The sequence below is a fragment of the Pseudobutyrivibrio sp. MD2005 genome, assembly GCF_000621865.1.
In the GTDB taxonomy this organism is placed as follows: Bacteria; Bacillota; Clostridia; order Lachnospirales; family Lachnospiraceae; genus Pseudobutyrivibrio.
Map to the genome: position 1 here is coordinate 1 of NZ_JHXE01000009.1, position 115,343 is coordinate 115,343.

Genomic DNA, 115,343 nt, shown 5'->3' on the forward strand with positions numbered 1-115,343 from the left:
CGAAAGGTCTCATGATTGCAACCATACTTTTTCCCTTAGAAACATCGATACCTACTGCGTTCATAAATTTGTCACTCCTTAAGATTATTGCAATGGATAAGTACCAGTTTTACTCATTGCCTATTCTATCTACTGTGGTGTGACACGAACGTACCCAAGGCAGTTCAACCTGCATAAAACGAACGCTGCAAATGAGGAGCTGGTTATCAGTCTATTTAACGGACGCTAAGTCCAAGAAGGAAGGCCGACATACCGATTGCTCCACCATTATACAGCTAAGCAACAAGATGGATAATTCCTTACTGGCTGTAAGGGGTATTAACCATAAATATATTGTAGTAGAAGGTGAGTTATGAACAGAATCAAGGAAGAATTATTAAAAGAACAAGAAAGAATAGCAGCTTTGCTAGCTAAGTCCAATAAAAACATAGTGAAATACAGGAATGTTTCTAATGAACATGTACATTTTTCCTGTAAAAAGAACTATGAGCGATATTACCTTTATAATGAGGAAACGGGCAAAAGAACATATATTAAGCATAACCAATTAGCTTCATATTCCAAGAATATCCAAAGAGATTATGAGCTTGCTGTGAATCGAAGGCTAGCCAAAAAGAGTAAGGCCATTGAAAAAGCTATAAAGTGTCTTGAGGGAATAGAGCTTGCAGATGTCCATAAACTCTATAATGATATGCCAAAAATGAAAAAGGATATAGTTATGCCAATAATAGAGGATGACGAGACTTATATTACAAGATGGAGAATGGAGCATCCGGGAAATCAAAATCCTTACCCGGAAAAAGGGCGTTATCAAACTAATCGTGGAGAATATGTGAGGTCTAAATCAGAAAAGATAATTGCAGATATTCTAGATAAATATGAAGTTCCATATGAGTATGAACCATTACTAACACTAAAAGGAAATCATGATATATACCCAGATTTCGTAGTTCTAAATAAGAGAAATAGAAAGACATATTATTGGGAACATCTTGGCATTGTCTCGGATTTAGATTATGCAACAAACAATTTTAAAAAGTTGCAAGATTATGAGGCGAGTGGGTATCAGATAGCAAGAGATTTAATTATAACAATGGAATCAACAAAAATGCCTTTAAAGGTAGAACATATAGAAGATAAGATAAAGACTATGTTGTTATAGCAGTCAATAATACAAAATGCTATATTAAAGAGAAAGAATACAGATAGGGAGGGGTAATAATGCGTCGACGTGACAGAGAAATAACAGATATAAACCACATTGAAGATATACTTCATAGCTGCAAATACTTGCACTTAGGCATGGCAGATGAGGGGATGCCTTATGTAGTGCCAATGAATTATGGCGTTATTAAAGATGAGAATGATGGTCACTACATAATTTATTTACATGGGGCACATGAAGGAAAGAAGCTTGATATACTAAAGAAGAATCCTAATTGCTGCTTTACATTAGAAAGAAATGTAGAACCGTTTGAAGGAAGATTGGCGTGCCAGTATGGCATGGTATATGAATCTATCATTGGTTATGGACAGGTTTCTATAGTAGATAATTCTGAAGAAAAGATGAAAGCGTTAACAGCGCTGATGCATACTCAGACAGGCAAAGACCATTTTGAGTTTGATGAGAGGATGGTTTCTATCGTAACTGTAATGAGAATAGATGTATCAGAATTAACTGCAAAACAAAGACCACTTCCAGGAAGTGCAGGATAAATAATAGGCGGCGGGGATATCACAAATCCTAGCCGCCTATTTCATCAAGGAAAACTAATTCAGTAATGCTACTATTAAATTAAGATAGGCTGCAAAAGTACACCAAAGCAGATATGGTATGAACATCACAGCGGCTACAATACTTACATGCGTAGATTTGACTATCAAAAGAATAATCATTGCCCATAGCACCAGCAGCCATGCGAATGCAAAATAGTACATTTGTCCATTAAAGAAGAATAATGACCAGGCGAAGTTAAAAGCCAGCTGTACAAAGTAGATAATTAACGCTAGCATACGGCTCTTGCTATCCTCTGCATCAGCTGGCTTTGCCATCATAAGAAAGTAACTGCCAACGCCCATCAGTATATACAGTATTGTCCAAGCGATTGGAAATACTATTGCAGGTGGAGCCAATGCAGGCTGGTTCATTTGCCCGTATTTTAGCATTGAATCGCCTGACAGAGCGGCAGATACAATGCCTACAGCAAGAGGCAAAATGATGAGTGGGATAAGCCTGCTGATTATTTTGTGGCGGATTAGAGCTTGTTCCATAAAAACACCTCCTCAATTAAGGTAAATTGTTGTTATTATCATTAGAACATAGCTATGTAAAAAATAAATAAAAGGCTTGGAAATAATGGAAAATAACCTCGAATTTAAAATTACTTCGATTTACTGATTAAATATGATATAATGTATCCCAAATGCAAACTATAAAGAATGAGGACGAGAATATGAATAATAATTACACAAGAGAAATTGATTTAATTGATTTATTTATTGATTGGTTGGCTCATTGGAAGTCACTTCTAGTATGCGTACTTATTGGAGTTGTACTCGCAGGCGGATATATGTATATGGGCCGCGGTACTACAACAGTAGAGGTTACAGACAAGGATGTTATGGCTACTATTAGCGATGGTGCTACACTAAGCACTCTTACTCCAGAGCAGCTTGCTACACTCACAGTTAAGGATATGGAAAAGAAGTTCCTTTCTGAGAAGGATATCAATGCTGTAGAGGAAGTAATCGCTTTATATGACGAGTATGTAGAAAACATTGAAGTGTATGATGCTCAGAAAGATGAGTTAGAAGTTAAGGATAGAGCAGAAGCATTCAATTACATTGCAAACTCTAAAAATATCGTTGAGGCTAGAAGAGCTTCTCTTACTGCTGATCAGCAGGTTTATTATGATGCAAAGATGGGATTAGACAGAACTGTTGGAGATGCAATAGCAACTAAGAACGATGAATCTAAGACAACAGTTACAACTACAACAGAAGGTGCTTCAAAGAAGAAAGCTGCACTTATTGTAATCCTTGCATTCATCCTTCATTTTATGATTGTTGCTTGTCGTTATATCTTCAATAATAAGATTAAGCACACAGATAATCTTTCAGCTATGGTTAATGTTCCAGAGTACACTCGTATGATTGACTGGAATAAGGTTGATTCAAAGAAGGGCTTAGACAAGCTTGTTAACAGCATTAGATTTGCTAGTACTAGAAAGACTCCACTTTCAGAAGTAGTAGAGATTAATGCATCAGCTACAATCGAAAAGCTTAAGAATAAGAATTACTCTTCGGTAGCACTTGTTGGTACAAATCTTGCAGATGAAAGAGATATGCTTGCTGCACAGATTTCAAAAGCAAATGCTAATGCTACAGTTAAATCTATCGATAGCATTACTCACAGTGTAAATGGTGCAGATGATATTGCAGGTGTTGATGCAGCTATTCTCGCAGTTAAGGTTGCAAGCACTAGATATAATGATTTCTTAGAAGAACTTCAGTCTCTTCGCGATAGAGATGTGGATGTTATCGGAATCGCTATCTTTGAATAAAAAATTGAGGTCATGTTAAATGTTCAAGATTTTAGATAGAATTAAACACTGGCACAAGGTTGCATATTTACTTGTAGTATATGATTTTCTTTCAGTTATTTTTTCGTATTTCCTGGCTCTTTGGCTTAGGTTTGACTGTAGGTTCACACATATCGAGTGGCCTTATTTGGAAAAATACTACGAGATAATTATTCCTTACGCCGTATTTACAGTTTTCATATATTGGTTATTAGGACTATACAGAAGTATTTGGCGTTTTGCCAGCTTTTACGAGCTTAAAAAGATGGTGTATGCTTCAGCTATCACTATTTTTTGTAAGGCAGTCTTCGTTACTTCATTTGTCCATAGAATGCCAATCTCATATTTCGTCTTTGGTATAGGCTTTCAGTTTTTCTTTGGAGTGCTGATTCGTTTCTCTTACAGATTCGTTCTTTTGCTCAGAGAATCAAAGTCTGAAGGCACTACAACTAGCAATGTACTTCTTATTGGCGCTGGCTCAGCAGGAAGAATGATTCTACGTGATGTTAATTTTGTCAATGGTGCTCATGATGCCAAAGTTGTTGCCATTATTGATGATAATGAAAATAAGTGGGGCAGATACATTGACGGCGTAGAGGTCATCGGTGGCCGCGATAAGATATTATTCGCTGTTAAGCAGTATGATATAAAGGAAATATATATTGCTATCGCAAGCCTTACACCTAGTGAAAAGCGTAATATCATCAATATATGTAAGGAAACAGATTGTAAGATAAAGCAGCTTCCAAATATGTATGCTGAAAAGGCTGGTATTATTAGTGCTGGAAATCTTCAGAATATCACTATCGAAGATGTTCTTGGCCGTGATCCAATCAGCCTTCATCAGGAAGATGTTGCTGCGCAGATTAATGGTAAAGTTGTACTTGTTACAGGTGGTGGCGGTTCCATTGGTTCCGAGCTTTGCAGACAGATTGCAAAGTACCATCCAAAGCAGCTTATCATTTTTGATGTCTACGAGAACAACGCTTACGATATCCAGCTTGAGCTTAAAAAGAAGTATCCAGATTTAAATCTTGTTACACTTATCGGTTCAGTTCGTGATGCTCGCAGAATTAATTCAGTTTTTGAAACATATAAGCCAAACATCTGCTATCATGCAGCTGCTCACAAGCATGTGCCTCTAATGGAGGATAGTCCATGTGAAGCAATTAAGAATAATGCTGTGGGTACTTACAAGACAGCTTATGCTGCTATGAAATATGGCTGCGATCGTTTCGTACTTATCAGTACAGATAAGGCTGTTAATCCAACAAATGTTATGGGTGCTACAAAACGTATATGCGAAATGATTATCCAGACATTCGATCATATGGTACGTGCTAATCAGGAGGATAAGCTTCCTGTACTTATCACACATCAGCTTGATTGTGATTATGAAGAGGCTGATAGAGTGCCTGCAGGAAGTGGCCATACAGAATATGTTGCCGTTCGATTTGGTAATGTATTAGGTTCAAACGGTTCTGTTGTTCCACTATTTAAGAAGCAGATTGCGGAAGGGGGCCCAGTCACTCTTACACACAAGGATATCATTAGATATTTCATGACAATCCCAGAGGCAGTAAGCCTTGTGCTTAAAGCTGGTGCTAATGCATCTGGTGGAGAGATTTTTGTACTTGATATGGGTGAGCCAGTAAAAATCCTTGATTTGGCTCGCAATATGATTGAGCTTGCAGGTCTTCGTCCTGATGTTGATATCGAGATTGAATATATTGGCCTTCGCCCAGGCGAGAAGCTTTACGAAGAAAAGCTTATGAGCGAAGAAGGTCTTAAGGAAACAGAGAATCATTTGATTCATGTTGCAGAGCCAATCAAGTTTGACTCAAATGAATTTATTAATAATCTTAGCAATTTGATGAACCTTGCGTACAGCAACATGGCTCCAGAAACAGTGCAAAAGATTAGAGAGACAGTTCCTACATTTAAAGGATAAATTGAAAGGTTATAGAAGGAGTTTATTTAATAATGAACTGCGAATTATTTAAAGATAAAACACTTATGATTACAGGTGGTACAGGTTCTTTTGGGAGCACTGTGCTAAAGCATTTTTTAGATTCTGATTTGAAAGAAATCAGAATCTTCTCACGTGATGAGAAAAAGCAGGATGACATGAGACATCAGCTTCAGGCTGAGCATCCTGATCTTGCTGGAAAGGTAAAGTTTTACATTGGCGATGTTAGAAATATGCGTTCTGTTCAGGATGCTATGCCAGGTGTAGATTTCATCTTCCACGCAGCTGCTTTAAAGCAGGTGCCATCATGCGAATTCTTCCCAATGGAGGCAGTTCGCACAAATGTAGAAGGTACAGACAATGTACTTCATGCTGCTGTTGATGCAGGGGTTCAGCGTGTAGTTTGCCTTTCTACTGACAAGGCTGCTTACCCAATCAACGCAATGGGAATCAGCAAGGCTATGATGGAAAAGGTCATCGGTGCTAATGCTCGTGTGGCAGCAGGCAAGACTACTATCTGCTGTACACGTTATGGTAATGTTATGTGTTCTCGTGGTTCAGTTATTCCACTTTTTATCGACCAGATTAAAGCAGGCAACCCAATCACAATAACAGATCCAAACATGACTCGTTTCCTTATGAATCTTGATGAGGCAGTTGCCCTTGTTATGTTTGCATTCGAGCACGGCGAGCCAGGTGATTTGTTCGTTCAGAAGTCTGATGCTTCTACAATCGGAGATTTGGCAAAGGCTGTTCAGCAGCTCTTTGGTGACACAGGCACAAAGATCATCGGTACTCGCCACGGCGAGAAGCTTTACGAAACACTTATGACAAACGAAGAGTGCGTTCGTTCTATAGATATGGGCGATTACTATCGCGTACTTCCCGATGGACGTGACCTTAACTATGATAAGTTCTTTGTAGATGGTCAGGTTCACACAATGGCTTCTGATGCTTACACATCACACAACACAAAGCGTCTTGATGTACAGGGCACAGTTGATAAGATTATGACTACTGATTATGTTAGAGAAATGCTTGCTAATTGGGACATGACCCAAAAGGCATAATTGCGGCAGCAATTAACTTTTGTGGTCTAGTAAGCGAAGCTTACATTAATGAGTGGAATAGGAGATTGATTTGAAAGTACTAATTACAGGCGCAGCCGGATTTGTTGGAAAGAATCTGGTAGAGACTCTTAAATGTGCTGCAGATGGCAGAGATAAATTTCACGGCATAGATGATGAGATAATTATCTATGAGTATGACAAGGATTCTACTTTAGAGGAGCTTGATAAATATTGTAGTGATTGCGATTTTGTTTTCAATCTTGCAGGTGTTAATCGTCCAAAGGATACTTCTGAATTTATGGAAGGCAATTTTGGATTTGCTAGCACACTTCTTGACACACTCAAGAAGCATGGCAACACTTGCCCTGTTATGCTTTCATCATCAATCCAGGCCACACTTTTAGGCAGATATGCAGGCAGTGATTACGGTAAAAGCAAGCTTGCTGGCGAGGAGCTTTTCTTTAAGTATAGCGAGGAGACAGGTGCAAAGGTGCTTGTTTATCGATTCCCTAATCTTTTTGGAAAATGGTGCAGACCAAACTACAATTCTGCAGTGGCTACATTCTGTAATAATAAAGCCAATGGCTTAGACATCACAGTCAACGACCCTAGCACAGAGCTAGAGCTTGTTTACATAGATGATTTAGTTAACGAAATGGTAGATGCTCTTCGTGGAGACGAGCATCACTGTGATTTTGATGAGGAGGGTCAGGCAGTGCCGGATACTACCGGTAAGTACTGTTATGTTCCAGTATCTCATCACGTCACGTTAGGTGAGATAGTAGAGCTACTTGATAGCTTTGTGGCTCAGCCAGACACACTTATGATGCCAGCCATTCCAAATGGCAGCTTTGAGAAAAAGCTTTACAGCACATATCTTAGCTACCTTCCAAAGGAAAAGGCAGTATTTGATTTAAAGATGAATGTTGATAACAGAGGCTCATTTACAGAGCTTCTTAAGACCGCTGACCACGGTCAGTTTTCAGTAAATATCAGTAAGCCTGGTATCACAAAGGGACAGCATTGGCACCACACTAAGTGGGAGTTTTTTATTGTTGTCTCAGGCCACGGCCTTATTCAGCAGCGTCGCGTTGGCTTAGATGAAAATGGTCAGCCTTATCCAGTTATCGAATTCGAAGTTACTGGAGAAAAGATTCAGGCTATCCACATGTTGCCAGGCTACACTCACAACATTATCAACCTATCTGATTCCGAGAATCTCGTAACCCTTATGTGGGCCAACGAATTGCTCGAGGCCGATAGACCAGATACATATTTTGAAGAAGTTTAAAAGGCGTCTCCCTATGGGAGAAGCTGTCACCGAAGGTGACTGATGAGGGTTAAAAATGTTTAAAAATAACGGAAAACTAAAACTTTTAATTATAGTCGGCACACGCCCAGAGATTATCCGTCTTGCAGCGGTAATTAAGAAGTGCCGCAAGTACTTCGACTGTGTACTTGCCCACACAGGCCAGAACTATGATTACAATCTTAACGGCGTGTTTTTCAAGGATCTCAAGCTTGATGATCCTGACGTATATATGGAAGCTGTAGGTGACAATCTAGGTCAGACAGTAGGAAACATCATTGCAAGAAGCTACGAGCTTATGGTGGAGATTCAGCCAGATGCTCTTTTGATTCTTGGGGATACAAACAGCTGTCTTTCAGCTATTGCGGCTAAGCGTCTTCATATTCCAATCTTCCACATGGAAGCTGGAAACAGATGTAAGGACGAGTGCCTTCCAGAGGAGACTAATCGCCGTATCGTAGATATCATTTCAGATGTTAACATGGCATACTCTGAGCATGCTCGCAGATACCTTGCAGAGTGCGGTCTTCCAAAGGAGCGTACATATGTGACTGGTTCTCCTATGGCAGAAGTACTTCATGAGAATCTTGAAGCTATCGAGGCTTCAGATGTTCTTGAAAAGCTTGGTCTTGAGCCAAAGAAATACATTCTTCTTTCAGCTCATCGCGAGGAGAACATCGACACAGAAAAGAATTTCACATCTCTTTTCACCGCTATCAACAAGCTTGCAGAAAAGTACGATATGCCAATTCTTTACAGCTGTCATCCACGTTCACGCAAGCGCCTTGAAGCTACAGGCTTTAAGCTTGATCCACGTGTGCGCATGCATGAGCCACTTGGTTTCCACGATTACAATCATTTACAGATGAATGCCTTTGCTGTAGTTTCTGATTCAGGTACACTTCCTGAGGAATCAAGCTTCTTTACAAGCATTGGTCATCCATTCCCTGCAGTGTGCATCCGCACATCTACAGAGCGTCCAGAAGCACTTGATAAAGCTTGCTTTATCCTTGCAGGAATCGATGAGCATTCACTTTTACAGGCAGTTACAACAGCTATCGATATGAACGAAGAGGGAGATTACGGTATCCCTGTTCCAGATTATATAGAGGAAAATGTATCTACAAAGGTAGTAAAGATTATCCAAAGCTATACTGGCGTAGTTGATCGAATGGTATGGCGAAAGTATTAATAAAATTGGAGCTTCTATGAAAATATTACATATTTTAAGTTCACAAATATTTTCCGGCGCTGAAAATGTAGTATGCCAAATCATCGGCATGTTCAAAAATGACGATGATATCGAAATGGCATACTGCAGCCCAGAGGGCGGCATTAGGGTGGCCTTGGAACAGCGAGGCATCAAATACATCCCTATAGAGCAGATGAGTGTCAGTGAATTGGAAAGAGCAATTGAAGTGTACCAGCCAGATATTATCCATGCTCACGATATGCGAGCTGGATTTTTTGCTGCTAGGGCATGTAAAAATATTCCTCTTATTTCCCATATTCATAACAACGCTTTTGATTCAAGAGGGATTTCCCTCAAATCAATTGCTTACCTTTATGCGGCAAAAAAAGCAAAGAATATAATATGGGTTTCTGACAGTGCTTATAATGGATATAAATTCCATAGTCATTTTAAAGATAAGAGCGTTGTCCTGTACAACGTGCTTGATTCAGAGGAAATGAGAAAGCGTATGGCTACAGATACTAAAGCCTACGATTTCGACATTATTTTCATTGGTAGAATGACATTCCCTAAGCATATACAAAGGCTTCTTGCTATACTTCGTATAGCCTGTGATAAAAAGCCGGATATCAAAATCGGTATCGTAGGAAATGGAGAGGAGGAGCAGGAGATTAAGGCGTTGTGCACATCTCTTAAGCTAGATGACAATGTCACATTCATGGGCTTCCAATCCAACCCATCCAAGATGCTCCATGACAGCAAAATCATGGTGATGACATCCCGCTGGGAGGGTACACCTATGGTTGCTCTGGAAGCTATTGCACTTGGCGTTCCAATCGTAAGCACACCTACAGACGGCTTGAAATATTTGGTTAAAAATGGAGTGAACGGATTCCTTTCAGACGATGATGAGGAATATGCAGATATATTGATTAAGGTTTTAACAGATGATGAATTGCGTGAAAAACTTCGTCAAGGTCAGCTTGCCCGTTCTGAAGAAGTAAACAATGTTGAAAAGTACAAAGCTACACTTCGTAGTTTGTATACAAAGTAGCAGAGGAGTTATTTATGAAAGACAAAATTAAATGGTTTGTGTTCTTGCATATAATCATTCTTATGATTTCATGCAGTAGTATTTCTTCAAAGATGGCGGCCTTAAACATGCCATCAATAAAAGGATTAATGTTCTACAGCATTACTGTATTTATCCTTGGTGTTTACGCTATTGCATGGCAGCAGGTTATCAAACATCTTCCACTTATCACAGCATATGCTAATAAGGCTGTCACTACTATCTGGGGTCTGATTTGGGGATACTTCTTATTCCATGAGAAGATTACACCTCTTAAATTAATCGGCGCAGCTGTAGTAATCTTTGGTGTTTACTTGGTTGTAAGCGGTGATGAGACTACTGACGAGAATCAGGAATTTTTAGAGAAGGGAGCTGATAACAATGATTAAATTTGCACTTATTATGCTTACTGGTACATTCATTGCATCAGTTTCTCAGATTGTTTTAAAGAAGGCTGCTGAAAAGGAATACCCAAGCAAGATTGCAGAGTATCTTAACCCTATGGTTATGGGAGCTTATGTATTTTTCTTTGGCGCATCGCTTTGTTCAATGCTTGGTTACAGAGCGGTTCCACTTTCTATCGGCCCAATCCTTGAAGCTACAGGCTACATTTGGGTAGCCATCCTTGGAAAGATTTTCCTTGGAGAGAAAATTAGTAAGAAAAAAGGTTTAGGATTGGTTGTAATTATTGCAGGAATTATCATCGCCAGCCTTGGAGCTAGATAAATACCAATTTATGGTTAGATTTCACATTAAAGACTTATATTTGTGATAGGATGACTTTGTTTCATCCACTAAAACAGATTAAGGAGTGTGAGTTATGCAAATTCTAAAGAAAATTGCAAGCGTTTTTGTTGCTCTTATGTTGGTAGCAACTACATTTGTGATGATCCCTACAACCACAGTTGAGGCTGCAAATGGTGTAGCTATCGGAGGAGTTCTGATCGATGGAGGCAATGTTGTAGTTGCCACTTCTGGAGTAGCTTCTTCAGATGATGGTCTTTATCATTTGGTTGCATCAGATGTTTATCAGAATGCACCAGTAGGTGCTGATGTGGCGCAGGTGCCTGCAGCATCCGGCGCATCTTTTTCAGTTCCTCTTGCAAAAGGTACTGAGGCTTCAATGCTTTACAAGAAATTTACTGTTTGCGTAATGAAGTCTGGTTCACTTTCACCAGTTTCAAACAGTATGTTTATCACCAATCCTGAGGCTTGCGCAGGCCGTTCTGCTGCGCGAGTAGAAAACGGCAAGAAGGGCCTTATGGCAGATGCCAGCTCAGCCAACATGGGTATGCGTAGCATGGCTACACTTGGCGCAAAGCAGTCTACTGTTACCTTAGAGCTTTCAAAGATTTCTCATGGTAGTGGCACACCTTACGTATATAATGGCAAGACATACAATTTCAACACAGGATACATTTCAGCATACGATAATTACATCGGCAGATTGAATTCACAGGGAGTGCAGGTTTCAGTCGTACTTGTCTGCGATGCAGCTGCACAGGCTGAATTCATCAATCCACTTGCATACGACGGTCTTGGTGCTCACACATACTACGGCCTCAATGCAACAAATGCTGAAGGTGCAGAAACACTTGCAGCTGTAGGTTCGTTCCTTGCAGCTCGTTGGAGCTATTTCCCATACTTCGGTATGAATGCTCACGTTGATAACTTCATCATCGGTAACGAGGTAAATGCTTGGAGACAGTGGAACTATATGAACGCAGGTAGTGTTGAGTCTTACGCTAATCAGTATGCGGCAGCATTCCGTGTTCTTTACAACGCAATCAAATCTGAAAACGGCAATGCTTTAGTTTACACTTGTACAGATCACCAGTGGGGCTTCAGCCAGGGCGGTGTTTACGGTGCAAGATCATTCCTTACAGCATTTAATAATAAAATCAGAAGCCAGGGTAATATTGATTGGAGACTTGCTTTCCATGCATACAATTATCCACTTACTTCTGCTGTTGCCTGGGCTCCAAATGGCAATGTTCAAAGAAGCCAGGCTACAAAGTTCGTTTCAGTTTACAATATAGATGTGGTTACAGATTTCCTTAGCCAGCCAGATTTCATCTCACCTACAGGTGCAGTTAGAAGTGTGAAGCTTTCAGAGCAAGGTTACACATCAATGTCTGGTGAAGATCAGCAGGCAGCAGCTATCGTATTTGCGATATTGGTTGCAAACAACAATAGCCACATCGATGGAATCATCCTATCCCGTGAAAAGGACGATCCTGTTATCGAAATGCCACAGGGCTTAGCAAACGGGCTGCTTGATACAAGCAACCACAGCAAGATGGCATACTCATTCTATCAGAATGCTGAAAGCCCAGATATCATTGCACAGGCTAGCGCAATCGCTGGAGTTGATTTCAATTCAATTTTGGCACCTAGATAATAGTGTGATATAATAATAAGCGTCAGAGTGAATCTCTGACGCTTATTTAATACACAAAAAAGGACAATTATGGCTAAGAAGATTTCAATAGTAGTATCAGTTTATAACGAGGAAGAAGGATTAAAACAGTTTTATGAACACACACATCCTATCTTACAGCAGGCCACAGCTAAGGCAGGCTGGGATTATGAGCTGATTTTTGTAAACGATGGAAGTTTAGATAACAGTTTAGATTTACTTAGAGGTTTCGCAGCAAAGGACCCTAAGGTGGTAGTTGTTAATTTTGCTGCCAACAGAGGCCACGAGGCTGCTATGATAGCAGGAATCGATGTGGCTACAGGCGATGGCATTGTCTGCATGGATGCAGATTTGCAGCATCCACCAGAAGTTATCCCTGATATTATTGCGAAGTTTGATGAAGGCTATGATGTTGTTTCGATGGTTCGCACCGCTCGCGAGGACGCAGGCTTATTCAAGAAGATTACATCTGCGGCATTTTACAAAGTGATGAATCATATGTCAAAGGCTAATTTTGAGAATAATTCATCGGATTTCTTTGGCCTTTCACGCAGGGTGGCTCTTGTGCTTCGCAAGGATTACAGGGAGCGCGTTCGATTCCTTAGAGGCTATGTTCAAAATGTAGGCTTTAAGAAGACTACCCTTGAGTTCAAGGCCAGCGCCAGAGTAGCAGGTCAGAGCAATTACAACCTTAAAGCTTTAGTTAAGCTTTCGCTTAATGCCATTTGTAATTTTTCAGATGCACCACTTAAGATGGGGATATACGCAGGGCTAATGTCACTGGCCTTCTCATTTATCCTTATCGTATATTCGATAGTTCAGTTCTTCCTTGGCAATGCGCCATCGGGATACTCAACCATCGTAGTTCTTATCAGTTTCATGTTTGGCGTGTTATTTATCATTCTTGGATTTATTTCAGAATATTTGGCAATCATTTTTGCTGAAGTCAAGAATCGACCTATATATATCATCGACAGTATCATCACAAAGGATGGGGAAGAGAGGCAATAACCATGAAAAGCATTGCTATTATGGGGGCCAGCGGCCATTGCAAGGTCGTTGCTGAAATCGCTTTGGAAAACGGATACGACAATATCGTTTTTGTGGATTTGAATCCTACCATTGATATGCTTGGTGAATATCCAGTGGCTGATGAAGACACCGATTTGGAAAACTTCATCAATGAAAAATACGATTTCATCGTAGGCATCGGAGATGCCAAAATCCGCCGCAAGGTTCAGGAAAAGCTCTTATCAAAAGGCGCAAATGTAGTCACACTTATTCATCCTGCAGCCGCCATCGCATATGACGTAAGCATAGGCACTGGCACTGTAATCATGGCTGGGGCTGTAGTAAATCCTGGCACCAAAATTGGAGATGGCTGCATCATCAACACATGCGCATCTGTGGACCACGACAACACCATCGGAGACTATGTCCACATTTCTGTAGGCAGTCACACTGCCGGCACTGTTGCCATGGGAGACAACTGTTGGCTTGGCATCGGCGCTGTTGTCAGCAACAATCTTTCCATCTGCGCAGACTGCACCATCGGAGCCGGCGCCGTAGTCGTAAAAAACATCATAAAGCCTGGTACCTACATCGGAGTGCCAGCTCGTAAGATAGACTAGTTGCCAGGCAACATCTTCTTTCGGGAAATATTGGTCTAAGTACACAACCCACTCACAAAAGAAAGGCAGTAATTCTGGAGATTTCCATATAATTGCTGCCTTTTCATTTATGCATGGGGGGATTCAACAAAGCAACTACTTGTCAAATTTTGTTTTTCTATGATTGGCAAGTAAAATTTTTAAAAATGTAGTCTAGTGTGTATTATCTCGATTTGAATAGTGGACAGATTACTAATCATGAGTAGCATCTAATGGTCATCTGTAAACTGAGGCTTTCAATCGCTATCAAAATCAGTATTTTCTACTTGTGATAATATACTTTCTCCTTAAACGCACGTAGTTTTTGCAATTAGACTCTTGAGTTATGCCACACAGCCTAAGCGTCCTGTCCGTCAAAGCAAACTTCCTAACTTTGTAATTTTTTGTTTTAAATAGCACTTTATTGTGTTAAAGTATAATAAGTTTATTTCAAATAACGATATTTAATATCGTACATTCCGGAATGAATCATATAGAGAATTAGATGCTAAAATGCTCATAGATTTGGACGGCGCGAGTAAGAGGGCCCCATGCAAGCAAGGAGGGACCCATTTGTGGGAGGATACCTTGCGAAGTATGGGAGATGGCTTACGGGAGCTTTGAAAACGTAAAAAGCATTTTAGCTAGTCAAGGAGGTAATTATGAGCAGAGAAGGAATTGGTACTAAGTGTGTGCAGGCAGGTTATACTCCAGGAAATGGCGAGCCACGCCAGATTCCTATAGTTCAGTCCACAACATTTAAGTATGATACTAGCGAGGATATGGGAAAGCTCTTTGATTTGGAAGCATCAGGCTATTTCTATACAAGATTGCAGAACCCAACTAATGATTATGTGGCAGCAAAGATTGCAGCATTAGAGGGAGGTTCAGCTGCTATGCTCACATCTAGTGGACAGGCCGCTAACTTCTTTGCACTATTTAATATATGCGAGTGCGGAAGTCATATCGTAGCATCATCATCTATCTATGGCGGTACTTTCAATCTTATTGAAGTGACAATGAGAAAGATGGGTGTGGACGTGACATTCGTTTCTCCAAATGCTTCAGAGGAAGAGCTTAATGCAGCATTCAAGGAAAACACAAGAGCTGTATTTGGTGAGACAATTGCAAACCCAGCACTCACAGTTTTGGACATCGAAAAGTTTGCAAAGGTTGCTCATGAGCACGGAGTGCCACTTATTGTAGATAACACATTCCCTACACCGGTAAACTGCCGCCCAATCGAGTGGGGAGCAGATATCGTTACACACTCAACTACAAAATACATGGATGGCCACGGCGCAGCAGTAGGTGGATGTATCGTAGATTCTGGTAAGTTTGATTGGATGGCTCATGCAGATAAGTTCCCAGGACTTTGCACTCCAGACGATAGCTACCACGGAATCACATACGCTGAGCGCTTCGGCAAAGAAGGCGCATTCATCACAAAGTGTACAGCACAGCTTATGCGTGACTTTGGATGCATCCAGTCGCCACAGAATGCATTCTTACTCAACCTTGGTCTTGAGTCACTTCATGTACGCATGCCACGTCACGTTGAAAACGGACTTGCAGTAGCTAAATTCTTATCAACACAGCCAGAGGTTAAGAAGGTGACATACCCAGGTCTTGAGGGAGATGAATACTATGAGTTGGCTCAGAAGTATCTTCCAAATGGGGGATGCGGCGTAGTTTCATTTGAGCTTAACGGAGGACGTGCTGCAGCAGAATCCTTCATGAAGAAGCTTAAGCTCATCGCAATCGAAACACACGTAGCAGATGCTAGATCATGCTGCTTAAATCCAGCAACATCTACACATCGCCAGATGACAGATGAGCAACTCGAGGCAGCTGGAATCCCAGCAGGTCTTATCCGCGTATCTTGCGGTCTCGAAGACAGTGCAGACCTCATCGCAGATCTTGAGCAGGCAATGAAATAAATGTTAGAAAGCTTGGCCGCCCTAGTGGGCGGCTTTTTTCGTTTAAATTATTTGGAATAATAGCCTACTTAGTGTAAAATAGATAGGATTATTAAAAAGTTTTAGACGAGGATATTATGCTATTTAATTCGTATATATTCATATTTTTATTTTTACCTATTTGCATAGTGGGATATTTCCTGCTGAATAAGACGAAGAAGTATCACCTGGGGCATGTATTTTTGCTTGGTATGTCCCTGTGGTTTTATGGGTATTTCAATGTTAGCTATCTGCTGATTATCATATCAAGCGTGTTGGCTAATTACCTGTTTTATAAGTGGATGAAAAAGAAACAGGCAGGCATGGGAAAGAGCCTAGCTTGCAAGCCTATAATGATACTTGCGGTTGCGGTAAACCTTGGCATTATTTTCTATTTTAAATATATGGATTTCTTCATAGAAAATGTGAATGCTGTGGCTCGCACTGATTGGCCACTTATGCACATAATGCTGCCACTTGGAATCAGCTTTTTCACATTCCAGCAGATTTCATTTATCGTAGATACGTATCGTGGCGAGGTGCCAGATTATGATTTCCTTACATATGCCTGCTACGTGACATTCTTTCCACAGCTTATTGCAGGCCCAATTGTTACACATGATGAGCTGATTCCACAGCTCCTTGATGAAAAGAAAAAGACTGTGAATTGGGATAACATGGCTCGAGGTTTTTATATGTTTGCCATTGGTCTTGGCAAGAAAGTGCTTTTGGCAGATGTGTTTGGTGTAGCAGTTAATTGGGGATTTGATGATGTTCCATCCTTGAAAGCTACAAATGCAATCTTTGTTTTGATGGCATACTGCTTCCAGCTGTATTTTGATTTCAGCGGTTACTGCGATATGGCCATCGGCCTTGGGCAGATGCTCAACATCGACTTGCCAATAAATTTCGATAGCCCATATAAATCCCTTACCATCACAGAGTTTTGGAATCGCTGGCACATGACATTAAGCCGATTCTTTACAAGATATGTGTACATTCCACTTGGTGGAAATCGCAAGGGTGATGTGAGAACATACATCAATTTGTTCATCGTATTTTTGCTTAGTGGCTTTTGGCACGGGGCAGCCTGGACATTTGTAATCTGGTCTGTGCTAAATGGAATATTTGTAATTATCACCCGCATGTTCAGAAAGACTTTTGAGGACATGCACCCAGCACTAGGCTGGATGATTACCCAGGGCTTTTTCAATCTTACATTGGTATTTTTTAGGGCAGACACTATCAGTGACGCCATGGAGTTTATCAAGCAGATTTTGTATGTGGATTTTACAAACATAGATGTAAACATTTTGTATGCGTTCCAGACACCAGTGCTTAAATTCTTCTTGGATAACACAGCAGTAACAAATTCGCTGCCATTTATCTACGTAGGAATGTATTACTTCCTGGCACTGTTTATTGTGCTTGGCACCCGCAATTCCCACGAGCTTATGGCTTCCTTCAAGCCAACCGTAAAAAATATGCTCTGGACATCCGCACTGCTCGTGGCAAGCATTATGTCTTTCAGCGGAATTAGCACATTTTTATATTTCAACTTTTAAAAATCGTAAAGCGAAAAGCGAATAATTATCAATTATAGATGAGGCTGTAGCTATCAAGCTCTAAGGGTTACTCAAGCGAAGCTTTCTTCAGCTGAGCGGAGTAATTCTTAGGCTTGAGAGCGTAACAGCTGGAGTGAGAAATGAATAGTAAGAAGTGGTTGATAATGATGATTGGGAGCGCAGCTACAGCTATGGTGGCGCTAGCTTCAGTAGTTGTGGTTGTAGATCCATATTTTCATTATCATGGCCCTGTTGAGGGCTTGTATTATGAATTGAATAATGAGCGTAGCCAGAATGATGGTATTATTAAGCATTTTGATTATGATGCCATGATTATCGGTACTTCTATGGCGGAGAATTTCAAGACAAGCGAGCTTGATGAGCTCTTTGGAGTGAATTCTATTAAGGTCACATTTGCTGGCGGCACCTATAAGGAGCAGGATGATAATATCGTAAATGCGATAGCATGTAATCCTGATTTAAAGATGGTGGTTAGGCCCCTTGATTATGCATATCTTTTGGATGATGCAAATAGAGTAAGAGATGACTTGGGAACCTACCCGGCGTATTTGTATGACCAGAATCCTTTCAATGATGTAAATTACATCTTCAATAAAGAGATTTTATTTAGTATCTGTCTTCCAATGATTAGGGATGCCAAAGCGGGTAAAGCTGCAGGCATCACAAGCTTTGATGAATATTCAAACTGGATGGAAGGCACAGAGTTTGGAGCAGATGTGGTGCTAGGTGATAGAACATCCTACGCTGAGCCAGAGCAGATTCAGCCATTTGTAGATGAAGTAAAGCAGATGGTATATGAAAACATTACACAGAATGTGGTGGCTACCGCAAAGGCTAATCCGGATGTTCAGTTCTATTATTATCTCACACCATACTCAGTGGCATGGTGGGGCTCACAAAAAGAGCTTGGAACTGTAGATCGCTTCATATCTGCAGAGGAGTATGCCATCGAACTCATGCTTGAATGCGATAATATTCATCTGTTCTCATTCAACACAGAATTCGATATGACATGCGACCTTAATAACTACAGCGACGAATGTCATCATGGTGACTGGATCAACTCACAAATCTTAGCTTGGCTGTACGCTGGCACCGATGAGCTCACCGAAGCCAACTACAAAGAATACATCGCCTTGGAGCGTAAATTCTATACAACCTACGACTACGACTCACTACTTACGAACACGAATACAAATAGCGTAAGAAAATAATTCAAGATTTATAGATGAGTGCGTATGCTGCATAAGATGGTGTTGGGTTAAATGCGACACATAGTCTAGGCAAGCGCGAGGAGGGAAGTGCCATGCCGAGTCTGGGAGGGGCCCACGCCGGCGGGCGGGTGCCCAGACGAAGGTATGGAGGGTGCCCTCCGGGAGCATGAAAAATTAAATGGAGCATTTTTTAGGGAGCATTATATTATGATAGAAATCAAGAATATTAAGAAGCGCTACGGCAAGCACCAGGTGCTGAAGAGCGTAGATTTTAATGTGGAGCCTGGAGAGATTGTGGGTATCCTGGGAGAAAATGGTAGCGGTAAGTCTACCATGCTTACAATATTGGCGGGATTACAACGGGCAGATTCAGGCTTTTTCAATATTGATGGAAAGGATTTGCTGAAGCACACCAAGCTGAGAAATGATGTGGTGGCCTATGTGCCACAGGAGACTCCGCTTATTCAGGAGCTGACGGCCTGGGACAATCTTAGAATGTGGTATTCCACAGATAGATTGAAGAAGGAACTGAAGGATGGCTTCCTTGCTATGTTGGGCATTGATCAGTTTATTAAGGTGCCTGTGAATCAGATGTCAGGTGGAATGAAAAAGCGTTTGACTATTGGATGTGCAATCAATTCTAATCCGAAGCTGATGCTTTTGGATGAGCCAACAGCTGCGCTGGACTTGGTTTGTAAGGAACGTATCTACACATATTTTGAGCAGTTTAAACGTAGAGGCGGTTCACTTATCATTGCAACACACGAGGTGCAGGAGATTGAGCTGTGCGATAAGTGCTTCATCCTAAAAGAGGGAGTGCTTTCACCGTATAAATATGATGGAGATATTCCACACTTGATAGGAAGATTGTAACAGATGGTTAGGTTTAGAGACTATTTACTAATTCAATATAAAAGAATATTTAAACTGCTCTTTGGAATCGTAGCCATGATTCTCGTGGTGGCGATGCTGCTTTCAGCTGCGGGATTTGCCCTGATGTATAGCGATACCTACGCTTCAGAAAATCAAAAATATAAGCTGGGCGTTGTAGGTGACACTGATGATGAAATGATAAGCCTTGGTGTATACATGATAGGCACTTTGGACGAGAGCCGATACATGATAGAGCTTGTGGAATATGAGGATGAAGAAGCCGCAAGAGCCGCAATGCGAAACGCAGAGATTTCTGCCTATATCGTAATTACGGAGGAGTTTAGTGATGCCCTTAATGCCATGACAAACGATGCGAAGCTTCAGTATTATGCTACATCCGGCCAAAAGGGAATCTCCAATGTCATGATGGACGAAATCGCCCTTATTGCCACACACATCATCATCTATTCAGAGACGGGTATCTGTACCTTGCGCCAGCTGATGAAAGAAGAAGGCTATGATAAAGCATATCGCCATGAAAAGATAAATGATTTGTTTATGGTTTACATCTCTGCACTCATCACACGTACAAGCGTTGCTGAGATAACAGAGCTGGGCCTTTCAGATGGATTGTCCACACCGGCATACTATTTCCTTGGAATACTGCTGTTTTTCATGTTGCTGTTATCCTTCTGTGCGATTTCATATTTTATCGGCACAAAGGATGCACAGTATAAATTTATGAAGTCAAAGGGAATCAACTCAAGAGCTCAGGTTGTTGGCGAGTTCATTCCGTTTTTAACAATCAATATCATTTGCGTGCTCATTATAATGGGACTCATCACAGCGGTTTGCTCAAGTGGAATGATTGATGAGGAAATGCTAGCAAGCGCCGGAATCGATGACTTCGGAATGATCACTCTCAACCTCATTCCAGTGTGCGTAATGTTCTCAGCCTTCGGCTTTATGATTTTCGAATTGCTGATTGGCGTTATAAATAAGATATTGGTGGCCTTCATGCTTTACATCGGCATGGCCTATGTATCTGGATATTTTTATCCAAAGCCATTTTTCCCAGAAATTGTTCAAAGACTTGGCGAGTGGATTCCATCGGGAATCGCATTTTCGTACATGGGAGCGGGCTTGCAGTACGAACCACAGGAAACATACTTATTGATAATGGCTGGCTACGCGGTTGTATTCCTTGGAGTAGCAATATTTGCAAGAAGACAAAAGATTAGGTAGATTATGCGTTACTTATTATTATTAAAACGATTATTAAAAAAGAAAAGCTACATAGCCATGCTTTTGGTGGTTCCGCTTTTGGTAATTCTTTTAAATGCAATGAGCTCTGCTGACTCAGGTCTTATGACAGTGGGCGTTTACATCCCTGGCAATGACGAGAGCAGCCAGTGGCTAAGGGCGAATCTAATAGAAGAGCCAGGAAGCTTACGCTTTATCATGTATGATGATGCAGATTTATTGCGAAAAGACGTGGAACGCCAGCAGCTTACTGAGGCTTGGATTTGTCCAGAAGATTTAGACACCACTGTTAGCCAGATGGCAGAAAAGGGACACACAAAAAATAAAATCGAAATCCTCATCAGAGAAGAGGGGCTTACTCATATGCTTGGCCGAGAGGTTTTAAGCAGTAGAGTGTTCCCAATGGGTGCCCGCCAGATGGCAGTTCAATATATCTCTGAAAATGTGTACGGAGGCAATCCTACAGATGAGGAAATCGCCCATATCCTCGACACTTACGACAATTATGGAATCAACGGCAATCTCTTTGAGATGGGATATATCGATGCCGCTTCAAATCAGAGCGAAGATAACACAAGCTATCTGATGATGCCACTTAGAGGTATCCTTGCATTGTGGCTGTTATTACTTGGCATTGCCGCATCAATGTATTATCTTGAGGATGAGTCCAATGGACTTTTTATCTGGTGGAAAAGCTGGGCAGAAGTAGGAAGAGATTTCCTATATTACGAAGTGATTATGATTGTTCCATCAATCATGGTTTTGATTGGCCTTAAAATAGGCGGCGTTTACACAAGCACATTTCGTGAGGTTATCGCCCTGACGTTATATAATGTAGCTGTGATAGGATTGGCTTCTGTTCTTAGAGAAGTGATTCACAGCATCAAAGGTTTAGGAATAGTTACACCAATACTAATAATGGCATCTGCAATACTTTCACCAGTCTTTATTGACTTCAAAGAAGGAAGGGCATTGCAAAAATTTTGCCCTACTTTTCATTATTTGTATTGCATTCATGATGAATATTATGTAAAATCATTATTGTTATTTGGTGTGGTATTAATATTTATATGGTATTTAATTCATACCTTAAGAAAACATGTTAACTAGGTAACGGCTCAATTGTACGGCAGTTACCATATGATTAAAGGGAGGAAAAACTATGTTTTGTACAAAGTGTGGGAACGAACTTACAGATAATTCTAAGTTCTGTCCTAAGTGCGGTACACCAGTAGGTGCTGCAGAAGACGTTGCAACAAATGTAGAGACACAGACAACAGTTGAGGAGCCAGTTGTTACAGAAGCACCAGCTGAGGAAGCTGCTCCAGTAGTTGAGGAAGCACCAGTATCAGAGGCTGCTCCTACAGCAGAGGCAGCTAGCGAGGAGCCAGTAGCTTCTACAGTTGTAACAGACAATTATTCAGAGGATTACAATTACGGATTCAATCCAGCAGATATCCCTGAGCCTACAAAGAAGTCTGGTTCTAAGAAGGGAATCTTCATCGGTGTTGGTGTTGTTGCAGTAGTTGTTGCAGCAGCTCTTGCAGTTGGATATTTTGTGTTTGGTTTATTTGCTTCACCAGCACAGATTCTTACAAAGACAATCGATAATGGAAAGAACGATATCTTTGATGAATACAAGACAGGTTACAAGTCAATCCAGGATTCTTACAAGGATCTTAACGGTGATATGACACTTTCTGTTGAAGCAGAATTAGGCGATAAGGCTAAGTCACTTCTTGATGAAGCTGGCAGCTCAGTGGGCGCTGATCTTTCATGGATTGAAAGCGGACGCGCTGATGTTGCAGTTGATGTTCAGGAAGAGCAGATTGGTTTTGATATTAAGGGAAGCTTAAATGGACAGGAAATCGGAACAGTTAATGCTATTTTAGATGCTAATTCTGAGAAGGCTTATGTTTCAGTTCCAGAAGTACTTGGAAATACAGCTATTGAAGCTGAAGGCGACTTCGATTCAGAAGAGTTTATGGAGATGCTAGCTTCTTACACAGAAACATTCACAAAGTACGCTGAAATGTATCCAGATCCAGATAAGTTCAACAAGTGCGCTACTAAGTACACAGATATTATTTCTAAGGATTTATCTAAGTGCGAAATCGAAAAGAGCAAGGAAGAAGTCACAGCAGGTGATGTTACTGCTAAGTACACAGCTCTTGAAATCGAGTTAGACAAGAAGACATCTCTTCAGATTGCTGATGATCTTATTAATGAATTAGAAGATGATGAAGAGTTAAAGGAACTTCTTCGTCCACTTTTTGAAGCAGAGTTATCTTCACCTGAATTTGAAGGTTACTTTGATGATTATGATGATTACTGGGATTACATGATTGATGAGCTTTCAAGCGCTAAGGACGATATCGAAGACCAGTTAGATGAAATCGAAGATGATGAAGATCTCAACGAAGATGTTGCTACACTTTATGTATATGTAGATGGATTTGACTTCAAGGGTATCGCTCTTGAGCCAGAAGACGCTGATGGAAGAATTGAATTCTACACAGTAGAAAAGGGTGATAAGAGTGGAGTTCGTTTCTGCTTCGATGATGGAACAGGTACAGAGTACGTATTCGAAGGCCAAGGCGAGACAAAGAAGGGTAAATTAAGCGGTACTTACACATTTGAGCAGGATGATGAAGAGTACTTCACAATCGAAGTAAAGGATTTCGATAAGGATGCTTTTGAAAAGAGCCGTGATTACAACGGACACTTCATTTTCTCATTAGGTGAAGGCCTAACAGGTGACTTCTATGACGAGACATCAGAGATGTTCGGTCTTGCTAAGTACGACCTTTCATTAGAGACAAAGGGTGCTACAGGTACAATGGGATTAGATATCCTTGTAGATGATGAGTCACTCGCAAAGATTACAATGACTTACTCAATGGAAGATGTTAAGGATATGAAGATTCCTAGCGACACAGTTGATGTTGAGAACATGGATGAGGAAGAGTTACTCAACTTTGTCAAGGGAATCAAGTTAGATACGCTTGTAGACAACCTTGAGAAGGCTGGTGTTCCAGAAGAGTACTATCAGACACTTTCAGAAGTTAGTGACGCTCTCGCATCAGGTGATGACTACGAAATCTACAATGCATTGAGCACACTTATGTACGGTACATCATACGATTCATATGGTTACGATGACTATTATGATGATTATGACGATTATGATTATGACTACCCAGATTTCTCATCTATGACATATGATGAGTTCGCTGATTACTATCGTGAGAACTACGATCCAGAGGCATCAGATGAGGATATCGAGTACTACTACGATTTATTCCAGTACTAATTCCTATACTCTCTAGGAGTTTGATGGTATTTTCGTTTGAACTGGCGGTTAAAGTGTGAGAGATTTTCAAAGCCTACCTGCTGAGAAATTGTAAGCACAGATTCTTCCGTTGAAAGAAGAAGTCTTGCCGCCATTGATAACCTATAATCATTAAGATATGTCACAAAGCTTACACCAAAGGCTTCTTTGAAGTACCTCATAAAATGAGACTGAGAAAAGCCTGTAAGCTTTGCCATATCTTCAATAGTGGAGCTTTCACCGTAGTGGAGCTCCACATATTTTATGACAGGCTTTAGCCTGTCTATTTTTTTCTTTGTAGAAGAATCAATCTGATCCTCATATAATGTCACAAGATTAAAAAGCAATAGATACATATTTCCCTTGATGGCAAGCCCCCAGGCTCCCTCTCGATGGGCCGAAATATTATCGTTGCTATCTAAATATTTCTTTATACTTTCATACCCGGTCACGCCATGTCTAAAAATGACAGGAATATCCACTGCACTTTCGAAAAAAGGTAATAGAAAAATATCATAGAAATCATCAAGTGTAGATGCTAGCATCTTGGAATCGAAAATGATGTTTTCGTATTCCATAGTATTGTCATCTAATTGATAAATCCCATGAACCCGACTTGGAAGAATAAATGCGATATCTCCACCCTGAACCTGATATTCAGAACCATCAATTACAATTATCCCCTGTCCCTTTTTTATATAAATGAATTCCGCATCCTCATGCCAATGTAGGGGAACACTTTCAAAATCCAGTGGGATAGTACAAGGATAAGTGTTGTATGGCAAATTAAAATCGAAATGACTTTTGTTTTCATGTATGGCCTGGTAATCGTTAATGTTAATCATAATAATCCTCCGGTGATAGAATAGTATCACTTTTAGATGGAATAAGGCAAGTAAAACGTCTGTCATGAGCATTATAATGCAATTAAAGTTGATTGATACATACCCTCATCCGTCACCTTCGGTGCCACCTTCCCCCTCTAGGGGAAGGCAAAAAGGCTTCGCCCCTTTAGGGGAGAAGCTGTCAGCACAGCTGACTGATGAGGGGCAGATTTAAGGAGGATAATATGACAGCAAACGAATACATCAAGGTGCGCTTCGGCCGCCACATGAACGAGTGTACAAACGAAGAAATCTACATTGGTCTACTAGAATATGTGAAGGACCAGGCTAAGCGCAAAGACATCGCCGGTGGTAAGAAAAAGCTCTATTATATCAGTGCTGAGTTTTTGATTGGAAAGCTATTATCTAATAACTTAATCAACCTTGGTATATACGACGAAGTGAAATCCGAGCTGGAGGCTTGCGGCAAATCACTTGCAGAGATAGAGGAAATTGAGGTAGAGCCATCCCTTGGTAATGGTGGATTAGGTCGTCTTGCTGCATGCTTCCTTGATTCCATTGCAACACTAGGCCTTAATGGTGACGGTGTTGGCCTTGCATATCACATGGGATTGTTTAAGCAGGTGTTCAAGGACAACCTCCAGTGCGAAGAGCCAAATCCATGGATGAGACACCACAGCTGGATGACTTCTACAGACAGAACATACCAGGTAGATTTTGGTGGCTTCAATGTAAAGAGCCGCATGTACGATATCGATGTTACAGGCTACGATTCTGTCACAACAAAGCTTCATCTTTTCGATGTTGAGACAGTAGATGAAAGCATCATCACAGATGGAATTAACTTTGATAAGAGCGAGTTTGCTAAGAATCTTACACTATTCCTTTATCCAGATGACTCTGACGATAACGGAAGACTGCTTCGTGTATATCAGCAGTATTTCATGGTAAGCAATGCAGCTCAGCTCATCCTTGATGAAGCAGTTGAAAAAGGCTCTAATCTAAAGGACCTTCCAGACTATGCTGTAATCCAAATTAACGATACACACCCATCTATGGTAATCCCAGAACTTATCAGACTCCTACAAATCCGTGGACTTACAATGGATGAGGCAATTAACGTAGTATCAAAATGCTGCGCATACACCAACCACACAATCCTCGCTGAAGCTCTTGAAAAATGGCCTATCCACTTTATGATGAAGGCTGTACCTCAGCTTATGCCAATCATCCGCGAGCTTCACAACAGAATCCACATCAAGTACAACAACCCTGAGGTAGATATCATCAAGGATGACCTTGTGCACATGGCTCACATGGATATTCACTACGGTATTTCAATCAATGGTGTTGCTGCCCTTCATACAGAAATCTTGAAGGATACAGAGCTCAATGCATTTTACAAGCTTTATCCAGAAAAATTCAACAACAAGACCAACGGAATCACATTCCGTAGATGGCTTTTATACAGCAACCCAGAGCTTTCAAAGCTTATCGAAGAACTTATCGGCCCTGGCTTCAAAAAGGATGCAACAGAGCTCAAGAAGCTTGAGCAATACATGAACGATGATGCAGTTGTTCAGCGCTTCCTTGACGTAAAGAACACTCGCAAGGCAGTTCTTAAAAACTATCTTGCAAACACACAGGGCATCAACCTTGACCAAAACAGCATCTACGACATTCAGGTAAAGCGACTCCACGAGTACAAGCGCCAGCAGATGAACGCCCTCTACGTAATCAACAAATACTTCGAAATTAAGGAAGGCAAGAAGCCATCACGCCCAATCACAGTTATCTTTGGCGCAAAGGCTGCACCTGCTTACATAATCGCAAAGGACATCATCCATCTTATCCTTTGCTTATCAGAAATAATTGAAAAAGACCCAGAGGTAAGCCCATACCTCAAGGTTGTTATGGTAGAAAACTACAACGTAACACTTGCAGAAAAGCTCATCCCTGCATGCGATATTCACGAGCAAATCTCGCTTGCATCCAAGGAAGCATCAGGCACATCCAACATGAAGTTTATGCTTAACGGAGCCATAGCTATCGGTACAATGGATGGCGCCAACGTAGAGATGCACGACTTCGTCGGAGACGACAACATCTTCATCTTTGGTGAAGACTCAGACACCGTAATCAAGCGCTACGCCGACGCAAGCTACTGCTCACGCGACTACTACGAGAAGGACGCAAACCTCAAAAAATGCGTAGACTTCATCGTATCAGACAAGCTACTGTCCGTAGGCAAGCGCGAAAACCTTGAGCGCCTCTACAACGAACTCCTTAACAAAGACTGGTTCATGACCTTCCCAGACTTCAAGGACTACTGTGCAACCAAGGAAAAGGCATACGCTGCCTACGAAAACCGCACAGAGTGGGGCCGCAAGATGATCAAGAACATCGCCAACGCAGGCTTCTTCTCTAGCGACCGCACCATCGCCCAGTACAACGCCGACATCTGGAAGCTGTAGCCCCATCTCGCCGCCTTTACATGCCTGGCCCGCCCCGCCCTTGCTGGTGTGTGGCTGTGGTGCCCTGGGTGGCAGTTGCATCGCAAGAATATTTTGTTTTTCTAATGCACGACTTTTGGCATCCTTATTTACATGTGTCTTTTGCAGGTCTGTACAGTTTGAAAAAATGTTTTTGGATGGCGGACACACAACACAACGATATATGTACTTCTTAGACTGATAGGAACTTGGTTGATTTTGAAGTGCGCTTAGTAACATAAAAGCAGGTTTTGCAATATATAGGTATGCGCTGCCATGGACGGCAGCGCAAGTGGTCACTTAAAACACGATGTTGAATGTGCCACGGTACCTAGATATGCAAAACCTGCTTTGTTATGTTACTTAGCAAACGTAATATGAAACCAAGTTCCTATTAGTCTGAGAAGTACAGTTAAAACCTCAGTGTCCGCCATACTTAAAAACATTTTTTACAAACGGTTCATCCCGCAACAAGACACATGTGTGATGCCAAAAGTCGCACATTGAAAAACTAAAAATATTCGCGAAATCACAACTGCCACCCAGGGCACCACAGCCGCGCACCAGCAAGGGCGGGGCGGGCCCTAATATATGTGGGCGAGATGGGGCTACAGTATTGATTTTGGGGCGTTGTCATGGTAAAATGGTCACTAGTTGTGGCTCCACGGGGAGCAAAGATATGGAGGAAGTTTTTTATGAGTACGGTAGGAATAGTGCTTTTGGTGATTGCGATAATTCTTGTGGTTGCCATTGTTGTATTATATTTCTTGGGAAAGCGTATGCAGAAGCGCCAGGCAGAGCAGCAGAGCCAGATGGAGGCAGTTGCACAGCAGGTTTCAATGCTTATCATTGATAAGAAGAAGATGCGTCTTAAGGATGCAGGTCTTCCTGAGGCTGTTATGGCTAATACACCATGGTATGCTAAGAATTCTAAGATTCCTGTAGTTAAGGCTAAGGTAGGCCCACAGGTGATGACACTTATCTGCGATGCACAGATCTTTGATGAGATGCCTGTTAAGAAGGAAGTTAAGGCTACAGTATCTGGTCTTTACATTACAAAGGTTAAGGGCTTGCACGGTAAGATTGAGCAGCAGGATACTAAGAAGAAAAAGAAGGGCTTGAGAGCATGGGCTCTTAAGAAGCAGGCTGAACTTAACGAGCAGACAGCTTCAAATAAAAAGAATAAGTAGTTAGTTTATGGCTCATCCAGTAATGGATGGGTCATAATTGTTTATATGTGTAAAAAGTGCTAGAATGGGCTTAAGTTACTGAATAGGAATACTTGTTAACTTAATAAAATTCAATGTTGGAGGATTTATGGAGAAGTTAAAACTACATCGAAAAAAGATTGCATTATCCTTAGTGTTGTTAGTACTAGCTTTTGTGTTTGTGCCACATCTTGATGTTGAGGCGGCCAGCAATGATGAGCTTCAGGCTTGCGCTGCAGTGTTTGATGCAGATTATTATGCTGCAATGTATCCAGATGTAGCTGCAAATTCTAATGGAAGTCCATTGTATTTGCTTAATCATTATTTGTATTGCGGTATTTATGAGGGAAGAAATGCCAGCGGATTTTTCAATGCTACAGATTACATGAATAAGAATCCGGATTTGGCTGCCCTTTATGGCGATAATATGCCAGCTTACGTATATCATTATGTGCATGCCGGTAAGGCAGAGGGCAGAGATGCTACTCCAACTGTTGGGGCAGGGGATTTTGGTCTTCCTCATACTTATACTTTGCTTGGCATCTATTCTACAGATTATGATGCTTCTGTTCCAAGAGCAACAAACATAGCTGTTGCGGCAAACAATATCAATGGTACTGTGGTTGCACCAGGCGCTACATTCTCGGCATCAAATACAATCGGCCCACGTACATCAGCTAACGGCTTTGTTACAGCTCCAGTGTTTATCAATAAGGAGCATGCAATGGGACTTGGCGGCGGTGTTTGCCAGGTTTCATCTACAATCTATGCTGCTATGAAGACAGCGGGCATTCAGGCTAGCGAGCGTCATCCACATTCGCTTCCTGTCAATTATTTGCCAGCAGGCTGGGATGCTACGATTTCTTGGGGCTCACTTGATTTGAAGTTTGTAAATCATTACGACCAAAATATCGTAATTTATGAGACAGCTAATAATGGTAAGCTTACAGCTGCAATTTATTTGCAGAACTAGTTTTTTAGTTTGAAATAAAGAGTTTTTGACTTTTGTAGGTTTAATAAGTAAAATAGGTTTAATTAGACAGAAGGCTGATGTTTAAGTCTTCTGTCAATTTATGTAAAGGGGTTTTATATGGCAAAGTTATATTATTACTACGGTGCTATGGGCTCTTCAAAGACAGCAAATGCATTGATGACTCATTTTAATTATGAAGAGGTAGGGCAGAGTGCATTGCTTGTAAAGCCTAAGTTAGATACAAGAGATGGGGAGCGTATTGTGCGCTCTAGAATCGGTCTTGAAAACGAGTGTGTTTTTCTTGAAGATTTGATGGAAATGCCTGAGGAGGAGATTAAAAAATACGATTGCATCATCGTTGATGAGGTACAGTTTGCCACTCCAGAGCAGGTAGATTATCTTTCCGATATAGTTGATTTTATGGATGTTCCAGTTGTTGCTTATGGTCTTCGAACAGATTTCAGAAATAAGCTGTTCCCAGGTTCTGAGCGTTTGATTGCCATTGCAGATGTGATTCACGAAGTGAAGACTGTGTGCTGGTGCGGTCATAAGGCTACCTGCAACACCCGATATAACGCAAAGGGCGTAGTTAGATCAGGCCCACAGGTTATGCTTGGAGCCAACGATTCCTACGTTGCGCTTTGTCGTAAGCATTTTAAACTGGGACAGCTGGCCCCAGATGAGAAAGAGGAGTCTTAATGATTTTTAGTTTTGCTATAACATTGATTTTTCTTATATTTGTAGTTTTTTGGATACAGATTCCAGGAATGCTGTTTGAAAGTATTCTGCTTCCTAGAAGGCTTAAGTTTTCTACACGATTGCTTGCAGCGTTCTTTATTGGATTTATGTATTTGGCTACACTGTATTATATTGAGTCACTTACAGGGATAAAAAATATTATTTTGGTGGCAGGGCCAGTTGCATCTGTCGTTGGAATTATGGCCTACATTAAGAAAGGCCGTCCATCACTTCTTAATGCTGATGAGCAGTTTAGAGGGGCTTGGGTTATTATATTTGCATTTATTTTTATTGCATCATCCTTGAGTTTTCTTCTTAAGTTTAACGGTGCACTTTCCGGAGTTACCACACAGGTTTATCACGATTATCTGTTCCACACAGGTAATATTGTATCCTTAAGCAGGTCATTTCCAAATGTAGATATTAGAGTCTCAGGGCTGCAGTTTTATTATCATTATTACTATGAATTGATTTTTGCAATGTGCAAGCACATCTTTAAGATGGATGCCTTTAGGCTTTACATGAATGGCAATGCCTTGATTTGCGCTTGGCCTTTAACACTTGCACTTGTTACTATAGGCGAGAAGCTTAGAGCAGGAAGAATCAGCCACAAGTTCAATTACTTCTTTTATTGTTCAGGCACATTGGTGTCATGCATCTGTGTGATGCCACTTAATGTAGTGGGCGTAAAGCTTCCATTTTCATGGCTTGATAATCATCTGTTTAGTAATGCTAATGCTATGGGGCTTGCAATGTCCCTTACAGTTGTGCTTGTAGATATTTTGGTGGAAGTCTGGTACGACAAATTCGATTTAAGAGTGATTATAGCGCTCTATCTTTTGTCTGCAGCTGCAACCGGATTTAAGGGTACCACTGGTATTCTTTTAGTTGCAATCACATGGGCTGTTTTCGTTATCGAAGCAATCATCATGAAAAACTTCCATTTGGAAAGAATGCTTTATGTAATAAGTGTTACACTTGGTTTTGTGTTCACTTATCTTACTGTTACTGTTGGCATTCATTCTTCGGGCTCAAATAATAGAGCAATGCAGATTACACCAGCCGGCACACTTGAAGCTGGCAGAGTTGGTCAGCTTATCTCAAAGCTTGGCTTTGATTACATGGCTTTTCCATGGGTAGTAATTGGTGTCATCCTTGCAGCGATTTGTATTGTCGGCCCATGTATTTTGCCATTTGTAGGCTATGCACATTCGAAGTTTAAAGTCCTTATTAAAGAGGGCGTTATCGGTGATATTTTTGATTGGTTCGTGATAGGTCTTGCGATAATGGGCGTGATAGGCTTTTGCTTTATCAGTGTGCCAGGCCTATCTCAGGGATATTTTGTCATCACAAATGCGGCCTTGATTTTCTATGGTTCTGTCAGATACATCATTGATAATCGTAGAAAGCTGATTTCAAGAATTGCTTGTGGGTTCTTTGTGCTTGGAGCAGTATTTTTACTGGTGGATATTGCATATTCTTGCTACTCTGACATCAAACAAAATGCTGTTTATCAAAAGCCTGCCGGGGATGAACCAAGCCTTGTATCTGCTTCCACAATGGAGGCATATTTGTGGCTGAGAGATAACACTGCTGAAGACGCCATGGTTGCTGTGGACAGATTCTCAGAGGAGACTGATTATAGAGATATATATTTCTATTGCGGTGCTTTTTCAGAAAGACAGTGTTACCTTGAAGGATATGACTATTCAGATGTTACTGATAAGCAGATTGCGGCTATGCTTTCTATAAATGAAAGCTTCTACAACACCGATAGTGCAAAGGCAGAAATTGCCATGGAAATGAATGGAATTGATTACCTGGTAGTAACAAAGGCTGGACATCCAGATTTTCAAAATACAAGTCGCAGATTAAATCTTGTTTTTATAAACGATGAGGTTCAAATATATCAGTTCTGTTCAGATGGAGGAATGATTGCTGTTAAATGATTAAAGATATAATTTCTAACAAAAAACTAATTACAAAGCTTGCTAAGAACGACTTCAAGCAGAAGTTTGCAGGCTCCACCCTTGGTGTAATATGGGCATTTGTTCAGCCTGTCATTACGGTGGTTGTTTATTGGATAGTATTTGATAAAGCTTTGAATGCCGGCACCCAAGGCACAAAAGCTGGCATACAGGCGCCATTCGTACTATGGCTTTCCGCAGGTATCGTTCCTTGGTTTTATTTCAGCGAGGTGCTTTCTGCAGGCACGGTGGTGCTCCACGAATACAATTATCTGGTTAAAAAGGTTGTATTCCCAATCAACATCCTTCCTGTAGTAAAGGCTGTATCGTCATTATTCGTACATGGATTTTTCGTGCTATTTACATTAGCGGTTTATCTGCTATATGGATTTTCTGTAACACCATACATTTTGCAGGTAATCTACTATTCAATTTCAATGATGGCACTTACCATCGGGTTGATATATTTCACCAGTGCACTATGCGTATTCTTCAAGGATATGGCACAGCTCATCAACATCATCCTTCAGGTAGGTGTATGGGCCACACCAATCATGTGGAACTACGATGGCATGGTTGGCAAGATGCCACACTGGCTTGCATATGCACTTAAGCTCAACCCAATGTACTACATCACAAGTGGCTATCGTGATGCATTTATTGGCCAGACAGCCTTCTGGAATAGACCAGTGCTCACACTATATTTTTGGATATTCACATTGCTAATATTCTTATTAGGATCACACGTATTCAAAAAGCTTCAACCACAGTTTGCAGATGCTTTGTAACATGACCCAAAAGGCATCCGAGCGAATGCGAGGAACTTTTGCGGTCTAGTAAGCGAAGCTTACATTTTATGATCCCAAAAGGCATCCGAGCGAGCTCTTAATTCAAAAAGAATAACAAAATTTGCCCGAGGATTTCGGGCATTTTTTTATTGCCAGATTCATGTCAGTTCCACATTTTCATGCTAAAATTAAATTAGCTAGAAGAGAGGGGGCTTGAGTATGAAATATAAACATTTTTTCAAAGTAGGGAGAACCGTCGCAGTTAGCATGGTAGCCCTACTTTGTTCTTTTATACTCTTTAGTGAGTTTAGTTATTTGCCAGCCAATGCAGATGAGGATATCGTGGTGCAGATCGTGGCTCACCGTGGCTACTCAGGACAGTATCCTGAGAACACTTTGAGCGCATTTGCAGGCGCCTATGCAGCTGGTGCTAAAACAGTAGAATTCGACGTCAGAAAAACTAAAGACGGACAGCTTGTCATCTTCCACGACGACACCCTGGAGAAATTCACTGGTGACAACAGCACCATAGCCGACCACACCTACGAAGAACTCCTACAAATTGATGCAGGCAGATGGTTTGGACGTGAATACAGCATGGAGCGCATCCCAACTCTCGACCAAACCCTGGATTTGTTATCCACCACCAATATGCGCATATTCTGCGAGCTCAAAAACATCGGAGACGACCCTGAGTTTGCATCTCAGGTTTACCAAAAATGTGCAGAATATGGCGTCCTGGATCGCGTAATATTCCTATCATTCAACTACGACTACCTCAACGCCATCAAAGAATTAGACCCGGCACAGCCGATAATGGTACTGGCATCCTTCGGAAAATCCAATCTTCCGAGCCGCTACCCAGCCGAGTACTACGGAGTCAACATGAAGACTCTCACCCCTAAAACTATACGCGCCATCCATGACGCCGGCTCAAAGGTCTACACCTACACGCCCGAAACCAAAGGGCAAATGCTATCCCTTCAGCGTCTCGGCGTCGACGGCGTCATAACCGACTACGCCGACATCAGCATGCTCTGACGGCCCCGCCCCGCGCCCGCCAATAGAGAGGGGCACACACCACAGGCCTGACGTAGGCGGGATTACCATGTACCACTGGGGTGATTTCGCGAATATTTTTAGTTTTTCAATGGGCAAAAATTAGGCATCACACATGTGTCTTGTTGCGGGATGAACCGTTTGAAAAAAATGTTTTATTCATTGGCGGACACTGAAGTTTTTATTGTACTTCTTAGGCTAAGGGGACTTGGTTTCATATTACGTTTGCTAAGTAACATAACAAAGCAGGTTTTGCATATCTAGGTACCGTGGCACATTCAACATCGTGTTTTAAGTGACCACTTGCGCTGCCGTCCGTGGCAGCGCATACCTATATATTGCAAAACCTGCTTTTATGTTACTAAGCGCACTTCAAAATCAACCAAGTTCCCCTTAGTCTAAGAAGTACATTTTAATTTAGTGTGTGTGTCCGCCAATAGAAAACATTTTTTCAAACTGTACAGACCTGCAAAAGACACATGTAAATAAGGATGCCTAATTTGCCCATTAGAAAAACAAAATATTCTTGCGATGCCCCAGTGGTACATGGTAATCCCACCGTACGACAGGCCTGTGGTGTGTGCTGTAGAGAAAAATAGCGGGCGCGGGCGGGGCGCAAGGCCCGGGAGTGAGTCGGCGGGGCGGTTTATGCTTTGCGATATGGGGGAATTGTGGTAAAATTTAACTATTCGGGAGCCGGGAGTTTCCGGGTAGTTATTTTTTTTAGAGGTTAAAATGAGCGATTACGTGATTAATGTGGAGCATGTAGATAAGGTCTACAAGCTTTATGATAGTAATAGGGCCAGAGTGGCGGATACGCTGGGGCTCACGAGAAAGAAGAATTATAAGGAGCATTACGCCCTGAAGGATATGTCGTTTACGGTTAAGAAGGGCGAATGCGTTGGTTTGATTGGGACGAATGGTTCTGGTAAGTCTACGATTCTTAAGATTATAACTGGGGTGCTTTCGCCTACTAAGGGCGAGGTTACGGTTAATGGCCGTATTTCGGCATTGTTGGAGCTTGGTGCAGGCTTTAATCAGGAGTATACGGGCATGGAGAATATCTACTTGAATGGAACCATGCTTGGCTATACAAATGAGGAGATAGATGAAAAGCTTGATGATATTTTGAGTTTTGCTGATATTGGCGATTTCGTATTTCAGCCTGTGAAGACATATTCAAGTGGTATGTTTGTGCGTTTGGCTTTTGCGGTGGCTATCAATATCGATCCAGAGATTTTGATTGTAGATGAGGCACTTTCTGTGGGCGATGTTTTCTTCCAGGCAAAGTGCTATAAGAAGTTCGAGGAGTTTAAGGCGGCCGGAAAGACAATCCTTTTCGTTTCACACGATTTGGGTGCCATTAGTAAGTATTGTGATAAGGCGGTGCTTATCAATAAGGGCGATAAGGTCGCTGAGGGTACTCCAAAGGATATGATTGATATCTATAAAAAGATATTGGTGGGACAGGAGCCGGCGCTTAATAGTAAGCTTGATATGGCAGACGATTTTGCAGAGGGAAATGCTGCAAGCGTGGATGATGGCAAGAGCTGGAAGTCTAATTATCAGCTTAATCCTAATGTAAATGAGTATGGCGATGGTAGAGCCAGTATCGTAGATTTTGCTGTTATCGATGATAATGGAAATTATACAAATGCTATCATGAAGGGTAGTACCTTTACGGTTAAGTCTAAGGTGCATTTCAATACGGATATTGAAAATCCTATATTTACCCTTACCTTTAAGACGCTTAAGGGTATCGATGTTACAGGTACAAATACCATGTACGAAAAGTGCGATGTGGGCCTTTGTAAAGAGGGAAGCGAGTATGTGGCTACCTTCACTCAGAAGATGGATATGCAGGGCGGCGAGTACCTTATGTCTATTAGCTGCACTGGTTATGATGGAGTTGATTTTGTGGCGTACCACAGATTGTACGATGTTATGAATATCACAGTTGTGAGCACTAAAAATACTGTTGGTTTCTATGATATGAATTCAAAGGTAAAGGTTGAGCAGGTTAAATAGGGGAGTGCCAATGATTCAAGAAAAGTATAACAGACAGATATTTGACGAGGGAACTGAGGATGCTATTCTTAGGCTTTCACATTTGAGGAGCAATGTGCTTTCGCCAGTTAGAATTCAAAAGAGTGAAAGGGTGCTTATCATTGATCCAGATAGTGAGGCACTTGTGGAGTGGCTTAAGGAGACTGCTGAAGAAGTTACTGTGGCTCTCACAGAAGAAATCAGAAATATTAAAGATAAGTTTAATATTATAATCAGTCTTGGTTCTCTTAACGAGACTCCTACTATCCTAAAGGAAAGACTTGCTTCAGATGGCAAGCTAGTGTATGCATTGCCGGAAAAGGCACATCTTGCAGATTTTACAAAAAGGCTTCTAAAAGAAGCAGGCTTTGATAACATTGAAACATTTAGAGTTAGCCCAGACTATTTATTTACAACAGAAATTTATGCTGAGGATTATATAGGGGGTGGAGCAGGCGATTATCTGCTCATTGCTAGATAAATGGAGAGAATAATATACGAAAAGCTATCTAATGAGAGAAATCCCAAGTTCAATATAATTACAGATATTGTTGAGAGGGATGGACAGAAGGTAGTAATCAAACGTCCTTATGATGTCCAGGGCGTGGCACATATAAATAGAGTTTTTGATAGCTACAGAGGCTTGCAACAGGTAATGCAAGGCTCTGATTTTTGCGTAAACCGTAGTGAGCTTGTGGACGATACAATCGAAAGCGAGTTCCTAGTAGGTGAGCATCTTACAGAAAAGGATGCAAGCGCATATATTGAGGCAGTTAAGAATGCCTACATGAAAAATGCTGTTGAGTTTGAATGTACACCTGAGTTCGAGGAAGTCTTTGGACATGTGGATTTGCCAAGAGGTGTGCTGGCAGCGAAATATTTAGATATAGATTTAATTTTTGAAAATATCATCAAGACATCAAAAGGATGGGAGATTATCGATTACGAATGGACATTTGATTTCCCAATTCCTATCAACTATGTGTTCTATCGTGCTAGCAAGTTTAGCCAGTTGCCAGAGCATCTGGTTGCCATTTCAGATATAGAAAGGGCAGCTTATCAAGAGATGGAGAATCATCTTCAGTCAGAATACATTTTCAAGGATGTTAAGAATCTGCACGAGCTTAGGGAGCATGCTAATAGTCGTAGTAAGACAAGCACGGATTTTGCACTTGCAAGCCGTGATTATCAGATAAAGCAGCTTCAGGAATTGATTGCAGCAAAGGATGTGCACATTCGTAATATCGAGGCAAATCTTGAGCAGATCAAAATAATCCATGACAATACTGTTAATACCAGAGGCTACAAGACATTAGAGAGCATCAGGGCATTCAAATCAATGCTCACAGGAAAGGATACTCCTGTACGTCAGGCTAAGCGCGCTGCAAAAGAAGAAGCTAAAAGAGCAAAGGCAGCAGCAAAGGAAGCAAAGAGGCTTGCAGCCCAAGGTGAGCCAGAGCCTAGCATAGCAATTCATTTGCATCTCTTTTATGTGGATTTATTGCCAGAGTTCGTTAGCTATTTTGCCAATATGTCTTATAGGTTTGATTTATATATTTCCTGCCAGGAAAATGCTGATGTGAATGCAATCAGAGCAGGCCTTAAGGAGCTTAAGCAGGCCAAGACAATCGATATTCGACCTCTTCAAAATAGAGGAAGAGATTTGGCACCTCTTTATGTAGCGTTTGCACAGGAAATATTAAATCACGATTACTTTTTACATATTCACAGCAAAAAATCGCTTTACTCAGGTCAGGAAAAGGGCGGCTGGAGAAGATTCTGCCTAGAGCTTTTGCTTGGTTCTGAAGATAAGATTAAAAGCATCATTGAGATGTTTAAAAATGAAAATGCAGGTCTGGTTTATCCGGATATTCATGAGGAGATTCCAACTATCGCATACTCATGGCTGGCAAACGAAGGCCTTGGTCGTCAGCTTTTTGCAGAGTATGGTTTAGGGGATATGCCATCAGTGTTCAATTATCCCGCTGGTTCATTCTTCTGGGCTCGTACAGATGCTCTTAAGCCACTTTTTGAGCGTGGCTACACCTACGAAGATTTCCCTGAAGAGGCAGGTCAGACAGATGGCACACTTGCTCACGCCTTAGAGCGCATCCTGCCATTCATTTCAAGAAAGCAGGGGTACGATGATTACATCCTCTATCTAAACGATAGCGACACAGTTAAGAACAAGAGTCTTCGTCCATTCTATAATACATTCAAGGTGGATAAAGAGCTTCTGACAATGAAGCTTGGTGCCTATGATGTGGTGTCATTCGATATTTTTGATACGCTTGTTACACGCACGATATTTAATCCTGATGATGTGTTCAAGCTGATGGAGCAAATCATCGCAAATAAATATGGTAAGAAAATCGATTTCCTAAAGCTTAGAAAGTCAGCCGAGGCCACTGCAACAGAGCAGTACGGCCCAATGACTACCCTTGATAAGATTTATGTTGAAATCGCAAAGAATAAAACAATTGGCGATATAGCCCAGGATATTAAGCGCTTGGAGGTAGACCTTGAAACAAGGCTTTGCATTCCAAGAGCTGATATGGTGGATGTGTTTAATACACTTAAGGCAATGGGCAAATATGTAATTCTCGTCAGCGATATGTACCTCAACAGGGTTCAGATGGTAGGTATTCTGCACAAGTGCGGAATTGGTGGCTACGACGAGCTGCTTATTTCCTGTGAGGTAGGTGCTCGCAAGGATGATGGAAGCATGTGGGATATGTTGCTTTCAGGAATGCGTCCAGACAGATTCATTCATGTAGGAGACAACTTCCGTTCGGATTCTCAGATTCTAATGGATAGAGGTGTGGCAAGCCATGTGGTCTTAAACGGGCGAGCTATGCTTGAGCTGTCAAAGTTTGATTATCTGGCAGATTTTGCAAAGGAAAGCCTTGCCAATTCAATCATGATTGGACAGGCTATTAACGGAGGATTATTCAATTCTCCATTTGCTTATGGCGATAATGGCAGCCTCAATTTCAAGGATATATATAGTTTTGGCTACACAACCATGGGACCACTTATGGCAAGATTCATTCAGTGGCTTGCAGAGAAAAACTTGGAATCAAAGGAGACCTTGCTTCTTTTGGCTCGCGAAGGATATTTGCTTGAGCAGATGATGAAAGAATACTGTGAGCACCGTGGAGTTAATCTTCCTACTGAGCACTATTTCCTTGCATCTCGTAGAGCATGCGCAGTTGCTGCACTTGAAAACGATGAGGATATTAGAGAGCTTTTAAAGCAAAAGTATCAGGGCAGCTTTAGCAATCTTTTACAGGAGCGTTTTGGTGTTGCGTTACATGATGATGACGAGGATTCGCAGTTTGATTACGAGACTGGAATTGATGAGCTGATGGAACGCATCCTGCCATACAAGGATGAGATTTTTGCAAAGGCTAAAATCGAAAAGAATGCATATCTAAATTATGCGAGAGATATATTATCAACATCTTCTGATTTTGCAGTTGTTGATGTGGGATTTTCTGGTACAATCCAGTACTTCCTTATGAAGCTTACAGGCAGAGACATTGCAGGCCATTACTTGGCGCTTCATTCTAACAAGCCTGAGCGAATAGGCGGAAGGGCAGATGCAATCTACACCATCACTGATCCAAATAAGATTGGTGAGAGCAAGCTTCTTAAGTACCAGCTATTCTTGGAAAGTGCCATGAGCGCACCTTATGGACAGCTTATTGATTTCACAATGGAAGCCGGCGTTCCAGTAGCCCATTACAAGGATGATGATTATGTTAGCGAAGATGTAAAAGAGCTTCAGCGAGGCATATTATCATATGTAAAGCAGTACGCTATTGCTACAAAGGACATGCCAAAGGGGCTTTTAGGGGATACAAACCTTGTAGAAGATTTATTCTATGATATAATTGCAAACGGTACATTGACTGAAGAAATAGCCGATAGCCTATCAGTGGAAGATGGCTATAGCAGAGGCGGTGTACAAAAATTTGACGTTAAGTCTGGTTTATGGAAGGTAGAGTAATTTGAGAGATACTTTTAATGTGGTATTCATCAGATATCATTTAACCAAGAAAAATACATTATTGTTCCAGGGATTTTATCCATTCGATAATCCAAAGGGATACCAGCTTGTTGCAGAATTAAACGGTATGCCTTACAACATGGACATCACTATAAACGAGGGCAACGAAGTCCGCAGACGTTACATTGCAGCTCATAAGAGCGTGTCAAAGGAATACGTTGGCGAGATTGAGCTTCCTGCAGATTTAAAATCTGTTAAAAGCTTAAAGCTTATTTGTACTCTTGGAAAAGAGGGTGCTTCAAATCAAGTAAAGTCAGTTGTCTACAAGGCTTCAGGTCGTGATTTGGAAAAGCTCAAAAAGGAATATGAGTACAACCTAGAGCGTGCAGCAGTTACAGATGATAAGATTCAGATTTTAGGCTGGGCAATCGGAAACGTTCCAGAGGAGTTCCATCTTTACGATGGCAACACCGAAATTCCAATTTCTGTTAAGCGTATGTTTAGAAAGGACGTTTATGGTGTTTATCCTGAGCTTACAGAAAAATGTGATTCTGGTTTGGAAATTGTTTTTGATAAAGGCAACTACAAAAAGCTACGCCTAACTATCACTGCAAACAATCAGGTTTACGAGTGCAAGGTTGATACCGAGCATGTCTTATCAGGTGGCAATCTTCTTCCAAAGAAGAGTCTGTGGGAGCGTATAGAGCTTTACCGTCAGGACAATGGAATCGGAGCCACAATAAAACATGCCATCGATAAATTTAAGGATGCTGATGCGCCAAAGTACACCTACATGGATTTCATTACAAGCTTTGGTCCTACAGAGGTAGAGCTTCAGCGTCAGAGAGACGAAAAGTTTGAATACAATCCGCTGATGAGCATTGTTGTTCCACTTTATAAGACACCAGAAAAATACTTGGTGGAGCTTATAGATTCAGTTATCGCGCAGACATATCCTAACTGGGAGCTTTGTCTGGCAGATGGAAGTGGCGATGATTCAATCGGCAAATTCATTGAAAAGAAGTACGGAAAAGTAAGCCGTATCAAATATACATTGCTATCTGAAAATCTTGGTATTTCTGATAACACAAACGCAGCAATAGCACTTGCAAATGGCGATTACATCGTGCTTTCAGATCACGATGATACATTGGCACCAAATGCTATGTATGAGTGCGTTGCTGCATTAAACAAAGACCGTAGCATTGATGTGCTTTACACTGACGAGGACAAGATTTCTATGGATTCAAAGGAATACTTTGAGCCAGTGTTTAAGCCAGATTTCAATCTTGATTTGCTTTGCTCGGTAAACTACATCTGTCATCTGTTTATCTTTAAGAGAAGCCTTTATGAGCAGGTTGGTGGATTTAATAAAGAGTACGATGGAGCTCAGGATCACGATTTGATTTTGCGCTACTGTGAGGCAGCGAATAATGTTTACCATGTGCCTAAGGCACTTTATCATTGGCGAAGCCATGCAGCATCTACAGCCATGAGTGCAGAAAGCAAGCTATATGCTTTTGATGCCGGCGCAAAGGCTGTACAGGCTCATTACGATAGAGTGGGTATTCCTGCAACAGTTGAGCAGGATACATTCTATGGATGCTATCGTACCATTTATCATTGGGATAAGGAGCCGCTGGTTTCTATCATCATTCCAAATAAGGACCACACCGATGATTTAGATAAGTGTATCAAATCCATTGATGCACGAAGCTCATATAAAAACATTGAGTTTATCATTGTTGAAAATAATTCTACTGAGCCTGAGACTTTCGAATATTACAAGAGCATTGAAAACAGGCCAGATGTAAAGATTGTTCGTTACGAGACACCAGGCTTCAATTTCTCTGCTATTAATAACTGCGGAGCAAAGGCTGCTAGCGGAGAGATGTTCCTGCTTCTAAATAACGATACAGAAATCATCAACGAGACTTGTATCAAGGAAATGGTAGATGTTTGTCTACGCCCAGAGGTAGGTATTTGCGGAGCTTTATTGTACTATCCTGATAACACAATTCAGCATGCTGGAGTTGTGATGGGTATCGGCGGAATCGCAGGTCACACATTCGTTGGTCTTGAGCGTTCAGAGCCAGGATATATGTTTAGAGCAGTTACTACACAGGATTTATCTGCAGTAACAGCAGCGTGTCTCATGGTAAGACGTGACGTCTTCGAGGAAGTAGGTGGCCTTACAGAAGAGCTTGCAGTAGCCTTCAACGATGTTGATTTCTGTATGAAGGTTCGCGACAAAGGATACCTTGTCGTTTACAATCCACATGCCGAGCTTTATCACTACGAGTCAAAATCTCGTGGATACGAAGATACAGGCGAAAAGGTTGCTCGTTTCAACTCAGAGGTAGAAAAGCTAGAAAAACTCTGGCCAGACATCCTTGAAAAAGGCGACCCTTACTACAATCCAAACCTATCGATTCTCGATGGTTGGTATCGTTTAAAGGAAGAGTAAACGTAAAGTAGCGATAGGCTAATTTATATAAAATAGTAATCATTTAAGTTTTTTTATGAGGACCTGTGCACAAACTTGGCAAGCGCGAGCAAGAGGGCCCCGTGTGGTTAAGGAGGGACCCTTTAGGGAGGATACCTTAACCGCAACGGGAGATGGCTTGCGGGAGCACGGAGTAATGAAGTACAGGGCCGGATTAGGAGAAAGATAATGGATAGAAAAATTGCAGTAGCCGGCACAGGCTACGTAGGACTTTCAATTGCTACACTGCTTTCACAGCACAACCATGTTGTAGCAGTAGATGTAGTTCCAGAAAAGGTAGATTTAATCAATAATAAAAAGTCTCCAATTGTTGATCCTGAGATTGAGGATTATCTTGCAAATAAGGAGCTTGATTTAGTTGCAACACTTGATGGCGAGAGCGCATATAAGGATGCAGAGTTTGTCGTTATTGCAACACCTACAAATTATGATAGTGCAAAGGATTACTTTGATACATCAGCTGTTGAGGCTGTTATCGAGCTTGTGCAGAAGGTTAATCCTAATGCATTTATGGTAATCAAGTCTACAATTCCTGTAGGCTATACAAAGAGAATCCGTGAGAAGATGGGTTCTGATAAGATTTTATTTAGCCCTGAGTTCCTTCGTGAATCTAGAGCTCTTTATGACAATCTTTATCCATCTCGTATCATTGTTGGTACAGATGAAAATGATGAGGCACTTACAAAGGCAGCCCACGAGTTTGCAGCACTCCTCCAGGAAGGTGCAATCAAAGAAAATATCGATACACTTGTTATGGGATTTACAGAGGCAGAGGCTGTGAAGCTTTTTGCTAACACATATCTTGCACTTCGTGTTAGCTATTTCAACGAGCTTGATACTTATGCAGAGACAAAGGGATTAGATACACAGGCTATTATCAAGGGTGTATGTCTTGATCCTCGTATCACAGACCAGTACAACAATCCTTCATTTGGTTATGGCGGATACTGCCTGCCAAAGGATACAAAGCAGCTTCTTGCAAACTACAATGATGTTCCACAGGAGCTTATCCGTGCAATCGTTGAGTCAAATAGAACACGTAAGGATTTCATTGCTGATCAGGTTCTTAAGAAGGCTGGCTACTATGGATATGGCGAGTCTAACCAGTACAGCAAAGAGGCTGAAAAGGAAGTTACAATCGGCGTATATCGTCTTACAATGAAGTCTAACTCAGACAATTTCCGTCAGTCATCAATTCAGGGTGTTATGAAGCGTGTAAAGGCTAAGGGCGCTACAGTAATCATTTACGAGCCAACACTTGAAGACGGTACAACATTCTTCGGTTCACGTGTGGTAAATGACATTGAGAAGTTTAAGCAGATGTCAGATGCCATCATTGCAAACCGCTACAACCAGTGCCTTGATGATGTTCGCGATAAGGTTTATACACGTGATGTGTTCTCTCGTGATTAGTATTAAAGATTAAAGGACATAGTATGAGTGAAGCAATAGTAACTTTAAAGAAGGGCGAAGGCCGCACAATTAAGGCGGGCGGTGCCTGGATTTTTGACAATGAAATTGACACAGTCATGGGTAGCTTCGAAAATGGTGACATCGTTATCGTCCATGATTTTGATGGATATATGATGGGCCGCGGTTTCATCAACACTAATTCAAAGATTAGAGTGCGCATGATGACCCGCGACAAGGAGCAGCTCATTGATGCCGATTTCATAAAGATGCGTGTGAAAAACGCATGGGAATATCGTAAATCCGTATTACTTGAAAAGGATTTAAATTGCTGTAGAGTAATATTTGGCGAGGCAGATTTTTTACCAGGCCTTGTAATAGATAAGTATGATGATGTACTTGTTGTAGAGTCCCTGGCACTTGGAATCGATAGATTCAAGCTTGATATCGTAAATGCGTTACAAGAATACATGGCCTTGGATGGCTTTAATGTCAGAGGTGTGTATGAGCGCAGCGATGCAGCAGTTCGTAAAAAGGAAGGCCTTGCGCCATATAAGGGATTTATAGGTGAAGAGTTTGATACTAATGTTGAGATAGTAGAAAACGGTGTTCACTATATGGTAGATGTGGTGAATGGTCAAAAGACTGGATTCTTCCTTGACCAGAAATATAATCGTCTTGCTATCCAGCGTCTTTGCAAAGGTAAGAAGGTCCTTGATTGCTTTACACATATGGGAACCTTTGCTCTTAATGCAGGTATAGCTGGAGCGGCTGATGTAACGGGCCTTGATATATCAGAGTTTGCTGTATCACAGGCTACCGCAAATGCGAAGCTTAATGGCTTAGATTCCACTGTAAAGTTTCGTCAGGCAAATGTTTTGGATGAACTACCTAAGCTTGCAGAAGCAGGGGAAAAATATGATGTAGTAATCCTTGACCCTCCTGCATTTACAAAATCTCGTGAGGCTACAAAGAACGCTATGAAGGGCTATCGCGAGATTAACATGAAAGGCTTAAAGCTTGTAAAGGATGGCGGCTACTTAGCAACCTGTTCCTGCTCTCATTTCATGACACAGGATTTGTTTGTTAAGGTTATTGGCCAGGCTGCAAAGGCGGCTCACAAGCGCCTTCGTCAGGTGGAATTCCGTACACAGGCACCTGACCACCCAATTCTTTGGGCTGCAGATGAAAGCTATTATCTTAAGTTTTTAGTGTTCCAGGTTGTGGATGAGAAATAAAAATACTAAGGCCGTGGCTAATTGCCACGGCCTTTGCTATAGTACTTTCATCTAGCTAATGCGGCATTGCAATCGCTGAGAAGTTCATTAATAAGTTTTTTAACAGGCATAATTTCTTTTACTCTAGATGCATTTTCTCCACAGAAGAATAAGCCTTCTTCGTAATTACCATTTACAGCAGCTATAAGTGCGCGACTGATACAATATGGTATTTTATCGCCCTTAGGGCAGGCTGTAAGACAGGCGCTGCATTTATCTGCAAAGAATGTCTTACCTTTATCCAAACTTTGTAGAAGAGGAGTGTATACGGCTCTTGCAGGCATTCCAACTGGACTCTTGATGATTCTGATATCTTCAGGCTTGCTGTCTACAATGACTTTCTTAAATACATCAGAAGCATCGCATTCATCTGTTGCGATAAAACGAGTACCCATCTGCACGCCATCGGCACCTGCTTTAATAGCATCTGCCATATCCTCACCAGTGAAAATACCACCGCCTAAGAAGACTTTAATCTTCTTCTGGAACTTTTCTTCAAAAGGTTTGATTACCTCTAATACTTCTTTCAAAATCTGTAAATTATCCTGGCAAGTGTCCTCAACAAGATTTTCCTTTGAAAAACCTAAATGACCGCCAGCTTTATGACCTTCGATTACGATGAAATCAGGGAGTACACCGTTCTTTTGTGAGAAGGTCTTACATAATAACAATGCGGCTTTTTTGCTTGATACGATAGGTGCAAAAAGCGTATCAGAATTCTTTACAAGCTCTGCTAGCTTTAAAGGCAAGCCTGCTCCGGAAATAATTGCATCTGCACCAGCAGAAATGGCAGCCTTAACAGTCTCACTGTAATGGCTAACAGCAACCATGATGTTAACACCAATTAATCCGTTGCCACCGGATATCTCCTTTGCGCGTCTAATATGCTCTTTTAAAGCACGAATATTAGCTTCAAATGGATTCTTTAAAAAGTCAGGCTCTTTAAAACCGATGTTTACAGAGCTGATTACACCCATACAGCCTTGCTTTGCAACGTTTCCAGCTAACTCAGATAAGGAAACGCCTACACCCATACCACCTTGAATAATTCCATGTGCTAGTTCTTTTCCATTAATATTCATTTTGTTACTCCATAAATGCGTATAAATATTATAAAAGTTTTAACTAATGTCAACGAAATGATACATTTATAGAGCGGATTTGTCAATTCTTTCACGAGAAATGTTATTAAGAATTCTTAGATATACGATAGAATTAATATAATGATAAATAACAGATGAAGCCAATATATAAGCCTTGTAGGAATATAATACACAGCTGTGGCATAACGTGTACTTGATGAAGTGCAACATCTGGAACTGGCTTATTCAACAATTACTAGAAAAAGAGTTATACATATATAGAATAACATCAAAAGAAAAGAGATAATCTAGCTGATGCTAGATTACCTCTTCTAATTCGAGTGTATTGGAAAGAATTAATATATCGGCCTTTGAACCTTCATTGAGACAGCCTATGTGTGGATAGAGTCCGACGCTTGCAGCAGGTGTAGCTGTTGCCGCTCTAATCGCATCCTCTAGCGGTATACCAAATTCCACGGCTTTTTTCATACAGTCAAAAAGGTTTGAGGCTGAACCTGCCAGGGTACCATCTTCAAGTGTGGCATAATGGCCTTGTTTGATTACTTTTTGACCACCTAATTGGTATTCGCCATCTTCCATGCCAGTGGCTTCCATAGAATCACTGATTAGACAAATGCGCTCTGCTCCGAAGATTTTGAAAATAGTTCGAATCATAGAAGGATGAATGTGAATGCCATCACAGATAAGTTCTACGAAAGCTTCAGGTGTATCAGCGGCAGCTCCAAATACTCCGGTGTCACGATGTAAGAAAGGTGGCATTGCATTGCATAGATGAGTTACATGATTAGCACCTAGCTTGAATGCATTCATTGCTTTATCGTAGTTGGCTTCGGTGTGCCCAAGTGAAATATTAACTTCATCCTTTAATGCTTGAATGAATTCAGCAGAGCCTTCTACTTCAGGAGCAAGAGTAATTAGCTTTATTTTATTATCGCATATACGATTTAACTGTCTGAACATATCAATGTCAGGGGTTTGAATATATTTTTCATTCTGGGCCCCTCTTTTATTGAAAGATATAAAAGGCCCTTCCATATTGATGCCGGCAATATTAGCAAATTTAGTGTCTTCCTCGATTTCAATAGCCGTCTTAAATATATCCTTTAATATGTCGAATGAATAGGTCATAGAAGTAGGGCAGTAGCTTGTGATACCGCAGCTTTTTTCATAGCGAAGAATCTCTTTTAAGCCATTGATATCTGCATCACAAAAATCATGTCCTTTGGCACCGTGTGAGTGGATATCCACTAATCCGGGAATTATATATTTATCAGTGGCATCTAATACAATGCCGTCGGATGAAGCTGTATCGTAATCAGATGAGATTACACCATCAACAATGGCTAAATCTTTAACTCTAAAATTGAAATCTGAACAGTATACATTTCCATTTTTTATAATCACTGTAAATTTCCTCCAGAAGTAATTGTGTGTTCTACAAGTATTTTTGAAAGAGCTTCTTTATCGGCAACAATAGTAACATTATTATGAAGTTGCAAAATCGATGCAGGGACTGCAGGTGTGATTGGCCCTAATATGCTGTTGTAAAGGGCATCAGCTTTGTTTTCTCCTGAGGCGATTAGCAAAATTTGCTTGGCCTGCATAATGCTTTTGATACCCATCGAATAAGCTTGCTTTGGAACCTCATCTTTTGATTTGAAAAATCTGGCATTGGCATCGATAGTGTTATCACTTAGGGTAACACAATGAGTCTCTTTTCCAAAGCTTGTACCAGGTTCATTGAAACCTATATGACCATTACACCCTATGCCTAGTAACTGTAAATCTATACCTCCCACCGAGGTGATGATGCCGTTGTATCTTTCACATTCTTTTGCTTCATCAGCCTCAAGTCCATTTGGTAAATAAGTGTTTTCAGGTTTGATATTTATATGATTAAAAAAGTTAGAGTGCATGAAGTAGGCATAGCTTTGTTCATCATCAGGACCAAGCCCCTTATATTCATCAAGATTAACAGATTTAACTTCTTCGAAATTTAAATCTCCCTTATTATACCAATCAATTAATTGTTTATAGGTTCCAACGGGAGAGGCGCCAGTGGCCAAACCTAATACGCAATTGGGTTTCATTATGATTTGGGCTGAAATAATATTGGCAGCCTTTCTACTAAGATCGTTGTAATCATTTGCTACATAGATACGCATAAGCCACCTCCTAAATATCTGGTTGTCTGTATTATATCGTCCTTTGAAATAATTATCTAGAAGATGTCAATAGTATGAAAGTACTTTCGCAGAATGGTTAATATGCACAATATTAAATCATCAATCATCAGATTAAATAGTAAGAAATGCATAAAACTGACTAAAAATGTAAATGCACTTTCAGTATGAGGTTGGATTATTGAAAGTTCATTTAGCCATTGTTATAGTTTACATATAAAGAAATATGGGGAATATAAATAAGGAGGTGCTAAGTGACTTGAATGATAATTCAAAAATAGCCTCATTAAAGGGAAAACTAATTGTTTCCTGTCAGGCACTGGAACATGAGCCATTACACTCATCGTTTATTATGGGAAGAATGGCGCTGGCTGCTTATCAAGGCGGTGCAGTAGGAATACGTGCTAACACAGTGGAGGACATACAGGAAATAAAGAAAAATGTAGATCTTCCTATCATAGGCATAATAAAAAAAGACTATGACGATTCGCAGATTTACATTACGCCTACCATGGAGGAAGTGGACGCTTTGGTAGCTGAAGGAGTTGATATCCTTGCATTAGATGCTACAGACAGACTTAGACCAAATGGGGTAGTACTAGATGATTTTTATAAGGCTGTCAGAGAAAAGTATCCAAATCAGTTGCTTATGGCGGATTGCTCAACTCTTGAGGAGGCAAAAAAAGCTGATGAACTTGGCTTTGATTTCATCGGCACAACAATGGTGGGATACACACCAGAAAGCAAAGATTTAGTATTGGCAAAAGATGATTTTGCACTACTAAAAGAGATTTTAGCATCTGTTAAACATCCTGTTATTGGCGAGGGGAACATCAATACTCCTGAAAAATTACGAAGAGTAATTGATTTGGGATGCTATTGTGCAGTGGTTGGCTCAATCATTACCAGACCTCAGTTGATAACAAAGAGCTTTACAGACGCTCTAATCTAGATAAGTTACTATTAACTTACATGAAAAGGGAGGGAATTTATGTTTAAACAATTACAAAAATTGGGCAAGGCATTTATGCTTCCAATAGCAATCCTACCTGCAGCAGGTTTGTTACTTGGAATCGGAAGTTCATTATCTAATCCGACAACAGTTGCCGCTTATCCTATATTAGATCACGGATGGCTACAGGCAATCTTTAGTATAATGGCAGCTGCTGGTAATATCGTATTTGCGAATCTGATGTTACTGCTTTGCGTTGGCCTTTGCGTGGGCTTGGCAAAAAGAGACAAAGGTACAGCAGCACTTGCAGGTGTTGTAGCATACCTTGTTATGAATGCAACAATTGCAGCAATGCTTGCTATCTTTAAGCCGGATGGCAATGCAATTGACACTGGTGCTATCGGAGCAATCGTTGTAGGTTGTGTTACAGTTTATCTTCACAATCGTTATCACAACATTCAGCTTCCACAGGTGTTAGGTTTCTTTGGAGGTTCTAGATTTGTACCTATAGTATCATCATTTGCAGCTATCTTTATTGGAATGATTTTCTTCATCATTTGGCCACCATTCCAGAATGCTCTTATCGCATCAGGAGATTTCATTTCAAAGGCTGGTATTATTGGTACATTCTTCTATGGATTCTTAATGAGACTTTGTGGTGCAGTAGGACTTCATCACATGATTTATCCAATGTTCTGGTATACAGAGCTGGGTGGTGTTGAAACAGTAGCAGGACAGCAGCTTGCAGGTGCTCAGACAATATTCTTTGCACAGCTTGCAGATCCTAATCATGTTGGATTATTTACAGATGGAACACGTTTCTTCGCAGGAAGATTTGACACTATGATGTTTGGTTTGCCAGGCGCAGCTCTTGCTATGTACCACTGCGTACCAAAGGACAAGAGAAAGATGTACGGTGGTTTATTCCTCGGTGTAGCACTTACTTCTTTCCTTACAGGAATTACAGAGCCACTTGAGTTCATGTTCTTGTTTGTTGCACCTTGGCTTTATGTATGGCATTCATTCCTTGATGGTGTATCTTTCCTTATTGCAGATGCGTTAAATATTTCAATTGGAAATACATTCTCAGGCGGATTTATTGATTTCTTGCTATTTGGTGTGCTTCAAGGCAATTCAAAGACAAATTGGATATTAGTTCCGATTGTAGGTGTATGCTGGTTTGCTCTTTACTACTTTACATTTAGATTCTTAATCACAAAGTTCAACGTTATGACACCAGGTCGAGGCGACGATGAGTCTATTGAAGACACAAGAAGTAACCTTGTTAGCAAGGAAAGCTTAAGGGAAGATGCTGTAAAGATTATCGCAGCTCTTGGAACAGCAGCAAATATCGAAGAAGTAGATGCTTGTGTTACAAGACTTAGAGTATCTGTAAAGGATCCTGATAAGGTAGATAGAGAAGCTCTTAAGGCATTGGGAGCTACAGGAGTACTTGATGTTAAGGGTGGAATTCAGGCTATTTACGGTGCAAAAGCGATTTTATACAAGAATCATATTGCGGAAATCTTGAATTTAGATGACTAATTGATTATCGTTTTTATAGAGATCCTCCACGGAGTATCCGTGGAGGGTTTTCTTTTATAACTGGGGGAATGATTATGCAATATGAAAAAGATATATTACCAATCATAAAATTACATTATGAGGAGTTTTCTACAGCGGAAAGAACAGCGGCAGATTACTTTTTAAACAACAGAAGCAAGGAAGATTTTTCTGCAAAAGAGGTTGCATCCAGGCTTTTCATATCAGAAGCTACCTTATCAAGGTTTGCGAAAAAATGTGGATACACTGGTTATCGCCAATTTGTATTTCATTATCAGGAACAATTCTCAGCCGAAGGAGAGCGAGTCCTCAGGGATGAGACAAGGCATATATTAAACACTTACCAGGAGCTTTTGAACCATTCCTATACACTTGTGGACGAGAAGCAGATTAAGCGTGTAGCAGGATTGATAACAGAAAAGAAGCGCGTGTTTATATATGGCAAAGGTTCATCTGGAATAGCAGGAGATGAGTTTGCGCTAAGACTTATGAGACTAGGAATCGACATTGACTGCATTACAGATTCACACGTGATGAATATGAATTCAGCTATCCTTAATAAGGACTGCATAGCAATTGGAATCACCGTCAGTGGTAATACATCAATGGTTATGCGCGCGCTTCAAACTGCCAAGAAAAAAGAAGCTGCCACGGTTATGATTAGCGCAGTCCATAGAACAGAGTGGGATGAATTCTGCGATGAGTTGCTTCCAATCCCAACAAAGGAAATGCTGGACTTAGGAAAGCTGATATCACCACAGTTTCCAATCCTAATTTTGCTGGACCTCTTGTATGCCGAAATCCTTCAAATCGACAGATTAGGAAAAGAAGCGCTACACGAAATGACTCTCGCAGAGCTCAATTCAGATATGACACGAATCTCGCAAACAAAATAACGGGTTGCCGCCATTCATAGTGCAGACAAACGAGAGGTGGCTCACGCTACATACCAAGCCAGTAACTGAATATTGCAAGAATATTTGGTTTTTCTAATGGGCAATTTAGACATATTTATTTACATGTGTCTTTTGCAGGTTTGTACAGTTTAAAAAAATGGTTTTATTTGGCGGACACAATTATTAAAGTAAAGTGTACTTCTTAGGCTAAGAGGGAACTTGGTTGATTTTGGAATGAGCTTAGTAACAAAAAAGCAGGTTTTGCAATATATAGGTATGCGCTGCCATGGACGGCAGCGCAAGTGCGCAAGCGACACGACGTCGCATGGAGCACGGTACCTAGATATGTAAAACCTGCTTTGTCTTGTTACTTAGCAAATGTAATATGAAACCAAGTCCCCTTAGACCAAGAAGTACAATAAAAACTACAGTGTCCGCCAATAAAAACCATTTTTTAAAACAGTTCATCCCGCAACAAGACACATGTGTTATGCCTAAATTTTGCCCATTGAAAAACTACAAATATTCGCAAAATCATTCAGTTACCGGCTTGGTATGCAGCGTGACCATACACTACTATAACAGCACTGTGAATGGCGGCAAAAAAGCAGCAAGGAGTTATTTCCTTGCTGCGATTCTTTTAACGATTATTAGCAGGATGATACTGACTGTTAATCCGATGACACTAACCGTGAGGAGAGCGCCCATTGTTGAAACACTTTTTTGATAGCGGGGGTCTGTTGAAACTACGTGATAAAAGAACCCAGTCATTATAGATGATAGTGAGCAGAGGCCAATTCCCATGTAGCAATTTTCTTTTACTTCGTAGCATTTATTTTTGGAAATGATAAATAATATTGTCCACACTACAAATGCAACTGCGCAGAATAACAGAGTCATGATTGCGCCTTGAATGCTTCCTTCGGAACTTCCTAAGGTCATATCGGAATTGTCTGGTGCAATATGCACTTCGTCTAAACCTGAATGTGGATCTAAAAGATCTGTATATTTCTTTTGATATTCTTGGCCTTCGTATTCCCAGTGGACTGTAAAAGAGTAAAGTGTCCTTACACCGGATTTTCTGTATTGTTGTCTCGATGATACGTCTGTAACATAGGCGGGTGCGGAAACATAGTCTTCAAACTCCTTTGCGGAGTTCATTTGCATAATGGATAATGTCATAAACACAAAGAATATCAGGACACAAATGAATCTTATGCTGTGATAATCCTTGTGTCGTATTTCGTCTAGTACTATTAAACTTCCTGATCTCATTGAATTCTCCCTTTCTTTTGGCTATTATACAAGATTAGAGAGAGTTATTCCATGAAGGAAAGGTAAAATGAGGAAAAGATTAATAGCTTTAGGGATGCTAATTACAATGACTATCACAGCATGTGGGCAACATAATGTGGTAGAAAACGACCCGGTGGAGCCAGTGGTTGTAGAAAATGAAAAAGCAGAAGTGACTGAAAATGAGTCTGAAGCAGAAAAGCAACAAGAGGAGACAGAGAGAGATGTGGCGGAAGAAACATCTGCTGACACCAGCAATCAAACACAAGAACAGGATTTAAAAGAACCTGAAACAACAGAAGAACCAGAGATTAATAATCAATCGGAGATAAAAATGACTACAACAAAAGTAAAAGATACAGATAATTTTTACGGAATAGAATTTACTAAAGATAGCGATATTTTCGCCAGGATAAAAGGTAAATCATACAAGGATGATTGCACAGTGCCAGTATCGGATTTACGATATCTTCATGTTTTGCATGTAGGATTTGACGGGCAGACTCACGAAGGCGAAATCATATGCAACAAAGCTATTGCAGAAGATTTATTAGAGATATTTGAGGCCCTTTATGAGGCCGGCTATCAGATAGAAAAGATTAAGCTTGTGGATGAGTACAATGCAGAAGATGAGGCATCCATGGCAGATAATAATTCCTCTGCATTCAACTTTAGATTTATAAGTCATACTACAAAGATTTCAAACCACGGAAAAGGTATGGCAATCGACATCAATCCTTTGTACAACCCATACATTAAAACAGTAAATGGAAATCTCAACATTGAGCCTGCTAATTCCACAGAATATGTTGATCGCACAAAGGATTTTCCACACAAGATCGACGAGAATGATTTAGCCTATCAATTATTCATAGCCCATGGCTTTTCCTGGGGGGGCGCATGGTCATCTTCTAAGGACTACCAGCACTTCGAAAAATAATTAGACTGAAAACGTATATACGATAGTTCTTTCGAAGTTGTTGGTGGGTGTTGTGAGACGGGTACTTGTAAATGGATATAGTTCCTGAGGCTCCAGGGCTATGGCACAGGCTGGGGCGGAGCAGGTGTTGTTGCAAAGTAATGCTGTGTTATCCAGATAGTCGCCAGTGTATACGACGAGTGCGGGAGTATCTGAGGAAAGATTTATTTTTAAAGGTATGTCGCTGTATTCAAGTGATGCAATAGGTTCGCTACAATCCTCAGATAAGAAGGCGTTGTTCAAGATATCATCTGTGGTCACTTGATAATACGAAGCATCATTTATAGAGACGATTTCTTCTGGTAGGAAATCGTCTCTATTTTTTATGTAAGAATTAGAATTGATTTTTAGATTAAGGTTGTCTCGGAGCCAGTAGGTGTGATTGGTCATGTTGATGTAAGTATCTTTATCTGAGGTGGCGTCAAAATGGATGGTTAATGTGCCATTATCGCTTATACGATATCGTGCCTGGTATTTTCTGTTACCCGGCCACCCGTCTAGGCCGTCCTCTTGAGCATTAGAAAACCTAACTTCAAGTGAACCATCATCCAAATTAGAAGCACCTTCAAAATGCCAATTTTGATCAGACAATTTATGGCTTCCACCATGTATCTGCTTTACACCATCTTCATTGTCAGGAAGGCAGACTGTGATATGCGCATAGCCATCTTTTAAAGTGATGTTCTTGTTAGCTTCGAGGCGGCCAGCGTTTGGTCCGATTGTCAGGCCGGCAAGTGATGGGTTGTGGCAAGATTCAAAAACATCTTTGTAACTTAATGTGAGCAGTTTTTTAATATCTCTAGCTGTATCTATATATGTAATTCTTCTAATACCAGCTCCCAATGAAACAAATTCAATCTCCAAATATGAATCTTTAGATAAAGGGAGAAAAGCTAGAATATAGGAAAACTCCTCGCTATTTTCGGTTTTGATTTTTGAAAGCTGATACTTAATCATGATAGCCCTCCTAAAATGCTGTTACTTTTTACTAAAATTATGAATGAAACACAATGAAAAGTATACAGTTGGAACAAAATGAGAGCAAGATTTTAAAATACAACAGCAAATTCTTCTAATGGAATTAGCCTGTCTAAGCAATATAATTCGAAGTGTAAGGGATAATAAAAAGTCACAAATCAAATTCTTGTTTTTCATTTTTTTCAAAATAAGTTAATAGCAGTAAGGGGTATTAAATATGGGAGATGTATTGGAATTTAAAGGAATTTCAAAATACTTTCCAGGCGTTAAGGCGTTAGATGATATTTCATTTAAAGCATACGGCGGAGAGGTGCTGGCGTTTCTCGGCGAGAACGGAGCAGGAAAATCCACTCTGCTTAAAATTTTAAATGGAGACTATCAGCCAACTGCTGGAGAATACATTTTAAATGGTGAGTTAAAGCACTACATGTCACCACATGAAGCGATTGAAGATGGCATATCTGTTATTTATCAGGAGCGCCAGATTCTTTTGGAACTTACAGTTGCAGAAAATATTTACCTTGGACGAATGCCAGCATCAAAGCTAGGATTTATTGATTCAGCAAAGGCAAATAGGGAAGCAAAACGAATCATTGATGATTTCGGTTTGCCAATCAGCCCTAATACAAAAGTAAAGGATATGTCCATCGCCTATCAGCAGATGGTAGAAATCATGAAGGCATATTCCAGAGATAATCTTAAAGTTATTTGCTTTGATGAGCCTACAGCATCACTTTCAGATGCAGAAATAGATGCGCTTTTTAAGGTAATTAGAAAGCTTAAGGCTGAAGGAAAAATCATCATTTATGTATCGCATCGTATGAATGAGATTCAGGAGATTGCTGATAAGGTGGCAATTTTCAAGGATGGAAAATACGTAGATACGGTAGTGACAGGTGAGGTGCCAGAGTCACAGATGATAAAGATGATGGTTGGCCGAGACTTAGGAGATATCTACAACGAGCTAGATAGAAATAATGAAATTGGAGATGTGTTACTAGAAGTAAAAAATGTCTCTAGTGATTATGTTAAGGAGAATTCATTTGTACTTCATAAAGGAGAGGTTCTTGGGTTCTCAGGCCTGGTAGGGGCAGGCCGAACAGAGCTGATGAGAGCAATCATCGGCGCAGATAAGAGGAAAACAGGCGAGGTTATTCTTGAGGGGAAGAAGATAGATAATAAGTCGCCACATGATGCACAGGAAAATGGAATTGTTCTTGTGCCGGAAGACAGAAAAATGCAGGGTATACTGGCAAATCTTAGTGTTGCCGAAAATATCAACATTTCAATGTTGAAAGCTAACTCTAATAAGTTTGGTTTTGTTGATAGCAAAAAGGAAGAGGAGGTTGCAGCAAGAGGAATAAAAGACTTTAACATCAAAACTCCTTCTCCTGACAAAAAAATCGTAGAGCTTTCAGGTGGTAATCAACAGAAATGTATCGTTGCAAGATGGATATCCACAAACCCAAAGGTTCTCATTATGGATGAGCCAACAAAGGGAATAGATGTTGGAGCTAAAGCAGAGTTTTATCAGATGATATGCGATTTTGCTAAGCAGGGCATGGGAGTAATTCTTATTTCCTCAGAAATGCCAGAGGTAATTGGATTATCTGACAGAATCATCGTAATGCGAGGCTTGAAAATCGTGGGAGAAATGTCGAGAGAAGAAGTTACGGAAGATGGTCTTCTTAGTATGGGAATGCTTGGGGAGGTAAAAGAAGCATGAGCGGACAAACTAAAAAATTTAAAATTGGCGGAGATAAATTGACAATGCTTGCGGCAATTGTTGTGGTCTTCATCATTTTTACATCATTAAATAGAAACTTTATTACACCTACAAACATTGTAAATATTTTGGTAGCAGGATCCTTGGTAGGCTTGGTTGCAATAGGACATACATATCTTATTATTGCAGCACAAAACGATTTGTCACCTGGTGCTGTAGTTGCCTTTACAGGAGTTTTGGCAGCACTTCTTTCATCAGCAGGATTATCCTTTGGGCTTGTTTGTATTATCACTTTAATCTGCGGTGCACTTATTGGAGTGTTTAACGCATTTATGGTAAATAAAATCAAACTTGATCCATTCATCGCAACACTTGTTACTCAATCAGTTATCAGAGGTTTTGCTTATATCATTTGCGATGGAAAGCCTGTTTCAATCACTGATCCTACATATCTTTTGATTGGTAAGCTTCGTATTTTCGGAGTGCCTCTTGCAGTATGGATTATGATTATCTTCATTGTTATCTTTGGAATCATTCTTGCAAAGACAACATTTGGTAAAAACATTTATGCAATCGGTGGAAACAAAGATGCCGCAAGACTTGCAGGCCTTAATCCGCAACGTATTATTCTTACATGTTTCATATTGATGGGAGTGCTTTGTGCAATCGGTGGAATCATCTTCTCATCTCGTATGAATTCAGGACAGCCAGCAGCCAATGTCAACCTTGAGTTCGATGCTATCACAGCCGTTATCCTTGGAGGTGTATCTTTCATGGGTGGTGTTGGTGGAATGGGAGGAACAATCCTTGGTATCGTTCTTATCCAGTCATTCAACACAGGACTTACAATGGTAAATGTTCCATCATTCTGGCAGTATGTAGCACGTGGTGCATTACTATTATTTGCTCTTACAACTGATTACATCAGAAAGCAGAAGAGAGAAAGAGAACTATTAGAAGCATCTATGAAGAATGCAGCTTAATGTAACTAACATACGTTGTATGTTAAAAATATTTAAAACCTAAGGGGTTTAAGGAGGAAAGTTTATGAAGAAAAAAATCTTAAGTGCAATTTTGGTATCCATGATGGCTTTGAGCGTAACAGCTTGTTCCGCAATATCTACAGATGATGGAACAGCAGCTGCGCCTGCGGCAACAGGTGATAGTACAGAAACAACTGCAGCTAGTGGAGAATCTGGTGTAGTTTACGGTATTTACAAGGCTGGTGATCAGACATGGTTTATCGACGAAGGTGCAGCAGCTCAAGAAGCTGTTGAGGCTAACGGAGATTCATTTACATATGTTGATGCAAAGATGAGCCCAGAAGAGTACTTAAAGGCAATTGATAATGCAATCGCAAACAACGCTAAGGGTATTGTTACATGTATCCCTGACCAGACTATGAGCCAGGCTGTTGTTGAAAAGTGTGAGGCAGCTGGTATTCCTATTGTAGCAGCTGATGATGCGCTTCAGGATAACGATGGCAACAAAATTGCTCCTTGGGTAGGAATCAACGCATACGTAATCGGTCAGGCAAATGGTGATTGGCTTGCAGATTACGCTACAAAGAACGATTTAGTTACTGATAAAGAGTGTGGTCTTCTTATCATGACAATGGATACAGTTTCATCTTGCGTACCTCGTGCAGAAGGTGAGTATGACAACTTTACAGCTGCATGCCCAGACTTTGACGAGAGCAGAATCTTCAAGGCAGACTACGATGGAACAACAGAAAAAGGTAACACTGCAGCAGCAGCTATCTTTACAGCTCATCCAGAAATCAAGAAGTGGCTTGTAACTGGTGCAAACGAAGAGGGAACAATCGGTGCTTGCCGTGCCCTTGAAAGTGCAGGTCTTGATAAGGACGCTTGTGTTGTTGGCCTTGGTGCATACATGGCAAAGGATGAGTGGAACAACAAGGGCGCTGATGGCACATGCATGAAGGCAGCAGCATACTTCTCATCTGACAGCGTAGGTAAGGGCTCAGTAGATGTTCTCTACAAAATCATCGCAGGTGAAGATGTAGATATGGAAACAGCAGTGGATGCTGAGGTAGTAACTCCAGAAACATACAAAGATGTAATGGGAGATGCTGCTAAATAACATTTAAAACTAAAGAAGTTGCCATTTGGATTTACAAGTGGCAACTTCTTTTTTTCATAAATATTCTTTTGCGTTCATCTTTCCTTTTACTTGTATTTTTTACGCGGATACAAATCTATTTTTTGCTTTATGTATCCGTGAATGTCATTTTCTTTTAATTACACATTATTGCAAGCGCGTATACATACTAAAGTATCGTCAGGATTGTATCCGCACATAAAGCCACCATAAGCCTCTTCGCCTCTCCCAAATGCAGATATATCATGCTTTTAGAGTACGTTTTATCCGCGCTAGAGCCCGAACTGCCTTATGAAACCTTCGTTCCTTCCTACTGTGCGCGGATATTTTTTCCCCTTGCAACACTGTTTATCCGTGTAGCTCGCAATACAGCTCTTGCTGCCATCTCAACCACACATATAAAATTAATAAAAAATGGAATTTTATCCGCGAATGACTATTGAAATAGTTTGGGTTCTAGTTGCTTAGAAACAGGGGCTATACAGAGTCATTCATTTCTGTCGGCAGTGTGAGTGGCGCGAAAGTCTCCAGGGGACTGGCAAGTTTTTTTCTTAAAGGCAGTGCAAAAGGCACTTTCGCTGCTGAAACCTAGGCGGAAGCATATGTCTTTTACAGAAAGCTGCGAGGTAAGAAGCAGATATTTCCCGTGGTTAATCCTTGATGTGAGGATGTAATCATGTGGAGAAAATCCGGTCTCTCTTTTAAACAATCTAGAAAAATAAAATGGGCTAAGGTTAGCCTTTGATGACAGTTCCTCTAAAGAAAGTTCTTCAGACAAGTGGTCCATGATGTAGGATACAATATCTTCGATAACATCACTGGAATTGGTTGGGCCATCATTTTCTTCTCTTGAAACAATTAATTCTGTCATCAGATTTACAATCCAGTTATTCATAATTGCATCGCTTATCGGATCTGAGTTTTTAAACGCTGTGTAAATCTTTGAAAGATATTTTTCAAAGCGATAGGTTGCAGACAGACTTAAAACAACATTTTTATTTTGAGTAATTGTTTCGAAATATGTTCGTGCCAGTGGTCCGTCAAAATGGAACCATTCTGCTTCCCAAGGTGTATCAGATTCATAAGAGTGTGGCTGATAGCAGTCTAAGAAAACAACCTGATTTTCATGGGCTGTGAAAGTCTGTCCTAACGTCTTCACGATACATGATCCTTGCTTTATAAAAATGCATAAAAAGCTATCGAAGGATTCACGGTAAAGACGATATCCTTTTTCGTATTTAAAATGACCAATTATGGTTGGGTACAAGAATAGATTCCGGGCAACAGAGCCTGGAGTGTAGATGTAGTAATCCGACTTTGGATTGATATATTTTTCAGTTGAATACATATTTTTCTCCCCGCTGCATAAGAGCAAATTTTAAAAATAAATAAGCAAATCGATGTAATGAATATATGGGATTTCGCTTATATAATTATCTTAATGAATGAAAAATGAAAAGGCAAGAATATAAAAGAAAATGGTTGGGAGGTTATAATGGACCAAGTAAAAATTTGGGAAGAAAAATTGGTTATACCTACCTATGAGGTTGGACAGCCGGATAAAAATCCTATGTTCCTTGAAAAGCGTGTATATCAGGGAAGCACTGGAAAAATATATCCATATCCAACTACACAGGAAATCAGTCGTACCAAAACGGACCATGAGTGGAAGGCTGTTTGGTTGGAGAATGAATATATAAAAGTGATGATTTTGCCAGAGCTTGGAGGTCGTATCCAAAGAGCCTATGACAAGACAAATGACTATGATTTTGTTTATTACAATCATGTAATTAAGCCTGCTCTTGTTGGCCTTACAGGCCCATGGATTTCAGGTGGAATCGAGTTCAACTGGCCGCAGCATCACAGGCCAACAACATACAGTCCGGTTGATTATAAGATTGTTGAAAACATCGACGGAAGCAAATCCTTGATTATAGGTGATGTGGATCAGATTAACGGAACAAAAGAGAATACCACCTTCACTCTATATCCAGGAAAAGCATATATAGAAATCAGAGGACAGCTTTACAACAGAACTGCAATGCCTCAGACATTCTTGTGGTGGGCAAATCCAGCTGTTTCTGTAAATGACTATACACAGTCAATCTTTCCGCCAGATGTCCATAATGTATATGACCACGGTAAGAGAGCAGTTTCAAGATTTCCAATAGCAACAGGAGAATACTACAAATACGATTACAGTGATGGTGTGGATATTTCCCGCTATAAAAATATTCCAGTTCCAACATCATACATGGCAGAAAAATCAGATTACAATTTTGTTGGCGGATATGATTACAAAAAAGAGGCAGGTTTATTACACGTAGCAGATCATCATGTGTCTCCTGGAAAGAAGCAGTGGACATGGGGCTGTGGCAGCTTTGGAAAGGCCTGGGATAGAAATCTTACAGATGAGGATGGCCCATACATTGAACTAATGACAGGTATGTATTGCGATAATCAGCCTGATTTTTCTTGGCTTTCACCTCAAGAAGAAAAAGTTTTCTATCAGTATTTCATGCCTTATAAAAAGGTTGGTCAGGTTAAAAATGCAAGCATACATGCAGTGCTTAATACAGAAGAGAAAGAAGATGGATTATATGTATGTGCTTACGGCACAGAAGTATATGACAATGCATTGCTTCAGATATTCTGCAATGATGAGGAAGTTTATTCAGAGAAGATTAAGATTGGTCCATGTGATATATACGAGAAAGTAGTTCCTGTTAAGTATAATCGTATATACGATATAAAAACAGTGATATCTTATGACGATAAAGAGCTTGTAAGCTATCAGGCTGTTGATCAGGGAATACCTGAAATTGCCGAACCTGCAAAGGCTGCCAAAGACCCTGCAGATCTTCAGACGAACGAAGAATTATATCTGACAGGCCAACACATCGAGCAGTATAGACACGCAACATATTTGCCAGATCCATATTACTTGGAGGGCCTTAAACGTGACAAGTACGACACAAGAATTAACAATGCATATGGTCAGCTGCTTCTTAGAAGAGGTTTATTTTCAGAGGCTGAAAAATACTTTAACACAGCTTTAGAAAGACTTACTTTGATGCATCCAAATCCATACGACAGTGAGCCTTACTACAACTTAGGCTTGGCCCTTTTCTTCCAAGAAAAGTATGATGACGCCTTTGATGCATTTTACAAAGCAACATGGAAGAGTGAGCTTCAGGAGATGTCATTCTACTATCTTGCTGCCATTGAGAATAGAAGAGGCAATTATGAAGAAGCGCTTGCCCTTGTAGATAAGGGATTGGTTAAAAATGCACATAACGTAAAGGCGTTAGGATTAAAGGCTTGCATTTTACATGGCATGGGAAGAGATGAGGAAGCCCTAAACCAGATTGAGAAGAATCTTCAAATCGATTGCTTTGACTTTAACAGCTTGTTCTTAAAGCTTACTATTTCAAAGAACAGAAAAGATGAAGATGTATTCCATGCAGTTACAAGAGAATTCCACGAGACATATTTACAGACAGCAAGAGATTTTGCTGAGTGGGGCTGCTATGAGCCTGCCTGCAATGTGCTTGAAATGTACACTGGCGAGAAGCCTTTAATTCATTATTACAAGGCATATTATCTTAATAAGCTTGGTAAGGTGGATGACGCAAAAGCACAGCTTTCATTAGCTGAAAAAGCAAATCCTACTTACACCTTCCCTAACAAGCTTGAGGAGATTGCAATACTTAACAGCGCAATTATCGTAAATCCGAAGGGAGCAAAAGCATATTACTACTTAGGCTGCCTATATTACGATAAATTGCAGTATGACAAATCAATTGAGCTTTGGGAAAAGTCAAAAGAGCTGGATGACACATATCCAACCTTGCTTAGAAATCTTTCTATTGCTTATTACAACAAAGCTGGTGAAAAGGATAAAGCATTAGAGTGTCTTGAAAAAGCATTTAAGCTTGATACGAGTGATGCCAGAGTATTCCTTGAGCTAGACCAGCTTTATCAAAAGCTACAGACAAGCTTTGACAAGCGATTAGAGCTATACAACGCACATATTGAGCTTATTGAAAAAAGAGACGATTTATACACAGAATATGTGACACTTCTAAACAATTGTCAGCAGTATGAAAAGGCATACGAAATGATTACGAAGCACAATTTCCAGACATGGGAAGGTGCGGAAGGAAAGATTACATTTCAGTTCAAGTTTGCCTTGCTAGGACTTGCCCTCAAGGATTTAGAAAACAAAGCTTTTGATGCTGCCAGGTCAAAAATAGAAGAAGCTATGTCTTATCCTGAAAACCTTGGAGAAGGCCGCTTGGATGGTACTAAGGATAACAATCTTTACTACTATTTGGGAGAGGCCTACGAAGCTTTAGGAGATACCGATAAGGCTAATGAATGCTATGAAAAAGCTACCCTTGGCGCAATGGAAGTCGCAGGCATGATGTACTATTACGATCAGCCAGCAGACATGATTTTATATCAAGGCCTAGCCAAGAAAAAACAAGGCAAAATAAAGGAAGCTAATGCCAGATTTTACAAGTTGATTGACTACGGTGAAGCTCACATCCGTGACAAATTCAAAATGGATTATTTCGCCGTTTCAATGCCAGATATGACAGTATTTGATGCGGATATGGACGAGAAAAATGTCGCACACTGCTACTACCTAATGGGACTCGGATACTTAGGATTAGGTGACACCAAAAAGGCAGCCGACAATTTCGAAAAAGTCCTATCTATAGACGCTAATCATCAAAACGCTCTCCACTATCTCCTGTTGGCAAAGCATTAAAGCAAGCGCCCCGTATGTAAGTCCCAGACCGGCCTCGGCCCAGATTAGTCCCGCCCGCCGGCCTTGCATGGGGCACATTGCATGAATATTGCGTTTTTCTAATGAACCTTTGTACAGCCCTTTTTACATGTGTCTTTTGCAGGCCTGTACAGGTTTGAAAACAGTTTTTGGGAGGCGGACACACATATTAAAAATTAAAATGTACTTCTCAGACTAAGGGAACTTGGTTTCATATTACGTTTGCTAAGTAAAATAACAAAGCAGGTTTTGCATATATAATCACCGTGGCACATTCAACATCGTGTTTTAAGTGACCACTTGCGCTGCCGTCCATGGCACCGCATGCTTATATATTGCAAAACCTGCTTTTATTTTACTAAGCGCACTTCAAAATCAACCAAGTTTTCCCTTAGCCTGAGAAGTACATGAAAAACTTCAGTGTCCGCCACCCTAAAAACAATTTTTCAAAACGGTTCATTCCGCAACAAGACACATGTGGGCTGTACAAATTGGTTCATAAGAAAAACAGCAATATTCGCAAAATTGTGCCCCATGCAAGGCCGGCGGGCTGAGTTGGGCCGAGGCCGGAACTAGAGCTATTAGCTGGGCGCGTGCCTTACTGGCTGAGCTTTGAAACGTCTGCCTCCAGGGCGCTGTAGTAGGCTAGTACCTGGCTTAGAAATTCTTCGATTTCTAGGTCGTCGAGGTATCGTATTTGCGAATCGGCGGTGCTAACTAGATATGAGGCGTCATAAAATGTGGTGTCGAATTCGCTACTTGCATCTGGATTGAAAAGACTAGTTCCAAGGAAATAGTTCTCTGAATCAATGTCCAGGTAATCAAGGACTGTTGGTGCAAGGCAAAGTGAGTTGCGACCGTTTACGTCGATGGTGTTAGCTTCGATTCCTTTGTAGTAGATGTAAAGTGGAATAGTGTCTACATCTGTACAATCACGCTTGTGGTCAGGAAATGCGTTAGAGTAGTCCTGGTCGGCGTAGGTTGTGTGGTCTGTGGTGAAAATTAGTATGGTGTCATCAGCCATGTCAGAGGCATTGAAGAGTTCTAGAAACTCGCCAAATTGCTGATCCAGATTGTAGAATCTGTTGAGCGCTGCATTCTTTCCGTTGCCGTAAGTGGCGCCATTTTCTGGAGCATCAAAAGATACGTGGGTGCCGAAGGTATAAATGCTTAAGAAGAATGGCTGCTTGTCCTCAGCTTCGTCTAATTCCTTGGCGTATGCATAAAGGAAATTGTAAGCTTCATCATCTGTCATACTGAGGTTGTAGCCAGATACGTGACGTGTGTCTGTAACTACATTTTCAAAACCTAAATTAGCGCAATAGCGGTTGAATTCTTCGTTGTAAGGCTCTACGTTGATGAAATCTGTACGATATCCATTGGCTTTGAAAATATCTTGCATTGATATAAGATTGTTGCCAACTTCGTCGTCATCTAACTTGTACCCGCTGTAGAGCTGCCCCTGAACACCTCTAAGTGTAGGGAAGGTGTGATTGTAGTAATTCTTAAAGCTTAGAGACTGTTTTTCAAAGCTTTGTAGATTTGGCATTATATCTCGTTCATCGGAGATGATATTGTAAGATAAACCTTCTGTGAAAATCACGATTACGTTAGGATTTTCTGGAAGATTATCAGGCTTTACAATGGCATCTTCAAGACTATCGCGATAATAAGTCTTGAGGGCAACTTCAGGATTTGCCTGAGCCTTTTTTACCTGATTATATCTGATTTGGTCTACAGCTAGTGTGGCAAAGCTTTGCACAGGGCTGAAACGCTTGTATTCGAAATGCAGCCCTATTTCAGAAATCAAAAGCAAAACAAGGATTCCTGCAATGACTTTTTTATTAATCTTTTTGGTAAGGGATTTACCTCTGATAGCAACAATCGCAAGTACCAGTATGGTACCTAATGCGTAGGCAACAATTCTTCCGCCTAAATCCTCTAAGAATTTGATATTCTTAAGCATTGTCATAGTTACATAGCTGTTGCCGAAATAAAGCACCAACATCTGGGCTATGTAAATGAAAAACAGCAGATTCGCCAAAAGCCATAGGCCTATATGCTTTTCTACCAGTAGATTGTAGATGAAAAATATAAAAACTAATTCCACCAAACCAATTACAAGATAGGTGGGAATTTTAGTTGTGGTGTATGTCAAAAGAGTAAGTATGATAGCAAATAAAAACTTCACTCCTGTTAAAATGCTTTCTCTAAAAGCTTTGTCTTTGAACTTGTTAAGCAATTATTTATTCTCCTTAGCTGAGAGTTTCATAAGTGGCTGCTCCACATAAGTGTAAACCGCCATGGCGATAGCCAAAGTGATGCCGTAAATTGTAATGAAGCTGCTGTAAGCAGATAGCTTGTCAAAATATGAAAGCAGGCAACCATGAATCAAATACATGGAAAAGCTTGCGTTTCCAATTACTGTGAATAACTTGTTGCCTAAGAATCTGCAGCAGATACTATCTGATGAAAGTAAGCTGATAACAACTAAAACAGCAGATGCAACGTATGTAATAAAAATAGCGTAGGTCCAGCCTACATATAAGCCAGTATATTTTGAGTTAATCTGTGACAAAATCTGCTCTGAGCTTAATATTGAAAGAACAAGGCAGATAAATACAAATACTGAGCCTAGAGCTTTGAGTAGTTTTGTCAGGCTAGCATTTTGAATATGTGTATTTTTGATAGCTTTTAATAGGTAAGCAAAGGACATACCGATTAAGAAAAACCATATCTTAAATAGCTGAGGCCCACCGTTTGCATAGAGCTGTAATCCTGTGTAAATAGAGTATTTATAAGTGATGTATACAGCTAAATTAAGGAAAGCAAATAAAATAAGATTTATGTAAATAGCCTTTTTTACAAAAAGAGCAAGCAGCTTTTTTATTAATCCTAAGAGCAATAATAAAAATGGAGCAAAGGCATAGAATACAATTTCCTGCTGTAAAAACCACAGATGATTTTTGCTCTTAATAAAAAACATGTTTAGTAGCAAGCTGTGTTCGGTTGAGAAATCTCTGAAATCGAAGAAGCGTAGTCCGAATGCAGCAAATAGCATGCACAGCCAGCAGGCTGGAATGATGCGTACCAAACGTTTTTTGTAGTAGCTTACAAAGCTTTTTATGTTGAAATACTTATATTCGTAATCGTCTGTTGAATATGGCCTACAGACAAAAAAGCCGCTCATGGCAAAGAATATGGTGTTGCCTAATCCGCCCTGCATTAACAATCCACAGTGGGATGCAATAATGAGGGAGATGGCCCAAAATCTAAGCCCTTGAATGGCATTATTTTTGGTTTTATTCATTAAAAGCGTAATCCTTTCTTATGTAAACTTTTGAAGTCACACTTTCAAAGATTATAACATTTATATCTATAATGCGTACAGAAATTTGTATGTCAAAAGTGGATATGATAAAATAAATCAGTTGATTAATGATTAAAAATCATTTAAGAGTTAGGTAGATTTAAATGAACAGAATTAGAACCCTAGGTGATTCATCTACAGGTACTGATAATAATCTTAATCTGGTTAGATTGATTGCAGCCTCAATGGTTATGTATATGCATTCTCTTGCATTGTGTCAGGCTAATCAGGAAGCGGATTTAATGTATACCCTGACCTTTCATAAGGCTTTGTCGGGGCAGGTAGGTGTTGATATATTTTTCGTTATAAGTGGTTTCTTGATTTACAGAAGCTACGAACGTGGCAATAACATAATTAAATATCTCAAGGCAAGGTTCCTTAGAATATGGCCACTTTTGGCTGTGTTTATTTTATCAACTACATATATTTTCGGCCCTATGTTTACAAGCGTATCCCACAAGGAATACTACGCAGATCCATGGGTTAAGGAATATCTGTTGAATCTTGTTTTTATATCAGGAAGAAACAGATTGCCAGGTGTTTTTGCATTTCACATTAATCAAAGTTCCAATGGAAGCATATGGACACTGCAGTTTGAAGTTATATGTTACCTGTTAGTGCTTGGTTTTGTTCCACTTTGCAAGAAATATAAAAAAGCAATATTTGCCATAATCGCAATCTCATTAGGAATCTTTCTTTTGTTTTCCTATGGAATAAAAGAGGGCTCTTTTATGGGGCTTTCCAATACGCCATTCATCAATTTCGGAAGGCTTTCCATGGAGTTTGAAATTGGGGCTATGTACTATATCTACAGGGATAAGATAGTGCTATCCTTTAAATATTTTTTAATAGCTGTAGTGGGAGTGCTTGCGGTTCCATATTTTGCTGATTATGAAATAGCATTTGCGCTATTTGGGGCATATATAGTAATGTATATTGGCTTTGGATACTATGGCATTTCAAAGCTTTACAATAAAGTTGGAGATATTTCCTATGGCGTTTATGTAATGTCATTTTTTATCCAACAGCGTTTGATTGATGTTATGGGGGCTAGCCCAGACGGCTATCAGGTCCTTCATATGGATCCATATATCAATCTTTTGATGACGGCGATTATAGTCATCCCATTATCATTTGCAAGCTGGCATTTATTTGAAAAACAGCTTCTTAAATTAAAATAGTAACGAGTATCATGGAAGAAATAAAAGAATATAAACAACCTAAAAATAAAATAGAAAAAGGTCTTTTGTATCTACAGCATTACGGGATAAAAAAGACTGTTGCCAAAACAATTAGAAAGGCCATGGGCCACGATCAAGAGCATTACAGCTACAGGAAGTTCCTTAAGGAAAATCCTCTTACAGAGCAGGAGCTTCAAAAGCAGCGTAACACAAAGTTTGATTACAATCCTGTTATCAGTATAGTAATCCCTCTGTACAACACAAAAGAACAGTTCCTTACAGAACTTATACAGTCTTTCACCGCACAGACATATCCTAATTGGCAATTATGTTTAGGAGACGGAAGCCCTGAAGCAGGTCTTGAAGATATAATCAAAAATGCCACCGGTGGAGTTTGGGATGATAGAATCATCTACAAAAAGCTTGAAGACAACACTGGTATCGCCGGCAACACAAATGCGGCACTTGAGCTTGCCACTGGAGACTATATCGGATTTACGGATCACGATGATTTGATCACACCTGATGCTATGTTTTACATTGCAAAAGCTCTAAATGAAGACAATAGCATTCAGGCAATATATTCAGACGAAGATAAAATCGACATGGAGTCAAAGGAATATTTCCTTCCACATTTCAAGTCGGATTTCAATATTGATTTGCTGTGCTCACACAACTATATCACCCACCTGTTTGTGGTCAGGGCAGATATAGTAAAGGAAAGCGGAGGAATCCTTTCTGAGTTTGATGGTGCACAGGATCACGATTTTGATTTTAGAGTTTTGGAAAAGTGCGATAACATTTATCATATTCCAAGAGTCTTATATCACTGGCGTACTCATCCAGATTCTACAGCCGATCACCCAGAGGCAAAAATGTATGCCTATGAAAATGGTCGTAGGGCTGTTGAAAATCATTACAAAAGATTGGGCATCCCAGCAAGGGTAGAGCTTGATACTCATCTTGGCTATTATCGTACAATATACGAATGGCCTGATACACCGCTTTTATCAATAGTCATACCAAATGTAAATCACAAAGATGATTTAAAGGCCTGTATCGAAAGTATCATTGATAAAAATACATATGGTAACATCGAATTCATTATTGTGGAGAATAATTCCACAGAGGATTCTGTGTTTGAATATTACACAAAGCTACAATGTAGCACTGATATCAAAGCGACAATCGTGGACTACACAAGAGAATGTAGCCCTGATGATAAGAGCTTTAACTATTCAGCTCTTGTTAATTACGGGGTTAGCAAGGCAAATGGTGAATACATCCTTTTGCTAAATAACGACACTAGAATGATTAATGCCGATGCCATAACAGAGCTTATGGGATTTGCAAGAAGAAATGACGTAGGTGCTGTAGGCGCCAGATTATATTATGGTAACAATACTGTTCAGCATGCCGGATTGATTTTAGGTTTGGGGGGCGTTGCAAACTCACAATTCTTAGGCAGTGGCCGTGAACAGGTTGGATATTTTTATAGAAGTACATGCGTACAAGACTTATCGGCTGTGACGGGAGCCTGCCTCCTTACAAGCAAGCAGGATTATGAAAGCGTAGGCGGTTTCAATGAAGATTTGGCAGTGGCATTTAACGATGTTGATTATTGCCTAAAACTCAGAGAAAAAGGCAAGCTGTGTGTATACACACCATTTTCTGAATGGTATCATTTGGAATCTGTTAGCCGTGGTTCGGATTTGGAAAATCCTGATAAGAAGATTAGGATGGAAAAAGAGACTAAGATATTCAAGTCTAGATGGCAAAAATACTATGATAAGGGCGATCCTTATTACAATCCTAATCTAGCGTTAGATAAGTTTGATTACTCATTTAAGAGTCAAAATTAAGAATATGTGGATAAGCAAAGGAGATTAAACTATAATGTATACTAAGGAACAAGCTATTAAGCTTTTACAGGACAACAATCAGGAACATGTTATGAAGTTCTTCGATGAACTTTCTGATGAAAATAAAAGTGAGTTTTTAACTCAGATTGAAAATATCAACTGGTCAGATTTTAAGCTTATTGGCGATACTGAAGCTGCTTCAAGAGGCGAGTTTTCAGTGCCACCAGCAGTTGAGATTTCAGAGATTGAAAAACGCCATGATGAGTTTGAAGCTGTAGGTATTGAAGCTCTTAAAAAGGGCGAAGTTGCAGCAGTGCTTTTGGCAGGTGGAATGGGAACACGTCTCGGATTTGATTTGCCAAAGGGATGCTTCAATGTTGGCGAGACTCATGAATTATTTATCTTCCAGTGCCTAATCAACAACCTTATGGACGTTGTTAATCAGGTTGGCTGTTTTGTACCTTTGTACATAATGACAAGCGAGAAGAATGATGCTACTACAAGAGCATTCTTCAAAGAGCATAATTATTTTGGATATAATCCAGATTACATTCAGTACTTTGTTCAGGATATGGCTTGTGCTGTTGATTATAACGGCAAGCTTTTACTTGAGGAAAAGGGACGTCTTGCTACTTCTCCAAATGGAAATGGTGGCTGGTATGCATCAATGGTAAAGGCTGGTCTTGATAAGGACTTAAAGGCAAAGGGCGTTAAGTGGATTAATATCTTTGCAGTAGATAATGTTTGCCAGAGAATTGCAGATCCTGTATTTGTTGGTGCTACTATTGCAGGTGGTTTCCAGGCAGGTTCTAAGGTTGTACGTAAGGTAGATCCACAGGAAAAAATGGGTCTTCTTTGCCTTGAGGATGGCAAGCCTTCTATCGTTGAATATTACGAAATGTCAGATGAGATGGCAGAGGCAAAGGCTGAGGATGGAAGCCTTTTATATAAGTATGGCGTAATCCTTAATTACCTTTTCTCTCTTGAGAAGCTTGATGATATTGTAAATAACAATATGCTTGTGCATGTGGTTGAAAAGAAGATTCCTCATATCGATGAGGATGGAAATCATATTTCTCCAGAATCGCCAAACGGATATAAGTTTGAGTTACTTGTACTAGACATGGTACATATGATGGATAGCAACCTTGCGTTTGAGGTTGATAGAGTTAGAGAATTTGCGCCAATCAAGAACCTTCACGGTGTTGATTCGGTAGATAGTGCTAGAGAACTTTTAAAGAAAAATGGAGTTGTTCTCTAACAGGGGGTAAGCATTGTACAGAAAAAAGAAACGCTCGTGGGTTAAGCACCTGGATTTCATAATTCTTGATATGCTAGCTGCTGAGCTTGCACTTTTCATAGGTGTATCTATGCGATTTCAAGGAAGTATTATCTTCTTTGATAGATTCGAGTGGTACAATCTGTATCAGAACATGGCAAAGGTTTTGCCTTTCATTGATCTGACAGGTGTACTTTTTACAGAGACCTATACGGGCATTTTACGACGAACTAAATATCAGGAAATTACCTCCGCGGTATGGCATTGCTTGATCAACTTCCTGGGCATCCTTGTATACATGTATGCCAACAGGACATCATACTACTACTCACGAGCAGCATTAGCATACTTCGGTATAGCAATGGTACTCTTGACTTACTTCTTTAGAGTAGTATGGAAACGAGTAATCAGAACCCGCAAGCTTAAGGATGTAAACAAATCCTCAATGGTAGTAGTAGCAGAGTCTACTACAGTAGATCATTGCCTTTCTGAGATTGCCCACAGCCCATACACTGAGTTCAAAGTTGAGGGCGTTGTGGTTGTTGATAAGAATATGGTCGGCGAGGAAATCCAAGGAATCCCTGTAGTTGCATGCGCAGATTCCTTGTTCGAGTATCTTAGAACTAATGTTGTTGACGAAGTTTTCCTTGATGGTAACACCAGAGCCAGCGAGGAGAGCTTGGCAGGTAGATTAGTAGAACAGGGTGTCACAGTTCATATGTCACTGATACATACCACTAATCTTATGCCAAACAAAATCATGGAGACATACGGCGATTATGTAGTGCTTACAACTAGTATGCACATTGCAAACAATAGACAGGCGTTCTTTAAGAGAACGATGGATATTGCAGGTGCATGTGTAGGGCTTGTACTTTCTTTTATCGCCTTTGTGATTTTTGCTCCTATCATTAAATTACAATCACCTGGTCCTGTATTCTTTACACAGACCAGAATCGGTAGAAATGGTCGTAGATTTAAGTTCTACAAATTCAGAACCATGTACATGGATGCTGAAGAGCGTAAGAAAGAGCTTATGGCTCAAAATGAAATTAAGGGCAACATGTTCAAGATGGAAAACGATCCAAGAATCATTCCAATCGGTCATTTCCTTAGAAAATACTCTATAGATGAGTTGCCACAGTTTTGGAATGTTTTGCTTGGAGATATGTCACTTGTGGGAACAAGACCACCACTTGAAGACGAGTACGAAAAATACGCATTGCATCACAAGGCTCGTCTTTCTATCAAGCCTGGCCTTACAGGTATGTGGCAGGTTAGTGGTCGAAGCGACATCAAAGACTTCGAGCAGGTTGTTGCTCTTGACACAGAGTATATTTCTAATTGGTCACTAGGTTTAGATATTAAGATTCTATTCAAAACTATAGCAGTAGTATTTGGAGGAAAGGGCTCAAAGTAGTGGCAGATACATATTTTTCCTTAGTAGTATGGACAAACGAGACAGACATGGAGCAGTTTAAGGATTGTCTCGAGTCCATTGATGAACAGGAATATCGTGAATTTGAATTATATATTTTGGATAATAATCCCTCGAATGCGATTGAGATTACGATTAAAGAATTCTTCCCAGACATTGTGGACAAGGTTCATTATCGTAGACTCAAAAAGAAATCAGGTGGCGCCTATGCTTACAACATAGGTGCACATTTTGCTGAAGGGGATTATTTAGTTTATCTAGGGCAGCATGATAGATTAAGTTCTAACACGCTGTCATTATTAAATGAAAAAATAAATGACTTAGATGGAGAAAAGGCCATAATTTATTCCGACCATGACGAGCTGATTGGCCTTGACAGAAAGAATCCACATTTTAAGCCAGACTTTAATAAAGAACTTTTTTTGCAGACGAATTATATCGGGAATTTTATTTGCTTATCTTGCGATTTATATAAAAGCTTGGGCAGTTTTAATGAAAAGGCACAGGCTGCTTATCTTTATGAATATATTTTAAGAGCTGCATATAAAAAAGAAAGAATAGAGCATATTGCTTCTCTTATTTACCACAAGCGTTCCACAGATAAGCCTCTTAATAAAGAAGAAAGAGCGGCTGCCAATTATTCCTGCAAGGAGCATATGGCCCTTGCAATATCTTATTTGCAAAAAGATGGAATTATTTCTATAGGAAGAGTTGATGCATCACTTAAAAAATGGCATCTGGAATATGATGATTCAGAATTCAGACGTTTTGCTGGTGATTACATGTTCTTAAAGGATGATGATGTAAAGCTCTACACCAGAAATAATGTAAAGCGAATGTACGCATATCTTAGGCAGCCTGATGTTGCAGTTGTAGGTGCCAGATTTATTGACAGAGGATTTACTATAGATAATGTGGGATATATATTTGATAATGATGGGGCCTGGTATCCGGCATTTCATGGTCAGAAAATCTTTAGAGACAGCTATGATGGACTGGCTAGCATGGCAAGGGATGTTTCCATGGTAGATTGCGGCTGCTGCCTAATTGATGCCAAGGTGTATCGTATGCTGCATGGTTTTGACACGAAGCTTTCAGGGCAGGATGCCATGCTTGATTTTTGTTTAAGGGCCAAAGCCAGAGGTTTTAGGACAGTGGTAGTACCGAAGGTTATTGCCAGAAGAAAAAAGAAAGATGTTATCACCTCAACGGAAGGGCATGAAATTATCATGGAAAAACATGGCGAAAAAATAGCTCTGGGAGATAGCTTCTATAATAAAAATTTACCAATTGGAATGGAGAATTATATCCTTCCAGGAACACAAGAGGAAAACTAGCAAAATCTTTTTAGTTTTTTTATTAATTATGACAGAATTATTACGTGTTTCTTGACAAGATAAGAAGTCATAGAGTAGACTAACTTAGATTCGTGTTTTTTATGCGAATGACACAAATCGAAGTGAATTACAAAGTACGAATGGAGAGTATAGATTAATGAGTAATTTCGACGATTACGATTTAAGAAGAGGCAGCAGTAGTAGAGGCCGAAGCGTTAACAGAAACGTAAACAGAGACTATAACAGAAGCTCAAATAGAAGATCTGATATGTCATTAGATGATGAAATCGAGCTTTATGATTACGATTTAGGAAGCGAATATTACGATGATGAACCAGCAGATCGTCGGTCAGCTTCAGGTAGACGTTCAGCATCAGATTCAAGAACAGGTGCTAGAAGATCATCAGCAGGTCCCCACAGATCTGCAAGTGGACAGCGTCGCTCATCAGCTAGTCATTCTAGCTATGGGGCTCACTCTGGCAGCAGATCAGGCTCTGGTAAATCTTCAAACAGACGCCCTAGCTCAAGCAGAAGAGGCGGTGGTTCTAGAAAGAAAAAGACAAAAGCAAGAAGAACAATTTTTGTTATCGAAATAGTATTACTCCTTGTGCTTTTAGTTGTATTCTTCTTCTGGAACAAATTTGGAAAAGTAAATTGGGATAACATCAATATGGATGAAATCGAGGTTAACAACCTTGATACAGAGACAGAGGAAATCCTCAGCAATTACACAACAATTGCTTTATTTGGTGTTGATAACCGTTCAAACGGTAATCTCGACAGTGGTAACTCTGATACTATCATGCTTGTATCTATTAATAATGATACTAAGGAAGTTAAGATGGTATCTGTACAGCGTGATACTTACTTACAGATTACAGAAGGAACATATAGAAAGTGTAACTATGCATACAACCATGGTGGTGTAGAGACTGCTATCAGCATGCTCAACACAAACCTTGACCTTAAGATTTCTGGTTATGTAGCAGTAGATTTCAATGCTTTAGCAAAGGTTGTTGATGATTTGGGTGGACTTGACCTTGAAGTTACACAGAAGATGATTAACACAAACAACCCTGAGACAGGTCAGAATGCTCTTGCTGGATATATCGCAGAGGTAGAAAACGTACTTAAGTATTATCCAAATGAAAAGGATTACTACAAGCAGAGCGATTGCTACTTTAGCAGCCCAGGTGTATATCATATGAATGGTGCACAGGTAGTTGGTTACTGCCGAAACAGATATGCTGTTGATAACGACTACGGTAGAGCTGAGAACCAGCGTATGGTAGTTAAGATGATTGTTGAAGAGATTAAGAAGGCTGATATCGGTACAATCAACAAGATTGCAGATGATGTATTCCCTGAAATCTCAACAAGCTTGTCACTTTCACAGTGCATCTCTATGGCAACAGCTGCAGGAGATTATGAGATCGTTGAATCATCAGGTTTCCCATTTGCACTTAAGACAACAACAATCAGCAAGAAGACAGGTAGTGTAGTTGTTCCATGTACATTAGCATCAAATGTTTCTAAGTTACATGAGTTACTTTATGAGCAGGAAGATTACGATGCAACAGATGATACTGTCGATGTAATCAGTGATCATATCGTTAATGAGACGGGCTTTACAGAAAACAGTGCTGAGGTTACTCAGGAATCTGATTAATTAGGTTTTATAATTGAAAGGAATTTAGATATATGTGTGGAATAGTAGGTTACGTTGGTAAGTCTCAGGCTGCTCCAATTCTTTTGGACGGCCTTGGCAAGCTTGAGTATAGAGGTTATGATTCAGCTGGTATGGCTGTTTATGACGGTCAGAAGATTGAGTATGAGAAGGCTAAAGGACGTCTTCGTCTTTTAAGTGAGAAGACTCACGATGGTGCAAAAATGCAAGGTACTATCGGTATTGGTCATACTCGTTGGGCTACTCACGGTGAGCCTAGTGAGGCAAATGCGCATCCACATTTAAATGAAGATGAGACAATCGCAGTAGTTCACAATGGTATTATTGAAAACTATGCAAAGCTTAAGGATAAGCTTATTAAGCGTGGATACAACTTCAAGTCTGAAACAGATACAGAAGTTGTTGCACATCTTCTTGATTATTATTACAAGCAGGGACATGATCCTCTTACATGTGTAACAAAGGTTATGCACCGTGTAGAGGGTGCATATGCACTTGGAATCATCTTTGCTGATTATCCAGATCAGATTTACTCTGTTCGTAAAGATAGTCCACTTATTGTAGGTCTTGGTAAGGATGGCAATCTTATCGCATCTGATGTACCTGCAGTACTTAAATATACCCGCGAAGTATACTTCATCGAAAATGAAGAAATCGCAAAGCTTACAGAGGATTCCATTGAATTCTTTGATGTTGATGGTCAGCCAATTGAAAAGCAGTCTAAGACAATCGATTGGGATGTGGATGCTGCTGAAAAGGGTGGATATGATCACTTTATGATTAAGGAAATCCACGAGGAGCCAAAGACTGTTCGTGATACTCTTAATCCACGTATTAAAAACGACACAGTAGATATTGAAGAGCTTGGCATGACTGATGAAGAGATTAAGTCAATTTCTCGAATCAGAATTGTTGCCTGCGGTTCTGCTTATCATACAGGCGTTACTGCAAAATATGTATTTGAAGAGATGGCTCGTATACCAGTAGAGGTAGACATCGCTTCAGAATTCAGATATCGTAATCCTATTTTACAGGAGAACGAGCTTGTTATCGCTATCAGCCAGTCTGGTGAGACAGCTGATACAAAGGAAGCTGTACGTATGGCTCGCGCTATGGGCAATATGACACTTGCAATTGTAAACGTAGTAGGTTCATCAATTGCTCGTGAGTCAGAAAAGGTTATGTACACATGGGCCGGCCCTGAGATTTCAGTTGCTACAACAAAGGCATACTCTGCTCAGCTTATAGCACTTTACTTACTTGCAATGAAATTTGCAGATGTAAGAGGATTACTTAAGGCTGATGAGATGAAAGAGCTCATTTCAGACTTGAAGAAGCTTCCAGAGCAGATTGAAATGCTTCTTGGAAACAAAGAGCGTATCCAGAGATTTGCTAACAGATTCGTAGCTGCTAAGGATGTATTCTTTATTGGTCGTGGAATCGATTATGCAATCGCTATGGAAGGCTCACTTAAGCTTAAGGAAATCTCATATATTCACTCAGAAGCATACGCTGCTGGCGAGCTTAAGCACGGAACAATCTCTCTTATTGAAGAGGGCACACTTGTAGGCGCAGTTGCAACTCAGGAAAATGTTTATGCTAAGACAGTATCAAATATTGTTGAGTGCAAGACTCGTGGTGCATTTATCTTGGCTGTTACAACAGTAGGACATGAGGACATCGAGGATGTTGCAGATTATGTTATGTACATTCCTCAGACAAATAGATACTTCACTAACTCACTTGCAATCATCCCATTGCAGTTATTCGGATACTATGTATCTGTAGGCAAGGGCTTTGACGTTGATCATCCAAGAAATTTAGCAAAATCAGTTACAGTTGAGTAAACCGTCACGTGGTTGTCACATTTCAGGATTATTCTACGTTCATGAAATGAAATGGAGGCGAGTTTATGAGTGATTTTTACAACAATGGCTCAAAAGACAATGAGCCAGAAAAGAATGGAACTTATTCTTACAAGAAGGAAGAGATAAACCAGGGCGAATCATATTATCAGTGGTCGCCATATGATGACGGTAGAAATAATAAAAAGCAGAAGAAATCTGGTGGATTTGGAGCAAAGCTGGGTAAGACAGCTGCTATTGCTTTGGTATTTGGATTGGTTGCAGGTGTCACTTTCCAGTCGGTTGGTCTAGCGACTCAGAAGTTTTTTGGAAATGATGCCGCAGCAGTGGAAGAAACAAAATCAAGCAGTTCATCAAGTAAGTCTAGCAACAAAGTAGCATCTGGAACAACCAGCAAAACTGCTAGCGCAGTTTCTACTACAGCTTCTACAGATGTATCATCAATCGCTGAAAATGTTCTTCCAGCTATTGTGCAGGTTACAAATGTAGGATTGAAAGAATATATGACATTCTTTGGAACAGTTCAGCAGGAGAGCACATCAGCAGGTTCTGGTATTATTGTTGCTCAGGATGAGGATTATATCTATATCGCCACAAACAATCATGTTGTTAGTGGAGCAGAGACTCTTACAATCACATTCAATGATGGCGAGGCTGTAGAGGGAACAATCAAAGGTACTGATTCATCATGCGACTTAGCTGTTGTTTCAGTCGAAATCTCTGATATTCCAGAAGATACTCTTTCAGCAATCAAGGTTGCAACACTTGGAGATTCAGACGCAACCATGATTGGTGAGACCGCAATTGTAATCGGTAATGCAATGGGTTATGGTACATCTGTCACAACTGGTATCATTTCTGCAAAGGACCGTGAGGTTTCAATTCCTGATGAGGACGGAAATATAGTTACTAACACATTGCTTCAGACAGATGCAGCTGTAAATCCTGGTAATTCAGGTGGCGCATTATTAAATGTTGATGGCGAAGTAATCGGTATTGTTTCAGCTAAGCTTTCTGATACTACAGTCGAAGGTATGGGATATGCTATTCCAATATCTTATGCTTGGGATATCATCGAGCAGATGGTTGACAACGATGTGGTTTCAGAGCTTGAGGCATCATACTTAGGTATCGCCGGTAGAGATATCACTTCTGAAATGTCAGAGCAATATGATATTCCTGTAGGTGTATATGTTGCGCAGGTAGTTGCAGGTTCAGGTGCTGAGGAAGCTGGTATTGAGACAGAAGATGTTATCACATCATTTAATGGACGTAAAGTTACATCAGTTAATACGCTTAATAACATCATGCAGTATTTGCCAGCAGGCTCAGAAGTTGAAGTAGTTGTTGCTAAGGCAAGTAATGATTACAAAGAGGAGACAGTTACAGTTACTCTTACACATAAAATTGAATCAGTTCAGTAAAATAAAAGTGGGTACGGTCTGTACCCACTTTTTTACATATGGTACAATATAGTCTATGAAAAAAAGAAAGATAATAATACGTATACTTATTGCCCTTTGGTTGTGTTTGATTTGGGGGCATAGCTTACAGCCGGCAGTTGTATCAGAGGCTGAAAGCGGGAAATTTTTAGCGATTCTAGGAAAGATCTTTCCGTTTCTACTAAACACAGATTTTGGAATGTTCATAGTTAGAAAAGCTGCACATTTTGCAGAGTATTTTATTTTAGGTGTGCTTCTATGTATGAATTTTCAGATGGATTTGTACGGCATTGTTAATAGGCTTTCAGTTCCAGTCTTAGTTGGAACATTCGTAGCATTTATTGATGAAACAATACAATTATTTGTAATTGGCCGCTCAGGTGAAATAAGAGACATGTGGATTGATTTTGTTGGAGTGGCACTTGGAACACTTATAGTACTTGCAGTTGTAAATAATAAAAGAGGCAGAAAACGTTACTAGAGGGAGGCTCACATGGTAAAGAAGAGAATTGTAATTGCACTTGGTCATGATGCACTTGGCACAACAGTACTTGAACAATGGAACGCAACAAAGCGTACAGCTGTTGCAGTAGCAGAGTTTATTAAACAGGATTATCAGGTGGTTATTACACACAGTAATGGTCCACAGGTTGGTATGATTCACACAGCACTTTCAGAGTTTTATCAGAATCATCCAGATTACACTCCTACTCCAATGTCTGTATGTTCAGCTATGAGTCAGGGTTATATTGGATATGACCTACAGCAGGCAATTCGTTCTGAGTTGGTAGGCAGAGGAATCTACAAGCCAGTATCAACAATCCTTACTCAGGTGACAGTAGACCCATATGATGAAGCTTTCTACAAGCCAACAAAAATCATTGGCAGAGTGATGACTGCAGAAGAGGCTGAAAGAGAGGAGTCTAAGGGCAATCACACAGTAGAAGTTGAAGGTGGATACCGCAGAATCGTAGCTGCTCCAAAGCCAATGGAAATTGTTGAGATTGATGCGATTAAAGCACTTTGTGATGCTGATCAGGTTGTTATAGCTGCAGGTGGTGGCGGAATCCCTGTTCTTACACAGGACCACTCACTTAAGGGCGCATCTGCTGTAGTAGAAAAGGACACAGCAGCAGGACTTCTTGCATCAGAGCTTGATGCAGATATGCTTGTAATTCTTACATCAGTTTCTAAGGTATGTAAGAACTTTGGCAAGGAAGACGAGCAGCCACTTGATTACATTTCTGTTGCAGAAGCAAAGAAGATGTTAGAGGCTGGTGAATTTGGTGCTACAAATATGGCTCCAAAGATTCAGGCAGCCATTGATTATATTGGGGACTCAGCAATCAGAAAAGTCCTCATTACAAAATTATCAGATGCCGGTAATGCCGTAGGCGGCCAGACTGGTACAATGATTGGAAAGTAATAATGACAGTTAAGGACTTACAAATTGGGCAAACAGCCCGAATTGAAGAAGTTGGTGGGGAAGGCGCACTTAGGCAGCATTTTTTAGATATGGGAGTTATTCCAGGCGCAGAAGTTACTTTGGTTAAGCTGGCACCTATGGGAGACCCAATGGAGCTGAGTATCCATGGCTACGAGCTTACACTCAGACTGGCTGATGCTGATCAAATAAAAGCCACCCTTATCGACCACAAATCAGAATCCGTAAATACGATAAAAAAAGCGAAGCATGACATTAACCATCCTGGCCTTGGTGAGGAGGGCAAATATCATGCTAAAGGCGAGGGGAAACCTTTACCAAAGGGAGAAAAGCTTACATTTGCATTAGTTGGAAATCAGAACTGCGGAAAGACAACACTCTTTAATCAGTTGACTGGTTCCAATCAGCACGTAGGTAATTTCCCAGGAGTTACGGTTGATAGAAAAGATGGTGGGATTCGTGGTAAGGAAAATACATGCATCACGGATTTGCCAGGAATATATTCCATGTCACCATATTCCAGCGAGGAATTGGTTAGTAGAGATTTCGTGTTGCACGAAAAGCCAAAAGCCATCATCAATATTGTAGATGCTACAAATATCCAGCGAAATCTATATCTGACAATGCAATTGTTAGAGCTAAACATCCCTATGGTAGTAGCTCTTAATATGATGGATGAGCTGAGAGGCAATGGCGGCTCAGTTGATATTAACCGAATGGAGATGATGCTGGGGGTGCCAGTCATTCCAATATCTGCATCTAAAAATGAAGGTATTGATGAGCTTGTTGCCCACGCCATTCATATTGCATACTATCAAGAAAAGCCACAGGTAGATGATTTCTGCGATGAAAATGATAATGGTGGTGCGGTACATAGATGCATTCATGCAGTTATTCATTTGATGGAAGATCATGCTAAAAGGGCAGATATTCCTGTTAGATTTGCTGCAAGCAAGGCCATAGAAAATGACGTTCAAATAATCAAGAGTCTTGATTTAGACGAAAATGAAATAGAGACACTTGAGCACATCACAAAACAGATGGAAAAAGAGCGTGGCCTCGACAGAAGCGCAGCTATGGCCGATATGCGATTCGCATTCATCGAAAAGATTTGTAATGAATGTGTTATCAAGCCAAAGGAAAGCAAGGAACACATTAGAAGCCAGAGAATAGATAGATGGCTTACTGGTAAATACACGGCTATTCCAATATTTGTTTTGGTAATGGCATTAGTTTTCTTTTTAACCTTCAATGTAATAGGCGCCTGGCTTCAAGGCCTGTTAGAGTCTGGCATTGCATACCTGACGGATATTACTGACAAGCTGCTGACTGCGGCAAATGTTAATGTCACCGTTCATGAGCTTGTAATAGGCGGTATATTCGAAGGCGTGGGAGGGGTGTTAAGCTTCTTGCCTATCATTATCACTATGTTCTTTTTCCTATCGATATTAGAGGATAGTGGATATATAGCAAGAGTGGCCTTTTTCATGGACAAGCTGCTTAGAAAGATTGGCCTTTCTGGAAGAAGCATTGTACCACTTCTGATTGGATTTGGTTGTACTGTTCCAGCGGTAATGTCTACTCGTACATTACCTAGTGACCGTGACAGAAAGATGACAATCCTTCTGACACCGTTTATGAGCTGTACAGCAAAATTGCCTATTTATACATTTTTTGTAGCAGCATTCTTTCCAAATCACGGATGGCTTGTGATTACAGCACTTTATTTTATAGGTATAATTCTTGGCGTATTAGCAGCCTTATTTTTTAAGAAGGTGCGCTTTAAAGGTGAGGCAGTTCCTTTTGTTATGGAGCTTCCAAATTACAGATTGCCAAGTGCTAGAAATGTTATACAGCTTTTGTGGGAAAAAGCTAAGGACTTCTTGCAGAGAGCATTCACTGTTATCTTTTTAGCTACAGTTGTTGTTTGGGTACTCCAGAGCTTTGACACACATCTCAATTTGGTTAGTGATCAAAAGGATAGCATCTTAGCGTTTATCTCTGGCGGATTGGTGCCACTTTTTACACCAATTGGTTTAGGAGATTGGAGAATATGCACTTCACTTATCTCTGGATTTATGGCTAAGGAAAGTGTGGTATCAGTGTTGGAAGTATTGTTTGGCGAACAGGGCGTTGGCGCTGCCATGACAAATCTTACAGCTTTTTGCTTATTGATTTTCTCACTCTTATATACACCATGTGTGGCTGCTATTGCATCCATCAAAAGAGAAATGGGAAATAAATGGGCTGTGTGCATTGTCTTGTGGCAATGTGGTGTAGCCTGGATATGCGCATTTATAGTACATACAATAGGAATTCTTATTGGATTAGTTTAATAGGATATTTAGAGAGTCTTGATACAAGGCTCTCTTTTTTTTTGCACATTTTTAAAATGCTTGGAGGTTTGATTTGTATTACTTTGTCATATAGTACTTTATGTTGATGTGTGAAACATAAATTTTATGAACAAAACCTGAGTTAGGGGCTTGAAACTTTCTCAAGTTTGTGATAAATTACTAAATGCGTTAGAAGAGGCTAACAATAATTTGCGTAACCAAACATTAGTTATACATAATTAAGTTTTGTGCAACTTATCTAACAAATTTTACATGTAAAAGGAAATATATATGATGCCATTAGTAGTAGCGCCAACTGGCGAAGAACAAATGATTAAAAGAATAGGCGGTTCAGAAGAAGTGAAGCGCCATCTACAGGAGCTGGGATTTGTCCCTGGTGGACATGTCACAGTTGTCAATGAAATAGGTGGAAACCTAATCATCAATGTAAAAGAATCGAGAGTAGCTGTGGATAAACAGCTTGCTCAGAAGATTTTTGTTTAAGGAATGCGAGCAGCGTTCTAGTAAGCGAGGCTTACATCATTTTTAAATTGTAAAGGAGAGAAAATCTATGAAGACACTTCGAGAAGTAAATATTGGCGAAACAGTCAAAGTTACTAAAATCGGTGGTGAAGGCGCAGTGAAGCGTAGAATTATGGACATGGGAATTACAAAGGGTGTTGAGCTTTATGTAAGAAAGATTGCACCACTTGGAGATCCAGTAGAAATTACTGTACGAGGCTATGAGCTTTCAGTTCGTAAAGCTGATGCTGAGATGATAGAAGTAGAATAGAAGGAGGAAAGTACAGTGGGAATTCGTATTGCGCTAGCAGGTAACCCTAACTGCGGTAAAACAACATTGTTTAATGCACTCACAGGCTCTAACCAGTTCGTAGGTAACTGGCCAGGTGTTACTGTTGAGTATAAAGAGGGAAAGTACAAAGGAGATAAGGAAGTAAAAATCGTCGATCTTCCAGGTATCTATTCACTTTCTCCATATACATTAGAGGAGGTTGTATCTCGTAACTATCTTATCGATGAGAAGCCAGAGGCAATCATCAATGTTATCGATGGTACAAACCTTGAGAGAAACCTTTATCTTACAACTCAGATTGTTGAGCTTGGCATTCCAGTAGTAATCGCCATCAACATGATGGATGTAGTTGAAAAGAACGGTGATAAGATTAATGCAGCAAAGCTTTCAGAAGAAATCGGAGTTCCTGTAACTGAGATTTCTGCTCTTAAGAACAGAGGTCTTAAGGAAATCGTTGCTGAGGCAGTAAAGGCAGCTAAGGAAGCTAAGCCACAGTCACCAAAGCATAGATTTGATGGTTCTGTAGAGCATGCACTTGCTCACATTGAAGAGCTTTGCCTTCATAACATTGATGATGAGAATGTTCAGAGATGGTATTCTATCAAATTGTTTGAACGTGATACTAAGATTCAGGAGAAGCTTGGTCTTTCACAGGATGTTATTTCTCATATCGAAAAGGATATTGCTTCATGCGAGAAGGAGATGGATGACGATTCTGAGTCAATCATCACTGGAGAGAGATACAATTACATCGGCACAATTATTAATGGTTGTGTAAAGAAGGCTTCAAAGGGTATGACAACATCTGATAAGATTGATCAGATTGTTACTAATAGATTCCTTGCACTTCCTATTTTTGCAGTTGTTATGTTCCTTGTATACTATGTATCAGTTACAACAGTTGGTACATGGGCTACTGATTGGGCAAATGATGGCGTATTCGGCGATGGCTGGCATTTGTTTGCAATCGGTTCAAGCAAGTATGCTGATGCAGCAGATGAGTTCACAGCAAATCAGCTTATCGTAGATGGATATGATATCTATGTAGAAGAAAACGGTTCAGAGCCTACAGGTGATTTTGATTATCCTGTAGAGGATGAGGAAACAGCAGCAGTTGAATATGAGACAGCAACACTTGATGATTATGCAGCAGCAAAGGCTTATGTTGAAGCAAATGAAGAGCCAGATCCTGCAAACTATGGAATTTGGATTCCTGGTATTCCAGTGTATGTTGAGTCAGCATTAGATGCTATCAATTGTAATGATGTTGTTAAGGGACTTATCCTTGATGGTATTGTAGCAGGTGTAGGTGCTGTACTTGGTTTCGTTCCACAGATGCTTGTACTTTTCATCTTCCTTGCATTCCTTGAGGCATGCGGTTACATGGCTCGTGTAGCTTTCATCATGGACCGTATCTTCAGAAAGTTTGGTCTTTCTGGTAAGTCATTTATTCCAATGCTTATCGGTACAGGTTGTGGTGTTCCTGGTATCATGGCATCACGTACTATCGAAAATGATAGAGACCGTAAGATGACAATTATGACAACAACATTTATTCCATGTGGAGCTAAGCTTCCATTTATTGCAATGGTTGCAGGCGCTATCTTTGGTGGAGCATCATGGGTTGCACCATCAGCTTACTTCCTTGGAATTTTCTCAATCATCGTATCAGGTATTATGCTTAAGAAGACAAAGATGTTTGCTGGCGACCCAGCACCATTCGTTATGGAGCTTCCAGCATACCACTGGCCAACAGCGTCAAACGTGCTTCGTAGCATGTGGGAGCGTGGCTGGTCATTTATCAAAAAGGCTGGTACAATTATCTTACTTTCAACAATCGTAGTTTGGTTCTGTACATTCTTTGGAGTTGTTGATGGAGCATTTACAATGCTTGAGGAGGATCAGATTGATCACTCAATCCTTGCAACACTTGGTAGATGTCTTGCATGGATATTCCTTCCACTTGGATTTGGCGATTGGGAGGCAACTGTTGCATCAATCACAGGTCTTGTAGCTAAGGAAAACATCGTTGGTACACTTGCTATTATCTACGGTGCATCAGGTGATGTTTACGAGACAATGCGTGCAGCATTTACAGACGCTTCAGGTTTTGCATTCCTTGCATTCAACCTTCTTTGTGCTCCTTGCTTCGCAGCTATGGGTGCAATCAAGCGTGAGATGAACAATACAAAGTGGTTCTGGACAGCCATTGGCTACCAGTGTGGTTTCGCTTGGATAATCGGACTCATCGTTTACCAGGTAGGCAAGGTATTCACAGGCGAAGGATTCACTTTCGGCACAATCTTTGGAATAGCAGCTATCTGCTTGCTCCTCTATGGATTGTTCCGCAAAGACAAGTATAACAAATAGTTTAGATGTTCTAAACATGACGCTAGTTACGGTTACAAGCATTAATATTCTTCGCTCGACTAGGAATGTCGAGCTTAAGAATATAAATAGCTTGTTACCTACTAGCTGTTATTAGAAGAGTCAGCGATTAGACAAGCTGACGGATGAGGGTAGTAACATGGGTACATTTATAGTAGTAGCAATACTAGCTGCAATCGTAGCAGCGATTATACGTTCGATGGTTAAGGCGCATAAGCGCGGCGAGCATCCAGCATGCGGCGGCGACTGCGGCCACTGCGGTGGAAGCTGCGGCTGCCACTAGGACAGCGAACAAGCTCGTTACGTAAAATAAGCCACAGGTTACCGAACAAACTCAGTACATTAAATAAGCCACTCTGTAGGCATCAAGCTATACTATTTCTCAAGCGAGGCATTCTTCGCCGAGCGGAGAGATAGTATGCTTGTAGCCGTAACGGAGTGGCTTTTGTAATCTAAAAGCTTGTGAGCGTAACCTAGTGGCTTTTTGTAATCTAAATGCTTGTGAGTGTAACCCGCAGGCGTTATCGGAGTTGTTTTGCTCTGTTAAATACTCCAGGGAAGTGGTGCTTGGTGTATTCCATCAGGCGGGCGCGGCGTAACGCAGTCCCGAACATGCCCTCGGTGAGTGGCTTGTAAAGGAGCTTGAGTGTGGTGGAGTTGTCAGGAAGATAGCGCTTGAGTTCGTTGTACATTTCGGTCTCGGACTCCTTGTTGCACCATTTGATAATGTCGTCTCCTTTGACTCCATTTTCAAGCTGTCGAACCATAGCGGATTGGAAGCTTCTAAAGTATTCTTTTGAAAGAATGCCAAGTGCTTCGAAGTCGCAGGTTTTCCATTGCTGTTGCTGTTCGTAAATTCTGTTTATGCGGATTTTTTGTAGCTTGAAGTAATCGTGGATGTCACCGCCAGTCAGGCGAGCCTGGCCTTGATTGCGGTAATGATATAGCACGTCGTTAAGTACCGTGAGGGAAGTTGTGTAATCCAAAAAATCACAGTTGAAGAGGATGTCTTCTACGTGCTTAATCTTTTGAAATTCTAAATGATTTTCCTTGATTACGCTGGTCTTGTAACACTTGTTCCATGGATAGCCAAGCATGGTGATTTCTTCCATTTGCATGGCCATCTTGTGGATAGTGGCATCATCTCTGGTGGTGACCATATCATCGTCGTAATCCATCAAATCAAGAGTGATACCCTTCATGTATTCTATTTTGCCAGCTTCATTTCGATAATCTTCTGTGAAACTGTACACAAGTAAATCTACAGGATTGCGCTCAAGCGTTGCGGCGCAAACTCTCAGTAAATTATGCTCGTATAAATCATCTGGATCTAAGAAAAGAATATAGTCTCCGGTGGCACGCTGTATGCCTGTGTTACGGGCACACGAAACTCCTTGGTTCTGCTCGTGTCTAACATAGATAAAACGATCATCTCTTTCGAGGAAGCTTCTTGCTATTTCTCCAGAATTATCTGGTGAGCAATCATCAACAACAATGACTTCAAAATTACCATATGTTTGCATCATCAAACAGCCAAGTGCATCGCCAATATAATCACCCACTCCATAAGTAGGCACTATTATGGAAAATTTAATCTCTTCATTCATACTTCAAATATACCAAAAACATAAAAAATTCACAACTATGCGAATATGCGTACACAATCATTTGCTAAGATAAAGCTAATTTAAAGTGATTGATTTTGAGGGGATAGTCATGACACCGAAATTCAAAAAAACTAACTTCATAGCAGTTAAGCTTCCGCTAATGATAGTGCTTGGCATGTTGATAACACTTTTTGTAGTGGCCCAAGTTACATATAAAAGATTCGAAAAAGAAATGATAGCGCAGAGTACGGAAATGGGCACTGGCGCAACAATGCTTATGGCAGAGGCATTTCCTACTGAATACATTGATGAGTTTTTGGAAAAAGGATTTGAGTCAGAAAAATATAATGAGACTATAAAGTATTATTACACCTTAAAGGCGAATTATCCTAACATCAAGTATATGTATGTGTGGGTTTGCACTTCCGATGGTGGCATAAACGTAATGGATTTGGATGATGAGTATACGGAGGAACCACTTAGAGAAAGTGAAGAAAGCGTAGGAGCTGTATATGAATATGGTGAGCCTTTCCAGGAAAGAATAGATGACTTGAAGACAGGCGCAGGTGGCACAATAGCTCTCCCTTTAATTGAAAATGGAGAAAACATTCTTACTGTTGTGACTCCTATTTTTGATGAAGAGAAAAACTATGTCTGCAGCGCATGCGTTGATATGTCAATGGATGAAATAAAGAATGGAAACATCGACTTTATTATCGGCGTTACATTGTTCTGCATTCTTTTCATGATTCCGATTTGGGGAATAATAATGTTTGTAATTTATCGAGACATTGTTGGCCCTATGAAGAAGATGGTCAAGTGTATTTTAAGCCTTAAGAGGGAATCTGAAAAGGATAGATACGAAGGCTTGAATCAATATGAGAGCTTGAACATATCTACGAAAAATGAACTTGAAATATTATATAGAGCATCTCTTGTGATTGCAAAAGAGAATCTCTTTAATATGTCTAACTACACCAAGAGTAAGGATGAAATCATAGAGATTTCTGAGATGGCATATAAGGATGCTCTCACTCGAGTTGGTTCGAAAAAAGCTTATGATACACAGGTGCAGAAGATTGAAAAGCGAATAGCGAAGGGTGAGGTTTTAGAGTTTGCTCTTGTAATGGTAGATGTAAATAATCTTAAAAAGATTAACGATTTATATGGACATGAAAAAGGTGATATTTATATCAAGGGCTGCTGCAAGCTTGTGTGTAAGACCTTTGAACACTCTCCAGTTTATAGAATTGGTGGAGATGAATTTGTGGCATTGCTTACAGGAGAAGATTACGAGCAAAGATACGAGCTTTGTGATGAATTAAACAAGGAATTTGCTGAAGCTTTTGCTGATGATAGCAAGGCAGATCATGAAAGATATTCTGCAGCTGTAGGCCTGGCTACCTACGAGCATGATAAGGATAACGACGTTAATGACGTATTTGCCAGAGCTGATAAGAGAATGTATTCATCTAAAGAACAGCATAAGGAACGATATGGAACTTATAGATAATTTGCGTTTGTATTACTTGTGAGGTATAATATCCTTAATTTAGAAGAGGAGGTTAAGGATGACAGAACAGGGATTTTTAATTTTCTTTTTTGTATTGATCTTATTAGTAGTAGTTGTAGCGGTTATTGCAGTTGTATCTGCGGTGTCGGGGGCTGCGGCAGCTATAGCAGATGAAGAGGACGAAGAGGATTCGTAATTTTCATATCAAGTAAAGGTTTAGGGCACCTTGCGGGGTGCCCTTATATTTTAGGAGATTATTTTGGATATAAAGATAATAATAGCTTGCCATAAAGCTTTTCAGGTTGCTGATGGCGAGGACTATATTCCCTTACAGGTCGGTGCGGCAGGCAAAAAGGGAATAAGAGTAAAGGATTGTCCAGGCGCCCACGTGCCTAAAACACATCAGGAGACTGGCGCTATCTTAAGGGATGACGATGGAGATAATATCTCCGAGAAAAATCCATATTACTGCGAGCTTACAGGATTGTATTATGCCTGGAAGAATATGAATGCAGATGCTATAGGTCTTGTACATTACAGAAGATATTTTTCTATGAAATCCATTGCCTACAGAAAGAAGCATGGGGCTTTCGAATCAGTGTTATCTCATGACGAAGCCGTAGCTCTTCTTACCAGAGCAGATATTGTGGTACCTAAAAAGAGACGTTATTATATCGAAAGCTTGTATAGTCATTATGCCCACACTTTAGATGGCATGCATCTTGATTTGGCAAAGGAGATAGTCGTTCAATCACATCCTGATTATATCAAGGCTCTTGAAAAGGTCTATAATAGAACCTGGGGCTATATGTTTAATATGGCGATAATGCCAAAGAAGGAATTGAACGATTATTGCACTTGGCTGTTTGATATTTTAGAGCAGCTGGAATCTAAAATCGATGTAAATAATCTGGATGCTTTTTCGGCACGTCTATTTGGAAGAGTAAGCGAAATTCTATTCAATGTCTGGGTGGAAAAAAGACATGAAGAAGGACTTTCATTTGTAGAATGTCCTGTGATAGATATGCAAAAAATCAATTGGCCTAAAAAGATAATAGGATTTTTGCAGGCCAAGTTTTTTGGAAAGAAATACAAGGCGAGTATGTAAAATAAGGGTGAATAACTTATGAAAATATCGGTGATAACTCCTTTTTATGAGGGGGCGGAGTATATGCAGGACTATGTGGCCTGCATGGATGCAAACAGAGACCTGTTACTTCAAAACGGTCATGAGCTGGAAGTCATTCTTGTTAATGATAGTCCCTGGAAAAAGCTTGAAACAGAGCCAGGGCCAAACCAGTACATTAAGGTAATTACCAATCCTGAAAATAAGGGAATACACTACAGCCGTGTGGCAGGGCTAAAGGAATCATCTGGCGATTATATTATGTTTTTGGATCAGGATGATTTACTAGAAAAGGACGCCTTAATAAAGATGGCAACGGCACTTAATATGTCAGGGTTGGATATTATTATCGCAAATGCGAAGTTACAGCAGGCTGATGGAAGTTATCTTGAATGGTACAGAACATCAGAGCACTGGAATCTTGTGTGGGACCTTGAAACTTACCTTCGAGTTGGTATTCAGATAATATCTCCTGGTCAATGCATGATAAAAAAAGATGCCATACCACAGTTCTGGCTTGATAATCTGGTCAGAGTTAATGGTGCAGATGATTACTATCTGTGGCTTTTAATGATGGCGGCCGGAAAAAAGTATTGCATCTTAAAAGCTTCAGAATACATACATAAATATACAGGAAGCAACATCTCAGCGGACACAAATGCTACAGATGCATCTGTATATGATTTTGTAGAGCTTTTGTATGATTGCGATTATTTCAAAAAAGAGGATATAATCACTCTTCACGAAATGATTACCTACAAGGCTCAGTTTAGAAAGAGTAATGTTTTGGGCAAGATAGGATGTTCTCTTGCAAATTTAAACTTGTTTTTAGCTAATCTTAAATTCAAACGAATTACAAAGACTGGCTATGGATTCAATCGATAAATGGGATTAATGGGAGAAATGTGATGAGGGATGTAGCAATATTGCTTGCCACCTATAATGGTGAGCAGTACATTAAACAACAGCTTGACAGTCTTTTTGCACAAACATACCAGAATTTTAGGATAGTTATCCACGATGATGGCTCAGAAGATAACACTGTAGCTATAATCAACGAATACAATGAACGGTATCCAGATAGAATTGAGATTATCTATGGTCATTCCAGCGGAGGAGCCAAGACCAATTTTGTTTATCTTCTTAATGAGGTTGAGGCTGATTATTACCTCTTGTGTGACCAGGATGATGTGTGGCTTCCTGACAAGATGGAACGTAGCTTGAAAAAGCTTCATGAGATGGAAGTGGACAATTCATCAAAGATGCCGCTTATCGTATTTACGGATATGTATGTTACTGATGCCAATCTTAACATAATTGATAATTCGTTTATACGATATCTTGGAAGGCTGCCTGAAAACACAGCCTATACTCAGATTCTTATTGATAATCCGGCTGCGGGTACCACTATGTGCTTTAATAGAGCACTTCGTGATTTAGCGGTGTCGTCTAAAAATGTGGCATGGGAAAATGTTCCAATGCATGATGCATGGCTGCTAGAAGTGGGAGCTATCTTTGGCAAGGTTGATTGTATTGATAAGCCTCTTGTATATTACAGGCAGACAGGGCATAATACTATGGGTGCAGTCACTGAATCTACTTCAGAAAAGGTGGTTAGAAACACAAAGGATGTGGGCTCAGGGCTTATAGCAAAAAAGAAAGCTTTTATAAATGAGGCCAGAGCTTTTGCCCGTGAGATTCTTAGGTTAAAGGATATACCTGAAGACAAGCTAAAGGTATTAAACGAGTTTGTCCACATAGGTACTAAGCCTAAGCTCATCAGAATGAAATTTTATAAGGAAAACAACTTTACTCGAGCAAATCATAATCTTTGGATGAGGCTTTGGGTTTAGAAAGGTATTTAATGGAAAAGTCAGCAGTATTTTTTGATATAGATGGTACACTCTGGGATTACAATAATTACATTCCAGACAGTTGCAGAGAGGGGATTAAAAAGCTTAGAGAAAATGGTCATTTAGCATTTATCTGCAGTGGCAGATCGAGAGCATTTATTCAGAATGAGGATTTACTTAGCCTTGGTTTTGATGGAATAGTTTGTGCCTGCGGATGTCATATCGAAATTGATGGAAAGCTATTATATGAAAAGGTCCTTGATGAGTCTTTCACGCAAAAGACTATAGAGATGGTTAGAAGCTATGGCTTTAGACCTATTTTGGAAGGCCCTAAAAATATATACATGGATGATGATGAGTTTGATAAAACAGATAGCTTTGGAAATGTTCTTCGCAGAGATGTAGGCAAGGATCTTGTTACAATCGGCGGAGATTATTATGGCAAATGGCGCATTAACAAAATGTCTTGTTCTACAGATGTTGCAGCAGATAAAAGGATAGAATGCTTTGATAGACTTTCAAAACATTTTTCTATCATTGCTCATAATGAGAATGTTTGTGAGTTGGTACCTGCTGGTCACAATAAGGCTACAGGAATGTTAAAAGCTTGCGAGCTTGTTGGAATCAATCCTGATAATACTTATGCATTTGGAGACAGCGAAAACGATCTTGACATGCTTGAAGCTGCCCATGTTGGTATTGCTATGGGCAATGGTACAGACAATGCAAAAGCTGCAGCGGATTATGTTACAGCAGCCTTTGATGATGATGGAATTTACAAAGGATTAAAACATTTCGGATTAATATAATAAAAAGCCTGGAGTTTTGCTAATCAAAACTTCAGGCTTATTTTTTAGAAGTACAGCACCATTTTAGTTATTCCGATAGTGGAAATTGATGTGGATGGTGTGGTACTTGACGGCACCACATGCTGAGTGTGAGATTCTCCAGAGATTCTTACATAGCAGTTGTTTAAATCCTCATCTGTAGTCTGAATTAGAGGGATAGTCACAATACCATTTTTAGAATCGAATGTACTTGGTTTGTTCAATCCACCTTGTCCAATAATCTTTCCATTGCTTAGAACTTCTATATTTAACTCCCTTAAATTTTCTGATGCATAATAATAGAATTGTACTTTTTGAGTTCCTGCTGGAATTTGATTTTGAATAGTGAAATTGATTCGAGAAGTGGACTGAGTGTAGATGGTGGTAGATTTGGAACCGCCCGGCCACACAACACTGCTACTCTTATCATAATCTGTAGGGCTGGTGCCATTTACATTATTTGTAGATATATTGATTGTTTTTGTCACGCCAGCAGCACCAGCGGTTGAGTTAACAACTCTTGTATAAGTCTTTCCGTCGATACCTTTTGCTGTATAAGTGATATATTTTCCATCAGCACTTTTCTTAGATGTGGTTTGCGCCACGTATTGCTGTTTCTCGGATACCTTTTTATCACAAGTATACATAATGCTAACTTTTGAATAATCCTTTGCCCAAACAACATCAGAATTATTCTTTACAATCCACTTATGTCCATTGATGTCACAATCATTTATCTTATCTGCCACAGTTACAATATGCATAGGGCCAGTGCCGCCATACTCATCGCCTCTGGTACCGTGGATTTGGCTACAGTTAGTTACTTTAATCCATCCATTTCGCAATTCCGATTCAGATAGATTGCTTATATCAAATTCATAGGATTTATATCTATATCCGGTGTATGTAAAGTTGGATTTTTCAGGATCCTTGTACCAGGTGGCTGGATTCTCATTTCCTGCATACATGGCTGGATAGCCTTCGCCAAAATCTGTTTGGTATTTGTTGCCCTCGGACACATCCTCAGAACTAACTCCAGTGTAATCAAGATACTTTCGATTAACGATTGTTACGTTGTTGCTAGATGCTTCCCACTTTGTGGTATTGTCGTAATCCTTTTCGGTATTATTGTTATTTGTTCCGTCAGTATACCAGAATGTGATAGTGACTGACTGTGGTGAATTGGAATTGGCCAATACCTTAGACAGGTCGATAACTGCAGTGGAGTGTAGGTTAATCCATTCCTGACCGCCATCCATATCTTCAAGCTCACCGCTGGCCACATTACCGTTTGCGGCATCAATGGCTTTTAAAATGGAGTTGGAATTGTTGGCAAGCTGGGTATGCTTGATTTTATGACGATACTGCCAAGAGGATGGAGTATCTCCGTTTGCACCGTAGACAGACAAAAGCTTAGTGTTGCTTTTTATAAAACCATCGGCCACAGAGTTTCTGTGAAGCTGTACAGCAATTATGTCGTTGGCGGTAGCAAGTCTTTTACAATTGTCTTTACTGTGGCAGCTGGCAGTGTGAGAATAGCAATTTGCGCTAGCACAAAGACCACCACACCAGCCATCAGAAAAAGTGAAAAGACTTACAATATCATCTACATTATTTAAGTTTGCAATATTAATTGAATTGTGCTTATTGAGCCACGCGCCTGCACCTTTACCGGATGCGACAACATAGTTGAAGAATTCTTTGTTCTTTGAATTGTTGTTTACGCCAGCGGAGCTTCTTGCGATGAGGTTGTATATAGGCTGATATTTTCCTGCTAAGGATGTACCAGCAGGCACCCAACTTGTCCCGTTAAAAGCATTTGCTCTTGAATTGATATATTCATTTAATAGGACATTTGTGTAGCCCTCAAGCCAAGTTACCTGAGTAGGAGAAAGATAAGTTTCGCTACCGTCACCCTCATAGAATGCTGCCAACGTACACAACATCCAATAATCAAATGATTTACCATTGTATGATGCCGATTTTAACGCACCGTCATTTAGGTACTTTCCATCTTTAGTTAATCTGACCATTGATTGGGCAAAGCCCTTAAATGAAGCAGGATTTGCCAGCTTGTTATAGATAATCTTTCTATATGTGTCTAAAAGCGATGCTTGAGAATACTGACCTGTTTTTGATGAAACGGCAGTATATCCCTTTAAGCCTAAGATTTCGCCAAGCATTTCAGGATTGGCCTCTAGGGAATTGCCTAGGAATATATCGAAATCGCCAGTGTTAGTTGAGAAGTTGATATTCTGCCATGAAACACTGGCACCCTTTGTTGAAATGTAATTTGTGTCAGCTCCTGCATAGTATTCGCTGGCCCAGGAACTGTACATTCCTTTGTTGTTATACGAATTAAAATTATTCTCTTCAAATAGAATTCGTTCCCACATTCCTTTAATCAAATCGCTTTTGCAGCTGGAATAAATTGAAATGTAATAAGGGTAAAATGATCTTGAAGGAATAAAGGATTCGTCCTCTAAAGTGAAGGCAGAGTCTGCAGCATTTGCAGTAATTGTAGTTTGCAAAATATAAGAAATTACAATGGCTGAAATGAGGAATACTGAGGCAAATATTCTCAATCTGTTTTTAATCGATTTCATTAGAGGTCCTTTCTATTGATTCTTCTGTATACGAGGAAGTTTCGCTGTCGAATTCTGAGCTGGATTCTGGAATGCTTGAAGAATCATCTGGCTTGGAATCTTCAGATGTATTATCTTCTTCATTTTTAGCATCTTCGCTAGCTTCTTTTGATTCTTTAGATTCACCGGTTTCATCAGTTTTATCAGATTCATCAGAAGTATCCTGTGAATCTGCTGACTCGAGGTTCTCATCTGTTGCATCTGCTTTTTCTTCAAGTGAATCTAATGCTTCTGGCTCTTTTAATTCTTTTTCTAACTCCGGATTTTCCAAATCTTCTTCATCAGAATCGGATTCAGTGTATTCGCAGGTAACATCAGTTATGGAACCATCCTTTTGAACATAGTAGGAAATGAATATGTCTGAAGGGCATTTTTCCGGTAGCTCTAATTCATCAAGAATGGATAGAACTCTATCATGAGTTTCTTCTTCAGAAATATTGTTAAGAAGTTCTTTGGTGGAAGTGTCGGAATCTGATTCAAGTAAACAGCCGTACTCCATTTGGGTATAGCCGCTTAAGGTACTGTTTTCTAATTCCATTTCCCAGTATACATATTCTTCAATAGCCACCTCAGTAGCATTATCGTAATCAATCGTCTCTACGATTTCTGCATCAGTCTGTTCATCAGCTTCCTCGGCTCTAGCAGCGGTGGCTGGTATCATTGAAACGATAAAAGATGATGTTAGTATAAGTGGTAAAATCTTTTTGAAATTCATGTTTGTCTCCTTTTGAAAAAATTAGAATGGATAGAATGAGTTGCTAATCCAATAGCCATAAACTCCGTTTTTGTAGCCAAAATCAAACTCAGCATTTTCACCTGATTTATTTACAGTTGGAGCAGTAGTAGCTTTTGACTTATTCTCAAGAGCCTTAACACGCTGCTCGTAATCATCAAAATGTGAAGCGGTGTTATCCTGAAGTGAAGTAATTTCTGAAAGCAATTTCTCACGCTCGTTAGCATTGTTTGTTTCGTTGGAATTGATAATCTCGGTGAGTTGGTCATAGAGATTCGATAATCCCTGAGATGATGCATCTGCGTTATCGTTGATTACCTTAAGCATTTCTTCACGCTGAGCATCTGTAAGAGATTTATTTTTATTTATGATATCTGTCAGATTGCTGTTAACTGTTTCTAAGTCGGCTGAGCTTTTTAAAGCTAATTCATCAAGGCCTTTTGCAAGTGCATCTATGTTGGCTGTGATAGATGTTTTCTCCCATTTCGAGCCGTCAAAAGCACCTGATGTAGAATCTGTGGCACGATACAATTCGCCGTCTTTGATTACATAATCTCCAGCCTGATATGAAGCTGACTCATCATACTCTTTTGCACCGACTGTATTTATGAACGTCTGATAGTTGAAATCGATAAGCCCTGTCAAAGTAAGTGGCTCCCAATGCTTTGCGTTGCTATCAGGCTCATCTCCAGTAGAGGCTTCAATACATTTATAAATAATGTTTTTGTAGATAACATATTCTCCAGGATTGTATGTCTTTCCTGGCTGCCAATCTGAAGCGCCAGTCACTGATAAAAATGTATTGTAATTATTATTAATTACAGTGGTAATGGAAACTTCCTGCCAATTTGTTGTATCTACATTTGGGGTTGTAGCTGAATTATTGCCGGTGAGATTCTTGTAGAATGTATTATTGTAAAGAACAAAATCATTGATTTGATATTGCTTATCTGCTGACCACTCTGTGACACCACCATATATTTTAGTGATGAAAGAATTATAATTATTATTTATATCTGCCTGTGTATCGCTAATCATTTCGTTTACTTTGTTGAAATGATCAAGCTCTGTGTTAACCAAATCTGAGTGAAGCTTCTTTAATGAATCAAGCTCTTCCTTTGTGTAATTATTATTAGCATCAATTTCACTCTGGAGCATTTGAGTTATTACATCTAAAGTAAGTGCGTTTTGCTTTACGTATTCAGCAAAAGATGAGTTGATATCCTGGATAGATTTGTTTGTTGCAGTTTTATATTCATCCAGATTCATTCCATCAACATACTCAGCAATAACCTCTAACAGTTCGGCTTTTTGATCATCTGTAAATGCTGAAGAGGAATCAAGATATTCAGCAATATGATTTAGAATCTTTCTTTTGGCAGCCTCATGAGATATGTCGCCATCTGTATATTCATCAACAGCATCCAAATATGAATCTGTGATATATTCTTCGATTTCATTTAAAGTGAGCTCGGAAGCAGAAACTGAATTCAAGCTTCTTATGTTTTTTATTCCTAGAATCATAAAATGTCCTAGTATAAGCAAAAGCACTAAAGCAAGCGTAGAAATAAATACCGCAACTCCATTTAACGTGCCGTCAGGATACCTATAGGTTTGGATAATTTCTTGTAAAAGGGTAGACTCCTCCCTTGGATTAGTTCTTTTCTTCTTCATATAAAAGTTCTCCTTATTCAAAATACTGTTTAATTAAATTGTTGATTGTTTGGTAATTCAGAGGTGATGCTTTTGATTCGAATGAAGCAATAAGATTATCTCCAAGAATAATTCCGTTGCTGGAATATACTTTTATTTTATTAGAAAAATCATCACAGTAGTCACTGTTATCCATCATTCCAAAATGCTCCCAGTAATAAATTTTATTAGTTAAGGGATGCATGATTGTGAAATCTGGCGCATAGTCTTTGCCGTTAAGCTGCAGTATATTCTCATAGCGAAAGGGAATATGATTATCTGTTAAAGCAATAGCAATCATTGATTCTGATTTAGACCTAACTAATAGGCCGTTAATAGTGGGATGTGTTAATTTTTCTGGATGGCTATTGTTCCTGGGATAAGGGGAATTCATCCAAATGGATGCCTCTGAATTGCTTAATGAAAAATGATTTGATAATAGTTCTAGATAGGCTTGATCATTTAGTAAGTCATTTAATCGGTCTTGATATACTTGTATTCTGTTATTGTTGTTTTCAAGATTCTTTAAAGTACCATTGAGAACCTTCAGCTTTAAATATAAGTATTTCTTTAGGGCTAGCTGTTGCGCCAGCTTAAAATCTTTTTTCTTTAAATAATGTCGTTGATTATTTACGTAATGAAACCACTTACTTGTATTTCCTTGATGCCCAATCGAGATATATCCTTCTGGTAGTGAACGATACATCTTATTAAGTTTTTTAATTTGTTTTTTTAAAATTACACACTTGTCTTCATTTAATATGTTTTCTACTCACTCCCTTCAGTGCAATATTTACACTTTTAATAATAAAAATGGAATCTTAGGCGATTAGCCTGAAAGAATTAAAAAATGATACGAGCGATAATATAACATAGGATTTGGAAAATTACAAGTAGAAATTTAATTTATTTTTAAATGTGTTTTATAACGGTTTGCTCGGCGGTAGGAACTCTATTACCTTGGGCTTGATTTTGAAGTATCACTTTTGACCTTATTTTTAAAGTGATACTGGAAAATGAGTCTATATGCAAGAGAAATCATTTTTTGAGTATCACTATTGAGGGATTTTAGAAAAGTGATACTTGAAACAGAAGAGAATTGCCATCATAGAGGCACTAATGAGTATCACTTTTAAAATAGGATAAAAAGTGATACTCGAAAATTGAAATAGTATGCTGATTTATTGAAAATGCAGTATCACTTTTGAATATGCGTTAAAAGTGATACTACGAATAACCAACCAGCTCTTTACCATTCACAGTTTATTTTGGAGGGGCGCCCTCACCCCAGCTGTGGCCTCCAGTATACACATGGCGTGATTTTGCGAATATTGTTGCTTTTCTTATGGGCCAAATTTATGCATTGCACATGTGTCTTGTTGCGGAATGAACCATTTTGAAAAATGTTTTTTATGTGGCGGACACTGAAGTTTTTTATGTACTTCTCAGGCTGAGGGGACTTGGTTTCATATTCCGCTTGCTAAGTAACATGACAAAGCAGGTTTTGCATATATAATCACCGTGGCACATTCAACATCGTGTTTTAAGTGACCACTTGCGCTGCCGTCCATGGCAGCGCATGCTTATATATTGCAAAACCTGCTTTTATGTTACTAAGCTCACTCCAAAATCAACCAAGTTCCCCTCAGTCTGAGAAGTACAAATTACACTATGCCGTGTGTCCGCCAACCAAAAACCTTTTTCAAAATTGTACAGGCCTGCAAAAGACACATGTAAATAAAGATGCATAAATGGCCCATTAGAAAAACGCAATATTCTTGCAATGCGCCATGTGTATACTGGAGGCCACAGCTGGGGTGAGGGCGTCATAAATGTATGGCAACTGTGAATGGTAACGCCAGCTCTTTAATGAGTGGCACCTTGACAATAGAAAAATATTTTTCTATTATAAGAAGAGTTTAAATGCGATGATGAAGAGGAGTAATCAGTGTCGTCCTGTAGAGAGGGTCGCTCACCGGCTGAAAGGTGACCTAGGAGCTGAGCTGACGAAGGTAGCTTCGGAGCAGGTGGTGAATAAAGCATCTCGGCGCCGGTCGTCCAGATGGATAAGCCATCCGAGTCGTTCCCGTAAGGAATAAGATGAGATATAAATGCAGGTGGTAACGCGACCGTATCGTATATGGCGCCCTGTGTACAGCAATTTGCCGTACACAGGGCTTTTTTTGTTCGTGGAAGCCTACGCCAGTTACAGCTACAAGCCTTAGAGTTTCTCCGCTCAGCGTAGAATGCTTCGCGTGAGAAACCTAAGAGCTTGATGCTTACTGGCTCGGTTATTTCAAAGCTTATAAATAGCTTGTAGTTAAACAATCTCTGAGTGTTGCATAAGCGGAGTTTTCTATGCGAAGCGGTGCAATTTCTCAGGATTGTGAACGTAACAAGCGAGCCACAACGTGCAGTTTAGAAAGGAAACGAGGATGAAAGAATTAGCAAAGACTTATGATCCTAAGGGTCTTGAAGACAGACTCTATAAAAAGTGGGAGGAGAATGGCTATTTCCACGCTGAGGTGGACCGCAGCAAGAAGCCATTTACTATTGTGATGCCACCACCAAATATCACTGGTCAGCTTCACATGGGCCACGCACTTGATAACACAATGCAGGATATTCTTATCAGATATAAGAGAATGCAGGGCTACTCAGCTCTTTGGCAGCCAGGTACAGACCATGCAGCTATTGCTACAGAGGTAAAGGTTATCGAGCACCTTAAGAAGCAGGGCATCGAAAAGGATGACCTTGGTCGTGAAGGCTTCCTTGAAAAGTGCTGGGAGTGGAAGGATGAATACGGCACACGTATCATCAACCAGCTTAAGAAAATGGGTTCTTCAGCTGACTGGGAACGCGAGAGATTCACAATGGATGAAGGCTGCTCTAAGGCTGTTGAGGAAGTATTCGTAAAGCTTTTCAATGAGGGTTATATCTACAAGGGTAACCGTATCATCAACTGGTGCCCAGTTTGTCAGACATCTATCTCTGATGCAGAGGTTGAGCATGAGGAGCAGGCAGGACATTTCTGGCACATGAAGTACGAAATTGTTGGCGAGCCAGGTCGCTTCGTTACTTTCGCAACTACTCGTCCAGAGACAATGCTTGGTGATACAGCTGTTGCTGTAAATCCTAAGGATGAGAGATACCAGGACATCATCGGAAAGACTGTAATGCTTCCATTTGTAAATCGTGAGATTCCAGTTGTTGCTGATGAATATGTAGATATGGAATTTGGTACTGGTGTTGTTAAGATTACACCAGCTCATGACCCTAACGATTTCGAGGTAGGTAAGAGACATAACCTTCCTGTAATCAATGTTCTTAATGACGACGCTACTATTAATTCAAACGGTGGCGAGTTTGAGGGCATGGATAGATATGAGGCTCGTGAAATCATCGTTAAGAAGATGGATGAGATGGGACTTCTCGTTAAGATTGAGGAGCACACTCACAACGTTGGTACACATGATAGATGTAAGACTACTGTAGAGCCTATGGTTAAGCCACAGTGGTTCGTTGCTATGGAAGAGCTTGCGAAGCCAGCTATCGAGGCTATCAAGACAGGTGAGCTTCAGTTCGTTCCTAAGAACTACGATAAGACATATTTACACTGGCTTGAGAACATCCGTGATTGGTGTATTTCACGTCAGCTTTGGTGGGGACACAGAATTCCTGCATACTACTGCGAGAAGTGTGGTGAGACAGTTGTTGCTCGTTCAGCAGATGCTCCAACAGTTTGCCCTAAGTGCGGTCACACACACATGAAGCAGGATGAGGATACACTTGATACATGGTTCTCATCAGCACTTTGGCCATTCTCAACACTTGGTTGGCCAGAGAACACAGAGGAGCTTGATTACTTCTATCCAACAGACGTACTTGTTACTGGATACGATATCATCTTCTTCTGGGTAATCAGAATGGTATTCTCAGGATATGCTCACACAGGAAAGTCACCATTCCACACAGTACTTATCCACGGTCTCGTTCGTGATTCTCAGGGCCGCAAGATGTCTAAGTCACTTGGAAATGGTATCGATCCACTTGAGATTATTGATAACTATGGTGCAGATGCACTTCGTCTTACACTTATCACAGGTAATGCACCTGGTAACGATATGCGTTTCTACAATGAGCGTGTTGAGAATAGCCGTAACTTTGCAAACAAGGTTTGGAATGCATCACGTTTCATCATGATGAACCTTGCAGATAATGAGGTTACAGAGCCAGCAGAGGCAGACCTTGCAACAGAGGATAAGTGGATTATTTCTGCAGTTAACACTTTAGCTAAAGATGTTACTGAAAATATGAATAAATATGAGCTTGGTATTGCAGTTCAGAAGGTATATGATTTTATTTGGGATCAGTTCTGCGACTGGTATATCGAGATTGTAAAGCCAAGAATGTACTCAGAAGAGTATACAGCTAGCAAGAATGCAGCACTTTGGACAGCTAAGTTTGCACTTACAAATGCCCTTAAGATGCTTCATCCATTCATGCCATTCATCACAGAAGAAATCTTCTGCACACTTCAGAGCGAAGAGGAGACAATCATGCTTTCAGCTTGGCCTGAGTATGATGAGGCAAAGAACTATAAAGTGGAGGAAGCAAAGGTAGAGCGTGCCAAAGATGTAGTTCGTGGCATGAGACAGCTTCGTACAGATATGGATGTTCCACCTTCAAAGAAGGCAGCTATCCACATCGTTGCAGAGGATGCAGATGTAAGAGCAACATTCGAAGAGATTACACCAATCTTTAAGACTCTTGCTGGTGCAACAGATGTAATCGTACAGGCTGACAAGCTTGGTATCGGAGATGACGCAGTTTCAGCTGTTATCCCTGATGCAACACTCTTTGTTCCACTTGAAGATCTCGTAGATTTCGAGAAGGAAAAAGAGCGACTCACAAAAGAAAAAGAAAAGCTAGAGAAGGAGCTTGCTCGTTCACGTGGCATGCTCTCAAACGAGAAGTTCATGAGCAAGGCACCAGAGGCAAAGGTTGCCGAAGAGCGTGAAAAGCTCGCAAAATATGAGGCTATGATGGCACAGGTTGAGGCTCGTTTAGCTTCAATGAAATAATTAATAAAGATAGCCCTCATCAGTCACCTGCGGTGACAGCTTCCCCCAGAGGGGGAAGCCTAGAGTTTGCCTTCCCCCTCTGGGGGAAGGTGCCCCGAAGGGGCGGATGAGGGTACAGGAGGATACGTAATATGGATATTAAGAATATTTTAAGCAAATGCGATCACACTTTACTTGGGGTTGACGCAACATGGAATGACATTAAGGGAATCGTAGATGATGGTATGAAGTATGAGACTGCTTCAGTTTGTATTCCAGCAAGCTTTGTAAAGCAGGCTGCAGAGTATGTTAAGGAGCAGGGCGGACATCTTCCAATCTGTACAGTAATTGGTTTCCCAAATGGTTATGCTACAACAGCTTCTAAGTGCTTTATGGCAAGCGATGCTGTAGATAACGGCGCAGAGGAAGTAGATATGGTTATCAATGTAGGTTGGGTTAAGGAAGGACGTTACGATGATGTTCTTGCTGAAATTAATGCAATCAAGGCTGCTTGCAAGGGCAAGCTTCTTAAGGTAATTATTGAGTGTTGCCTTCTTACAGATGAAGAGAAGATTAAGATGTGCGAAGTAGTTTCAAAGTCAGATGCTGATTACATCAAGACATCTACAGGCTTCTCTACAGGCGGAGCTACATTTGATGATATCAAGCTTATGGCAGACCATATGACAAACGGAAAGCTTATCAAGGCTGCAGGCGGAATCGCTTCACTTGATGATGCTCAGAAGTTTATCGACCTTGGTGCTAGCCGTCTTGGTACTAGCCGTGTTGTAAAGGCTGTAAAGGGACTTCCAAACGACGGAAAGTACTAGAATTTTGCTATATTTACTGAAACCGATGTAACTATTGTGAAAATTTAATGAAAAATTAAATAAAAAACTAAAATTTCATGACAAATTAAACGTAAGAAACTATAATTAGATTAGATTTCTATATGCCTTATGAAATAGAAATCTAAAGATTATTGTTTGTTTACGGGGGACTTATGGCTCAGCCAATTAGCGCATTAGCACCAAAAGTACAAGTCTCATCTGACGGATTAGAAGCAACTTTGACTTTTAAGATTCCGGATGGGAAGAATGATGTACCCAAGTTTACTGCTGCTCAGTTGCTTGGGTTCTTAAATAGCGCCAATGTTACTTTTGGTATTGATCAAGATGCGCTAGCTAGGCTTGCGAATAACCCTGTTTATGGTAGAGCGATAAAGGTTGCCGAAGGCACTGCTCAGGTGCAGGGCACCCCTGGATATTTTGAATATCACTTTGATACTAATTTCAATAGAAAACCAACTATTCGTCCTGATGGAACTGCTGACTACATGAGTATCAAGACAATTGAGACAGTTCAGGAGGGTGATGTGATTGCTACATATCACCCAGCTATACAGGGCAGTAGAGGTATGTCGGTCAGAGGCCAGATTCTTGAACCTAAGCCAGTTAGAGATTTACCACCTCTAATTGGCCGAGGTTTTGATAGATCTAGTGATAATCTCACTTACACTGCCAAGGTTACAGGTAAAATTGAAGTTAATCAGGGAAAGATTAATATCTCGCCTGTTCATGAGGTTCAGGGAGATGTTGGTATTGAGACAGGTAACATCAAGTTTAATGGTGATGTTATTGTTCATGGCGGCGTTCATGACGGTGCTGTTATTGATGCTGCCGGAAATGTAATCATACATGGATTGATTGAGGATTGCGATATTCGAACTGGTAAGGATTTGTTCCTGCTTTCTGGAGTAAAGGGCAATGAAAAGACAATCATCGAGTGCAGAGGTTCTATCACTGCGCAATTTGTGGAGTATGCAATCATAACATGCTCTGGTAACATAACAGCAGATTACTTGTTTAAGAGTAAAATATCTTGCGATGGTAAGCTTGAACTTAATGGAAATAATGCGTCTATTATAGGCGGATTTGTTTCTGCGGTTCAGGGAATCGAAGTAAATGATATTGGAAATTCCTTTGGAACAATTACTACAGTTGCAGTCGGAGTAGATATTGAAAGAGCAGCTCAGTATGAGATTCTTGCAAAGAAGATAGCTGCGATTAATTCTAATGTTGAAAAGATTAAAAAAGGTATCGAAGAGTTTGATAAACTTGGTGAAGAGCGCGGTATTAATTACAAGGAAGATCCAAGACGTATGCAGCTTCTTAGAGTCAGAATAAGAGATGAAGCTGTTGTTTTAGAGGAGACAAAAAAGCTGAACAGAATGAAAGAAGTGATTCTTTCAGGAAAAGATGCTACTATAAAAGTGTACAGACGTATGCACGCTGGATGTAATATATCTGTCGACGATCATCATGTTGCAATTACTGAAAGTCATGATAATGTTGAGATAGAAAAGAGCGAAGAAGGAATACGTTTGGTTAAAATCAACAAGGGTTGAAGGGTGAACGATGATAGATTTTGAAGAAGAATTAAAGAAATACGAGCCTGCAATTGAGGTAGAACAGGCAGAAGCGGATATAAAAGCTAGAGATTTAACAGATTTGACAGACTTATTGTTTAATATGACTGCTCAAAACAATGGTACGAATAAGTAATTTATCTATGTAAAAAAGTGGAGAATAAATACATGCAATGCTTTATGTGTGGCGCCGATGTTGGAAATAGCAAGGTATGCTATAACTGCGGTGCTGATATTTTGTTATACAAACAAATAATATACACTTCTTATGTGTTCTATAATCAGGGCTTGGAAAAAGCTAAGGTCAAGGATTTATCAGGTGCTATCGAATCACTTAAATCCTCACTTCAATACTACAAATATAATACGAGAGCAAGAAACTTGCTTGGTTTATGCTATTACCAGGTAGGTGAGATGGTTCGCGCATTAAATGAGTGGGTTTTGTCTAAAAATCTGCAGCCGGAAGACAACCCTGATGCTGATAGATATTTGGCTGAGATTGAAAATGCCCCAGGCCTTCTTTCTAAGACAAATTCTACTATAAAGAAATATAATCAGGCCATTGATTATTGCAAGTCTGGAAGTAAGGACTTAGCAATGATTCAATTGAAAAAGGTCATTACGCAGAACCCTAATTTTGTTAGGGCTCATCAGCTCCTTGCTCTTTTATATATCCAGGAGGGCAAATACGCTGATGCGAGAAAGATACTTTCGCAAGCTTCTAAAATCGATGGTAACAACACAACTACCATTAGATATATCCATGAAGTAAAAGCTCGATTAAAAGAGCAGAACACAGGTCGAAGAAGACATAAGAATGATACGGTGTCTTTTGCTGATGGCAATGATACAGTTATCATGTCTGAAAAGTCATTTAGAAGCATGTTGGATAATTCCCGTGCAAGCTTTGTAAACATATTGCTTGGTTTAGTTATCGGTCTGCTTATTTGTTTCTTCCTTGTTGTTCCAACTGTTAGAGACAGCGTAAAGGATGGCAATACCAACACAATTCTGTCTCTTAATGAATCTCTTGCAGAGGCTAATTCTGAAAAGGATTCGCTACAGTCTGAAGTTGATGGTTTGAAAAAAGAGCTTAGCGCATTTGATGATAAGCAGGATGTTGCCACCTCATACGATAATCTGTTTGCAGCTCAGAATTCTTACAACGCAGGGGATAGCGCAGCGGCAAGTGAATACATACAGCTCGTAACAAAGGATGTCTTAGGAGAGCAGGGACAGCAGGCTTATGATAGCTTGTATGAATTAATCTCACCAACAATCCTTCAGGGATATTATGATGATGGTAATAATTTCTACGCAGAAGAAAATTATGAAAGTGCTATCGTCAATTACAAAACAGTTGTTGATTCAGATGAATCTTATGATGATGGTGCGGCACTCTTCCTGTTAGGGGATTGCTACAGATTGACAGATCAGACAGATTTGGCATTAGAATGCTTTAATAAAGTTGTTGAATTGTATCCAAGCAATAAATGGGGACGTCAGGCTAAGGTCTACATAGCAGCAGACGATACTCAGCTTGATGCAAAAGAAATAGGTGAATAAAATGACAAATTTTGAATTAGTAAAAATGGCTCTTGAGGCTCGTGAAATGGCATACACACCATATTCACACCATAAGGTTGGAGCAGCGCTTTTATGTAAAGATGGCACTGTTATCAAGGGCTGTAACATAGAAAATGCAGGTTACACTCCTACTAACTGCGCAGAACGTACTGCTGTTTTTAAAGCTGTTAGTGAAGGAATTACAGATTTTGAGGCAATAGCAATTGTTGGAGGTATGGATAATCTTAAAGATTTACCACTTTGCGCACCATGTGGTGTATGTAGACAGGTTTTAAATGAATTTTGTGAACCTGAAACATTCAAGATAATTCTTGCAGATGTGAAGAATGTAGATAATTTATCCAATATTTCAGAAGCAGATGTGCAAATTGTTGAGAGAACTTTAGAAGAAATCTTACCACTTGGATTTGGACCTAAAAATATGAACATAAAATAGTCCTAAGAAGTATCATTTTTCTTGAAAAAATGATGAAATAAACTATAATTAAAGTTAGGTGTTTCTATACAATAAGAGAAACGAATTTATAGGAGGATATAAGTAATGAAGAAGAAGTTATTGAGCGTACTTCTTGTAGCTACAATGGTGGCTACTATGTTCGTTGGATGTGGTTCATCTAATGAAGGTTCAAATGAGTCAGGTTCAACAAATGAGGGTTCTGGTGATGCAGCAGGCGAGTACAAAATCGCTATGATTACAGACTCTGGTGATATCACAGATATGTCATTCAACCAGACAACTTACGAAGCTTCAAAGGCTTTTGCTGAAGCTAACAATGTTGACTTCCAGTACTACAAGCCAACAGAGAATTCTGATGAGGCTCGTACAGCATCATTCCAGAATGCAGTTGCAGATGGTTACAATGTAATCGTTGTTCCAGGATACTTATTCGCAGGAATGATTGCACAGGTTGCAAATGCTAATCCAGATGTTAAGATTATCGCTCTTGACTGTGGTGAGGGTGATTTTACAGAAGCTGGTATGACAGAGCTTCCAGAAAATGTTTGCTCATTCACATATCAGGAAGAGTTAGCTGGTTACATGGCAGGTTATGCTGCTGTTAAGGAAGGCTACACAAAGCTTGGTTTCCTTGGCGGTATGGCTGTTCCAGCTGTTATCCGTTACGGTTACGGTTTCGTTCAGGGATGTAACGATGCAGCAGTAGAGCTTGGAAATGCTTCTGATGTTCAGGTTAACTACGTATATGGTGGTCAGTTCTACGGTGATGACGCTATCACAGCTCAGATGGATACATGGTATTCAAATGGTACAGAAGTAGTATTCGCTTGCGGCGGTGGTATCTACACTTCAGCTGGTGAGGCTGCTAAGAAGGTTGACGGTAAGGTTATCGGTGTTGACGTAGATCAGGCAGGTACAATCGATGGTCTTTACGGCGATGGCGTTTGCGTAACATCTGCTATGAAGGGTCTTTCAGCTACTGTTGATGCAACACTTACAGATTTATTTGCAGGTAATTGGTCAAACTACGCAGGTAAGATCGAGAACCTTGGTATCGTATCAGGTACAGATCCTGCACTTAACTATGTACAGCTTCCAACAGAAACATGGTCAATGACAAACTTCACAGTTGATGATTACAACACACTTGTATCTCAGCTTTATGATGGAACAATCACAGTTGATAACTCTATCGACGCAATGCCTAAGACAGAAATTACTGTTAAGGAATTTGATAATATCCACTAGTTTTTAAATTGATTATTCTAAGAAAGGGAAGGTTTTATTCCTTCCCTTTTTTTGGAATTAAGCAAGATTATAACAATCATAATAAGTGTTGTTGTGATTGTTATGATTTTGCTGTTCTGAATGGACACAATATCAAAAAAGATAGTCTAGGATTTCACTAAGGCAATCAATTTAGAAAGGGTTAATGCGATGGAAGATTATGTAATTGAGATGTTGCATATCACAAAGGAGTTTCCAGGTATTATTGCAAATGATGACATTACTTTGCAATTAAAAAGGGGAGAAATACATGCGCTCCTTGGAGAAAATGGTGCGGGTAAATCCACACTGATGAGTGTATTGTTTGGTCTTTACACTCCTGAGAAGGGAGTTATCAAGAAAGATGGTAAAGAAGTAAAGATCAACAACCCAAATGATGCTACAGATTTGGGAATTGGAATGGTTCATCAGCATTTCATGTTAGTTGATATTTTCACCGTTTTAGATAATATCATTCTTGGTTCTGAGCCAAGTAAGATGGGATTCTTAACAAAGGCAGAAGCTAGAAAAAAGGTTATGGATCTCTCAAACAAATACAATCTTAAGGTTGATCCAGATGCTCTTATCGAAGATATCACTGTTGGTATGCAGCAGCGTGTAGAGATTCTTAAGATGCTTTACAGAGACAACGATATCCTCATCTTTGATGAGCCAACTGCGGTACTTACACCTCAGGAAATCGACGAGCTCATGAAAATCATGAAGGATTTAGCTGCTGAAGGCAAATCTATTTTGTTCATCACTCATAAGCTCAATGAGATTATGGAAGTTGCAGATAGATGTTCTATCCTTAGAAAAGGAAAGTACATTGGTACTGTTGATGTTGCAAACACCACTAAGGAAGAGCTTTCTTCAATGATGGTTGGACGTAATGTTAAGTTTGCAGTAGATAAGGATGAAGCTAAGCCTGGTAAAGAAGTACTTAAGGTTGAAAATGTGTCTGTAAAGAGTAAGATTCATGCTAACGATTCAGTACACAACGTATCATTTAACGTACGCGCTGGCGAAATTGTATGTATCGCTGGTATCGATGGAAATGGTCAGACAGAATTTGTAGGAGCTCTTACAGGTTTAGATGACATTTCAAGTGGTAAGATTACACTTTGTGGTGAGGATATCACTAAGAAATCTATCCGTTATAAAAATACACATGGAATGAGCCACATTCCAGAAGATAGACATAAGCATGGTTTGGTTCTCGATTATACAGTTGAAGAAAACATGATTCTTCAAAGATATTTTGAGCCAGCATTCCAGAGCGGCGGAATAATTAAAAAGAAAGAAATGCGTAAGTATTCTGATCGTCTTACAGAAGCATTCGATGTTCGTTCAGGTCAGGGTGCTCAGTCAATAGTTCGTTCTATGTCAGGCGGTAACCAGCAAAAAGCAATCGTTGCCAGAGAGATGGATAGAGAGCACGAGTTACTTATCGCAGTTCAGCCTACTAGAGGCTTGGATGTAGGTGCTATCGAATACATCCACAAAGAAATTGTTAAAGAGAGAGACAATGGTAAGGCCATCCTCTTAGTTTCACTTGAACTTGACGAGGTAATGAATCTTTCCGACAGAATTCTTGTTATGTACGAAGGAGAAATCGTTGGAGAGGTTGATCCAAAGAAGACAACACTTCAGGAATTAGGATTGTACATGTCAGGTGCAAAACGTGATAATAAGGAGGAAGCATAAGATGATTAAGAAGACTAGCTTTTTCAAAAGACCGGGAGTGCAGACATTGCTTGCATCAATCCTGTGCGCTATCCTCGGTATTATTTTAGGATACATCATTTTGTTGTTCATGAACTCAGAGCATGCAGCAGAAGGTATGTGGGCTATCCTTAAAAACTTCTTTAAGTTTAGCAATAACCCTAACACATTGATGTATTATTTAGGTTCTACCTTAGTAAAGGCTGTTCCTGTTATTCTTTGTGCAGAAGCAATTCTTTTTGCTTACAAAGCAGGTTTGTTTAATATTGGTGCAGCAGGTCAGTACACAGTTGGTATTATTGCTTGCTTGTACACATCACTTGCACTTGGTTGGAACTGGTTCCTTTGCCTTCTTGCAGCAATTGTTGCAGGTGCAGTTTGGGGACTTTTAGCAGGATTCTTCAAAGCGTTCTTTAACGTAAATGAAGTTATTGCAGGTATCATGCTTAACTGGATTGGCTTATACATTTGTAACATCGTCATCGGTGGCGAAAAATGTATGAATCAGACTAAATCAGAGACATTTGATTTATTCGCAACAAATCCATCAGCATTACTTCCTGGATTTATGAAGGAAGTGTTCGGTAACAACCAGTACACAACAATTGCTATTCCAATCACTATTGTTGTAGCAATTATCATTCTTGTTGTTTTAAACAAGACCACATTTGGTTATGAGCTTAAGGCTACAGGACATAATAAGGATGCTGCAAAATATGCAGGTATGAATGCAAAGAGAAATATTATCCTTACACTTGTTATTTCTGGTGCTATTTCAGGTATGGCAGCTGGTTTATACTATCTTACAAGTATTGAGCATTACCAGATTTCATCATCTGTTCCAGGCATGGGATTCACAGGTATTGCGGTTGCATTCCTTGGTGGTCTTCATCCACTTGGCACAATTTTTGCAGGATTATTTGTTGAGTACATTACACTTGGTGGTCAGTACCTCAACACAAACTATTACAACCCACAGGTTGCTGATCTTATGATTGCAATTATCATCTACTTATGTGGATTTGTATTATTCTTTAAGACATTAATTAACAGACCTGGCAAGGTTAAAGTAAATGCAAATGCTGAGCCAGAGAAAACTGAAAAGAAGGAGGTGTAGCTCATGGCTGGATTGTTACTTCTTATCCAATATACACTGATTTTTTCAGCTGTGCTCATCTTAGTAGCTTTGGGCGGTATGTTTTCAGAGCGAAGCGGTATTATCAATTTAGGACTTGAAGGAATAATGGTATTTGGTGCCATGGCTGGTGCGATGGTAATGGTATTGTTGCCAGCAGGTACACCTAAGATTACTATTATTGTTCTTACATTAGTTGCAGCAGCTATTTCAGGAATGATTTCATCATTGCTTATTGCTGTCGCTTGTATCAATTTCAAGGCAGATCAGACACTTGTTGGTACAGCTGTTAACATGCTTGCTACAGCAGCAGCTACAGTTATTGTAAAGGGCTTTAACACAGCTCGTTCAAACGGTTCTGATTTCTCTGCAAAGCTTGATTACATCGCAGGACATGATGCATTTATGTTCAGCATTGGCGGTCTTCAGCTTAGTTGGTTTATTGTAGTTGCAGTAGTTCTTCTTGTAGCGGCTATAGTATTTTTCTACAAGACAAAGCTTGCACTTAGAATCAGAGCTTGCGGTGAGCATCCACAGGCTGCAGATTCAGTTGGTATCAACGTATATGCGATGCGTTATATCGGTGTTTTGATGTCAGGATTCCTTGGTGGTCTTGGCGGTATCATTTATATCGCTGCAGCAAACTCAACATGGCATTTCGATTATGGTGTTGCAGGTGCAGGTTTCCTTGCTCTTGCAGTTATGATTTTTGGTCAGTGGAAGCCAGAAAGAATTGCATGGTCAGCAGTTTTATTTGCATTGTTTAGATCACTTTCAAATGTTTACATGGGAATCGGATTCTTACATGCACTTCCTATTTCAGGAACTGTATATAACATGTTCCCATACATCGTTTCACTTATCGTTCTTGCATTTACATCTAAGAACTCAAGAGCACCTAAAGCAGAAGGTATTCCTTACGATAAGGGCGCTAGATAAAATAATGCGCCGCAGGCAAACGAGAAGGCACATATTAAAAGATTGCCTGCGGCAATGGATGTGCCGTGGCAAACAAAAAGAACTAGCATATTTTGCTAGTTCTTTTTATTTGCGTATTTCACAAAAAATTAACTATTAATATGTAAAATAAATAGGTAATATTAATAGTTTGTAGAGGTTGCTAGACTATGAAACGTATCAAAGTATCGGAAATCAAACCTGGTATGATATTAGCTGAAAAAATAATAAGCCCAAAGGGGCAGATACTTGCTGAGGCAGGGACTGCTGTTAGCGCCCAGCAACTTTTACATTTGAGCTATTATGGTATCAAGGAACTGGCAATTCAAGACGAAGCAGATGCAATTGAGAGATACCATTTTGATGCGCCTGATGAATTTGTAGGAGAGACTCAATCATGGCGTATTGTTAATAGCCAAGAGTTTAGTGAGTTCAAAAGAGCCTATGAAAAATGTGCAGATAAGCTAGAAGAGATTGTTAATGATTTTGTTAAGAAGCAGACTCAGTTAGAGGATGAGGAGCTTCTAGAAGATATACATTCAGTATTTGAAAAGCACTCCACTGGCCTTGGCATAATGGCTATGATGCTTAATATTCAAGAGATTGATACCACAACCTACAAGCATTCTGTAAATGTGGCAATCATCTCAAGGGTATGTGGCGGTTGGCTTGGAATTAAAGATGAGAAAGAGCTGGATGTGCTTACAATGTGTGGCCTATATCACGATATTGGTAAGTCATTGGTTCCACAAAGTATTTTGACAAAGCCAGATTCTCTGACTGCTGAAGAATTTGGAAGAATGGCAGAACATCCACTTCTTGGCTACAATCTGCTTAGTGATGCGGCTCTTGATAGAAGAATTAAGTTGGCTGCGCTGCAACACCATGAGCGAAATGATGGCAGTGGCTATCCTTATGGGTTGACCAAAGATTTTATTAACCAGTATTCTAAAATAGTGGCTATAACCGATGTATATGACGCTATGACGGCCGATAGATGTTATCGTGCAGGAATATGCCCATTCGAGGTAATTGCTCAGTTTCAGAGGGAAGATCGCTCGAAATACGACCAAGGTATTTTGCAGGTATTTCTACAAAATATAGCAGAATCATATATTGGAGCAGGCGTTTTGTTATCAGATAATAGTCGTGGCACAATTGCTATGATTAATAATAAGGCTCTTTCAAGTCCACTTATTAAGTTGGAAGACGGCACATTTGTTGATTTAAAAGAGCGCACTGAATTATATATTAAGGCTTGTATATAAAAAAATCGAACCTTTGCATTTTTAGTAAATTAGGAGTAAAGTAATCAGTGCACAAAATGTTGTAAGGGGAGATTTCAAGATGGGAGCAAACGAGGAAAAGACTAAAAAAACTATTAGTATCGACACATTATTAACGCAGGCACTTTTTAAACAGTACCCATTAATGATTCTTGGAAATCTAACTCAAAATACATACAGATTTCTTACATACAAGGATTTTACATCCACAAAGTGTGAATGTGCTGGCACCTTTGATGAATTAATAGAGTGTGGCGCAAGCACTATGCATGAGATGGACAAAGACTTGTTTAAGAATACCTTTAAAAGAGAGAACCTTTTGAAAGAATATGAAAAAGGCGTAGATAAAGTAGAAATTAGAGTAATTCAAAAGGGTGATGATGGAGTACTTCGTAGAGTAGAAATAACGGATTATTTCGTTAAAGAAGAAGGCAGCGATGATGTGTTAGTTGTTGGACTTAACAGAAATATGTAGAAAAATAGCTTGTAGGCAATGCCTACAAGCTGTTTTTTATTACTATAGCATCATATCCGTCCATGGATAGGTCGCCGTCGATTTGTTTTCCGGTAATCAGTTCTAGTCCGTAAATATTAGGTATAGTTA

The 115,343-nt window shown here is 40.0% G+C and carries 90 protein-coding genes (1 of these 90 running past the window's edge); 74 read left to right on the forward strand and 16 right to left on the reverse strand.

The genetic code is table 11. From position 1 onward, the window contains the following. The first annotated feature begins 352 nt into the window (after nt 1-352). Both T498_RS16085 and T498_RS0102905 read left to right on the forward strand, forming a co-directional pair. Nucleotides 353-1,162 carry a hypothetical protein gene (locus T498_RS16085; protein WP_051524553.1) on the forward strand — a complete coding sequence of 270 codons (810 nt, stop codon included), beginning with the start codon at nt 353-355 and terminating at the stop codon, nt 1,160-1,162. A gap of 59 nt (nt 1,163-1,221) precedes the next feature. Continuing rightward, nucleotides 1,222-1,716, forward strand: coding sequence for a pyridoxamine 5'-phosphate oxidase family protein (locus T498_RS0102905; protein WP_028234624.1), 495 nt, complete (start codon nt 1,222-1,224; stop codon nt 1,714-1,716). A gap of 54 nt (nt 1,717-1,770) precedes the next feature. Here T498_RS0102905 and T498_RS0102910 read toward each other — a convergent pair whose 3' ends face one another. Beyond that, the gene (locus T498_RS0102910; RefSeq protein ID WP_036977710.1) at nt 1,771-2,271 is read right to left on the reverse strand and encodes a TspO/MBR family protein; all 501 of its coding nucleotides are present in this window, start codon (nt 2,269-2,271) and stop codon (nt 1,771-1,773) included. A gap of 182 nt (nt 2,272-2,453) precedes the next feature. Between T498_RS0102910 and T498_RS0102915 the strand changes: the two genes are divergently transcribed. The 18 genes from T498_RS0102915 to T498_RS0103005 all read left to right on the forward strand — a co-directional run bounded on the left by T498_RS0102915 (nt 2,454) and on the right by T498_RS0103005 (nt 24,468). After that, nucleotides 2,454-3,563, forward strand: coding sequence for a hypothetical protein (locus tag T498_RS0102915; RefSeq protein ID WP_028234626.1), 1,110 nt, complete (start codon nt 2,454-2,456; stop codon nt 3,561-3,563). 19 nt (nt 3,564-3,582) lie between these two features. Further along, on the forward strand, nt 3,583-5,532 hold the full coding sequence (locus T498_RS0102920) for a polysaccharide biosynthesis protein (protein WP_028234627.1): 1,950 nt from the start codon (nt 3,583-3,585) through the stop codon (nt 5,530-5,532). A 32-nt stretch (nt 5,533-5,564) separates the two neighbouring features. Next, nucleotides 5,565-6,620 (forward strand): polysaccharide biosynthesis protein, encoded by a 1,056-nt coding sequence (locus T498_RS0102925; protein ID WP_028234628.1) that lies wholly within the window; start codon nt 5,565-5,567, stop codon nt 6,618-6,620. Between the two features lie 70 nt (nt 6,621-6,690). Then, on the forward strand, nt 6,691-7,911 hold the full coding sequence (locus T498_RS0102930) for a polysaccharide biosynthesis C-terminal domain-containing protein (protein WP_028234629.1): 1,221 nt from the start codon (nt 6,691-6,693) through the stop codon (nt 7,909-7,911). A gap of 55 nt (nt 7,912-7,966) precedes the next feature. Further along, nucleotides 7,967-9,121 (forward strand): non-hydrolyzing UDP-N-acetylglucosamine 2-epimerase, encoded by a 1,155-nt coding sequence (wecB, locus tag T498_RS0102935; RefSeq protein ID WP_028234630.1) that lies wholly within the window; start codon nt 7,967-7,969, stop codon nt 9,119-9,121. Between the two features lie 16 nt (nt 9,122-9,137). Next, nucleotides 9,138-10,175 (forward strand): glycosyltransferase, encoded by a 1,038-nt coding sequence (locus T498_RS0102940; protein WP_028234631.1) that lies wholly within the window; start codon nt 9,138-9,140, stop codon nt 10,173-10,175. Nucleotides 10,176-10,189: 14 nt separating this feature from the next. Then, entirely contained in the window at nt 10,190-10,582 is a 393-nt protein-coding gene (locus tag T498_RS14655; RefSeq protein ID WP_036977711.1) for a DMT family transporter, read from the forward strand. Further along, nucleotides 10,575-10,919: an EamA family transporter gene (locus T498_RS0102950; protein ID WP_036977713.1), complete on the forward strand. Its 345-nt coding sequence runs from the start codon at nt 10,575-10,577 to the stop codon at nt 10,917-10,919. Before T498_RS14655 ends, T498_RS0102950 begins: the two co-directional genes overlap by 8 nt. A 94-nt stretch (nt 10,920-11,013) precedes the next feature. Continuing rightward, nucleotides 11,014-12,594 carry a DUF5722 domain-containing protein gene (locus tag T498_RS0102955; RefSeq protein ID WP_028234633.1) on the forward strand — a complete coding sequence of 527 codons (1,581 nt, stop codon included), beginning with the start codon at nt 11,014-11,016 and terminating at the stop codon, nt 12,592-12,594. 69 nt (nt 12,595-12,663) lie between these two features. After that, nucleotides 12,664-13,623 (forward strand): glycosyltransferase family 2 protein, encoded by a 960-nt coding sequence (locus tag T498_RS0102960; RefSeq protein WP_028234634.1) that lies wholly within the window; start codon nt 12,664-12,666, stop codon nt 13,621-13,623. A gap of 2 nt (nt 13,624-13,625) precedes the next feature. Then, a complete protein-coding gene (locus tag T498_RS0102965; RefSeq protein WP_028234635.1) occupies nt 13,626-14,243 on the forward strand; it encodes an acetyltransferase in 618 nt (205 codons plus the stop codon). 680 nt (nt 14,244-14,923) lie between these two features. Further along, the gene (locus tag T498_RS0102975; RefSeq protein WP_028234636.1) at nt 14,924-16,201 is read left to right on the forward strand and encodes an O-acetylhomoserine aminocarboxypropyltransferase/cysteine synthase family protein; all 1,278 of its coding nucleotides are present in this window, start codon (nt 14,924-14,926) and stop codon (nt 16,199-16,201) included. A gap of 320 nt (nt 16,202-16,521) precedes the next feature. Next, on the forward strand, nt 16,522-17,784 hold the full coding sequence (locus T498_RS0102980; RefSeq protein WP_242839199.1) for an MBOAT family O-acyltransferase: 1,263 nt from the start codon (nt 16,522-16,524) through the stop codon (nt 17,782-17,784). Between the two features lie 140 nt (nt 17,785-17,924). Next, nucleotides 17,925-19,019 carry a hypothetical protein gene (locus tag T498_RS14660; RefSeq protein WP_051524554.1) on the forward strand — a complete coding sequence of 365 codons (1,095 nt, stop codon included), beginning with the start codon at nt 17,925-17,927 and terminating at the stop codon, nt 19,017-19,019. Nucleotides 19,020-19,226: 207 nt separating this feature from the next. Next, complete coding sequence (gene ccmA, locus T498_RS0102990) at nt 19,227-19,892, forward strand: heme ABC exporter ATP-binding protein CcmA (protein WP_028234638.1); 666 nt, start codon at nt 19,227-19,229, stop codon at nt 19,890-19,892. A gap of 3 nt (nt 19,893-19,895) precedes the next feature. Beyond that, complete coding sequence (locus tag T498_RS0102995; protein ID WP_081779664.1) at nt 19,896-21,137, forward strand: ABC transporter permease; 1,242 nt, start codon at nt 19,896-19,898, stop codon at nt 21,135-21,137. Between the two features lie 3 nt (nt 21,138-21,140). Then, nucleotides 21,141-22,265, forward strand: a complete 1,125-nt coding sequence (locus T498_RS0103000; protein WP_155951007.1) for a hypothetical protein — start codon at nt 21,141-21,143, stop codon at nt 22,263-22,265. 52 nt (nt 22,266-22,317) lie between these two features. Beyond that, nucleotides 22,318-24,468, forward strand: a complete 2,151-nt coding sequence (locus T498_RS0103005) for a zinc ribbon domain-containing protein (RefSeq protein ID WP_028234641.1) — start codon at nt 22,318-22,320, stop codon at nt 24,466-24,468. On the opposite strand, the gene T498_RS0103010 is transcribed toward T498_RS0103005, so the two are convergent. Continuing rightward, nucleotides 24,465-25,331, reverse strand: a complete 867-nt coding sequence (locus T498_RS0103010) for an AraC family transcriptional regulator (protein WP_197019902.1) — start codon at nt 25,329-25,331, stop codon at nt 24,465-24,467. The two genes, T498_RS0103005 and T498_RS0103010, sit on opposite strands and share 4 nt — an antisense overlap. A gap of 224 nt (nt 25,332-25,555) precedes the next feature. On the opposite strand from T498_RS0103010, the gene T498_RS0103015 reads away from it, so the two are divergent. From T498_RS0103015 to T498_RS0103080, 13 genes are all read left to right on the forward strand, one after another. Continuing rightward, the gene (locus T498_RS0103015; RefSeq protein ID WP_028234643.1) at nt 25,556-27,805 is read left to right on the forward strand and encodes a glycogen/starch/alpha-glucan phosphorylase; all 2,250 of its coding nucleotides are present in this window, start codon (nt 25,556-25,558) and stop codon (nt 27,803-27,805) included. A gap of 713 nt (nt 27,806-28,518) precedes the next feature. After that, on the forward strand, nt 28,519-29,013 hold the full coding sequence (locus T498_RS0103020) for a hypothetical protein (protein ID WP_028234644.1): 495 nt from the start codon (nt 28,519-28,521) through the stop codon (nt 29,011-29,013). Nucleotides 29,014-29,140: 127 nt separating this feature from the next. Then, the gene (locus tag T498_RS0103025; protein WP_028234645.1) at nt 29,141-30,004 is read left to right on the forward strand and encodes a VanW family protein; all 864 of its coding nucleotides are present in this window, start codon (nt 29,141-29,143) and stop codon (nt 30,002-30,004) included. A gap of 117 nt (nt 30,005-30,121) precedes the next feature. Then, nucleotides 30,122-30,703 (forward strand): thymidine kinase, encoded by a 582-nt coding sequence (locus tag T498_RS0103030; RefSeq protein ID WP_028234646.1) that lies wholly within the window; start codon nt 30,122-30,124, stop codon nt 30,701-30,703. Beyond that, nucleotides 30,703-32,691: a hypothetical protein gene (locus T498_RS0103035; protein ID WP_028234647.1), complete on the forward strand. Its 1,989-nt coding sequence runs from the start codon at nt 30,703-30,705 to the stop codon at nt 32,689-32,691. The genes T498_RS0103030 and T498_RS0103035 overlap by 1 nt, the downstream gene beginning before the upstream one ends. After that, nucleotides 32,688-33,497, forward strand: a complete 810-nt coding sequence (locus T498_RS0103040; protein ID WP_028234648.1) for an ABC transporter permease — start codon at nt 32,688-32,690, stop codon at nt 33,495-33,497. The genes T498_RS0103035 and T498_RS0103040 overlap by 4 nt, the downstream gene beginning before the upstream one ends. A gap of 219 nt (nt 33,498-33,716) precedes the next feature. After that, complete coding sequence (locus T498_RS0103045) at nt 33,717-34,538, forward strand: glycerophosphodiester phosphodiesterase (protein WP_028234649.1); 822 nt, start codon at nt 33,717-33,719, stop codon at nt 34,536-34,538. A 753-nt stretch (nt 34,539-35,291) separates the two neighbouring features. Further along, a complete protein-coding gene (locus tag T498_RS0103050; protein WP_028234650.1) occupies nt 35,292-36,584 on the forward strand; it encodes an ABC transporter ATP-binding protein in 1,293 nt (430 codons plus the stop codon). Between the two features lie 10 nt (nt 36,585-36,594). After that, a complete protein-coding gene (locus T498_RS0103055) occupies nt 36,595-37,083 on the forward strand; it encodes a hypothetical protein (protein WP_028234651.1) in 489 nt (162 codons plus the stop codon). Further along, on the forward strand, nt 37,084-40,614 hold the full coding sequence (locus tag T498_RS0103060; protein WP_028234652.1) for a rhamnan synthesis F family protein: 3,531 nt from the start codon (nt 37,084-37,086) through the stop codon (nt 40,612-40,614). Between the two features lies 1 nt (nt 40,615). Further along, nucleotides 40,616-43,081 carry a glycosyltransferase family 2 protein gene (locus T498_RS0103065; protein WP_028234653.1) on the forward strand — a complete coding sequence of 822 codons (2,466 nt, stop codon included), beginning with the start codon at nt 40,616-40,618 and terminating at the stop codon, nt 43,079-43,081. A 207-nt stretch (nt 43,082-43,288) separates the two neighbouring features. Then, complete coding sequence (locus T498_RS0103075; RefSeq protein WP_036977717.1) at nt 43,289-44,533, forward strand: nucleotide sugar dehydrogenase; 1,245 nt, start codon at nt 43,289-43,291, stop codon at nt 44,531-44,533. 23 nt (nt 44,534-44,556) lie between these two features. After that, nucleotides 44,557-45,768 (forward strand): class I SAM-dependent rRNA methyltransferase, encoded by a 1,212-nt coding sequence (locus tag T498_RS0103080; RefSeq protein WP_028234655.1) that lies wholly within the window; start codon nt 44,557-44,559, stop codon nt 45,766-45,768. Between the two features lie 47 nt (nt 45,769-45,815). On the opposite strand, the gene T498_RS0103085 is transcribed toward T498_RS0103080, so the two are convergent. The 3 genes from T498_RS0103085 to nagB form a co-directional block, all read right to left on the reverse strand. Further along, nucleotides 45,816-46,889: an NAD(P)H-dependent flavin oxidoreductase gene (locus T498_RS0103085; protein WP_028234656.1), complete on the reverse strand. Its 1,074-nt coding sequence runs from the start codon at nt 46,887-46,889 to the stop codon at nt 45,816-45,818. A 318-nt stretch (nt 46,890-47,207) separates the two neighbouring features. Further along, nucleotides 47,208-48,314 carry an N-acetylglucosamine-6-phosphate deacetylase gene (gene nagA, locus T498_RS0103090; RefSeq protein WP_028234657.1) on the reverse strand — a complete coding sequence of 369 codons (1,107 nt, stop codon included), beginning with the start codon at nt 48,312-48,314 and terminating at the stop codon, nt 47,208-47,210. Further along, nucleotides 48,311-49,075 (reverse strand): glucosamine-6-phosphate deaminase, encoded by a 765-nt coding sequence (gene nagB / locus T498_RS14665; protein WP_051524555.1) that lies wholly within the window; start codon nt 49,073-49,075, stop codon nt 48,311-48,313. The genes nagA and nagB overlap by 4 nt, the downstream gene beginning before the upstream one ends. Nucleotides 49,076-49,352: 277 nt before the next feature. Between nagB and T498_RS0103100 the strand changes: the two genes are divergently transcribed. The 3 genes from T498_RS0103100 (at nt 49,353) to T498_RS0103110 (ending at nt 52,504) form a co-directional block, all read left to right on the forward strand. Beyond that, a complete protein-coding gene (locus T498_RS0103100; RefSeq protein WP_028234658.1) occupies nt 49,353-50,045 on the forward strand; it encodes an N-acetylmannosamine-6-phosphate 2-epimerase in 693 nt (230 codons plus the stop codon). Nucleotides 50,046-50,084: 39 nt separating this feature from the next. Continuing rightward, nucleotides 50,085-51,590 carry a PTS transporter subunit EIIC gene (locus tag T498_RS17210; protein WP_028234659.1) on the forward strand — a complete coding sequence of 502 codons (1,506 nt, stop codon included), beginning with the start codon at nt 50,085-50,087 and terminating at the stop codon, nt 51,588-51,590. Nucleotides 51,591-51,664: 74 nt separating this feature from the next. Then, nucleotides 51,665-52,504: a MurR/RpiR family transcriptional regulator gene (locus tag T498_RS0103110; protein ID WP_051524557.1), complete on the forward strand. Its 840-nt coding sequence runs from the start codon at nt 51,665-51,667 to the stop codon at nt 52,502-52,504. A 618-nt stretch (nt 52,505-53,122) separates the two neighbouring features. On the opposite strand, the gene T498_RS0103115 is transcribed toward T498_RS0103110, so the two are convergent. Beyond that, the gene (locus T498_RS0103115; protein WP_028234661.1) at nt 53,123-53,779 is read right to left on the reverse strand and encodes a hypothetical protein; all 657 of its coding nucleotides are present in this window, start codon (nt 53,777-53,779) and stop codon (nt 53,123-53,125) included. 67 nt (nt 53,780-53,846) lie between these two features. Between T498_RS0103115 and T498_RS0103120 the strand changes: the two genes are divergently transcribed. Next, nucleotides 53,847-54,737, forward strand: coding sequence for a M15 family metallopeptidase (locus T498_RS0103120; protein WP_242839200.1), 891 nt, complete (start codon nt 53,847-53,849; stop codon nt 54,735-54,737). Here the strand turns inward: T498_RS0103120 and T498_RS0103125 are convergent, their stop codons facing one another. Then, nucleotides 54,738-55,733 carry an aldose epimerase family protein gene (locus T498_RS0103125; RefSeq protein ID WP_028234663.1) on the reverse strand — a complete coding sequence of 332 codons (996 nt, stop codon included), beginning with the start codon at nt 55,731-55,733 and terminating at the stop codon, nt 54,738-54,740. 238 nt (nt 55,734-55,971) lie between these two features. On the opposite strand from T498_RS0103125, the gene T498_RS0103130 reads away from it, so the two are divergent. The 3 genes from T498_RS0103130 to T498_RS0103140 all read left to right on the forward strand — a co-directional run bounded on the left by T498_RS0103130 (nt 55,972) and on the right by T498_RS0103140 (nt 59,583). Then, complete coding sequence (locus T498_RS0103130; protein WP_028234664.1) at nt 55,972-57,480, forward strand: sugar ABC transporter ATP-binding protein; 1,509 nt, start codon at nt 55,972-55,974, stop codon at nt 57,478-57,480. Next, nucleotides 57,477-58,463, forward strand: a complete 987-nt coding sequence (locus tag T498_RS0103135) for an ABC transporter permease (protein ID WP_028234665.1) — start codon at nt 57,477-57,479, stop codon at nt 58,461-58,463. Before T498_RS0103130 ends, T498_RS0103135 begins: the two co-directional genes overlap by 4 nt. A gap of 64 nt (nt 58,464-58,527) precedes the next feature. Continuing rightward, nucleotides 58,528-59,583 carry an arabinose ABC transporter substrate-binding protein gene (locus T498_RS0103140; protein ID WP_028234666.1) on the forward strand — a complete coding sequence of 352 codons (1,056 nt, stop codon included), beginning with the start codon at nt 58,528-58,530 and terminating at the stop codon, nt 59,581-59,583. Nucleotides 59,584-60,088: 505 nt separating this feature from the next. On the opposite strand, the gene T498_RS0103145 is transcribed toward T498_RS0103140, so the two are convergent. Beyond that, the gene (locus T498_RS0103145; RefSeq protein ID WP_028234667.1) at nt 60,089-60,949 is read right to left on the reverse strand and encodes an AraC family transcriptional regulator; all 861 of its coding nucleotides are present in this window, start codon (nt 60,947-60,949) and stop codon (nt 60,089-60,091) included. A gap of 147 nt (nt 60,950-61,096) precedes the next feature. Between T498_RS0103145 and T498_RS0103150 the strand changes: the two genes are divergently transcribed. Next, entirely contained in the window at nt 61,097-64,378 is a 3,282-nt protein-coding gene (locus T498_RS0103150; RefSeq protein WP_028234668.1) for a DUF5107 domain-containing protein, read from the forward strand. Between the two features lie 616 nt (nt 64,379-64,994). Here the strand turns inward: T498_RS0103150 and T498_RS0103155 are convergent. Both T498_RS0103155 and T498_RS0103160 read right to left on the reverse strand, forming a co-directional pair. Further along, nucleotides 64,995-66,638 (reverse strand): LTA synthase family protein, encoded by a 1,644-nt coding sequence (locus tag T498_RS0103155; RefSeq protein WP_051524558.1) that lies wholly within the window; start codon nt 66,636-66,638, stop codon nt 64,995-64,997. Continuing rightward, entirely contained in the window at nt 66,639-67,706 is a 1,068-nt protein-coding gene (locus T498_RS0103160) for an acyltransferase family protein (protein ID WP_036977720.1), read from the reverse strand. 164 nt (nt 67,707-67,870) lie between these two features. On the opposite strand from T498_RS0103160, the gene T498_RS0103165 reads away from it, so the two are divergent. The 15 genes from T498_RS0103165 to T498_RS14695 all read left to right on the forward strand — a co-directional run bounded on the left by T498_RS0103165 (nt 67,871) and on the right by T498_RS14695 (nt 87,122). After that, nucleotides 67,871-68,947 (forward strand): acyltransferase family protein, encoded by a 1,077-nt coding sequence (locus T498_RS0103165; protein ID WP_028234671.1) that lies wholly within the window; start codon nt 67,871-67,873, stop codon nt 68,945-68,947. A gap of 11 nt (nt 68,948-68,958) precedes the next feature. Further along, nucleotides 68,959-70,809 (forward strand): glycosyltransferase family 2 protein, encoded by a 1,851-nt coding sequence (locus tag T498_RS14670; protein ID WP_051524559.1) that lies wholly within the window; start codon nt 68,959-68,961, stop codon nt 70,807-70,809. A gap of 34 nt (nt 70,810-70,843) precedes the next feature. Continuing rightward, nucleotides 70,844-72,070, forward strand: a complete 1,227-nt coding sequence (locus T498_RS0103175; RefSeq protein ID WP_051524560.1) for a UTP--glucose-1-phosphate uridylyltransferase — start codon at nt 70,844-70,846, stop codon at nt 72,068-72,070. 13 nt (nt 72,071-72,083) lie between these two features. After that, on the forward strand, nt 72,084-73,508 hold the full coding sequence (locus tag T498_RS0103180) for a sugar transferase (protein ID WP_028234673.1): 1,425 nt from the start codon (nt 72,084-72,086) through the stop codon (nt 73,506-73,508). Next, a complete protein-coding gene (locus T498_RS0103185; protein WP_028234674.1) occupies nt 73,508-74,863 on the forward strand; it encodes a glycosyltransferase family 2 protein in 1,356 nt (451 codons plus the stop codon). The genes T498_RS0103180 and T498_RS0103185 overlap by 1 nt, the downstream gene beginning before the upstream one ends. Before the next feature lie 157 nt (nt 74,864-75,020). Beyond that, nucleotides 75,021-76,532 (forward strand): LCP family protein, encoded by a 1,512-nt coding sequence (locus T498_RS14675; RefSeq protein ID WP_051524561.1) that lies wholly within the window; start codon nt 75,021-75,023, stop codon nt 76,530-76,532. A gap of 32 nt (nt 76,533-76,564) precedes the next feature. Continuing rightward, nucleotides 76,565-78,397, forward strand: a complete 1,833-nt coding sequence (gene glmS, locus T498_RS0103195) for a glutamine--fructose-6-phosphate transaminase (isomerizing) (RefSeq protein WP_028234675.1) — start codon at nt 76,565-76,567, stop codon at nt 78,395-78,397. Nucleotides 78,398-78,462: 65 nt separating this feature from the next. Beyond that, nucleotides 78,463-79,839 carry a S1C family serine protease gene (locus tag T498_RS14680; RefSeq protein WP_051524562.1) on the forward strand — a complete coding sequence of 459 codons (1,377 nt, stop codon included), beginning with the start codon at nt 78,463-78,465 and terminating at the stop codon, nt 79,837-79,839. 55 nt (nt 79,840-79,894) lie between these two features. Continuing rightward, complete coding sequence (locus T498_RS16470) at nt 79,895-80,338, forward strand: VanZ family protein (protein WP_081779666.1); 444 nt, start codon at nt 79,895-79,897, stop codon at nt 80,336-80,338. Between the two features lie 12 nt (nt 80,339-80,350). Further along, nucleotides 80,351-81,283 carry a carbamate kinase gene (arcC, locus tag T498_RS0103210; RefSeq protein WP_028234676.1) on the forward strand — a complete coding sequence of 311 codons (933 nt, stop codon included), beginning with the start codon at nt 80,351-80,353 and terminating at the stop codon, nt 81,281-81,283. Between the two features lie 2 nt (nt 81,284-81,285). Continuing rightward, complete coding sequence (gene feoB / locus T498_RS0103215) at nt 81,286-83,637, forward strand: ferrous iron transport protein B (RefSeq protein ID WP_028234677.1); 2,352 nt, start codon at nt 81,286-81,288, stop codon at nt 83,635-83,637. Nucleotides 83,638-83,928: 291 nt separating this feature from the next. Continuing rightward, nucleotides 83,929-84,141: a FeoA family protein gene (locus tag T498_RS0103220; RefSeq protein WP_028234678.1), complete on the forward strand. Its 213-nt coding sequence runs from the start codon at nt 83,929-83,931 to the stop codon at nt 84,139-84,141. 67 nt (nt 84,142-84,208) lie between these two features. Beyond that, a complete protein-coding gene (locus T498_RS0103225) occupies nt 84,209-84,430 on the forward strand; it encodes a FeoA family protein (RefSeq protein ID WP_028234679.1) in 222 nt (73 codons plus the stop codon). A gap of 15 nt (nt 84,431-84,445) precedes the next feature. After that, nucleotides 84,446-86,821 carry a ferrous iron transporter B gene (gene feoB / locus T498_RS14690; protein ID WP_036977721.1) on the forward strand — a complete coding sequence of 792 codons (2,376 nt, stop codon included), beginning with the start codon at nt 84,446-84,448 and terminating at the stop codon, nt 86,819-86,821. Nucleotides 86,822-86,978: 157 nt separating this feature from the next. Beyond that, a complete protein-coding gene (locus tag T498_RS14695; protein WP_036977723.1) occupies nt 86,979-87,122 on the forward strand; it encodes a FeoB-associated Cys-rich membrane protein in 144 nt (47 codons plus the stop codon). Between the two features lie 238 nt (nt 87,123-87,360). Here T498_RS14695 and T498_RS0103240 read toward each other — a convergent pair whose 3' ends face one another. After that, nucleotides 87,361-88,416: a glycosyltransferase gene (locus T498_RS0103240; RefSeq protein ID WP_207638269.1), complete on the reverse strand. Its 1,056-nt coding sequence runs from the start codon at nt 88,414-88,416 to the stop codon at nt 87,361-87,363. A 139-nt stretch (nt 88,417-88,555) separates the two neighbouring features. Between T498_RS0103240 and T498_RS16090 the strand changes: the two genes are divergently transcribed. From T498_RS16090 to T498_RS0103270, 6 genes are all read left to right on the forward strand, one after another. After that, entirely contained in the window at nt 88,556-89,959 is a 1,404-nt protein-coding gene (locus T498_RS16090; protein WP_051524564.1) for a GGDEF domain-containing protein, read from the forward strand. Nucleotides 89,960-90,017: 58 nt separating this feature from the next. Then, nucleotides 90,018-90,155, forward strand: a complete 138-nt coding sequence (locus tag T498_RS16855) for a hypothetical protein (RefSeq protein ID WP_197019903.1) — start codon at nt 90,018-90,020, stop codon at nt 90,153-90,155. A 63-nt stretch (nt 90,156-90,218) separates the two neighbouring features. Continuing rightward, nucleotides 90,219-91,067: a DUF4422 domain-containing protein gene (locus tag T498_RS0103255; protein WP_197019904.1), complete on the forward strand. Its 849-nt coding sequence runs from the start codon at nt 90,219-90,221 to the stop codon at nt 91,065-91,067. 18 nt (nt 91,068-91,085) lie between these two features. After that, complete coding sequence (locus tag T498_RS0103260; protein WP_081779668.1) at nt 91,086-91,970, forward strand: glycosyltransferase family 2 protein; 885 nt, start codon at nt 91,086-91,088, stop codon at nt 91,968-91,970. Between the two features lie 23 nt (nt 91,971-91,993). Next, nucleotides 91,994-92,938: a glycosyltransferase family 2 protein gene (locus T498_RS14705; RefSeq protein ID WP_051524565.1), complete on the forward strand. Its 945-nt coding sequence runs from the start codon at nt 91,994-91,996 to the stop codon at nt 92,936-92,938. 11 nt (nt 92,939-92,949) lie between these two features. After that, nucleotides 92,950-93,747, forward strand: a complete 798-nt coding sequence (locus T498_RS0103270; RefSeq protein WP_028234683.1) for a Cof-type HAD-IIB family hydrolase — start codon at nt 92,950-92,952, stop codon at nt 93,745-93,747. Nucleotides 93,748-93,791: 44 nt separating this feature from the next. On the opposite strand, the gene T498_RS0103275 is transcribed toward T498_RS0103270, so the two are convergent. Genes T498_RS0103275 through T498_RS16095 form a run of 4 tightly spaced genes read right to left on the reverse strand, consistent with a single transcriptional unit; the run spans nt 93,792 to nt 99,541 of the window. Then, a complete protein-coding gene (locus T498_RS0103275) occupies nt 93,792-96,371 on the reverse strand; it encodes a hypothetical protein (protein WP_028234684.1) in 2,580 nt (859 codons plus the stop codon). Continuing rightward, nucleotides 96,358-97,125 carry a hypothetical protein gene (locus T498_RS0103280; RefSeq protein WP_028234685.1) on the reverse strand — a complete coding sequence of 256 codons (768 nt, stop codon included), beginning with the start codon at nt 97,123-97,125 and terminating at the stop codon, nt 96,358-96,360. Before T498_RS0103280 ends, T498_RS0103275 begins: the two co-directional genes overlap by 14 nt. 21 nt (nt 97,126-97,146) lie before the next feature. Beyond that, nucleotides 97,147-98,817, reverse strand: coding sequence for a carbohydrate-binding protein (locus T498_RS0103285; protein ID WP_028234686.1), 1,671 nt, complete (start codon nt 98,815-98,817; stop codon nt 97,147-97,149). Nucleotides 98,818-98,830: 13 nt separating this feature from the next. After that, the gene (locus tag T498_RS16095; RefSeq protein WP_051524566.1) at nt 98,831-99,541 is read right to left on the reverse strand and encodes a hypothetical protein; all 711 of its coding nucleotides are present in this window, start codon (nt 99,539-99,541) and stop codon (nt 98,831-98,833) included. 1,729 nt (nt 99,542-101,270) lie between these two features. Here T498_RS16095 and T498_RS0103295 point away from each other — a divergent pair. The 12 genes from T498_RS0103295 to T498_RS0103350 all read left to right on the forward strand — a co-directional run bounded on the left by T498_RS0103295 (nt 101,271) and on the right by T498_RS0103350 (nt 115,214). Next, nucleotides 101,271-103,919, forward strand: a complete 2,649-nt coding sequence (locus T498_RS0103295) for a valine--tRNA ligase (RefSeq protein WP_028234687.1) — start codon at nt 101,271-101,273, stop codon at nt 103,917-103,919. Nucleotides 103,920-104,050: 131 nt separating this feature from the next. After that, nucleotides 104,051-104,728: a deoxyribose-phosphate aldolase gene (deoC, locus tag T498_RS0103300; RefSeq protein ID WP_028234688.1), complete on the forward strand. Its 678-nt coding sequence runs from the start codon at nt 104,051-104,053 to the stop codon at nt 104,726-104,728. A 173-nt stretch (nt 104,729-104,901) separates the two neighbouring features. Further along, nucleotides 104,902-106,305 (forward strand): DUF342 domain-containing protein, encoded by a 1,404-nt coding sequence (locus T498_RS0103305; protein WP_051524567.1) that lies wholly within the window; start codon nt 104,902-104,904, stop codon nt 106,303-106,305. Nucleotides 106,306-106,315: 10 nt separating this feature from the next. Beyond that, complete coding sequence (locus tag T498_RS16860) at nt 106,316-106,462, forward strand: hypothetical protein (protein WP_197019905.1); 147 nt, start codon at nt 106,316-106,318, stop codon at nt 106,460-106,462. A 32-nt stretch (nt 106,463-106,494) separates the two neighbouring features. Then, a complete protein-coding gene (locus T498_RS0103315; RefSeq protein ID WP_028234690.1) occupies nt 106,495-107,892 on the forward strand; it encodes a tetratricopeptide repeat protein in 1,398 nt (465 codons plus the stop codon). A 1-nt stretch (nt 107,893) separates the two neighbouring features. Beyond that, nucleotides 107,894-108,349, forward strand: coding sequence for a cytidine deaminase (locus T498_RS0103320; RefSeq protein WP_028234691.1), 456 nt, complete (start codon nt 107,894-107,896; stop codon nt 108,347-108,349). Between the two features lie 105 nt (nt 108,350-108,454). Then, nucleotides 108,455-109,618, forward strand: coding sequence for a BMP family lipoprotein (locus tag T498_RS0103325; RefSeq protein ID WP_028234692.1), 1,164 nt, complete (start codon nt 108,455-108,457; stop codon nt 109,616-109,618). A 189-nt stretch (nt 109,619-109,807) separates the two neighbouring features. Next, a complete protein-coding gene (locus T498_RS0103330; protein WP_028234693.1) occupies nt 109,808-111,343 on the forward strand; it encodes an ABC transporter ATP-binding protein in 1,536 nt (511 codons plus the stop codon). A 1-nt stretch (nt 111,344) separates the two neighbouring features. Beyond that, the gene (locus T498_RS0103335) at nt 111,345-112,478 is read left to right on the forward strand and encodes an ABC transporter permease (protein WP_036977725.1); all 1,134 of its coding nucleotides are present in this window, start codon (nt 111,345-111,347) and stop codon (nt 112,476-112,478) included. Nucleotides 112,479-112,481: 3 nt separating this feature from the next. After that, nucleotides 112,482-113,435, forward strand: coding sequence for an ABC transporter permease (locus T498_RS0103340; protein ID WP_330372192.1), 954 nt, complete (start codon nt 112,482-112,484; stop codon nt 113,433-113,435). Nucleotides 113,436-113,623: 188 nt separating this feature from the next. Beyond that, nucleotides 113,624-114,721, forward strand: a complete 1,098-nt coding sequence (locus T498_RS0103345; RefSeq protein ID WP_028234696.1) for an HD-GYP domain-containing protein — start codon at nt 113,624-113,626, stop codon at nt 114,719-114,721. Nucleotides 114,722-114,800: 79 nt separating this feature from the next. Then, a complete protein-coding gene (locus T498_RS0103350) occupies nt 114,801-115,214 on the forward strand; it encodes a hypothetical protein (protein WP_028234697.1) in 414 nt (137 codons plus the stop codon). A 22-nt stretch (nt 115,215-115,236) separates the two neighbouring features. Here the strand turns inward: T498_RS0103350 and T498_RS0103355 are convergent, their stop codons facing one another. Continuing rightward, nucleotides 115,237-115,343, reverse strand: partial view of a beta-galactosidase gene (locus tag T498_RS0103355; RefSeq protein WP_028234698.1) — the end only. Its footprint extends 1,942 nt past the window's final position; the window shows 107 of its 2,049 coding nt (coding positions 1,943-2,049); the start codon falls outside the window, past its right edge — the gene reads right to left on this strand; the stop codon is at nt 115,237-115,239.

Excerpts from the sequence above, each read along its gene's own strand:
- T498_RS0103320 (WP_028234691.1), top strand. The coding sequence starts at position 107,894 with ATGACAAATTTTGAATTAGTAAAAATGGCTCTTGAGGCTCGTGAAATG.
- T498_RS14675 (WP_051524561.1), top strand. The coding sequence starts at position 75,021 with ATGAGTAATTTCGACGATTACGATTTAAGAAGAGGCAGCAGTAGTAGA.
- arcC (WP_028234676.1), top strand. The coding sequence starts at position 80,351 with ATGGTAAAGAAGAGAATTGTAATTGCACTTGGTCATGATGCACTTGGC.
- T498_RS0103055 (WP_028234651.1), top strand. The coding sequence starts at position 36,595 with ATGATTCAAGAAAAGTATAACAGACAGATATTTGACGAGGGAACTGAG.
- T498_RS0103270 (WP_028234683.1), top strand. The coding sequence starts at position 92,950 with ATGGAAAAGTCAGCAGTATTTTTTGATATAGATGGTACACTCTGGGAT.
- T498_RS0103280 (WP_028234685.1), bottom strand. The coding sequence starts at position 97,125 with ATGAATTTCAAAAAGATTTTACCACTTATACTAACATCATCTTTTATC.
- T498_RS0103225 (WP_028234679.1), top strand. The coding sequence starts at position 84,209 with ATGAAGACACTTCGAGAAGTAAATATTGGCGAAACAGTCAAAGTTACT.
- T498_RS0102980 (WP_242839199.1), top strand. The coding sequence starts at position 16,522 with ATGAAAAAGAAACAGGCAGGCATGGGAAAGAGCCTAGCTTGCAAGCCT.
- T498_RS14695 (WP_036977723.1), top strand. The coding sequence starts at position 86,979 with ATGGGTACATTTATAGTAGTAGCAATACTAGCTGCAATCGTAGCAGCG.
- T498_RS16085 (WP_051524553.1), top strand. The coding sequence starts at position 353 with ATGAACAGAATCAAGGAAGAATTATTAAAAGAACAAGAAAGAATAGCA.
- T498_RS0103010 (WP_197019902.1), bottom strand. The coding sequence starts at position 25,331 with ATGATTAACATTAACGATTACCAGGCCATACATGAAAACAAAAGTCAT.
- T498_RS0103140 (WP_028234666.1), top strand. The coding sequence starts at position 58,528 with ATGAAGAAAAAAATCTTAAGTGCAATTTTGGTATCCATGATGGCTTTG.
- T498_RS0102915 (WP_028234626.1), top strand. The coding sequence starts at position 2,454 with ATGAATAATAATTACACAAGAGAAATTGATTTAATTGATTTATTTATT.
- T498_RS0103345 (WP_028234696.1), top strand. The coding sequence starts at position 113,624 with ATGAAACGTATCAAAGTATCGGAAATCAAACCTGGTATGATATTAGCT.
- T498_RS0103075 (WP_036977717.1), top strand. The coding sequence starts at position 43,289 with ATGGATAGAAAAATTGCAGTAGCCGGCACAGGCTACGTAGGACTTTCA.
- T498_RS0103115 (WP_028234661.1), bottom strand. The coding sequence starts at position 53,779 with ATGAGATCAGGAAGTTTAATAGTACTAGACGAAATACGACACAAGGAT.
- T498_RS0103025 (WP_028234645.1), top strand. The coding sequence starts at position 29,141 with ATGGAGAAGTTAAAACTACATCGAAAAAAGATTGCATTATCCTTAGTG.
- T498_RS0102910 (WP_036977710.1), bottom strand. The coding sequence starts at position 2,271 with ATGGAACAAGCTCTAATCCGCCACAAAATAATCAGCAGGCTTATCCCA.
- T498_RS0103220 (WP_028234678.1), top strand. The coding sequence starts at position 83,929 with ATGATGCCATTAGTAGTAGCGCCAACTGGCGAAGAACAAATGATTAAA.
- T498_RS17210 (WP_028234659.1), top strand. The coding sequence starts at position 50,085 with ATGTTTAAACAATTACAAAAATTGGGCAAGGCATTTATGCTTCCAATA.
- T498_RS0103110 (WP_051524557.1), top strand. The coding sequence starts at position 51,665 with ATGCAATATGAAAAAGATATATTACCAATCATAAAATTACATTATGAG.
- T498_RS0103330 (WP_028234693.1), top strand. The coding sequence starts at position 109,808 with ATGGAAGATTATGTAATTGAGATGTTGCATATCACAAAGGAGTTTCCA.
- T498_RS0103335 (WP_036977725.1), top strand. The coding sequence starts at position 111,345 with ATGATTAAGAAGACTAGCTTTTTCAAAAGACCGGGAGTGCAGACATTG.
- T498_RS0103315 (WP_028234690.1), top strand. The coding sequence starts at position 106,495 with ATGCAATGCTTTATGTGTGGCGCCGATGTTGGAAATAGCAAGGTATGC.
- T498_RS0103150 (WP_028234668.1), top strand. The coding sequence starts at position 61,097 with ATGGACCAAGTAAAAATTTGGGAAGAAAAATTGGTTATACCTACCTAT.
- T498_RS0103165 (WP_028234671.1), top strand. The coding sequence starts at position 67,871 with ATGAACAGAATTAGAACCCTAGGTGATTCATCTACAGGTACTGATAAT.
- T498_RS0103085 (WP_028234656.1), bottom strand. The coding sequence starts at position 46,889 with ATGAATATTAATGGAAAAGAACTAGCACATGGAATTATTCAAGGTGGT.
- T498_RS0103295 (WP_028234687.1), top strand. The coding sequence starts at position 101,271 with ATGAAAGAATTAGCAAAGACTTATGATCCTAAGGGTCTTGAAGACAGA.
- T498_RS0103260 (WP_081779668.1), top strand. The coding sequence starts at position 91,086 with ATGAAAATATCGGTGATAACTCCTTTTTATGAGGGGGCGGAGTATATG.
- T498_RS14655 (WP_036977711.1), top strand. The coding sequence starts at position 10,190 with ATGAAAGACAAAATTAAATGGTTTGTGTTCTTGCATATAATCATTCTT.
- T498_RS0102965 (WP_028234635.1), top strand. The coding sequence starts at position 13,626 with ATGAAAAGCATTGCTATTATGGGGGCCAGCGGCCATTGCAAGGTCGTT.
- T498_RS0102920 (WP_028234627.1), top strand. The coding sequence starts at position 3,583 with ATGTTCAAGATTTTAGATAGAATTAAACACTGGCACAAGGTTGCATAT.
- T498_RS0103030 (WP_028234646.1), top strand. The coding sequence starts at position 30,122 with ATGGCAAAGTTATATTATTACTACGGTGCTATGGGCTCTTCAAAGACA.
- T498_RS16090 (WP_051524564.1), top strand. The coding sequence starts at position 88,556 with ATGACACCGAAATTCAAAAAAACTAACTTCATAGCAGTTAAGCTTCCG.
- T498_RS14705 (WP_051524565.1), top strand. The coding sequence starts at position 91,994 with ATGAGGGATGTAGCAATATTGCTTGCCACCTATAATGGTGAGCAGTAC.
- nagB (WP_051524555.1), bottom strand. The coding sequence starts at position 49,075 with ATGCGTATCTATGTAGCAAATGATTACAACGATCTTAGTAGAAAGGCT.
- T498_RS0103305 (WP_051524567.1), top strand. The coding sequence starts at position 104,902 with ATGGCTCAGCCAATTAGCGCATTAGCACCAAAAGTACAAGTCTCATCT.
- T498_RS0103060 (WP_028234652.1), top strand. The coding sequence starts at position 37,084 with ATGGAGAGAATAATATACGAAAAGCTATCTAATGAGAGAAATCCCAAG.
- T498_RS0103175 (WP_051524560.1), top strand. The coding sequence starts at position 70,844 with ATGTATACTAAGGAACAAGCTATTAAGCTTTTACAGGACAACAATCAG.
- T498_RS0103145 (WP_028234667.1), bottom strand. The coding sequence starts at position 60,949 with ATGTATTCAACTGAAAAATATATCAATCCAAAGTCGGATTACTACATC.
- T498_RS0103045 (WP_028234649.1), top strand. The coding sequence starts at position 33,717 with ATGAAATATAAACATTTTTTCAAAGTAGGGAGAACCGTCGCAGTTAGC.
- T498_RS14680 (WP_051524562.1), top strand. The coding sequence starts at position 78,463 with ATGAGTGATTTTTACAACAATGGCTCAAAAGACAATGAGCCAGAAAAG.
- deoC (WP_028234688.1), top strand. The coding sequence starts at position 104,051 with ATGGATATTAAGAATATTTTAAGCAAATGCGATCACACTTTACTTGGG.
- T498_RS0103275 (WP_028234684.1), bottom strand. The coding sequence starts at position 96,371 with ATGAAATCGATTAAAAACAGATTGAGAATATTTGCCTCAGTATTCCTC.
- wecB (WP_028234630.1), top strand. The coding sequence starts at position 7,967 with ATGTTTAAAAATAACGGAAAACTAAAACTTTTAATTATAGTCGGCACA.
- T498_RS0103340 (WP_330372192.1), top strand. The coding sequence starts at position 112,482 with ATGGCTGGATTGTTACTTCTTATCCAATATACACTGATTTTTTCAGCT.
- T498_RS0103040 (WP_028234648.1), top strand. The coding sequence starts at position 32,688 with ATGATTAAAGATATAATTTCTAACAAAAAACTAATTACAAAGCTTGCT.
- T498_RS0102955 (WP_028234633.1), top strand. The coding sequence starts at position 11,014 with ATGCAAATTCTAAAGAAAATTGCAAGCGTTTTTGTTGCTCTTATGTTG.
- T498_RS16470 (WP_081779666.1), top strand. The coding sequence starts at position 79,895 with ATGAAAAAAAGAAAGATAATAATACGTATACTTATTGCCCTTTGGTTG.
- T498_RS0102925 (WP_028234628.1), top strand. The coding sequence starts at position 5,565 with ATGAACTGCGAATTATTTAAAGATAAAACACTTATGATTACAGGTGGT.
- T498_RS0103035 (WP_028234647.1), top strand. The coding sequence starts at position 30,703 with ATGATTTTTAGTTTTGCTATAACATTGATTTTTCTTATATTTGTAGTT.
- T498_RS16860 (WP_197019905.1), top strand. The coding sequence starts at position 106,316 with ATGATAGATTTTGAAGAAGAATTAAAGAAATACGAGCCTGCAATTGAG.
- ccmA (WP_028234638.1), top strand. The coding sequence starts at position 19,227 with ATGATAGAAATCAAGAATATTAAGAAGCGCTACGGCAAGCACCAGGTG.
- T498_RS0103005 (WP_028234641.1), top strand. The coding sequence starts at position 22,318 with ATGTTTTGTACAAAGTGTGGGAACGAACTTACAGATAATTCTAAGTTC.
- feoB (WP_028234677.1), top strand. The coding sequence starts at position 81,286 with ATGACAGTTAAGGACTTACAAATTGGGCAAACAGCCCGAATTGAAGAA.
- T498_RS0102940 (WP_028234631.1), top strand. The coding sequence starts at position 9,138 with ATGAAAATATTACATATTTTAAGTTCACAAATATTTTCCGGCGCTGAA.
- T498_RS0103120 (WP_242839200.1), top strand. The coding sequence starts at position 53,847 with ATGAGGAAAAGATTAATAGCTTTAGGGATGCTAATTACAATGACTATC.
- T498_RS0103000 (WP_155951007.1), top strand. The coding sequence starts at position 21,141 with ATGCGTTACTTATTATTATTAAAACGATTATTAAAAAAGAAAAGCTAC.
- T498_RS0102975 (WP_028234636.1), top strand. The coding sequence starts at position 14,924 with ATGAGCAGAGAAGGAATTGGTACTAAGTGTGTGCAGGCAGGTTATACT.
- T498_RS16095 (WP_051524566.1), bottom strand. The coding sequence starts at position 99,541 with ATGTATCGTTCACTACCAGAAGGATATATCTCGATTGGGCATCAAGGA.
- T498_RS0103325 (WP_028234692.1), top strand. The coding sequence starts at position 108,455 with ATGAAGAAGAAGTTATTGAGCGTACTTCTTGTAGCTACAATGGTGGCT.
- T498_RS16855 (WP_197019903.1), top strand. The coding sequence starts at position 90,018 with ATGACAGAACAGGGATTTTTAATTTTCTTTTTTGTATTGATCTTATTA.
- T498_RS0102950 (WP_036977713.1), top strand. The coding sequence starts at position 10,575 with ATGATTAAATTTGCACTTATTATGCTTACTGGTACATTCATTGCATCA.
- T498_RS0103285 (WP_028234686.1), bottom strand. The coding sequence starts at position 98,817 with ATGAAGAAGAAAAGAACTAATCCAAGGGAGGAGTCTACCCTTTTACAA.
- T498_RS14670 (WP_051524559.1), top strand. The coding sequence starts at position 68,959 with ATGGAAGAAATAAAAGAATATAAACAACCTAAAAATAAAATAGAAAAA.
- T498_RS0103015 (WP_028234643.1), top strand. The coding sequence starts at position 25,556 with ATGACAGCAAACGAATACATCAAGGTGCGCTTCGGCCGCCACATGAAC.
- T498_RS0102995 (WP_081779664.1), top strand. The coding sequence starts at position 19,896 with ATGGTTAGGTTTAGAGACTATTTACTAATTCAATATAAAAGAATATTT.
- T498_RS0103135 (WP_028234665.1), top strand. The coding sequence starts at position 57,477 with ATGAGCGGACAAACTAAAAAATTTAAAATTGGCGGAGATAAATTGACA.
- T498_RS0103125 (WP_028234663.1), bottom strand. The coding sequence starts at position 55,733 with ATGATTAAGTATCAGCTTTCAAAAATCAAAACCGAAAATAGCGAGGAG.
- T498_RS0103160 (WP_036977720.1), bottom strand. The coding sequence starts at position 67,706 with ATGAATAAAACCAAAAATAATGCCATTCAAGGGCTTAGATTTTGGGCC.
- glmS (WP_028234675.1), top strand. The coding sequence starts at position 76,565 with ATGTGTGGAATAGTAGGTTACGTTGGTAAGTCTCAGGCTGCTCCAATT.
- T498_RS0103130 (WP_028234664.1), top strand. The coding sequence starts at position 55,972 with ATGGGAGATGTATTGGAATTTAAAGGAATTTCAAAATACTTTCCAGGC.
- T498_RS0103350 (WP_028234697.1), top strand. The coding sequence starts at position 114,801 with ATGGGAGCAAACGAGGAAAAGACTAAAAAAACTATTAGTATCGACACA.
- T498_RS0103020 (WP_028234644.1), top strand. The coding sequence starts at position 28,519 with ATGAGTACGGTAGGAATAGTGCTTTTGGTGATTGCGATAATTCTTGTG.
- T498_RS0103050 (WP_028234650.1), top strand. The coding sequence starts at position 35,292 with ATGAGCGATTACGTGATTAATGTGGAGCATGTAGATAAGGTCTACAAG.
- T498_RS0102905 (WP_028234624.1), top strand. The coding sequence starts at position 1,222 with ATGCGTCGACGTGACAGAGAAATAACAGATATAAACCACATTGAAGAT.
- T498_RS0103080 (WP_028234655.1), top strand. The coding sequence starts at position 44,557 with ATGAGTGAAGCAATAGTAACTTTAAAGAAGGGCGAAGGCCGCACAATT.
- T498_RS0102960 (WP_028234634.1), top strand. The coding sequence starts at position 12,664 with ATGGCTAAGAAGATTTCAATAGTAGTATCAGTTTATAACGAGGAAGAA.
- T498_RS14660 (WP_051524554.1), top strand. The coding sequence starts at position 17,925 with ATGAATAGTAAGAAGTGGTTGATAATGATGATTGGGAGCGCAGCTACA.